The 115,343-nt window shown below is 66.1% G+C and carries 95 protein-coding genes and 2 pseudogenes (1 of these 97 running past the window's edge); 49 read left to right on the top strand and 48 right to left on the bottom strand.

Annotation, left to right across the window (positions count from 1 at the left end):
* The 5 genes in view from atzF to E7Y32_RS01485 are tightly spaced (at most 60 nt apart) and all read right to left on the bottom strand, a layout consistent with a single transcriptional unit that may run on beyond the window.
* A protein-coding gene (gene atzF / locus E7Y32_RS01465; RefSeq protein ID WP_146335492.1) for an allophanate hydrolase crosses the window boundary here: on the bottom strand, window positions 1-236 show its 5' end (the start). 1,723 nt of this gene lie to the left of the window's left edge; the window shows 236 of its 1,959 coding nt (coding positions 1-236); its start codon is at window positions 234-236; the stop codon falls past the left edge of the window.
* Entirely contained in the window at window positions 233-3,991 is a 3,759-nt protein-coding gene (gene uca / locus E7Y32_RS01470; protein WP_261382502.1) for an urea carboxylase, read from the bottom strand. The genes atzF and uca overlap by 4 nt, the downstream gene beginning before the upstream one ends.
* Window positions 3,988-4,677 (bottom strand): urea amidolyase associated protein UAAP2, encoded by a 690-nt coding sequence (locus E7Y32_RS01475; protein WP_146335493.1) that lies wholly within the window; start codon window positions 4,675-4,677, stop codon window positions 3,988-3,990. The genes uca and E7Y32_RS01475 overlap by 4 nt, the downstream gene beginning before the upstream one ends.
* Entirely contained in the window at window positions 4,674-5,549 is an 876-nt protein-coding gene (locus tag E7Y32_RS01480; RefSeq protein ID WP_146335494.1) for an urea amidolyase associated protein UAAP1, read from the bottom strand. The genes E7Y32_RS01475 and E7Y32_RS01480 overlap by 4 nt, the downstream gene beginning before the upstream one ends.
* A 60-nt stretch (window positions 5,550-5,609) precedes the next feature.
* Window positions 5,610-7,127, bottom strand: a complete 1,518-nt coding sequence (locus E7Y32_RS01485; protein ID WP_146335495.1) for an amino acid permease — start codon at window positions 7,125-7,127, stop codon at window positions 5,610-5,612.
* A 238-nt stretch (window positions 7,128-7,365) separates the two neighbouring features.
* Here E7Y32_RS01485 and E7Y32_RS01490 point away from each other — a divergent pair, with 238 nt between their 5' ends.
* Window positions 7,366-8,079: a TetR/AcrR family transcriptional regulator gene (locus E7Y32_RS01490; RefSeq protein WP_146335496.1), complete on the top strand. Its 714-nt coding sequence runs from the start codon at window positions 7,366-7,368 to the stop codon at window positions 8,077-8,079.
* Window positions 8,080-8,174: 95 nt separating this feature from the next.
* On the opposite strand, the gene E7Y32_RS01495 is transcribed toward E7Y32_RS01490, so the two are convergent.
* Together E7Y32_RS01495 and E7Y32_RS01500 are read right to left on the bottom strand one after the other, a co-directional pair.
* On the bottom strand, window positions 8,175-9,803 hold the full coding sequence (locus tag E7Y32_RS01495) for an alkaline phosphatase (RefSeq protein ID WP_146335497.1): 1,629 nt from the start codon (window positions 9,801-9,803) through the stop codon (window positions 8,175-8,177).
* 68 nt (window positions 9,804-9,871) lie between these two features.
* A complete protein-coding gene (locus E7Y32_RS01500) occupies window positions 9,872-10,066 on the bottom strand; it encodes a hypothetical protein (protein WP_146335499.1) in 195 nt (64 codons plus the stop codon).
* 101 nt (window positions 10,067-10,167) lie between these two features.
* Between E7Y32_RS01500 and E7Y32_RS01505 the strand changes: the two genes are divergently transcribed.
* On the top strand, window positions 10,168-12,015 hold the full coding sequence (locus E7Y32_RS01505) for an SARP family transcriptional regulator (RefSeq protein ID WP_146335501.1): 1,848 nt from the start codon (window positions 10,168-10,170) through the stop codon (window positions 12,013-12,015).
* A 120-nt stretch (window positions 12,016-12,135) separates the two neighbouring features.
* Here E7Y32_RS01505 and E7Y32_RS01510 read toward each other — a convergent pair whose 3' ends face one another.
* From E7Y32_RS01510 to E7Y32_RS01525, 4 genes are all read right to left on the bottom strand, one after another.
* Window positions 12,136-12,600, bottom strand: a complete 465-nt coding sequence (locus E7Y32_RS01510) for a hypothetical protein (protein ID WP_146335503.1) — start codon at window positions 12,598-12,600, stop codon at window positions 12,136-12,138.
* A 273-nt stretch (window positions 12,601-12,873) separates the two neighbouring features.
* The gene (locus E7Y32_RS01515) at window positions 12,874-13,077 is read right to left on the bottom strand and encodes a cold-shock protein (RefSeq protein ID WP_011690916.1); all 204 of its coding nucleotides are present in this window, start codon (window positions 13,075-13,077) and stop codon (window positions 12,874-12,876) included.
* 199 nt (window positions 13,078-13,276) lie between these two features.
* Window positions 13,277-14,491 carry an acyltransferase gene (locus tag E7Y32_RS01520; RefSeq protein WP_186467021.1) on the bottom strand — a complete coding sequence of 405 codons (1,215 nt, stop codon included), beginning with the start codon at window positions 14,489-14,491 and terminating at the stop codon, window positions 13,277-13,279.
* Window positions 14,492-14,570: 79 nt separating this feature from the next.
* Window positions 14,571-15,071, bottom strand: coding sequence for an SRPBCC family protein (locus E7Y32_RS01525; protein ID WP_146335506.1), 501 nt, complete (start codon window positions 15,069-15,071; stop codon window positions 14,571-14,573).
* 205 nt (window positions 15,072-15,276) lie between these two features.
* Between E7Y32_RS01525 and E7Y32_RS01530 the strand changes: the two genes are divergently transcribed.
* The 4 genes from E7Y32_RS01530 to E7Y32_RS01545 all read left to right on the top strand — a co-directional run bounded on the left by E7Y32_RS01530 (window position 15,277) and on the right by E7Y32_RS01545 (window position 18,280).
* Window positions 15,277-15,729 (top strand): DUF4383 domain-containing protein, encoded by a 453-nt coding sequence (locus E7Y32_RS01530; protein ID WP_146335507.1) that lies wholly within the window; start codon window positions 15,277-15,279, stop codon window positions 15,727-15,729.
* A gap of 346 nt (window positions 15,730-16,075) precedes the next feature.
* On the top strand, window positions 16,076-16,555 hold the full coding sequence (locus E7Y32_RS01535) for a hypothetical protein (RefSeq protein WP_146335510.1): 480 nt from the start codon (window positions 16,076-16,078) through the stop codon (window positions 16,553-16,555).
* 67 nt (window positions 16,556-16,622) lie between these two features.
* Window positions 16,623-17,012 carry a TfoX/Sxy family protein gene (locus E7Y32_RS01540; protein WP_146335512.1) on the top strand — a complete coding sequence of 130 codons (390 nt, stop codon included), beginning with the start codon at window positions 16,623-16,625 and terminating at the stop codon, window positions 17,010-17,012.
* Window positions 17,013-17,014: 2 nt separating this feature from the next.
* Window positions 17,015-18,280 (top strand): NAD(P)/FAD-dependent oxidoreductase, encoded by a 1,266-nt coding sequence (locus tag E7Y32_RS01545; RefSeq protein ID WP_146335514.1) that lies wholly within the window; start codon window positions 17,015-17,017, stop codon window positions 18,278-18,280.
* 29 nt (window positions 18,281-18,309) lie between these two features.
* Here E7Y32_RS01545 and E7Y32_RS16500 read toward each other — a convergent pair.
* The 8 genes and pseudogenes from E7Y32_RS16500 to E7Y32_RS01585 form a co-directional block, all read right to left on the bottom strand.
* A pseudogene (locus E7Y32_RS16500) lies at window positions 18,310-18,625 on the bottom strand (2,3-butanediol dehydrogenase); the annotation flags it as partial.
* Window positions 18,626-19,752: 1,127 nt separating this feature from the next.
* The gene (locus E7Y32_RS01555) at window positions 19,753-20,940 is read right to left on the bottom strand and encodes an McrC family protein (RefSeq protein ID WP_146335516.1); all 1,188 of its coding nucleotides are present in this window, start codon (window positions 20,938-20,940) and stop codon (window positions 19,753-19,755) included.
* A gap of 3 nt (window positions 20,941-20,943) precedes the next feature.
* Window positions 20,944-23,112: an AAA family ATPase gene (locus E7Y32_RS01560; protein WP_146335517.1), complete on the bottom strand. Its 2,169-nt coding sequence runs from the start codon at window positions 23,110-23,112 to the stop codon at window positions 20,944-20,946.
* 226 nt (window positions 23,113-23,338) lie between these two features.
* Window positions 23,339-23,617, bottom strand: a complete 279-nt coding sequence (locus tag E7Y32_RS01565; RefSeq protein WP_146335519.1) for a hypothetical protein — start codon at window positions 23,615-23,617, stop codon at window positions 23,339-23,341.
* A 497-nt stretch (window positions 23,618-24,114) separates the two neighbouring features.
* Entirely contained in the window at window positions 24,115-25,005 is an 891-nt protein-coding gene (locus E7Y32_RS01570) for a hypothetical protein (protein WP_146335521.1), read from the bottom strand.
* On the bottom strand, window positions 25,002-26,702 hold the full coding sequence (locus E7Y32_RS01575) for a hypothetical protein (protein WP_146335522.1): 1,701 nt from the start codon (window positions 26,700-26,702) through the stop codon (window positions 25,002-25,004). The genes E7Y32_RS01570 and E7Y32_RS01575 overlap by 4 nt, the downstream gene beginning before the upstream one ends.
* Window positions 26,703-26,853: 151 nt before the next feature.
* Window positions 26,854-27,867, bottom strand: a complete 1,014-nt coding sequence (locus tag E7Y32_RS01580) for a PD-(D/E)XK motif protein (RefSeq protein WP_146335524.1) — start codon at window positions 27,865-27,867, stop codon at window positions 26,854-26,856.
* The gene (locus E7Y32_RS01585; RefSeq protein WP_146335525.1) at window positions 27,857-30,520 is read right to left on the bottom strand and encodes a Z1 domain-containing protein; all 2,664 of its coding nucleotides are present in this window, start codon (window positions 30,518-30,520) and stop codon (window positions 27,857-27,859) included. The genes E7Y32_RS01580 and E7Y32_RS01585 overlap by 11 nt, the downstream gene beginning before the upstream one ends.
* A gap of 604 nt (window positions 30,521-31,124) precedes the next feature.
* Here E7Y32_RS01585 and dcm point away from each other — a divergent pair.
* Together dcm and E7Y32_RS01595 are read left to right on the top strand one after the other, a co-directional pair.
* Window positions 31,125-32,372 carry a DNA (cytosine-5-)-methyltransferase gene (gene dcm, locus E7Y32_RS01590; protein WP_146335527.1) on the top strand — a complete coding sequence of 416 codons (1,248 nt, stop codon included), beginning with the start codon at window positions 31,125-31,127 and terminating at the stop codon, window positions 32,370-32,372.
* Between the two features lie 94 nt (window positions 32,373-32,466).
* Complete coding sequence (locus tag E7Y32_RS01595) at window positions 32,467-33,711, top strand: type II restriction endonuclease (RefSeq protein ID WP_146335529.1); 1,245 nt, start codon at window positions 32,467-32,469, stop codon at window positions 33,709-33,711.
* Here the strand turns inward: E7Y32_RS01595 and E7Y32_RS01600 are convergent.
* A complete protein-coding gene (locus tag E7Y32_RS01600; RefSeq protein ID WP_222433449.1) occupies window positions 33,704-34,399 on the bottom strand; it encodes an NUDIX hydrolase in 696 nt (231 codons plus the stop codon). The two genes, E7Y32_RS01595 and E7Y32_RS01600, sit on opposite strands and share 8 nt — an antisense overlap.
* Before the next feature lie 93 nt (window positions 34,400-34,492).
* On the opposite strand from E7Y32_RS01600, the gene E7Y32_RS01605 reads away from it, so the two are divergent.
* The 5 genes from E7Y32_RS01605 (at window position 34,493) to E7Y32_RS01625 (ending at window position 44,698) form a co-directional block, all read left to right on the top strand.
* Complete coding sequence (locus E7Y32_RS01605; protein WP_146335532.1) at window positions 34,493-35,452, top strand: ARPP-1 family domain-containing protein; 960 nt, start codon at window positions 34,493-34,495, stop codon at window positions 35,450-35,452.
* The gene (locus E7Y32_RS01610) at window positions 35,449-36,942 is read left to right on the top strand and encodes an ADP-ribosylglycohydrolase family protein (protein ID WP_146335534.1); all 1,494 of its coding nucleotides are present in this window, start codon (window positions 35,449-35,451) and stop codon (window positions 36,940-36,942) included. The genes E7Y32_RS01605 and E7Y32_RS01610 overlap by 4 nt, the downstream gene beginning before the upstream one ends.
* 45 nt (window positions 36,943-36,987) lie before the next feature.
* On the top strand, window positions 36,988-38,667 hold the full coding sequence (locus E7Y32_RS01615) for a nuclease-related domain-containing DEAD/DEAH box helicase (protein ID WP_146335535.1): 1,680 nt from the start codon (window positions 36,988-36,990) through the stop codon (window positions 38,665-38,667).
* A 206-nt stretch (window positions 38,668-38,873) separates the two neighbouring features.
* Entirely contained in the window at window positions 38,874-41,552 is a 2,679-nt protein-coding gene (locus E7Y32_RS01620) for a PD-(D/E)XK nuclease family protein (protein WP_146335537.1), read from the top strand.
* Window positions 41,549-44,698, top strand: a complete 3,150-nt coding sequence (locus E7Y32_RS01625; RefSeq protein ID WP_146335539.1) for an exodeoxyribonuclease V subunit beta — start codon at window positions 41,549-41,551, stop codon at window positions 44,696-44,698. Before E7Y32_RS01620 ends, E7Y32_RS01625 begins: the two co-directional genes overlap by 4 nt.
* Window positions 44,699-44,701: 3 nt before the next feature.
* Here the strand turns inward: E7Y32_RS01625 and E7Y32_RS01630 are convergent, their stop codons facing one another.
* Together E7Y32_RS01630 and E7Y32_RS01635 are read right to left on the bottom strand one after the other, a co-directional pair.
* Entirely contained in the window at window positions 44,702-44,968 is a 267-nt protein-coding gene (locus tag E7Y32_RS01630; RefSeq protein ID WP_146335541.1) for a hypothetical protein, read from the bottom strand.
* Between the two features lie 142 nt (window positions 44,969-45,110).
* Window positions 45,111-45,737, bottom strand: a complete 627-nt coding sequence (locus E7Y32_RS01635) for a DUF4230 domain-containing protein (RefSeq protein ID WP_146335542.1) — start codon at window positions 45,735-45,737, stop codon at window positions 45,111-45,113.
* A gap of 470 nt (window positions 45,738-46,207) precedes the next feature.
* On the opposite strand from E7Y32_RS01635, the gene E7Y32_RS01640 reads away from it, so the two are divergent.
* The 5 genes from E7Y32_RS01640 (at window position 46,208) to E7Y32_RS01660 (ending at window position 52,313) form a co-directional block, all read left to right on the top strand.
* The gene (locus E7Y32_RS01640; protein WP_146335544.1) at window positions 46,208-47,227 is read left to right on the top strand and encodes a LacI family DNA-binding transcriptional regulator; all 1,020 of its coding nucleotides are present in this window, start codon (window positions 46,208-46,210) and stop codon (window positions 47,225-47,227) included.
* A gap of 122 nt (window positions 47,228-47,349) precedes the next feature.
* Window positions 47,350-48,672 (top strand): ABC transporter substrate-binding protein, encoded by a 1,323-nt coding sequence (locus E7Y32_RS01645; protein WP_146335545.1) that lies wholly within the window; start codon window positions 47,350-47,352, stop codon window positions 48,670-48,672.
* An 82-nt stretch (window positions 48,673-48,754) separates the two neighbouring features.
* Window positions 48,755-49,780 carry a carbohydrate ABC transporter permease gene (locus E7Y32_RS01650; RefSeq protein WP_261382503.1) on the top strand — a complete coding sequence of 342 codons (1,026 nt, stop codon included), beginning with the start codon at window positions 48,755-48,757 and terminating at the stop codon, window positions 49,778-49,780.
* A complete protein-coding gene (locus tag E7Y32_RS01655; protein WP_146335547.1) occupies window positions 49,777-50,703 on the top strand; it encodes a carbohydrate ABC transporter permease in 927 nt (308 codons plus the stop codon). The genes E7Y32_RS01650 and E7Y32_RS01655 overlap by 4 nt, the downstream gene beginning before the upstream one ends.
* Window positions 50,700-52,313 carry an alpha-amylase family glycosyl hydrolase gene (locus E7Y32_RS01660; RefSeq protein WP_261382504.1) on the top strand — a complete coding sequence of 538 codons (1,614 nt, stop codon included), beginning with the start codon at window positions 50,700-50,702 and terminating at the stop codon, window positions 52,311-52,313. The genes E7Y32_RS01655 and E7Y32_RS01660 overlap by 4 nt, the downstream gene beginning before the upstream one ends.
* A 95-nt stretch (window positions 52,314-52,408) precedes the next feature.
* Here E7Y32_RS01660 and E7Y32_RS01665 read toward each other — a convergent pair whose 3' ends face one another.
* The 4 genes from E7Y32_RS01665 to E7Y32_RS01680 form a co-directional block, all read right to left on the bottom strand.
* Complete coding sequence (locus E7Y32_RS01665; protein WP_146335549.1) at window positions 52,409-53,713, bottom strand: DUF2510 domain-containing protein; 1,305 nt, start codon at window positions 53,711-53,713, stop codon at window positions 52,409-52,411.
* Window positions 53,713-55,458 carry a DUF4041 domain-containing protein gene (locus E7Y32_RS01670; RefSeq protein WP_146335551.1) on the bottom strand — a complete coding sequence of 582 codons (1,746 nt, stop codon included), beginning with the start codon at window positions 55,456-55,458 and terminating at the stop codon, window positions 53,713-53,715. Before E7Y32_RS01670 ends, E7Y32_RS01665 begins: the two co-directional genes overlap by 1 nt.
* A gap of 309 nt (window positions 55,459-55,767) precedes the next feature.
* Window positions 55,768-56,565, bottom strand: a complete 798-nt coding sequence (locus E7Y32_RS01675) for a VWA domain-containing protein (protein WP_186467022.1) — start codon at window positions 56,563-56,565, stop codon at window positions 55,768-55,770.
* A gap of 131 nt (window positions 56,566-56,696) precedes the next feature.
* Window positions 56,697-56,975 carry a hypothetical protein gene (locus tag E7Y32_RS01680; protein ID WP_146335555.1) on the bottom strand — a complete coding sequence of 93 codons (279 nt, stop codon included), beginning with the start codon at window positions 56,973-56,975 and terminating at the stop codon, window positions 56,697-56,699.
* Between the two features lie 437 nt (window positions 56,976-57,412).
* Here E7Y32_RS01680 and E7Y32_RS01685 point away from each other — a divergent pair, with 437 nt between their 5' ends.
* The 16 genes from E7Y32_RS01685 (at window position 57,413) to E7Y32_RS01760 (ending at window position 73,370) form a co-directional block, all read left to right on the top strand.
* Window positions 57,413-58,468 carry a DUF475 domain-containing protein gene (locus E7Y32_RS01685; protein WP_261382505.1) on the top strand — a complete coding sequence of 352 codons (1,056 nt, stop codon included), beginning with the start codon at window positions 57,413-57,415 and terminating at the stop codon, window positions 58,466-58,468.
* Between the two features lie 93 nt (window positions 58,469-58,561).
* Window positions 58,562-59,116, top strand: coding sequence for a TerD family protein (locus E7Y32_RS01690; RefSeq protein ID WP_315897979.1), 555 nt, complete (start codon window positions 58,562-58,564; stop codon window positions 59,114-59,116).
* Between the two features lie 65 nt (window positions 59,117-59,181).
* Window positions 59,182-59,763: a TerD family protein gene (locus tag E7Y32_RS01695; protein ID WP_146335560.1), complete on the top strand. Its 582-nt coding sequence runs from the start codon at window positions 59,182-59,184 to the stop codon at window positions 59,761-59,763.
* Window positions 59,764-59,830: 67 nt separating this feature from the next.
* Window positions 59,831-60,412 (top strand): TerD family protein, encoded by a 582-nt coding sequence (locus tag E7Y32_RS01700; RefSeq protein ID WP_146335561.1) that lies wholly within the window; start codon window positions 59,831-59,833, stop codon window positions 60,410-60,412.
* 31 nt (window positions 60,413-60,443) lie between these two features.
* On the top strand, window positions 60,444-61,640 hold the full coding sequence (locus E7Y32_RS01705; protein WP_146335562.1) for a toxic anion resistance protein: 1,197 nt from the start codon (window positions 60,444-60,446) through the stop codon (window positions 61,638-61,640).
* Between the two features lie 34 nt (window positions 61,641-61,674).
* Window positions 61,675-62,193 carry a hypothetical protein gene (locus tag E7Y32_RS01710; RefSeq protein ID WP_146335563.1) on the top strand — a complete coding sequence of 173 codons (519 nt, stop codon included), beginning with the start codon at window positions 61,675-61,677 and terminating at the stop codon, window positions 62,191-62,193.
* A gap of 8 nt (window positions 62,194-62,201) precedes the next feature.
* Entirely contained in the window at window positions 62,202-62,744 is a 543-nt protein-coding gene (locus E7Y32_RS01715) for a TerD family protein (RefSeq protein ID WP_261382591.1), read from the top strand.
* A gap of 206 nt (window positions 62,745-62,950) precedes the next feature.
* Window positions 62,951-63,571 (top strand): hypothetical protein, encoded by a 621-nt coding sequence (locus tag E7Y32_RS01720; protein WP_146335565.1) that lies wholly within the window; start codon window positions 62,951-62,953, stop codon window positions 63,569-63,571.
* Window positions 63,572-63,606: 35 nt separating this feature from the next.
* Window positions 63,607-64,788, top strand: coding sequence for an HpcH/HpaI aldolase/citrate lyase family protein (locus E7Y32_RS01725; RefSeq protein WP_146335566.1), 1,182 nt, complete (start codon window positions 63,607-63,609; stop codon window positions 64,786-64,788).
* Window positions 64,789-64,850: 62 nt separating this feature from the next.
* Window positions 64,851-67,397, top strand: a complete 2,547-nt coding sequence (locus E7Y32_RS01730; RefSeq protein ID WP_261382506.1) for a phosphoribosyltransferase — start codon at window positions 64,851-64,853, stop codon at window positions 67,395-67,397.
* A complete protein-coding gene (locus E7Y32_RS01735) occupies window positions 67,394-68,287 on the top strand; it encodes an HAD family hydrolase (protein WP_222433451.1) in 894 nt (297 codons plus the stop codon). Before E7Y32_RS01730 ends, E7Y32_RS01735 begins: the two co-directional genes overlap by 4 nt.
* A gap of 93 nt (window positions 68,288-68,380) precedes the next feature.
* Window positions 68,381-69,766 carry a DUF1524 domain-containing protein gene (locus tag E7Y32_RS01740; protein WP_261382507.1) on the top strand — a complete coding sequence of 462 codons (1,386 nt, stop codon included), beginning with the start codon at window positions 68,381-68,383 and terminating at the stop codon, window positions 69,764-69,766.
* Between the two features lie 32 nt (window positions 69,767-69,798).
* A complete protein-coding gene (locus E7Y32_RS01745) occupies window positions 69,799-70,419 on the top strand; it encodes an alpha-amylase family glycosyl hydrolase (protein ID WP_261382508.1) in 621 nt (206 codons plus the stop codon).
* Window positions 70,420-70,568: 149 nt separating this feature from the next.
* Window positions 70,569-70,949 carry an STAS/SEC14 domain-containing protein gene (locus tag E7Y32_RS01750; RefSeq protein WP_146335568.1) on the top strand — a complete coding sequence of 127 codons (381 nt, stop codon included), beginning with the start codon at window positions 70,569-70,571 and terminating at the stop codon, window positions 70,947-70,949.
* Between the two features lie 75 nt (window positions 70,950-71,024).
* A complete protein-coding gene (locus E7Y32_RS01755; protein WP_146335569.1) occupies window positions 71,025-72,563 on the top strand; it encodes a bifunctional diguanylate cyclase/phosphodiesterase in 1,539 nt (512 codons plus the stop codon).
* 9 nt (window positions 72,564-72,572) lie between these two features.
* The gene (locus E7Y32_RS01760) at window positions 72,573-73,370 is read left to right on the top strand and encodes a class I SAM-dependent methyltransferase (RefSeq protein ID WP_146335570.1); all 798 of its coding nucleotides are present in this window, start codon (window positions 72,573-72,575) and stop codon (window positions 73,368-73,370) included.
* Window positions 73,371-73,463: 93 nt separating this feature from the next.
* Here E7Y32_RS01760 and E7Y32_RS01765 read toward each other — a convergent pair whose 3' ends face one another.
* Window positions 73,464-73,844 (bottom strand): VOC family protein, encoded by a 381-nt coding sequence (locus E7Y32_RS01765; protein WP_146335571.1) that lies wholly within the window; start codon window positions 73,842-73,844, stop codon window positions 73,464-73,466.
* Between the two features lie 255 nt (window positions 73,845-74,099).
* Here E7Y32_RS01765 and E7Y32_RS01770 point away from each other — a divergent pair, with 255 nt between their 5' ends.
* The gene (locus tag E7Y32_RS01770; RefSeq protein WP_146335572.1) at window positions 74,100-74,684 is read left to right on the top strand and encodes a histidine phosphatase family protein; all 585 of its coding nucleotides are present in this window, start codon (window positions 74,100-74,102) and stop codon (window positions 74,682-74,684) included.
* 15 nt (window positions 74,685-74,699) lie between these two features.
* Here the strand turns inward: E7Y32_RS01770 and E7Y32_RS01775 are convergent, their stop codons facing one another.
* The 4 genes from E7Y32_RS01775 to E7Y32_RS01790 all read right to left on the bottom strand — a co-directional run bounded on the left by E7Y32_RS01775 (window position 74,700) and on the right by E7Y32_RS01790 (window position 79,110).
* Window positions 74,700-76,598 (bottom strand): FAD-binding monooxygenase, encoded by a 1,899-nt coding sequence (locus E7Y32_RS01775; RefSeq protein WP_146335573.1) that lies wholly within the window; start codon window positions 76,596-76,598, stop codon window positions 74,700-74,702.
* A gap of 222 nt (window positions 76,599-76,820) precedes the next feature.
* On the bottom strand, window positions 76,821-78,185 hold the full coding sequence (locus tag E7Y32_RS01780; RefSeq protein WP_146335574.1) for an MFS transporter: 1,365 nt from the start codon (window positions 78,183-78,185) through the stop codon (window positions 76,821-76,823).
* A gap of 93 nt (window positions 78,186-78,278) precedes the next feature.
* The gene (locus E7Y32_RS01785) at window positions 78,279-78,599 is read right to left on the bottom strand and encodes a GYD domain-containing protein (RefSeq protein WP_146335575.1); all 321 of its coding nucleotides are present in this window, start codon (window positions 78,597-78,599) and stop codon (window positions 78,279-78,281) included.
* A gap of 175 nt (window positions 78,600-78,774) precedes the next feature.
* Window positions 78,775-79,110 (bottom strand): cupin domain-containing protein, encoded by a 336-nt coding sequence (locus E7Y32_RS01790; RefSeq protein WP_146335576.1) that lies wholly within the window; start codon window positions 79,108-79,110, stop codon window positions 78,775-78,777.
* 275 nt (window positions 79,111-79,385) lie between these two features.
* On the opposite strand from E7Y32_RS01790, the gene E7Y32_RS01795 reads away from it, so the two are divergent.
* Window positions 79,386-81,032, top strand: a complete 1,647-nt coding sequence (locus E7Y32_RS01795) for an ATP-dependent DNA helicase RecQ (protein WP_146335577.1) — start codon at window positions 79,386-79,388, stop codon at window positions 81,030-81,032.
* Here E7Y32_RS01795 and E7Y32_RS01800 read toward each other — a convergent pair.
* Entirely contained in the window at window positions 81,007-81,324 is a 318-nt protein-coding gene (locus tag E7Y32_RS01800; RefSeq protein ID WP_146335578.1) for an acylphosphatase, read from the bottom strand. The genes E7Y32_RS01795 and E7Y32_RS01800 overlap by 26 nt on opposite strands.
* 153 nt (window positions 81,325-81,477) lie before the next feature.
* Between E7Y32_RS01800 and E7Y32_RS16505 the strand changes: the two genes are divergently transcribed.
* Window positions 81,478-81,744, top strand: coding sequence for a YegP family protein (locus tag E7Y32_RS16505; RefSeq protein WP_146335579.1), 267 nt, complete (start codon window positions 81,478-81,480; stop codon window positions 81,742-81,744).
* A gap of 122 nt (window positions 81,745-81,866) precedes the next feature.
* Here the strand turns inward: E7Y32_RS16505 and E7Y32_RS01810 are convergent, their stop codons facing one another.
* The 3 genes from E7Y32_RS01810 to E7Y32_RS01820 are packed head-to-tail and all read right to left on the bottom strand — an operon-like array spanning window position 81,867 to window position 84,609.
* Window positions 81,867-83,027 (bottom strand): IS1249 family transposase, encoded by a 1,161-nt coding sequence (locus E7Y32_RS01810; RefSeq protein ID WP_186467023.1) that lies wholly within the window; start codon window positions 83,025-83,027, stop codon window positions 81,867-81,869.
* Window positions 83,028-83,060: 33 nt separating this feature from the next.
* Window positions 83,061-83,828, bottom strand: coding sequence for a hypothetical protein (locus E7Y32_RS01815; RefSeq protein WP_146335581.1), 768 nt, complete (start codon window positions 83,826-83,828; stop codon window positions 83,061-83,063).
* A gap of 7 nt (window positions 83,829-83,835) precedes the next feature.
* Window positions 83,836-84,609: a hypothetical protein gene (locus E7Y32_RS01820; protein ID WP_146335582.1), complete on the bottom strand. Its 774-nt coding sequence runs from the start codon at window positions 84,607-84,609 to the stop codon at window positions 83,836-83,838.
* 185 nt (window positions 84,610-84,794) lie between these two features.
* On the opposite strand from E7Y32_RS01820, the gene E7Y32_RS01825 reads away from it, so the two are divergent.
* Entirely contained in the window at window positions 84,795-86,030 is a 1,236-nt protein-coding gene (locus tag E7Y32_RS01825; RefSeq protein WP_261382509.1) for a mechanosensitive ion channel family protein, read from the top strand.
* 425 nt (window positions 86,031-86,455) lie between these two features.
* Here E7Y32_RS01825 and E7Y32_RS01835 read toward each other — a convergent pair whose 3' ends face one another.
* Together E7Y32_RS01835 and E7Y32_RS01840 are read right to left on the bottom strand one after the other, a co-directional pair.
* Window positions 86,456-87,322 carry a glycosidase gene (locus E7Y32_RS01835; protein WP_146335583.1) on the bottom strand — a complete coding sequence of 289 codons (867 nt, stop codon included), beginning with the start codon at window positions 87,320-87,322 and terminating at the stop codon, window positions 86,456-86,458.
* A gap of 123 nt (window positions 87,323-87,445) precedes the next feature.
* Window positions 87,446-88,312, bottom strand: a complete 867-nt coding sequence (locus tag E7Y32_RS01840; protein WP_146335584.1) for a DUF1295 domain-containing protein — start codon at window positions 88,310-88,312, stop codon at window positions 87,446-87,448.
* 157 nt (window positions 88,313-88,469) lie between these two features.
* Between E7Y32_RS01840 and E7Y32_RS01845 the strand changes: the two genes are divergently transcribed.
* Together E7Y32_RS01845 and E7Y32_RS01850 are read left to right on the top strand one after the other, a co-directional pair.
* Window positions 88,470-88,922 carry a DUF2177 family protein gene (locus E7Y32_RS01845; protein WP_146335585.1) on the top strand — a complete coding sequence of 151 codons (453 nt, stop codon included), beginning with the start codon at window positions 88,470-88,472 and terminating at the stop codon, window positions 88,920-88,922.
* Between the two features lie 86 nt (window positions 88,923-89,008).
* On the top strand, window positions 89,009-89,983 hold the full coding sequence (locus tag E7Y32_RS01850; protein ID WP_146335586.1) for an aldo/keto reductase: 975 nt from the start codon (window positions 89,009-89,011) through the stop codon (window positions 89,981-89,983).
* 83 nt (window positions 89,984-90,066) lie between these two features.
* Here the strand turns inward: E7Y32_RS01850 and E7Y32_RS01855 are convergent, their stop codons facing one another.
* A complete protein-coding gene (locus E7Y32_RS01855; RefSeq protein ID WP_261382510.1) occupies window positions 90,067-91,179 on the bottom strand; it encodes an adenosine deaminase in 1,113 nt (370 codons plus the stop codon).
* 66 nt (window positions 91,180-91,245) lie between these two features.
* Between E7Y32_RS01855 and uvrA the strand changes: the two genes are divergently transcribed.
* Window positions 91,246-93,807, top strand: coding sequence for an excinuclease ABC subunit UvrA (uvrA, locus tag E7Y32_RS01860; RefSeq protein WP_146335587.1), 2,562 nt, complete (start codon window positions 91,246-91,248; stop codon window positions 93,805-93,807).
* 13 nt (window positions 93,808-93,820) lie between these two features.
* Here uvrA and E7Y32_RS01865 read toward each other — a convergent pair whose 3' ends face one another.
* Entirely contained in the window at window positions 93,821-94,393 is a 573-nt protein-coding gene (locus tag E7Y32_RS01865) for a hypothetical protein (RefSeq protein WP_261382511.1), read from the bottom strand.
* A gap of 145 nt (window positions 94,394-94,538) precedes the next feature.
* Between E7Y32_RS01865 and E7Y32_RS01870 the strand changes: the two genes are divergently transcribed.
* The 7 genes from E7Y32_RS01870 (at window position 94,539) to E7Y32_RS16215 (ending at window position 101,056) form a co-directional block, all read left to right on the top strand.
* Entirely contained in the window at window positions 94,539-95,441 is a 903-nt protein-coding gene (locus tag E7Y32_RS01870; RefSeq protein WP_146335588.1) for an MSMEG_6728 family protein, read from the top strand.
* A gap of 124 nt (window positions 95,442-95,565) precedes the next feature.
* Window positions 95,566-96,450: a nuclease-related domain-containing protein gene (locus E7Y32_RS01875; protein ID WP_146335589.1), complete on the top strand. Its 885-nt coding sequence runs from the start codon at window positions 95,566-95,568 to the stop codon at window positions 96,448-96,450.
* 56 nt (window positions 96,451-96,506) lie between these two features.
* A complete protein-coding gene (locus E7Y32_RS01880; RefSeq protein WP_146335590.1) occupies window positions 96,507-97,421 on the top strand; it encodes an SDR family oxidoreductase in 915 nt (304 codons plus the stop codon).
* Window positions 97,422-97,478: 57 nt separating this feature from the next.
* On the top strand, window positions 97,479-97,868 hold the full coding sequence (locus E7Y32_RS01885; RefSeq protein WP_146335591.1) for a DUF1622 domain-containing protein: 390 nt from the start codon (window positions 97,479-97,481) through the stop codon (window positions 97,866-97,868).
* 40 nt (window positions 97,869-97,908) lie between these two features.
* Entirely contained in the window at window positions 97,909-98,643 is a 735-nt protein-coding gene (locus E7Y32_RS01890; protein WP_222433463.1) for a YqjF family protein, read from the top strand.
* A 250-nt stretch (window positions 98,644-98,893) separates the two neighbouring features.
* A complete protein-coding gene (locus E7Y32_RS01895) occupies window positions 98,894-100,432 on the top strand; it encodes an HNH endonuclease signature motif containing protein (protein WP_146335592.1) in 1,539 nt (512 codons plus the stop codon).
* Window positions 100,433-100,558: 126 nt separating this feature from the next.
* Complete coding sequence (locus E7Y32_RS16215) at window positions 100,559-101,056, top strand: hypothetical protein (protein WP_186467024.1); 498 nt, start codon at window positions 100,559-100,561, stop codon at window positions 101,054-101,056.
* Between the two features lie 45 nt (window positions 101,057-101,101).
* Here the strand turns inward: E7Y32_RS16215 and E7Y32_RS01900 are convergent.
* From E7Y32_RS01900 to E7Y32_RS01915, 5 genes and pseudogenes are all read right to left on the bottom strand, one after another.
* Window positions 101,102-102,912: pseudogene (locus tag E7Y32_RS01900) on the bottom strand (gamma-glutamyltransferase family protein).
* Between the two features lie 3 nt (window positions 102,913-102,915).
* Window positions 102,916-103,059 carry a hypothetical protein gene (locus tag E7Y32_RS16220; protein WP_186467025.1) on the bottom strand — a complete coding sequence of 48 codons (144 nt, stop codon included), beginning with the start codon at window positions 103,057-103,059 and terminating at the stop codon, window positions 102,916-102,918.
* 1 nt (window position 103,060) lies between these two features.
* Window positions 103,061-104,455 carry an OFA family MFS transporter gene (locus tag E7Y32_RS01905; RefSeq protein WP_146335593.1) on the bottom strand — a complete coding sequence of 465 codons (1,395 nt, stop codon included), beginning with the start codon at window positions 104,453-104,455 and terminating at the stop codon, window positions 103,061-103,063.
* A 159-nt stretch (window positions 104,456-104,614) separates the two neighbouring features.
* Complete coding sequence (locus E7Y32_RS01910; RefSeq protein ID WP_146335594.1) at window positions 104,615-107,023, bottom strand: Tex family protein; 2,409 nt, start codon at window positions 107,021-107,023, stop codon at window positions 104,615-104,617.
* Window positions 107,024-107,038: 15 nt separating this feature from the next.
* Window positions 107,039-107,653 carry a heme-binding protein gene (locus tag E7Y32_RS01915; protein WP_146335595.1) on the bottom strand — a complete coding sequence of 205 codons (615 nt, stop codon included), beginning with the start codon at window positions 107,651-107,653 and terminating at the stop codon, window positions 107,039-107,041.
* A 121-nt stretch (window positions 107,654-107,774) separates the two neighbouring features.
* Between E7Y32_RS01915 and E7Y32_RS01920 the strand changes: the two genes are divergently transcribed.
* On the top strand, window positions 107,775-111,398 hold the full coding sequence (locus tag E7Y32_RS01920) for a bifunctional RecB family nuclease/DEAD/DEAH box helicase (RefSeq protein ID WP_146335596.1): 3,624 nt from the start codon (window positions 107,775-107,777) through the stop codon (window positions 111,396-111,398).
* Window positions 111,399-111,595: 197 nt separating this feature from the next.
* Here E7Y32_RS01920 and E7Y32_RS01925 read toward each other — a convergent pair whose 3' ends face one another.
* The 4 genes from E7Y32_RS01925 to E7Y32_RS01935 form a co-directional block, all read right to left on the bottom strand.
* Window positions 111,596-112,666 carry an alkene reductase gene (locus E7Y32_RS01925; protein WP_146335597.1) on the bottom strand — a complete coding sequence of 357 codons (1,071 nt, stop codon included), beginning with the start codon at window positions 112,664-112,666 and terminating at the stop codon, window positions 111,596-111,598.
* Between the two features lie 90 nt (window positions 112,667-112,756).
* On the bottom strand, window positions 112,757-113,545 hold the full coding sequence (locus E7Y32_RS16380) for a PKD domain-containing protein (protein ID WP_261382512.1): 789 nt from the start codon (window positions 113,543-113,545) through the stop codon (window positions 112,757-112,759).
* A 143-nt stretch (window positions 113,546-113,688) separates the two neighbouring features.
* On the bottom strand, window positions 113,689-114,348 hold the full coding sequence (locus E7Y32_RS16535; protein ID WP_222433452.1) for a DUF6318 family protein: 660 nt from the start codon (window positions 114,346-114,348) through the stop codon (window positions 113,689-113,691).
* A gap of 226 nt (window positions 114,349-114,574) precedes the next feature.
* The gene (locus tag E7Y32_RS01935; RefSeq protein ID WP_146335598.1) at window positions 114,575-115,210 is read right to left on the bottom strand and encodes a type IV secretion system protein; all 636 of its coding nucleotides are present in this window, start codon (window positions 115,208-115,210) and stop codon (window positions 114,575-114,577) included.
* Between the last annotated feature and the right edge of the window lie 133 nt (window positions 115,211-115,343).

Here is a 115,343-nt window from a genome sequence, read left to right on the forward strand (position 1 = left end):
GGGCACGCCGCAGTGGTGTCGATCCCGGCCACGTCAACGTTGTTCTTCACGGCGAGCAGCAGTCCGGCCAAGGGCAGATCCGCCCCGGCGGTCACCGCGTCATCGATCCGCGCGGCCTCGGCCAACAGCTCCTCGGCAGGACGGAGGGCGATCCAGATTTCCGGCCGGTCCACGGCCTCGATGGCGGCGAGCGCCGACCGTACCCGGGCAGCCGCGCCGCCGTTTACCGTCTTCATGCTGCAGCACCTTCCAGTTCCTTGTCTTTGGGTTGGTCGTGGTGTTTCTCACCGGGAAGTTCCAGGACCACCAGGGCTTCGCCGCCCACCACTTGGGAGCCGGCCACCGGCAGCACCCGGTGCACCACCCCGTCGGAGGGAGCGGTCAGCACCGTTTCCATCTTCATTGCCTCCAGGGACACCAGCGGCTGGCCCTTCACCACGTAGTCCCCCGCCTTGACGTCCACTTTCCATACGCTCGCGGCGAACGGGGCGGCCACCAAGGTGGCGCCGTCGGGCACCACCAGCTCGTCGGCGTCGGGAACGACGGCGGCTGCCGCGTCCGCGCGGTCGAACTCGCCGGCGTCCGCCCACTCCTGGCGCTCGACGGCGAACGCGGCGGCCTGCTGTGCGCGGAACACTGCGATGGACTCGCTGTTGCGGGCCAGGAAGTCCTGGTGCTCGGCCAAGGAGAAGGTGCCCTCCTCTATGTCGACGCCGCGTCCCCGGCCAGCGGCCATGTCCGCGCGCAGGTCCAGCAGTTCTTCCGGGCTGACCGGGTACCAGGAGATGCGGTCGAAGAACCGGAGCAGCCAGGGTGAGCCCGGTTCGAAGGGCGCGGAATCGGCGTAGCGGGACCACACCTGGGTGGTCCGGCCCACGAACTGGTAGCCGCCGGGGCCTTCCATGCCATAGATACACATGTAGGCCCCGCCGATGCCGACGGCGTTTTCCGGTGTCCAGGTCCGGGCCGGGTTGTACTTGGTGGTAACCAGGCGGTGGCGGGGGTCCAGCGGTGTGGCCACGGGGGCGCCCAGGTACACGTCCCCCAGCCCAAGGACCAGGTATTCGGCGTCGAAGACGGTGTCAAAGACATCGTTCACGGACTCCAGGCCGTTGATGCGCCGGATGAACTCGATGTTCCACGGGCACCAGGGCGCGTCGTCCCGGACGCCGGCCATGTAGCGCTGGATGGCCTCGCGGGTGGCCGGGTCATCCCAGGACAGCGGCAGGCGCACGGTGCGGCTGGGCACTACCAGCTCCGAGCTGGCCGGCAGCGCGGCTTCGATTTCCTGCACCAGGCCCAGCAGGCGCTGTGTTGGGAGGACGGCCGGGTCCACCTTGATCTGCAGGGACCGGATCCCCGGCGTCAGATCCACGATGCCGGGTAGTCGGAGCTGGTCGAGGTGCTGGTGCAGGGCGTGGACGCGGGCCCGCAAGCCGAGGTCCAGGACCATGTCGCCGTACTCGACCAGCAGGTTGTCGTCCCCGGAGCGCCGGTAGGTGACGGCGGGCCGCCCGGGGGCCTCGGGCACCCTGCCCAGCACGCCGTCGTCGCCGTCCCCGCGGCGGATTACCGCGGACGACGTGGCGCCGGCACCGGGCCAGCCGGCGTGCCCCGGCAGCACCAGCTGCCGGCCCGATCCCAGGTCCATGGCCGACGGCGCCCGGGACGCTGGCACGGGGACGAACCGGACGGTGTCGCCCGGGCGGAGCTGGCCGAGCTTCCAGCGGTCGGCGGTCACGACGGTCACGGGGCAGACGAAGCCGCCCAGGCTGGGGCCGTCCGGGCCGAGCAGGATGGGGGTGTCGCCGGTGAAGTCCAGGGCGCCCACCGAGTAGGCGGTGTCGTGGATGTTGGACGGGTGCAGTCCTGCCTCGCCGCCGTCGTTGCGGGCCCACCGCGGTTGGGGCCCAATGAGCCGGACGCCGGTGCGGGCGGAGTTGAAGTGCACCTCGTAGCTGGCGGCGTAGAGGTCCTCGATGTCCTCGCGCTGGAAGAACTCGGGGGCGCCGTGCGGTCCTTCTACAACGGTCAGCTCCCAGGTGGAGGTCAGCACGGGTCTGCTGTCCGGCGGCACGGGACCGGAACGGCCCGACGCGGGTGATTCAGCAGCCGCGTCAGGGTTCACCGCCCGCAGCACGTCGCCGGAGCGCAGCACCCGGCCGCCGTGGCCGCCGAACTGGCCCAGGGTGAAGGTGGAGGCGCTGCCCAGGTACTGCGGCACGTCGAGCCCGCCCTGGAACAGGATGTAGCCGCGCAGGCCCGACCCTTCGGCGGTGCCGACGTCGAGCGTCCCTCCTGCAGGCACCGTCACCGGCTCCCAGGCCGGCACGGCGGTGCCGTCCACGGTAAGCGTGGTGGGGGCCCCGGCCACGCACACGGTGGTGGCGTGGCTGAAGTGCAGGCTGGGCCCGGTCATGGTGAATTCGAGCCCGGGGGCCCCTTCGGGGTTGCCGAGGGCCTGGTTGCCGAGCCGGAAGGACAGGTCGTCCATGGGTCCGCTCGGCGGGACGCCCACCTGCCACAGGCCGGCGCGTCCGGGCCAGTCCTGGACGGAGGTCTGCAGGCCGGGCCGTTCCACGGTAATCCGGGGTTCCGGGTCGCCCAGGTCGTTCAGGGTGCCGGTGGAGTGGGCGGCGCGGCGGACCACGTCCAGGCCGGTCACGGCCCGGAGCATGCCCAGGTTGGTTTCGATGCCGTCAATCCGGGTGGCTTTCAGCGCGGCACCGAGCCGGTCGAAGGCCTGGTTGCGGTCCGCGCCGGTGGTGATGATTTTGGCCAGGAGAGGATCGTAGCTGGTGGAGACCTCGCTGCCGGTTTCCACCCAGGCGTCGACCCGCACGCCGTCGTCGGCGGGGTACGCGGCGTTGGTCACGGTCCCGGAGCTCGGCTGGAAGTTCCGGGCCGGGTCCTCGGCGTAGAGCCGGGCCTCGACGGCGTAGCCGGAGACCGGGAGGCCGTCCGGACGCCCGGCCAGCACACCGGCCGCTTCGGTGCCGCCCTGGGCGAGCCGCAGCATCCATTCGACGAGGTCGACGCCGGTCACAGCTTCCGTGACGGGGTGTTCCACCTGGAGCCGCGCGTTGACCTCGAGGAACGAGGCTTCCCGGCGGACCGGGTCGTAGACGAACTCGACGGTTCCGGCGGAGCGGTATTCCAAGGAGGCACAGAGCGCCCGGGAGCTGCGGTGCAGTTCGTCCCGGAGCGCTGGAGGCAGGTCGGGCGCAGGCGCTTCCTCGAGCACTTTCTGGTGCCGGCGCTGCAGCGAGCAGTCCCGGTCCCCCAGGCTCACCACCCTGCCCGCGCCGTCGCCGAAGATCTGCACCTCCACGTGCCGGGCATTCTCCACGTAGCGCTCGGCGAACACGCCGGCGGTGCTGAAACTCGCACCGGCGAGGCGGGCAACCCGGGGGTAGCTTGCAGTGAGCTCGTCCTCGTTACGGCACACGGTCATCCCGATCCCTCCGCCGCCGCCGGTGGCCTTGAGCATGAGCGGGAACCCGATCTCCCGTGCCGCCAGCACGGCAGCGTCGGTGTCCGGGAGCAGGCCGGAGCCGGCGATCATGGGCACGCCGGCGGCCCGGGCGGCGTCGCGGGCGGTGTGCTTGGTCCCGAAAATCCGGAGTTGTTCCGGTGTCGGGCCTACAAAGACCAGCCCGGCGGCTTCCACGGCCTCGGCGAACCCCGCGTCCTCCGAGAGGAACCCGTAGCCGGGGTGGATGGCCCCGGCGCCAGTGGCCGCGGCCGCCGCGAGCAGGGCCTCGACCTTGAGGTAAGAGTCCTTGGCCGGGGCGGGGCCCAGAAGCACGGCCTCGTCAGCCAGCTTCACGTGCCGGGCGCCGCGGTCCGCCTCGGAGAAGACGGCCACCGTGCGCAGGCCCATCCTGCGGGCGGAGTCGATGATGCGGCAGGCGATTTCGCCGCGGTTGGCGACCAGTAGGGTGTCGAACAGTGGCGTATCGAAGCGGTTCTGCGTTTCAAAAGTGCTCACAGGGCAGCCTCCGGTCGGGTGACGATCATGCGCACTGGCGTGGGGTTGAAGCCGTTGCACGGGTTGTTGATCTGCGGGCAGTTAGACACCAGCACCAGGCTGTCGACCTCGGCCCGGAGGGCCACCCGTTTACCGGGCGCGGAGAGGCCGTCCACGATGCCGAGGGCCCCGTCCGGGTCCACCGGGACGTTCATGAACCAGTTGATGTTGGAGACCAGGTCGCGCTTGCCAAGGCCCCAGCGGGATGCCTCGATCAGGAAGTTCTCCACGCAGGCGTGCTGTTCGCGAGTGTGCTGGCCGTAGCGCAGCGTGTTGGATTCCTGCGAGCAGGCCCCGCCGATGGTGTCGTGCACGCCCACCTCGTCCGCCACCACGGTCATCAGCGGCATGCCGGTGTCTGAGCGGAGCGCGGATCCGGTGGTCAGCACAATGGAGCGTTGCGCGGCGAGGGTGACGGCGGCGGAGTAACGCACGTCAGTGTCGTCCGCCGCGTAGAGCAGGCAGTCCACGGCCTGGTTGCCGTCCAGGTCGACGATGGTCAGCACGTCGCCGGCGGCCACGACGCCGGACCAGGGGCCGCGCGCTTCGACGTATTCGTCCAGGATGACGGCTCCGTCCGCGAGCGCTGTCTGGCGGGCGGCCGGAGTGGCGGCCGGGGCTGTCCGGGGTTCGGTGGCGGTTTTCATCGGGAGGTCCTTGCGGTGAGGTCGTGGTCGGTGTTGTTCAGTGCCTGCCGGTGTTCGGGGGCCAGCGGCCCGGCCAGGAGTCCCTCCGCGAGCAGGCGGAGGTCTTCCGGGGCGTGCCAGGCGACGACGTCGACGGCGGTTCCCGTGAAGTCAGGCCGAGGATCCAGCGGGTGGGCGGTATTGGCCAGGAGCACCACGGCGTCCATCTGCAGGAGGATCTCGACGGCGGCACCGGCTCCGGCGGCACCGGTAAACCGGATGCTGCCGTCCGGGTCCACCCGGATGCCCTTGAAGAGGGAGATCGACGGCGCCACGTCCCGGGCGCCGAGCCCCTGCTTGAGGGCGGCCAAGGTCAGCAGTTCCCTCCCTGCGGGCGAGCTGCTGTGGACGGTTCCGGCGCCGTAGCGGGAGGTGTTCCCGGCCAGCGTGGTGGTGCCGGTCAGGGCGTCGTGGCGGGCGGACGTGTCGGACACGATCGTGCCCATCAGCCGGCCGGCGTCGGAAAGCAGCGGGTGCCCGGCGGTGGGGTAAGCCTGCCACGGAACCTTGACGGTGTCCGCCACATTGAGCCGTTCGTGCAGTGCTCCGCTCCGGTAGAGCAGGACGTGGACGCAGGCGTCGCCGTCGGTGTCGGTAAGCCGGATCCGGGTGCCCCGGGCCAGCGGCAGGGCGGTGTAGCGGCCGAACGCCACGGATTCGGCCCAGCTCAGGCGGTCCACGGCCGGGCCGGGCAGGCCGGCGGTGAGCCGTGCCGGGGCAGAGGCGGCCGGCACGTGCCGCATGGTGTCGGCGGTGCGGCCGTGCTGCTCCCGGGCGTGCGCGCGGGCTCCAGCGGTGGTGGCGGTGGCTGGTGTTTCGGTGGTCTGTGTCATATCAATCCTGAAGTGGGGCGGGGAGTTCGCGGGCGGTGGGCCGGGCGCCGGGCGCCGGGCTCAGAGGACGTCGGGGCTGGCCCGGCGGGCGCCGGAGCGGCGGACCCACAGACCGAGCAGGAGCACGATGACCACCATCAGCGGGGCGGAATAGAGCAGGATCCCGTTTTCGCCGGAGGGGTCGTAGACCTCGGGCCGGGGCCAGGCGAGGTTGACCACCATCACGGCTCCGTAGAGGACCGCGAGGATGTTGATGGGCAGGCCCCAGCGTCCCAGCGAAAACAGTCCAGCCGGCATGGTCTGGCCCACCCGGTCCCAGTCGCCGCGGAGGCGGTTGATGAGCTGCGGCACCGTGACCAAGAGGTAGGCGATGTACACCATGACGATGCAGACGCTGCAGAGTGTGGTGAAGAGGGCGGCGTTGCCGACGTTGATGGCGAGCACGCCCACGGCAAGGCCGCCGATGGCGATGGAGGGCCACATCGGGGTGCCGCGGGTGGGGTGGACGGAGGACAGCAGCGCCGAGGCGGGGAGTTTTCCGTCGCGGGCCATGGAGAAGACCAGGCGCGATCCGGCTGTCTGGATGGCCAGGGTGCAGACGAAGATGGCGACGGCCACGTCCACCAGGAGCACTTTGCCCCAGAAGGTGCCCAAGACCGCGGTCAGCACATAGGGCAGGCCCTCGGTGGCGAGGCGGCCGTCGTCGAGGCTGGGTGCGGCCATCAGGGCGGTCACGATCATTAGCGCCCCGCCGATGCCGGAGATGATCAGCGCCGAGAGGATGGTGCGCGGTGCGGTGCGCCGCGGTGACATGGTCTCCTCGGAGAGTTCCCCGGCGGAGTTGAAACCCACCATAACGTAGGCGGCCATCAGGCCCGAGACCATGAACGCGCCGACCGCGCCGAGGTCGGAGCCGGCGATGACGGTGGTGTCCATCACAACGTCGGGCCCGCGCTGGGCGGCGGTGACGAGCGCCAGGATCACGGCGGCGACGCCAACGATCTCGCAGGTCACGCCCACCGAGTTCACGTGGGCCATCAGCTTGACACCCAGGGAGTTGATCACGGTGGTGACCACCAGCAGGATGGCCCCAAGAACGACGGCGTTAGCGGCACCGGTGGTGGTGTTCAGCGCTGGGTCGCCGCCCACCAGCTGGAACCCGTCCCAGAGCTGGGGCAGCACCACCTGCATGGCGATGGCGGCCGCGGCGGCCGTGACCACCTGCGCCAGGGCCATGAACCAGCCGGCGAACCAGCCGACCGTCTCGCCGCCCACCCGCCGGGCCCACTGGTAGACCGCCCCGGAGAGCGGGTAGCGGGCTGCGAGTTCGGCGAAGTTCAGGGCCACCAGCAGCTGGCCGATCAGCACCACCGGCCAGGTCCAGAAGAACGCCGGGCCGGCGAAGGAGTAGCCGAACGCGAAGAGCTGGAAGATGGTGGTCAGGATGGACACAAAGGAGAAGCCTGCCGCGAAGGACGCGTAACGGCCCAACTTGCGGTGCAGGGAGGGCTCGTAGCCAAGCGACGTAAGGTCTGCGTCATCCGTCTGCGCGGATGAGGGAAGAACTGTGGTTGTCATCGGAATCTCCGGGGCTGGAACGGCGGTGGATTTGGTGCGTCCCGGCAAAGGCAGCGCTGGCCCTAGGGTGCGTAATACCGGTCAATTGATAGTTTTCCAGCCGAAGGTCCCGAACTCGTTTCCCCGGTGTAAAAGGTGGATAGACAGGATATTTCCGTCGTGTTTCCGTGTGCTCACCGCCTTGCAGGCGGCGCCGGCGACCCCCCGATGGGCCCCGATGGGGTGCAAGAATGATGCCGTGACCACAACCGGGCCAGGCCGCCCCCGCAAGCAGCAACCCTCCCGACCGGGAGCCACCGCCCGTGAGGAAATCCTCGACGCCGCCGCCGAACTCTTCACCACACAGGGATACGCCAACACCTCCACCCGCTCCATCGCAGAGGCCGTGGGGATCCGGCAGTCCTCGCTCTACCACCACTTCAACCACAAGGACGACATCCTGGAGGTCCTGCTGGCGGGCACGGTGGCCGGCGGCCTCGCCTTTGCCCGCCGGGTCGGTGCGGAGGTGCCCGAACTTGCAGTCATTGATGGTGATCCAGGCATTGACAGCGACGGCCCGACGGCGGCCGTGGCCGCGCGGCTGCACGCCGTCGCCCTCTATGACGGCACCCAGTTATGCAACGCCCGCTGGAACCTCGGGGTGCTCTACAACCTACCGGAGGCGCGCAGCACACGGTTCGAGAGGTTCATGGCCGACCGGCAGGAACTTCGGGGACTGTACCGGCGGCTGGGGGCGGACCTGCCCGCGAACGGCTGGACCGGCGCGGGGCAGACCGGGGAGCTGGCCTTCCGGCTGGTCGAATCTCTGGTGAATCTCCGCGCCGACGGGCTAAACACGCCGGACTCCCCGCTCCAGGCGGCCGACGCCGGCATTGTCCTGTGCGGTCTGATTGACGGCCTCGCCGCGATCCGGACCCGTAGCGCGGCAATCGTGGCCCGGCTCGCTTCCTGACCGGCTCCGTGACGGCTCCAACTGACTGGCAGTAGTTGTCGTTTCGCGGGCTCAAAACGACAACAACTGCCAGCTACTTGGCCCCGGGCCCCGCGCTACCGCTCCGGCTGCAGCGCCTTGCTCCACAACACCGCGCCGTTGGCGTCGCGCAGGCTGGCGGTGAAGACGTCGTCGGCGTCGAGATCCACGTGGCCGAAGTACTGGCTCTTGCCGCTGCGCGGGGATTCGTTGGCGTAGGCGCCGGCCTTGAAGAACGCCACCTCCGGCCCGAATGTCCCGTCCAGGGCGTTCGGGCCGAAGCTGCCGGCATTGATGGGTCCGGCCACGAATTCCCAGAACGGGTCGAAGTCGGTGAACGCGGCCCGCTCCGGCGAGTAGTGGTGCGCGGCGCAGTAGTGCACGTCGGCCGTCAGCCAGACCACGTTCTTAACCCGGTTGCGCTTGAACGCGGAGAGCACCCCGGCGATCTCGAGTTCCTTGCCCAAGGGGGCGCCGGCGTCGCGGTTGGAGAGCGATTCCTGGTTGACGGGGCCGTCCGGGACCACCAGCCCCAGCGGGAGGTCGGCGGCGATGACCTTCCAGGTGGCCTTGGACTTGCTCACCTCGCGGATCAGCCAGTCGGCCTGCTCCTGGCCGAGGATGTGGGTCAGGTGCGGTTCCTTGCCATCAGTGTTGGCGTCCTTGAAGGTGCGCATGTCCAGGCAGAAGATCTCCAGCTGCGGGCCGCGGCTGATCTTGCGGTAGATCCGGGCGGGCTCGAAGCCAGTGCCGCCGGCGCTGACGCCGGCGATAGGCTGGTATTCCTGCCAGGCCTGCCGGCCGCGGGCGGCGAGGACGTCCACGCGGCGTTCGGTGTAGCGGCTGTCGGTGAGAATCTGTCCCGGGTACCAGTTGTTGTGCGTCTCGTGGTCGTCCCACTGCGCGATTACCGGAACCTGCGCGTACATGGCGCGGATGTTCTTGTCCATCATGTTGTAGCGGTGCCGGCCGCGGAACTCGTTGAGGGATTCGGCCACCTTGGAGACTTCCTCGGTGACGAGGTTCCGCCACACCTGGCCGTCCGGCTCGGTCACCTGCGCGCTGATGGGCCCGTCGGCGTAGATCGTGTCGCCGGAGTGGATGAAGAAGTCCGGAGCCGTGGCGTGCATGGCCGCGTAGCCGCGCATCCCGCCGATCTCCTCGTTGATGCCCCAGCCCTGGCCGGCGGTGTCGCCGCTCCAGACGAAGCTTTGGCCCCGTGCCGCGCGGCCGCTGCTGAGCTGCCCCGTTTTCGGGGCGGTGCTGAAGGAGCCCTGCGCGGTCTCGCCGGCGTTGCCGTCGGCGTCCTCGAAGTGCAGGCTCAGCGCGAAGCGGGTGCCGGCGGGCAGGTGTTCGGCGTTGATCTTGGCGGTGAAGTCGGTCGCCTCGGACGCGGCGCTCCCGCGCAGCACCCGCTGGAAGGCGCGGCCGCCGCGGAGCGGGGACCCGTCGTCGTCGACGGCCAGCACGTTGGCCACGAGGGTACCCGGGCCCGATGCGCGGGACCACAGCACCCCGGAGCCGGTGGTGACGTCGCCGGTGGCGATGCCCGACGGCAGGGTCAGGCGGTTGCGCACCAGCGCGACGCCGGCGGGCCGGGCGGCGCTGGCCGCACCGGCCGTTGCGGGGACGACGGCGGCAGCACCGGCGGCGGCCAGGGCACCTTTGAGGACGTTGCGGCGGGTGAAATCAGTCATGGTGTTCATCCTTGACTGCCCGCGTAAACCTGCGGTGGCGGGGGTGTGAACAGCGCCGGGCCGTTGGATTGAGGTGCCTACCGGAACCACAGGGTGGGCGGGAAGCTCCGGTTCGCCGAGGCGTAGGGTTCGCTGGGCAGGTTGCCAGCTTTCCACGGTTCGACGGACCTCACCTCGGGGGTGTGGCCGTGGCCGTCCCGCAGGATGGCGACGAAGGTGCCGGGGATTGCGACCAGCGCGGATCCGGCGAGCAGGATGGCGAGTACTTCCATGATGATGTACCTCTGTTGTGGGTGGTGAATGGATGACTCCAGTGTCTTCAGGCACCGTGTGAGCAGGCGTGTGAGGCCGGTCCGGCGGTAAAATTGCCGGTATGGCCGACACCTGGATTCGGCTCCTCGGCCCGCCCCGGATCGAACCCCCTGAAGCAGTAGCCCCTGTGGACTCCCAGCCCACGGGCGCCGCTCCCCCGGGCGCGGCTCCCCCGCAGCCCCGCGGCCGCAAGGCGTGGGCGGTGCTGGCTTACCTCGCCCTGAACCCGGCGGGCGCCGGCCGGTCCCGGACCGCCGCGCTCCTTTTTCCCGACGCGGCGGATCCCCTCGGCGCCCTGCGCTGGAACCTGTCCGAGCTGCGCCGGGTGCTTGGCGGGGCGGCGATCGCGGGCGACCCCCTGCGGCTGGAGCTGCGGCAGCCCTGGCGGTGCGATGTGCTGGAGCTGGGCTCGGCGGCCGCCCGGGGCGTGGATCCTGCCCGGTTCGAGGGCCAGCTGTTGGAGGGCCTCAACTTTGCCGACAGTCCGGTGTTCGAGTCCTGGCTCGCGGACCAGCGGTACCGGCTGGAGAACGCGGTGCAGTCGCTGCTCTATGACGCCGCGCTTGCCGCCCTGGCAGCCGGCGTCCCGGCGGACGCGGCCGCCCTGGCGTCCCGGGCGCTGCGGCGGGATCCGTTCAGTGCCGACTGCGCTGCCGTGCTGGTCAAGGCGCTGGTGGCCCTCGGTGAGCAGCGTCGCGCCCGTGAACAGGTGACCGCTTTCGGGGAGCTGTACCGCGCGGAGCTCGGGCTGCCGCTGCCGGAGGAGGTCCGCCGGGCGCTCTCGGAGCCGGGTCCCGCGTCGGATTCCGCTACGCCTGCCAATGCGGCGACCGTACGGTCCTACCTCGACGCCGGCGCCGCCTCACTCTCGGCCGGCGCGGTGGACCGCGGCCTCGCGCAGCTGCGCCTCGCCGTCGAACTGGCCCAGCGTGCGGGTGAAAGGCACCTGCTGGCCGAGGCGCTGGTGACGCTCGCGGGGGCGGTGATCCACCAGGCCGGGGGCCGCGGCGCCGAGGTGGCGGACTTCCTGCACCGCGCGCTGACGGCGGAGGCGCCCGACGGCGGCTCCCGCACGGCCGCCGCCGCCTACCGGGAGCTGGGCTACCTGGCGGTGCAGCGCGGCGTCCCGGACCGGGCGGCCGGCTGGCTGGCGAAGGCGATGCGGGCCGCCAAGGGGTTCCCGGACGAGCAGTCGAGGATACTGGCGATCCAGGGGATGCTCGCCTCGGACACGGCGCGGTACGGGGACGCGGAGGCCGCGCTGGGCGAGTCGGTGCGGCTGGCCGCGGGAGCGGGGAGCCGCCGGCAGCAGGCGTTCGACGAGGCGTTGCTTGGCCGGGTGTACTTGATTCGCGGCGAACTGGGCCGGGCCGCGGCGTGCCTGGACCGCGCCCTGGCCGGGGTGGCCGCCGAGCACTGGACAGCGTTCGAACCGTTTGTGGCCGGGCTCCGCGGCGAGACCTACCTGGCCGCAGGTCGCCTGGAAGAAGCTGCGGCGCTGATCGACCGGTCGTGGGTGATGGCTGAGCAGGCTGGCGACCACTGCTACATGGCCCTCGCCGCCGGTGCCGAGGCGCGGCTGTTCCTGGCGCACGGCGACCTGGCCGCCGCCGAACACTGGGTGGGCCGGGGCCTCGCGCCGAGCCCGTGGTACCTCTGGTACTCGGCCCGGCTGCTCGACGTCGCGGCGGAGGTGGCCTTGGCCGCCGGGTCGCCGCGGGCGTCCGAGTTCGCGGACCGGCTTGGCGAGCTGGCCAGCCGGTCCGGGATGCGCGAGTTCGCGGTGCGGGCCCAGTCGCACCGGGCCGCGCTGGGCGATCCGGACGCCGCGGAATCCGCGCGCTGGCTGGCCAAGGAGATCGACAACCCGGTGCTGGCCGGCTGGGTGGCGCAGCACCGGATGGGGTGAGGCGGTGGCCGGGGTGAGGCGGCCGCCGTCGGGCGTTGCTGTGCGGTTGCTCTATCACGTATGGCGGTTCTGACGGCTCCAGAGCAGCCACAGGTGATAGAGCATCCACAAAGGAGGCTCTCAGCGGGAGGCGGCGTCGACGAAGGCGACCTGGCCGGCGTACTGCTGGTAGAGCTTGACCGCTTCGTCGACGTCGATGTTGCCAATGTCGAGGGAGACGGCGAGGCCCTCGAGCTGGGCGTTGGATGTTTCGGCGGCGCTCACCCGGTCCGCGACGGCGCGGGAGGTGGCGAAGTTGGTGGCGAGGGCCGCGGCGATCGAGAGGATCACGGCGAGCAGGCAGAGCACGCGCCAGACGATCGAGTCCTCACTGAGCGCGAAGAGGCCGGCGACGGCGTCGGTGAACCCGGTGCCGCCCACCGCGGGGCCGGCGGTGAGCGCGGCGGCGAGGCCGCTGCCGATGATGCTGATGTTGGAGAGCCGGTTCCGGCGGGGCCGTTCGCGGGCCAGGTAGGCGCGGATGGCTTGCTGTTTTTCGTCGATCCGGGCGGACAGCCGCTGCCGGGCGTCTGGTGTTTCGCTCATTGTGTGTGCCAGCTTCCCTCGCCGATCCCTGGGGCTCCGCGTAGTGGCGACCGCGGACAGCAACAGGATGCTCTCGGCCGGGGTTGGTGTCCAGAGTGTGGCGCTTGAGGGCCCTCCCCCAACTGACTCGCAGTTGTTGTCGTTTTGCGGGCTGAAAACGACAACAACTGCGAGCTACTTAGGCCGGCCCGGCACACCCGGGTTAAACAAAAGCAGGGCCCGTCCGGAGACGGGCCCTGCTAGAAACCTAACGGTTCCGGGTATCTAAGGAAATTAGATAGCCTGGATGTTGGTGGCCTGAGGACCCTTGGGGCCCTGCTCGGTTTCGAAGGAGACCTTCTGGTTCTCTTCGAGGGAGCGGAAGCCGGAGGAGTTGATCGCGGAGTAGTGCGCGAAAACGTCCTGCGAGGAGTCATCCGGGGAAATGAAGCCGAAGCCCTTTTCAGCGTTAAACCATTTGACGGTACCAGTAGCCATTATTTTTGTCCTTCGTGAAGGTGGAGGAACTGTCCCGACTTTCGGGTCCTCCTGTTTGGGGTGCTCAAAACCGCTGCTTCAGAAGAACACGGGCTTTCGACCGTGCGTACTGCCTGAACTACGAACTGCATAAACACAACAACAGGATCTACTCTACAGGACGGATCGACGGACGGTTTACCACACGTCATAAAGGCGGTCAGGAGACGGGCTGCTTCTCCCGGCCCAAGTCCGCGGCCGACGACGTCGTCCCCGCCTCGCGTTCGACGCCCGGTTCCGCCGGGCTGCCCGCGAGGGACCTGCCAAGGCGCCGCTCCACCGCACGTCCGGCGGCGATCGAGAGCCGGTGCGCGGGCCGCTCGACGTAGCGGTAGAAAAGCTCGGCGACCACGAGCGCGGCCGCGGCGGACACCGCGAGCGGCAGGGGCAGCGAGACGTTCCGAAGCAAAGTGACGCCGGCCAGGATGATCGGCAGGTGCACCAGGTAGAGGCTGAAGGAGACACGGCCCAGCCATTGCGCCACGGCCGTGTCCCCGAGCCTCTTCGCGGAGCCGCACAGCAGGAACACCAGGACGATCAGCGTCGCACCGACAGTAATGAGCGCCTCGACGCCGGCGATCGGCTGTGCGCGACTGACCCATTCGGCGTTCGCCAAGAACAGGCCGGCGGCGGTGATCGGGAGCCAGACGAGCCGCGGCCAGGAACGGGTCAGCCTGCGGATCCCTTCACGTTCGGCGCCCAGGATCGCGCCTATCGCGAAAATCGGCAGGTACGTCAGCGCCTCCACGTGCAGCACCCCACCCACCACGGTGAGCATCAGCAGCATGCCGAGCTTCAGGTGCCAGAAGCGCCGCCAGCGCAGGGCAACGAAGACGTAGGCCGGCAGCAACAAGGAGAACAGGACTTCCCACCGCAAAGTCCACAATGGAGTGTTGAGGGTGCTCGCGCCCAGCAGCAGCAGGCTGTCCTTGGCCGCCCGTGCGAGGCTCGGGTCCACCACGTACATGTCCGCCCAGGAGCTCTGCAGCGGCGACGCTGAACGCGGAATGAGTGCAATCAGGGAGACCGCCAACGCCAGGGCCGCCCAGGCGGGCACGTAAAGGCGAAGCAGCCGCTTGGCGTAGTACGGCGCCCAGCTCCTGGCGGCACTGGCCCCGGTGAACGGCAGGATCAGGACGAAGCCGGAGAGTACAAAGAAGACATGGACGGCCGGGGTGCCGTTCCAGAGCAGGTGCAGCGGGGAGAACACTGCCCACATCCCGCCCGTATCGAGAGGCGCGGACCGGTGGTCGAAGACCACTTCCCCGATTTTCGGGAGCGTGGAGATCAGATGGCAGGCCACCACCACCAGGGCGGCGATCCCGCGGAGGCCGTCCAACTGCGTGACTCGGGTTTGACCAGACTGATTCCGCATCCGTTCCATGTTACCAGTTCGTTACATTTGGAGGACGACGACGTCCTGCCTGCCGTGCCGCGCTGGAGCCGTTCCAGTCCTAGGACCTTGCCTCAATATCGCCAGTGCTGGACTCGGCGATCCGCTTGATCGCGGCGAGCGTCCTCGGAATGCCGTCGAGCGCCTGCTGGGTGCGGTCCGCGATTTGGGCGTCCGCCCCGTCGCCGAATTTCTCCACGAACATGGCGATCCCCTCCGGCAGGAATTCCCACGATTCGCTTAGGACTGTTCCGGCGTCGGACGGTGTGAGGGCGAAGCCCCAGCGGACATACTTGCCCCCTACCACCCACGCGAACTCGCGGCCGCGCTCGGCAGCCACCACCTGCGACCGGGTCTCCCAAGTCCGCGTCGGGAGCTCGTTTCGGCCCGTAAACCAGGCCCCGACGTGGCCGGCGCTGTCTTGGTCGTCCCACCAGCATGACGTACAAACCGGGCTCCACTCACCGGTGCGGGTGATGTCGGAGACCAGGTCGTAGAGTATCTCGGCTGAGGCGTTGACCGTGACCGAATCCTGGTATTGGCGGATGCTGCGCTGATTCATGAGGTCCATCCTTACAGATGCGTCCCGCTGCCGCCGAAGGACGCCGAGGACCGCCGCAGGGACCGCTCCCGCCACCGGCGCCGCCGAGAAGGAATCTGCCGCGAGCAATCCGCAGCCCTGCCTCCTCCGAATTGCTGGCATAAGCATCGGAGCGGCCGCACCCCGGCCGGCCCGCCACCGCAAGCCCGCACCCAAGGAGCAACGCATGACCACCACCACCCACACCCGGACCACAGCCCGCACCACCGTCCAGAAGGCAAGCCTCGCCGTCGGCGCCGTCTTCCTGCTGGTCGGCATCCTGGGCTTCGTCCCGGGGATCACCACCAACTACGAGTCGCTGCAGTTCGCCGGCCACCACTCCGAGGCCATGCTGCTGGGCCTGTTCCAGGTCTCGGTCCTGCACAACGTCGTCCACCTGCTCTTCGGCGCTGCCGGCCTGTTGCTGGCCCGCACCGCCACCGGCGCCCGCGCCTTCCTGCTGTACGGCGGCGTCATCTACCTGGTCCTGTTTGTGTACGGCCTGGTGGTCCCGGAAGGTTCGGCCGGCGACTTTGTGCCGCTGAACAGCCTGGACAACATCCTGCACCTGGTGCTCGGCGCCGGCATGATCGCGCTGGCAGTCATCCTCACCAAGGGCCGCGCCAAGGCCCGCGCGTAACGCCCGCCTCGCACTTCTCAGCGAACGCGACCACCGGATTCCGGTGGGCGCGTTTGTTGTTTCAGCTCTTGTCCCGCGGTTCCGACGCCGACAAGGTTCGCTTCCGTTCGCTGGTCCCAGACCTACCGGCGGTGAATGTCACGCCGCCAACCACCGGCAACAGGACGACGACACCAATGAAGATTTTGGTTCGTGGATTCATGACCCTTCCCACTCCGTCGAACAGGCCAGCCGCCGGCGTCACGGACCTCCTAAAGAAATATTCCCGCATCACCGGTTCGGATGCTCCCCGCGGGTCTAGGGTGAGACGGTCGGCACCCGCCGCGAAAACCCTCAAGGAGGGTGCATGACTTCCAGCCAGTCCAGCTCCGAACAATTCGGCCAGCATCTGAAGAGCGTCGGCGGCTCAGAGGCCGACGCCAACGGTTCCGACTACGTCGTCACGGAGGAAGACACCGTGGAAAGCGTCGTCTCGGGCCTGCGGATGAAACAGCAGGAGCACGGCAATCAGGCCAGCGAGCCCTCCATCCTCCATGCCTCGGCCCAAGTCCTCATCAGCAGGCGCGATGAGCAGGATCCGGCCCATCACGCCGGGACCTCCCAACAGGGGACGTACCAACTGGACATTCACTTCGGCGGCGGCCACAGCACCCGGGAACCCATCCCCGAAAGGGACCTGGAAACCGCCCAGATCTGGGCCCAGGGCCGGATCGACGCCCAAGGTGCAGACTTCGGTGCCATCTATTTTCCCTCCGGCGGCGGCATTGCCCCCGGAACGGGTGCACTGGAGTGCAGCTACGACCGCGCGGTGGGCTGGTACCGGTAGGCTGCGCGTCCGCGGGTTTATCCTGCAGAAAGACCCGCTCGATGGCCGCCAATCCCCGGAGGTACTCATGGAAATGCCGAAAGCATCCGACGCCGACAAGGAGCACTTCCGCGCTGTGGTGCCGGAGACTCCCGAGGTGGTCATCAAGCCGATGTTCGGGAACCTGGGGGCGTTCGTGCACGGCAACATGTTTGCCGGCCTGTTCGGCCCCACCATCGGCGTGAAGCTCTCCGACACAGACAAGGCGACGCTCGAAAGTACCGAGCGGACCGTCCCGTTCGGCCCGGCCGAGCGCCCCATGGGCGGCTACACCGGCTTGCCGGAGATCTGGAACGGCGAGGGCGACGGCGATGAGGCGCGCGCGAGGGCCTGGGTGGAAAAGGCGTTCGAGCATGTGGCCGGGCTGCCGCCGAAGGTTGCGAAGGCGCCCAAGTCACCGAAGGCTCCTAAGAAGTAGTCATGTCCTCCCCCGGCGCAGGACCAGTCCACGACATCGACACCCTCGTGATCGGTGCCGGACAGGCGGGCCTGGCAACCAGCTACTGGCTAGGCCGGCACGGCGTCGACCATCAACTGCTGGAACGGCGGCCGGAACTGGGCGGCGCCTGGCAGGACCGCTGGGACTCGTTCTACCTGAACACCCCGAACTTTGCGTTCCTGCTGCCGGAGCTGAGCTACGACGGTCCCGCGCCGGACGCTTTCCTCCCCCGCGACGAGGTGATCGGGCTGTTCCGTGACTACGCCGCGCGGATCAAGGCGCCGGTCCGGCTCGGCACGGAGGTGACCCGGGTCGGGGTCGTCGACGGCGGCTTCACGGTGGAGACCAATCAGGGTCTCTGGAAGGCACGGAACGTCGTCCTGGCGAACGGCGCGTTCCAGCGTCCGCGGATCCCGGCGTCGGCCGCGGCACTCCCCCGGCACATCCTTCAGCTGCACAGCCACGACTACCGCAACGCGCAGCAGCTTCCCGACGGCGCCGTGCTGGTGGTGGGCACCGGGCAGTCCGGCGGCCAGATCACCGAGGACCTGCTCGACGCCGGCCGGGAGGTCCACCTTGCCGTCGCGACCTGCCCCGAGGCTCCGCGGCGGTACCGCGGCCAGGACGTTTTCTACTGGATCCTGCAACTCAACCTCCACGGCCCCGAATTCGGCATCAACGGCCTCCAAACGGACCAGCTGCCCTCACCGGCCGCGCGGTTTATGTGCAACCCGCTGATCTCCGGCAACGGCGGCGGCCACAGTATCCACCTCCGGGACCTCGGCCGCCGGGGCGTCCGCCTGCACGGACGCTTCGAGGGAACGGACGACGGCGGACTCGTCTTCAGCGACGACCTCCCCGCACGCCTCGCCCTGGTGGAGGCCGGGTTCGGCGAGCGGCTGGGACGGATGGCCGACGCCTACATCGCCGCGGCAGGCATCGACGCGCCGCCCGCTGAGCCTGTGCTGGCGGACGACTGGCTGCCCGCCGAATCGGGGGCGCGGCTCAAGCTGGAGGCCGAGGACGTCACCTCGGTCATCTGGTGCACCGGCTACGGCCTGGACTTCAGTTTCCTCGACCTGCCGGTGCTCGACGAGTGGAACTACCCGCGGCACAGCCGCGGCGTCACCGAGGTCCCGGGGCTCTACGCTGTGGGCCTGCCCTGGCTCACGAAGCACCTGTCCGCCACGCTATCCGTGGTGGGCGACGACGCGGAGTTCGTGGCCGCGCACGTCGCAGGGCGGTGACGGGGCGTTTTCAAGCTCGTGCCGCTACGGTGCACCAACCCCTTCACGGCCGTGTCCTTGTGGTTGATGAGGGTGTCGAAGCCCTGCTCCACCAGGTCGTCGAGCGCGATCCTGCCGGTGATGCGCGATTTGAGGTCCACCTTGCCCAGCTTGGCCATTAATGACTGAAGGATAGTCCCGGACGTAGGCGACGGTTGCCGCGCAGGTCGATCTCCTTGAGCACCAGCTTCTGCATGTCCATGTTGGCGGGCGCACCCCAGATGGACACGTTGCCCCCCTTCCCCGGGGTCGGACGGCGTCGAGCATAGTATCCAGCACCGCGTTTACGCCGGCGCACTCGAACGCCCATGCCCTTGAGGATGGCCGCGGTCAGCAGCCCCGGATGCGGATGCCCCAGACCGGGGCAGAAGAAGGTGGGGCCTCTCAGGTATTCATGCAGGTCCGTGCCGCAGATGCCGCACCGCTCGACGTCCCCCCGGCATGAAATCGTCTGGACCCACCTGGCCAGCCGAACCTGTGTCCGGAAGCGGATGGCGGCATGCCCGGGCTGTGGGGCCCCGGACACCAGATCGATTCCGCCCCCCGGGACGCCCTGCAACGGTGGACGACTCGGAACACCGCAGCCGCGACATGACGGCACAGTGTGGCAACTGCGCAGTCGACCGTGACACGCGGTAAGTTAATGGCGTCAGACGGGATGCCTGGGGCACATCCTTGGGCCGTTAGGTTCCCGTCGATGCCGGGGCATTCGGGCCCCCTTCACGTTCTCGGTCGCCTACATAGGGCAAGGGCACGGCTTGATGGTTCCATATACGGGTTCCTTACCCTTCGGTACCCTAAGATCTCTCGAGGACTACTTGGCCGTCAGCAGCGGCCGCGGATCAATGAGGCATGAAAAATGACAGACCTGAAAACAGCGACCCAAAGCACGCGCAATAGAGTTCCGCTCGTGGCCACCCAAGCTGAGAAAAGTGTCCGCTTGAGCGCCGACATCACTCCAGCAACGTATCGGGAACTAACTCGAATCTCACAAGACTTTGCCTTCCAAATTGGACGCACGCGTGTCGCACACGTTGACGTCGTGCGGTCACTGCTTGAGGAACTGATCGTAAATCCGAGTCTTCGCGACATCGTTCGTGACCGAATTGAATCGACGCTGGCTGGTCGCTAGGACTTCACACAGTTTTCCTGCCCTTTCAAAAGCATTTGTTTTGTCCGATGCGCTGTGTGAGGGCCGTAGGTTGGGGACGGACCGTTACAGCCGTCAATGCATAATGCTCTCGGTGCCCCCTTGAAACGGGTCGGTATCCTCGCCTAACTCCAAGCTCACCGAAACAAGCGGGCCCGCTAAATCAGCGACCAGGCGTCGTTCAGTCTCCCGTGACGCCTCGCGGTCCAGATGCCCAGCTGTCGACGGTCCAGCGCCGAGAACTCCGATGGGCCCTCTGTGCCGAGGTCGCCTCCCTTTGCCGCTAGGTTGTGACATTCGAACGGTCGACCATTTTCGCGGCCAGGTTCTGGACCTGTTGAAGTAGGTGCTCCGGCTTTGCCTCGAGGTCCAAGGCATGGCTGTAGATGTGAATGTCGGCGCCGTCGATCTGGTGCAGGACCTCATCATTGTCGGCCTTGGCGTAGACAAGATGCCCGACTTTCATTTTGAACCTCGTGCAGTAGGCAAGCATTTGGTACAAGTCCGCGTTCGGGAACCGTTTGTTCTTTTCGGCCTTGTACTTTGCGTCCAGAACGGCGAGGACCACATCGTCCTTATGCCAGACAATGTCCGGGCGAAGGGCGACTTTGGCGCCGACGTCCAAGTGTTTGCCCGCGTATTGCAGATCTATCCTTCCGTCGCTGGAATCCATGGCTTCACGGAGAGCCACCGAGACGAAATCCTCGAACACTTCCCACATATCGAAGAGGAAGGACCTGGCAGCGACTTCCCCGGCAGGCTGCTCCAAGGAACCATGGCGGAGGATGATCTGGGCCAAAATAGCAGCCGGTCGGTAGTGGGCGTTCAAACGGGTAAACAGAATTTCCGGAGGCGCTGCCCCTCGGGCAATGGAGGCCACCCCATCGAATTTCAGCAGCAGCTTCCGAAGTGACTGCCTGTCCGATTCGGCGAGGCGAGGAACTGTAAGGAGAGTTCTAGCCGCCGACAGCAGGAGGCGGTTCTCGGCCACGTCCACGGTGTAGTCGTCGTACGAAACCTCGGCAGGCAGGGGCAGACCGGCGCGGCGTCCAATCTGACCCGGCACATCGAGTCTGCCTCGGATCATTGGTTCAGCTTCGTGGACAGTTCTGTATCCCTGAAGGAGCCCTTGGACGGTCGCCTTCTTCACCTGCCGGATATATGCGCTGGCGATGCTACTGACCAGCTCGTCATCAGAGGAAAGGGAAACGTCATCGTCGCGCCAATAACGAGGGGCCTGCGAATATCCCATGAGAAAGAACAGTCGAGACATCGGCATCTTTGGTCGGATGCTGAGTTCGTCGGACCCGACGGCGATCACGCCAACTTTCGATACCCCCGACACCGTCCACTGACCGCCTCCTTCGGGAAGAGCGGTAGCGATTCCCAAGGCGTTAATTGCACGGCCCAGCTCGTCCGGCAAAGCCAATTTCTGGCTGGCGCCGCTTTCACGAAGTTCGAAGGTCGCCAACGACTATTCCGCCTCGGCCGGTGCCGTACTCTCACCGATCGTGTCCGTCGGGACACTATTCTTCATGGCGGAACGCTCCGCGCGCAGTGTGTCGATCCTGTATTGCTTCAGTACTTCCTTACCCTCGCCGTAGTGATGCTCTTCGAGAAGCGGCAGGATTTCCGATGACCAGATGCGGTCCAGAACTTCGTGGGTGAGTTCTCCGCGTTTCGGCATCAAGTATGACGGTCCGACGCTGAACGCCGGGTCCTTGATCTTTTTGTTGAGTTGGTTGAGTAGCGCCGCGGGCTCCTGGCCGAGCTTGTTGTGCTGGTGCGCCTCGAGCCAAGCGCTAAGGACCCCGCTGACAGGTTTATGCGCCGGGTGAAGCTCCCGGAAGGCAAACCGGCGCCGCATCGCCGCGTCCATGAGGGCTATGGAGCGGTCCGAGGTATTCATGGTGCCGATAATGAAGAGATTGTCCGGCAGCTCAAAGGGTTCTGCGCTGTATTGGAGATTGATCTTCCGGTGCCTGTATTCCAGCAGGAAATAAAGCTCGCCGAAAATCTTTGCGAGGTTACCGCGGTTGATTTCGTCAATGACAAGCACGAAGTTCCGGTGCTTGGCCTTGTTGGCCTTATCCACGATCCGCCGAAGCGGCCCGTCTTTGAGCTCGTAGCTGAGAGTGCCATTGACGGTGACCGGGCGGTAACCCTGGAAGAAATCTTCGTATGCGTAGCTCGGATGGAACTGAACCAGCTCCGCTTCGTCGCGTGCAATGTGTTCAGCGAGGGCCATCGCGACGAAGGTCTTGCCTGTACCTGGCGGACCAAACAGAATCAGTTGGCGCTTGGACTCCAACAAATCCAATGAGTCCTGCAGCCACACTTGGTCGATGAACACCCTCCCGCGCAGGGCGTCGTCTGCCCGCGGGAAAGGAGTGCGTTCCTCTCCGGGTGCCGGCAGCGGTTCGGCAGGAGGCTCGTCGTCTCCTGCGCCTGAGCCGGTGGGCCTCGGGTTGCTCCCCTTCTTCCACAGGGGTTTATGTTCCTCGTCATAGAAATCGACGTGTTTGCCGCTCTCCTGCTGCAGACGCAGGCCGATGCTGAACAGGTCCCGGTCAATATCGCCTGTGGAATCTGCGTCATGACGGATGAACGCGTTGCGAATCAGACCCTTGTCCTCGTCGGAAAAGCTATCCGTGAAAGTCTCAGGATGGACCATGTACAGCAGAGCATTCCGTTGCGTCGGGAAGTTGTGACCTTTCACCCCGAAGACAAAAGATTTCCAGGCCCAAGGATCCTGCAGCACTTCTTGCTGCGCCTCCAGCGTGGCTTGCAGATAGGCCTCAACCACCGAAATGACTACCACCATCGCTTGGAAGGTGTTGCTATTCATGGCTTGGCCGGGCATAACGACGCCGTTCTTGAGCCCGCTGAGAACCTGCTCGGGAATGGCAACTGGCTCGTCCAGGGTCTGCAGAACTGCTGAGATTCGTTCGCGTTTTTTGCCGAATCCGATGGCCCGATCCACCGACGGAAGCACCTGCCAAGTGACGAGCTCGGCCATCAGCAGCCGAGCGTCATCGGAGGCTTCTGCAAACTGTTGGCGAACCTTCTCGAGGAACGTCCCCTCGCCCGTGTCAGGAGCATCGATGAACCTCTGCCGGATTTCCGAAATTGCCTCTACCGTCCAAACGTCACGGTCCGGGTCGAACACCGACGTACCGTCGCGAAGGCCCCGTTGCACGAATAACGCAGTCGTGGTCCGGAAAACATCCTCTGCGGGGTTCCGTGACACGAGCACCGTGCGGAGTTGTTCTGCGCGATTAGCCTTTCGGGCCGCGGTCTGGGCGGCGCTTAACTTGGCCATCTGCCCGAACAGTTCGTCTGCCCCTGGGTAAAGGTCCAGCGCTTTGACCCCTTCGGGCGTAATGCGCCAGATCCCGTCCGTCTTGGTCATCCACCCCGCAACAACTAGGCCGATGGAGTCGAAAGACAAGCTTGAGTATCCACGGAGCTGGTTGCTCGGATTGGTCATAGACTCAGCGGGGCTGAGAGGAACAAGTTCGACGGCGAGTTGGAAGATCCCGTCCGCGTCTTTCGTGTTGGCGACTCCCTCGGAGTGCGCAGCCAATATCTCCAGGACGGCGCGAATGCGCTTTCGACGGTTTGGGCCGGTGCTTTCAGACATATGTTCTCTACGTCCTCTTCGATGTTGCGGAACTGGCGTGGCTAGCTTTCCAATTACTCCACGATTTCCAGGGCGGGCAGATTTGCGACGATGTTATTGGTCTCCACCGGCGCTGTGACGATGCGCCTGATGAGGTCCAGGATGTAGCGGGGCTTAGCGGCTTCGCGGCAGTAATCGCGACGGGCACAGGCGCGCGTCGCCGTCTCGCCGGCGGCTTCCCCATGGGCTACGCGGGGGCATCTCCCGCTGCGACGAGGCGACCCACCGCCTCCCCCACAACATCGTCCAAGTAATCGGCGAGAACGCTGTTATGCATCGCGTCCATGGCAATGTGAGACCGTTCCGCTCGGATCAGTTTGATCGCGTCACGAAGAAGCTCAGCGCGGTTACCCTTAAACCCCTTCATTTCCGCGCGCCACAACACCTGTTTCAACTGCTGCGCGAGCCTGGCGTTCTTAGCGATCGTCGGGCGCTCCATGATCTGCACGAACTCGTCTTCATTCAAGGGTGCACATGTGGGCGGAACCCATGTGAGATCCGGTCCCAGCACATGAGCCCGCCACCAGAGCCGGCGCAGGGCGTTGCGCGGCTTCCCCACGAGTCGGTCAGCGTGTCTGGTAGGGAACCGCCAAGGTGCCAGCTCGGGAACCAGTACTAGGGTGATGAAGGACCACACACCTTCCTCGGCGGCATCTGCCGGAACAATTCCCATGTCGCGGCGAAGGATCGTTCCGCAGATTCGGTCGAATTCCCCCTGTTTGGATGTCTTGAGTGGCCGAGGGAAGCCGAATTCTTCGCACAGTCCCCGGAGAGTCGTCTGTAGGTCAAGAAGCTGCTGACCGGAGACCGGGAGGCCCCCCGTGGGTGAGCATCCGGCGTCCGCATGGTGTGTCGCGCCACGTTCTCGGAGTTGTTCCACACTTAGGTCCGCATGTTCGTCGACTAGCAGAGCAGCACGATGCGCATCGAGCCTGGGGTAAAGAAAAACGAAGTCATTGGCGCTCAATTGAATAGTCCTCGATTCTGTTGAATTCTGGCTTCGAAGGCGCCTGTGTCGTTTGCGAATTCGTGGGCCAGAAGCTCCACCGGGACGTCCGGCCACAGCAGCGCCAAGCTTGCTCGGAGGCCACCAGCTACGCTCAAGTCATCAAAGTCCGTATCGCCGTCCAGCACCTCGGGCATGGAGAGACCCGCCGAAGCGATTCTCCTCGACACGTCGACGTCAATCATTCTCTGGATTTGTGCGGTTGCCGCATCTTTCGCACCGCTGAGGAGCCTCTGAATCTCTGGGCGACCCGAGTTCAACACGACCTTGATATTGGATAGGAACAGTGCGTGCGGATCCGTCGCGTCCACGTGAATGAACCATCCCGCGTGATCCAGTTTGGGTCGAGTGACACTGAAGTCCTCCGCGTACGTGGGGAACTGGGCGCCAATACCTTGAAGATACGTCTTCTGCGTAGCCGTCCAAAGAATCGAGCCCTGCTTTGAGGGAGCTAGTCCGTCCGTTGGCTCGGCGACCGTCACTACGACCTGGGTTGTCACTGCCAAGCGCCGGGCGAAGTGCTGACCGGGGACCTCGACGGTGAGGGCACGGACGTCATTCCAGCCAGCTGGGACGTCAACTAGTGCCAGGACACTTTCGGTGCTCGTGGCTTCAGAGGAAGCCGTCACAAGCACCCCGAGCCTACTCCCGGGACCCAAGTGGACTTCGGACAAGATTTGCGCTTCGTCCAGGGTTATGAATGCAGACAGAATCAGCCGAGTCTGGTAGTCCCAGTGCTCGAGCTCTTCCGGCAGTGGAACGTTATCGTCGCCGAGCTGCTGGTACCAGCCATCAAAGGAAATGCTCTCCGATGTTGGAACCAAAAACGGCGGTACTTTGACTTTCAATTTTGTTCTCCCACACCGACGGCAGCATCGACGTCCCACAGAACGCTCATGCGTCCCGAATTGGCCGCTTCCAGCACAACCCTATGCTTGTGCGTGCCTTCGAGAATGATCTCGGAGTTGATGCCATGCACATCAAAGTCGACGCCGTTGGCGCTGACTTTGCGCAGGTGCAGAGTCTTGTCGAGCGACGCATCGAGACCGGTTCCGTCCAGAGCTATCCCCACGTTTACCTGCAGGGCGGTCCGTGCACTGCCTGCGGCCGGGACGACGTCAATGACCGCTCGGGATACGTGCAGCCCGTCAACGATCTCAACGGTCGAACCCACCAAGGCGAGTGAAGGTCGTGCCGCCGAGTGACTGGGAGAGGGCGCGGTTCTGACTTTTCGGCCCTTTCCTTGACCCGCTTTGCCAAGGACCAAATGGCCCAAAGCGTCCGCTATGCCTGCTGTGCTGACAGCGCCCTTCGTGGGGGGCGGAGCAATTGTTCCCCAGCGCTCTGTTACAGCTCTTTGAATGTCTCGCAGCACTTTCCGAAGGATGTTCTTCTCCATCCTGTCGTCCACAGTGTCCGGATTCCATGCGTCGTGCGTGGGCGGCTCAGCCCGGGCAAAAATTCCGTCGAATTCATCCGCGGCACGGAAGACCCCGGCCCATTCGACCGCAGGGTCGGGTGCAATCGGACCCGCTAGGTATTCAATAACGAGCTCCGGGCCGCGGAGCAAGGCGACATGGTGGGCGGCCGAGTTCGTGAATGGGGACGCCGGGTGCGGCGACTCGTCGTCGTCCGGATCATGCCCGTCGTCCACAACTGCTCGCTGTTCCCGCGCGAACGGAACCGTACCGAGGTGGCCCAAAGTCATCTTCTTCGGTGTGCTTCGCTCAATTGCACGCTTCTGGAAAGTAAGCGAGGCTTCCTCCCCCATGACTAAGTCCTGATAGGCCTCGACAAACCTGGCCAGCGGCGGGCGGCTGGTGAAAGCGGGAATTGGGACTTGAACACCGTCATGTCGGACGGAACAATGCAGGGGCGCCACTCCGTCTTTCCGCGGAACGAGTTTGGGCCAAAGGTGCCACAGAATCGATTCAGTGAGGAAGGTAACGGCTTGCCCCGGCGTCCGTTGTCCGAGGTCGGGGGAAACGATCATGACGTTGGTGCCAAGTTCCCCATCCTTGAACGCCGGCATGCCGAGGCGCGCGGCCAAAGCCTCGGCGGCTGCGCCTTCAATGGGCAGCGGCGCACCATCACCGTTGACCCCCCACCAGTGGCGACCGGTGAAGTTCTTGCCGTCTCGAACGAAGCGGTTGCCGATTGCGGCTGCAATCAAGCGAGTGACAGTCTTACCGCGGTGTGTTGTCCGACTGTGGATTATCACGGAATTGGCTTGGGAGACGACGTAAGCAATCGTCTTGCCGAACCCGTAAGTTCCCCCTGTGTTGCCTTCCGTCTTTGACTTGCCGGCATTCAGGACGAAATTCGCCCAGTTCTGTTTGCCGTCGGTTGATACTTCATCGGCGGTCGCCGGTCCGTCCAACCCTCGGGTGCCGCGGTCGGACACTATTAGCACGTGCAGCTCACGGTCATTGAGTGCTTGGCTCAGCAGTGTTCCTTGGACGTCAGCGGCGCTCTGGAAGACTTCCGCCCGCAGCACTTCTCTGAATCCATCCGTTGCCTGCCGAAGGTCCAAGTCGAAACGCACGGTGCGAGCACCATGAGGTCGGGCATCCCAGCTGTTCTGAGCAGTCTCTCGTACCAGCACCGTCAGAGGGTCAAGCGAGGGTCGGCCTAATAGCTTGTAGAAACCCTCCGCGGACAGGCCACCGCTCGGGGGGAGTCGCTCGGGGATCCATTCAAGCATCAGTGGTTCCTCCCGCCAGGCACATATAGAGGGCATCGAGCTGGGTCTGCGAAAGCGAGGCGTTCAACTGCCCCGCCAAGTCGATGACGTAGCTGATTTGCTCCACTCCATCAGGGACTTGAGCTTGGGCAAACTTCCCAGGAACAATCCGGGGGAACGCTGGTTCCGTCACGTCAAAAGTGTGTTCAGTCGAGATGCTGAGAGTGTATGCCCCGTAAATGTCCTCGAAGCCGGCTCGGTACCCTGCCCTCAGCAGAAGAAGTTCAAATTCAAGCGGATCGACATTGAGTGCTTTGATCCGACGAACTGCCTTTGGCAGCGAGTCGCCCTCGGGGGCGAGTAAGAACTTGAAAAGGCTCAAATAGAGCGTGCTGTTGCTCGGTTCGTTGAGCTGTTCGACACTACTGATTTTGGTTCGATGTCCCTCGCGGGCGAGGGAGGCCTTGACTTCCAAGGCATGCCCACTCACTCTGAAGTCGTGTTGTGATTTAGAAGGCCCGGACCAGACAGCCAATCCTCGCGCGCGGTCCCGAGACAGGATTCGCTCCAACGTAAGCAATTCCGCAAGCAGCCCAGCGGCCTGCGGAAGCGTCAGCAATCCGGACAATTTCGTCCGCGCAAAAAGCTCTCTCCAATGTTCGACATGGTCTGTCAAAACCCCTGCACAGGGTCCGGAGGATGGCAGACGTCGGACCAAGTCGCGAACAAAAATGATGAAAACGTCGTTCAGATCCGAGTCGACACATGTGACAGATGCATACGACTTTCCTTTGACAAGAGTTCGCTCCAAACGAATGGCTGCGCCGCCCAACTGGTCCGCGAACGCCTCACCACTGAGCAGCGGAACAAGCACCGTGAACTGCCCCGCCGGATTGGCTGCAGCGATGAGCGGGCCAGCCTCGATAGCTGGCCCCAACGTGTGCATATAGAGCTCGGCCGAGCCTTGAACGGCTAAGGAGTGGACCACGTTCCAGATTGACTCAAAGGAATACTGGCTAGCCGTCAAGAGACACCTGATTCAGGGTGTTCTCGGTATCAACGTACACATCTTCATCAACGTCCTCGTCCGACGTCGCGGTGATGGTGCTGCTGTCCAGCTTGCCCAAGTCAACGTGCATCATGTCCTTTGGCTCAGAGCCAGGAGCTGCGGCGGGCAGGCACATCGCCAAGCCGACGAGCGGACCAACCGCATCCAGCTGAACCCTCTTTTCGCCCTTTCCGTTGGTTTCTGGATTAGCGCCCTCGGACGTCGATGCGGGTTTCGAGTTCGGCGCGATCGGGTATATCAGCAGCAGAGGCGTGCCGCATTCGTTTCGGGCTTTTACGATGGCTGAAGTGGACGATGGATGACGATCCAGGTCCAGAGTGAAGTCCGACGTCGACGTGATCGCCTTGAGGTAGGCAGGACTGTCTTCCCAGTCCTCCCGAGCACCCACGACGACGCGTGAACGCCCGATCGGGTGGAAGGGGCGCACAAGTCCCATGCTGACGTCGTCGTAGTCGGGATGCGGCGTGTCCCGAGAGACCACGGCTACATTCCACGAAACGAGCCTCCCGAATTCGACCTGGCGCCGGACGTATTCGGTCAGCAGGTTCCCACCCATTTCCGAAGACGAGTGGAACGAGTACTGGCTCAAGAAACTCAACACACCCTCCGCCGAGACATCCTTGAGCAGGAGAGAGCCTGGGTGCATGGTGTCCGCCGTGGCTTTGCCAGCGTTATCCGATATCAGTCGCGTGGCCGCTGCCCAGTTCGCATCAACGACCTTACTGACTTTGTGATCGAACATGATTGTCTGCGGCCGTGCGGAACTGAACGACGCCGTAACCGGGACCGCGTACTGCATTTTCAGTTTGGAGGTGATCTGCATCTTGGGATGCAGCAGCAGTCTCACAGCCAGCTCACCGGGGGTCAGCCCGTCCTGAGCATATCGAGCTATGTCCTCTCGTATGGATGATTCGATCTCTGACAGGAAACGGAAATCGTTGGCCAACGAGGCGGTGGTCCACACTCGCGGGAGGTCTGCGTAGCCAGTTCGATAGCCAAACCAACGGCCCATTTGGAGCGCCGAATCGTACATCGATGAGCTTCGCAGGAAGAACGACGAGATCAGTCCTTCCAAGGTCAGCCCGCGAGACAAGGTATTCCCGCCCACAGCGATGACCGTAGCAGGCTCGTCCGTATAGATGAGACGGTCATCCGAAAAACTATTATCAGCCAGCACTTGGATCTTCGCCAGGACCGACGGCACAGCCTCGGACATCTCTTGGAAACTAATCGGAGACAGTTCATGCCGCTCCGCTGGCTCGGCCAATGTTTCAAACTCCCATTGTTGACGCCATCCGTCCATGTCACCTGCCAACCACTCCTGGGAAAGGACCTTCAGGTGCTTTCTAATGACCGGGACAAAGTCCAGCTGCGGCTGCACCCGCATCGTAGTGTGGACGAGCATGCTGGAGTGTTCATCCACGCCTGCGCGGGCTCGTCGTGCAGCTGTGGCCATGATGAACCACCTGATGGCGTCACCAAGAGCCGGTGAAACTTTCGCCGGCGGGGACTTCTTAGCTGTCACAACGTATCCCTTGGCCTCGGCTTCCGGCACAAAACGGATCATGTCGTGGCCTGCCGCCGCGGTCAGGTCCTCGTCCTCAGAGATCGGAGTGCCGAAGAGTTCCTCGGCGCCAAAATAGTCCTTCGGCTTGGGGAGCGGATAAATGAAATCGCGGGGGTAGATCCCCTCGGAGTCCTTCGGGTTGGCGAGGACATTCGCAAAGGGTGTGGCGGTGTATCCCAGATATGTCACCTTTGGGAAATTCAGAAGCGACTTCAACTTCGCGTGAATGGCCGACGAATTGAGTTCGGATCCGGGCGCCATTGTATTGGCTGTGTTGATGCTCGCCTGATCTGCTTCATCGTCAATGATCAAGATAGGGCAATTGTTGAGCGCCCCATGCTCCTGGGCTGTTTCCAACCAATTGACGAGGTTTGTGAGGCGCGAGACGTTCTTCTTCACCACTGCCAGGAGCTTGAGCTCGCTCCCGGCTACTAGCGGCAATGCCATCACGGGGTTGCCGAAATCGGCTTCCTCGGTAGTCAGCCCGACCCAGTTGATCGGGTTGATGTCGACGATTTGTTGTTCTAAGCGAAGCTGAGTCTGGCGTCGGAGCGAGTTATGCACCCCCGACAAGACGATGAACAGCCGGTATCCAGCATCGGCGGCCTTGGCTATCGTTGCCGTGAAGTTCGCGGTTTTACCAGACTGGACGTAGCCGAGAACGAGGCCGCGTTTGGCGAACCGGTGGTCGGCCGGGTTGCCGAGCCGTGCCACGACCGCTGTGGACGTATCGTCCAGGGACGGCACGGCATCTTTCCATTTGGGCTGGGACAGAAGGTCATCACGCAACTTCGGCCAGAACTTGTCCCGGGCTTGAGGGCCGAAGTACCAAGGGGCCATGTTTGCCGGTTCGAGAACTCCTTCCTCGTCCTTCTTGAGGACCTCCTTAAGAATTTCGAAGTAGCGGCCTTCCACTTCATCCAGCACGAGTGCATCCACGCCCATGACTGCCAAGCTGTTCTTGGCATCTTGAACCGTATTGCCAGTTGCGACGATCACAGTCAACTGCTTCAGGCACGCTTCATGCTTGTCGGTCCACTCCATCGTTCATTCCTCACCGTCGGTTCTGCGTACACGGACAGCCCCAATCCTGACGGTGCCCACCGACAATATACATAACGCCTATGGGCTGCCGACCGCGGTAGCCGGTTTAGACACGCGCTCACTACTGCTGTCCTAGGTATGGCGGCGCTAGACGCAAGGCGGGGAAGAACAACTCAGGCTAAAACTCGCTTATTCAAATATGAGGCCTTGATTCAGGACCGAGAAAACGGTTGATGAGGAGTTCAAAACAGGTTCCAAGTCCTGCGCGGCTGTTGCGACCTCGGAGTCGTTCGCTACCGCCTGCGGCTTGCCCTGAACAAGCGTGCCCCCGGACTTTCCCACGCAAGACCCGGCAGGGACTTCATAGCTTAGACACCCGACTATGGCCTCCGGGCTGCGGCCTGCAACTGCCTCGCGCGGGGCCTGCAGTTGGGCGCATCACCGGAGACTCTTGCATGTCGGGGGTCCATGGCAGTCTTGTTCCACCTCGGATCCGGCGAACCTGGCAGGCGCCGGTCTACTGACTATCTGGCAACGGCGCGGCGTTGCCTCGCTGGGTCATTTGTAGGACAGAATGTCAGGTGAACAACCCAGTTAGGACAAGATGGACAACGCAAATACTCTCCTCGCCCAGGCTCGTGCAAGGTACACTCAACGGCAGCTTGCAGACCAGCTGCAGGTCTCCCATCGGACCGTCGCCCGCTGGGAGAACGGCGAAACGCCCTGCCCCACAATGCTCGCGCCTGCGCTGAAGGAACTGCTCGGACTGCGGCCAGCCACGACCGCCCAAGATTTTACGTTTATCGATCTTTTCGCTGGCATCGGGGGCATACGCAAGGGTTTCGAAGCCCACGGCGGCCGCTGCGTCCTGACCAGCGAATGGAATAGCTACGCCCAGAAGACCTACTTGGCTAACTTTCCGGATGACCAAGAGGATGCTCACACTTTTGTTGGTGACATCCAGCCCTTTCCGGCAAGCGAGGTGCCCGACCACGACGTCCTGCTCGGCGGATTCCCGTGCCAGCCGTTCTCCATCGCCGGCGTCAGCAAGAAGAACTCACTAGGCAGACTGCATGGCTTCGAAGACGCAACGCAAGGCACGCTTTTCTTCGACGTAGCCAGGATCATCGATGAAAAACGACCCGCCGCGTTCATGCTGGAGAACGTCAAGAATCTGAGGTCGCATGACAAGGGGCGAACTTTTGCCGTCATCATGGAAACTCTGCAGGAGGAACTCGGATACGAGGTCCACTTCAAGGTTATCGACGGTATTGGTTTTACCCCCCAGCACCGGGAACGGATCATAATCGTGGGCTTTCGCGAACCCACTGACTTCAGCTGGGATGATCTGGAACTGCCACCTGTGGGCCCGAAACTACACACGATTTTGCACCGGACGGACGGTTCGGAGCCGCTGCTTGAGTGGGACGGCGACCGCTACTTCGATCATGACAACCGTGAGGTTCAACCGAAGTTCACACTCACGCCAAAACTCTGGGCATACCTTCAGGCCTACGCGGCCAAGCACAAAGCCGCTGGAAACGGATTCGGGTTTGGGCTCGTTCACCCATCCGGAACGACCCGAACACTGTCAGCAAGGTACTACAAAGACGGCTCCGAAATTCTCGTGTCCCAGGAAGGAAACCGGCCCCGTCGACTAACCCCACGAGAATGCGCCCGCCTGATGGGCTATGACGATACTTTTCGGATTCCCGTCAGTGATACCCAGGCGTACAAGCAGTTCGGAAACAGTGTCGTGACGCCCGTGATGCGCGAAGTTGCGCGGATCATGACTCCGCACGTGCACCGAATCGTCGAAGCTTCGAAGGTAGACGAAAGCCTGTCCGCCTAACCCTGCTTCAGGCTGTGTCGTGGCGCAGGCTTCCGCCTGCGCCACGCTACATTGTCTGCGGTAGGCGAACATCAACTCTTCTAGGGGCAAGAGCGTGGATTTTGGCAATCTGGCTGATCACTTTGACGGTGTCGCAGCCAAGGTTCTCAGTGCCGTGGAAACTGTCGGGAGAAGTTCGAACCAGCACGAGCTTGACGGCGTGAAGGCGCTTCAGGAACTTTTCGGGAGACCGTCAGACAAGCTGACAGTGCCCACCCGGTTCCTCCGCGTCAGCGACGATAGCGATGAATCGATGGCTGAGGACGGCACTCTGACCTACTATGACGCCAGAATAAACACTCCGAATCGGTCCGAGTATCGGCTCTACTACCCCGCGTCAGTGGATGTAATGAGGACAGCCGAAGCCGGCGACATCGTCTTCATCGCCAAGCGCAAGGACGGCGGCGCGCTGTTCATAGTTGCGCCCGCTGGTTCTACAGTTGCCGCCCAACTCGACTGGCTCTTCGGGACAGCAGTCTTGGAACACTCTGGATTTTCCGTTCGGTCCGCCTTGGATAAAGACGGCCTTCCCCTGACAGCCATGTACCTGCTCGACACACTCGGGATATCCGTAGAACCGTCCAACGACGACTGGCTAGATCGCGTGCTGGAACGGTTCGGGCCCAGGTTCCCTTCGTCGGCTGAGTTCGGAGCCTTTGCTCGTTCAACGCTCCCGGAACTGGACCCAGTCGATGACCCAGATTCTGTGCTCATGGCTTGGATGGAACGTGAAGAACTCCTATTCCGGACACTGGAGCGCCACCTCGCTGCCGACACTTTGGAAAGCCTCTACAGCGAAGGGCGAGTGGATTTGGACCGATTCATCGAAGTCTCCCTCTCCCTGCACAATCGGCGAAAGAGCAGAGCGGGACGGGGCTTGGAAAACCACCTCATTGCGCTATTTGCCGCGTTACGCCTGCGCCACACGTTCAACCCGGTGACGGAGCAACGTATACGCCCGGACTTCATATTCCCCAGCATTGACGAGTACCGCAACCCTACATTTCCAGACGGCGATCTGACGATGCTGGGCGTCAAGACCAGTTGCAAGGACAGGTGGAGGCAGGTACTCAGCGAGGCCAGTCGGGTTCCCGATAAGCACTTACTGACGCTGGAAAGTCCGATCAGCGTCGCTCAGACGGACGAAATGCGCGATCACCGGATTCAACTTGTCATACCCCGCCCGCTGCACCAACCATTCAAACCTCAGCAGCAACAGTGGCTGATGAGTTTGGCAGACTTCGCAACGATGGCTGAGGAACGCGACCGGCGGGGCCCAGCGCAGCTATTGCTCATGTAGCCGCGGCTACTCTCTCACCTTCGAAGTTCCGCACCCACAGCCGCGACGGCCTTCCCCGGGTTCCATCGGACATCTGCCCCGTCCCCTGCAGCTTCGGCTCCATGAACCGCCGGAACGTGTCCCGCATCAGCGTCGAGCCGGCCACCACCTCGTGCAATTCCCGCAGGTCCTTCAGCGTGAAGGGCTCCGCCAGCAGCTCTCCCGGGTCCGGCGCCTCACGGTAGGCACCCCGCAGCCACTCCACCGCCTTCGCCACGATGTCCGCGTGGCCGTACGGCAGCCCGGCGATCAGCTCAGGTTCCCCTGTCACGGAGGCCAGCCGGACGCCGTCGGACTTTAGCGCCTGTTCCAAGGCCGCGAGCGGCACCACGTCCACGTGCGCCACGGACAGCACCCAGCCGCGGTCGTCGCGCGCCGGGTCGTCGAAGACCTGGAGCTGGCGCGGCACCCGCCCGGAGATCCCGGCCTTCTCCCGGAGGCAGCGCAGCACCGCGTCCGCCAGGGTCTCGCGCTCCCGCAGAAAGGTGCCGGGCAGGGCCCACCTTCCGTGCTGATGGTCCTCCGCGCGCCTCACCAGCAGCACGCAGACGGAAGCGTCCGCCACCGTCAGCACCGCCGTGTCCACTGCCACCGAGGGGCGCGGGTAGTCAAGCAGGGACGTTCCGGGGCCGTTCTGGGAATCCTTCACAGGGTTATTTATTTCAGTATTGCGCTAAAGATGCAAGCCGTGCATACTGGAGGCAATTAGCGCAGAAATGATCTAAATCAACCGGAGGTTCCCATGCAAGTCCCCCAGCTCCACGTCGGCGCCGGCAGCACGCTCGGCCCGCTCAGTATCTTCCCCGTCTGGACCTCCGGTTCCGGCAACCTGGGCATCAGCACCGGCACCCACGCCGACGTCGCCGTCACCGAACTCGCCAGCGGCCCCCAGGTCGCCCGGCTCACCGTCACCAACAACGGCCCGCACCCGGCCCTGCTGTTGGAAGGTGAGCTTCTCGAGGGCGGACAGCAGCACCGGACCTGCGCCCGCGACGTCGTCCTTGGCCCGGGCGAAACCCGTGACATCGACACCTTCTGCGTCGAGGCCGGCCGCTGGGAAGCCGGCCAGTCCAGCCACCGCCGGCAGGCGCGGCGCGCACCGCTGAACGTCTGGTCCGAGCTGGCCAACGGCCTCGACGGCCGGCGCGGCGGCGACCGGCAGGGCCGGATCTGGGAGCGGGTCAGCCGCTTCGACGCGGCCCGCGGCGCCTCGGTGACCAGCTCCCTGCTGGACCACCTGGACCTATTCAAGGACAACGCGCACAACCGCTTCGACCCCACCGACGCACCCGCACCGCTGGAGGGCCAGCGCGGCGTCGTAATCGGTCTCGGCACGCAGCCGCTGCTCCTCGAAGTCTTTGGTACCGGCACGCTGTTCCGCCGGCACTACCGCCAGCTGATCGACTCCGCGCTGCTGGACCTCGAACTCCTCTCACCCCAGGTGCTGGCCTCCGGTCCCATGCCGGGCCAGCGGGCCCGCGACTTCGCCGCCCACATCCAGTCCATGGACTTCGGCGCTTTCGACGGCGGCTCCGCGGCGGTCGAAGTCCGCAGCCACGGCGCACTCCGGAGCCGCAACGTCTCCCGCGCCGCCGGCCCCGTCTCCGCCGCGGGCATCGCCGTCGAGCTCCCCACCCGCCGCCCCCAGCTGGCCCACCTGACCGGCTGGAACACCCACCACCCCCTGATGGAGCTGGCATGAAACTGACCCCCTTGCAGAATGACCGCGCGGCCGGCGTCCTCGTCGCCCTGGCCGCCGGCGACGCCCTCGGCGCCGGCTACGAGTTCGGCGCGCCGTTGCCGGACGGCGCCGAGGTCACCATGAAGGGCGGCGGACCGTTCGGGTTCGCGCCGGCGGAGTGGACCGACGACACCTCCATGGCCGTCCCGATCGCCCAGGCGTTGCTGGAGGCGGCGTCCGACGCCGGGTCCTCCTCCCCCGCGGCGCCCACCATGGTGGTTCGGGCCTGGACAGCATGGGCCGAGGAGGCCAAGGATGTGGGCGCCCAGACCAGCGCCGTGATCGCGGGGGCCCGGCAGCTGGCGTCCGCCGCCGGGCGGAGCAAGGTGACTGCCGCCGATTTCAGTGCCGCCGCCGCGGACTTCCATGCCCGCACCGGCCGCAGCGCCGGCAACGGCTCGCTGATGCGCACCGCACCGCTTGCGCTGGCTTACCTGGACCGGGAGCCGGCGTCGCTGATGGCCGAGGCGGGGGTGCTCAGCGCGCTGACCCATGCCGACCAGGATGCGCAGGAAGCCTGCGGGCTCTGGTGTGTGGCCATCCGGGCGGCGGTGCTGACCGGACGGCTCGACGTCCGGGCCGGGTTGCCCCTGCTGTCCGCCGAGCGGGCTGCGCTGTGGCTGGAGCGGATCGAGGTGGCCGAGCGGTCCCGGCCGCGGGACTTCAGCCGCAACGGCTGGGTGGTCGAGGCGTTCCAGGGCGCCTGGAGCGCCATCCACTTCGCGGGCCTGTCCGCCTCCGGTCCGGCGCGCCTGCGGGCCGCGCTGGAGGAAGCGGTGCGCGGCGGCCGGGACACCGACACCGTCGCGGCCATCGCCGGCGGCCTGCTCGGTGCGGCCTATGGCTACACGGCGGTGCCATTTGAGTGGCGGCGCCGCCTGCACGGCTGGCCCGGGCTCCGGGTCCGCGACCTGATGATGCTCGGCATGGAGCTGGGACGGGGCGAGGGCTGCCGGCCCGCAGCCTGGCCGCGCGCCGAACACCAGGACTACAGCATGTGGGGCCGCACCGACGCCCTGGTCCAGCACCCGCACGACGACGGCGTCTGGCTGGGCGGCGTCGGGTCCCTTTCGCGGGTGGCCGAGGTGGGGATCGACGCTGTGGTGTCGCTATGCCGGCTGGGGACTTTGGACGCGCCCGGCGTGGCGCCGGACGATCACGCGACATTCTGGGTTGTCGACTCCCCCGTTGAGGCGGACAACGCCCACGCCGCGTTCGTGCTGCGCGACGCTGCGGCCGCCGTCGAACGCTTCCGCGCGGAAGACAAGACCGTGCTGCTGCACTGCGTCCGGGCCGAGTCCCGGACGCCGACGGTGGCCGCGTTGTACGGAGCTCGGGTTGCGGGGATTACGCCGCTGGATGCGCTGGATGATGTGCGTCGGGTCCTGCCTGGTGCTAGCCCGAATGGTTTGTTCCTGAGGTTGCTGAAGAATCTTCAAACGACCCAATAGGCTGAGCGAAATTGATTATCAAAGTCAGAACTGCAGGGGGCAGCAATGAAGTGCATTCCGGAGAAGCCGGAGTTCGGTGACGGCCAGCTGGCGGAAAAGGTCGTCTGGGATGCGCTGAAGAGCAGCCTTCCCGACGAGGTTGTACTTGCCCACTCGGTCCAGTTGCGGGACGGACGCGCAGAACATGAGATCGACATCCTCGTCCTCTGGCCCGGCGTCGGGATGGCTGCCATAGAAGTGAAAGGCGGCCGCGTCTCTGTCGAAAACGGGCAGTGGTATCAGTCCGACAGGAGTGGGCCTCACCCGATTCAGAGTCCGGTGGCGCAATCTCAGGGCTCCCTACATGCCTGCAAGAGGTGGATCGGCACGCAACTCGGAACTCCGCTCACGAGCCGCTTCGCCTACATGGTGGCCTTCCCGTACACCGAGGTCCCCAGGGACTGGGAAATGGCGGGATGTCCTCGGTCATTGGTGCTGGATCAAGGCGACATCGCATCGCCGGCCGACGCGATCCGCAGTGCCATCGAGCGTGAGGGCGGCGGTACCACCACTCTCGCCCCGAAGTACATGGAACGAATCGTCCACAGGCTGGCGGGCAATCTCGACACCGCCTCGGGCCTGCCGCTGGACGCCAGGGAGATTGAAGATGCCCAAGATCATCTCACTGAGCGTCAAAAAGTGTTGCTGCAAGCCACAAGGTCTCTTCCCAGAATCCGATTCACTGGCGGCGCGGGAAGCGGAAAGACGTGGCTTGCCTTGGAAAAAGCCCGAATCCTCTGCAAGGAGGGAAAACGCGTCGGCCTATTCAGTTACAACAAGGGCATCAGCCAGTACCTCCAGGACAGGGTTGCGCAGTGGCGCCACGCCCAGCCAGCCTTCACCGGAGAGTTCCATGAATATGCCCGGCGGCTCGGGGTGGCGGACGGCACGGGACCCGCCTATTTCGAAGAAGAACTGCCGCAGCTGCTCAAGGATCTCGCGGTCAGTCTCCCGCACCAGCAGCGACTGGATGCCATCGTTGTTGATGAAGCTCAGGACTTCGCCCCGTTGTGGTGGGAAGCGCTGCTTGCTACGACGACGGACGACGCCGAGATCTATGCCTTCCTTGACGACCATCAGGACGTATACCGGCGGTGGGGCGACCCATCACAGCGGGACGCCAGCCCACTGGAAAACCTGGTGACCATCCACATCGACGAGAATCTCCGCAACACGAGGAAAATCGCGGAAACGTTCAAATCTTTTGCAGGTGACCACTTCACGCCCCGCGGCAGCACCGGCCTTCCTGTTCGGCGCGTTCAGTGCACCACCGAGGACGCCCTCGACGTCGCAGGTGACTGCATCGACGCACTGATCGACGAGGGATGGGCCAACAACCAGATCGCAATGCTCACCACGAAGGAACGCCACCCGATCCACAAGGAGTTCTTCGAGAACGGCACCACCGCGGATTACTGGCGCGAGTTCCACGCCAACGAAAGCGAGTTCTACGGCCATGTCCTGGGCTTCAAGGGCTTGGAGCGGTCAGTGATAGTCCTGTGCGTCAACGGCTTCAAGGACTTGGACCGGGCAGCCGAGCAGCTCTACGTTGGCCTGTCCAGGGCTCGCAGTCTCCTCGTCGTCGTTGGCGATTCTGAGTTGCTGGGGGAGGCCGGCGGGCGAGATCTCAAGACGGCCCTGTCGCGGGCTGACGTATGGGCGCCGGCGACGCCCGTCGATCGCTAAAGGCAAGCGCGAGGTTTGCTTAGCGTCACCGCCATTCATGCGCCAATTTCCACAACCTGGCGCTGTGCCCTGCAGGCCACCCTCGACGCCGGCCGACAAGACTGACGTCCCTCATCCTCCGTCACCCCAACGCGTCGCAAGCTTCATTGTCCGACCCGGCCCATATGATCGAGGAACTGTCGCTCCAACACGTCCCGGGGGATGATGTGAAAGTTTTGTTTGGCCTGTACCTGGACCGCGCTCCATGGACCTACCGTGATTCCGCGCTCGGCGCCGTGAGGCTCGGTCCGTTGGGGCTGGCCCAGCTCCTGCAGACCCGGCTCGGGCTCACCGGCCCCGATGCCCGCCACTCCACACGGATCCGGCAGTTCATGGCCCGGCTCGCGGAGCAGGACAGCCCGGAGGCATGGTTCCACGGATCGTTCTCCGTCGATCCGTGGTCCACGGCCATCGACCTGTTGAACATGCGCGACGAACTTGTGACCAACGGGTGGACGGGCCTCGCCCCGGACGGATCCAGCGCCAAGCTGAAAGCCCTCGCTACCCTGGAACAGAGCCGGCTCCCCCTCGACCGCGCGTTCGCCGACTTCCCGCTTGAACTCATCCATGAGCTTGAGAGCGAAGCCACTGCCCACTGGCCGCTGGGAATCTCACGGCTTGAACTCCAGCACCCCCGCGCCTCGTTCCCCGCCATCTGGACCCGCCTCATCGGCGCCCTGGAGCGCCGCGGCGTCACGGTCATGGAGCCGTCCGTGCTGACGGAACCAGTGGGCGAGGTGACCGTCCTCGTCGCGAAAACCGAATGGGAAGCCGCCGAGCACACGGCCCGCTGGCTCGCGTCCGCGCCGAAGCCTGCAGGTAAAGCCGGAACTGATCGCTCGGCCGTCGTCGCCTCCACGAGCACCGCTCTGCTGGACCAGGAGCTGCAGCGCCGCGGACTGCCACGAATCGGTGTCAGCAGCCGTTCACGCTGGCGGGCCATAGACCAGATCATTCCCCTCTTCTTTACCGTCATCTGGGGACCGGTGGACGTCCAACTGCTGGGCGAGTTCCTGAACCTCCCGGTCGGCCCCGTCCGGCGCGCCGCCGCCCGGCATCTCCTCCGCGCCCTCGCCGCCCAGCCGGGCACCGGCGGTGACGCATGGCTGAGCGCCCTCAAGGACATCAGCAGCGACGATGCTCTCGGCCCCGTCGTAGCGGCAGAGCTGGACCAGCTTCTCAGCATCGGGCTGCTGGCGGATGACGGAACGGTCACCGGCACCGCCGTCGTCGAACGCGCCCAATGGCTGCGCACCCAGCTCAGCCGCCGCGTGCAGCTCTACCCCCAGCTCGAATCCGTCCTCAGCCAGCTCAACGAGTTCACGGCCCTGATCGACGGGCCCGAGCCGGTCAACCGCAAGACCATCGCGCGGATCCTGGAATCCGTCATTCCCGCCAGTGCCAGTCCCCTGGCCGGCGGCGAAGCGGCGCCGTGGGTGACAATCCACAGCCTCGGCGAACTGTGCGACGACGTCGACTCGCTCGTCTGGTGGGGGTGCCAGGATGACGGCCAGGTCCGGTCCCGCCACTGGGACGACGCCGAACGCCAGGCGCTGCTCGGCGCCGGCGTCGTCCTGCCGGATCCCGCTGTCCTGGCCGAGCTGGAACTCCCGGTGGCGGTGAACGCCGCGAGGCGCAGTCGCCGGCTCCTGCTGGTACGCGCCGCGGAGATCGGCGGGGAGCCAACGAAGGCCCACCCGGTGCTGTCCTCGCTGGCCTTCAGCACCCTCCCCTCGCCCCTGCCTGGAACCCCGGAGGAGAACAAGAAGGCGGTGGAACATGCCGTTTCCGCCTTCAGCACCACCCCCGCCGAGCTGGTGCGCGACGGCGTCTGGCGGCTCGCAGGCCGCACCGCCGCGTTGACACCGGTGCAGCCGGCCCGGACTACGCCGATGCCGGCATCCCATGAATTGGGTCCCCGTCCGGAGTTCATGCCGGACAAGCTCTCCTACTCGCAGCTCAGCACGTTGATTGGCTGCTCAATGAAGTGGATCCTGGAGAAGAAGGGCCGGCTGAAGGTAGGCGACGCGCAGTCCGTCCCCACCGGGAACACCATGATCGGCACCTTGGTCCACCGGGTGGTCGAAGAACTCTTTGGCGAGCTTTACGCCGCGAACCGGGCGGTACCGGAGCCGGCGGAGGTCCAGGCCAAACTGGACCAACTCGTGCCGCATTACGCCTCGGAACTGCTCCTGCCGGGCCGCGGCAGCAAACTCGCCGGCCTCCGGCCCATCATCGAAAACTCGGTCATCAAGCTTTTCCAGACCCTACAGACGCAAGGGGTCTACATCCGCGCCACCGAGCACGAGTTCAGCAAGCCGGCCCTGTTCAACGTCAACGGAACCCAGATCGAAGTCAGGGTCTCCGGCTTCATCGATGTCCTGGCCGCGGACCAGCAAGCCGAACCCGTCGTGATCGACCTCAAGTGGACCAACCGTTCGAAGTACCGCCGCGACGAAATCACCCAGGGCGACGCCATGCAGCTGGCCCTCTACCACTGGGCCCTGGACGACGGGCCGGACCCCATGTCCACCGTCGCCGAAGATGCTGCGATGTCCTACTACATGCTCAAGCAGGGAGAGTTTGCGTCAACCAGCAACCTCTTCGGCCCGGCCCTGGCCAGCCCCGCGTCCAGCCGGAGCACCTGGCGACGCTCGGTCCGCGCCGCCGAATTCTCCATCTCGGAAGTGGTCGGCGGGCGCGTCCTCGCGGCCGGACGACAGGAGTTGGGCTCCCCCGCTGAGCAGCGGGACACGGCGACGGCGGACGGCCGGCTCTACCAGAAGCCGCCCTGCAACTTCTGCGACTTCTCCGCACTTTGCGGTCTTAAGGGGGACCTGTCATGAACGACGCACTGCACAACGTCACGATGATCACGGCCAGCGCCGGCACCGGCAAGACCTACAGCCTGATGGGAGAAATCGCGCGCGAAATCAACAGCGGCACGAAGCCCAGCCAGATCCTGGCCACGACCTTCACGAAGAAGGCCGCCGCAGAACTCATCGACCGGGTCCAAGCCGAACTCTTCGGCCAGGAACGCCCCGATGCCGCTCGGCAGATGTCCGTCAGCATGGTGGGCACTGTCAACAGCGTCTGCAGCCGACTGCTCCAGGAATACGCGGTCGACGCCGGGCTGTCGCCGGCCCTCCAGGTCATCGCCGAAGACGAACAGCTCCGGATCTTCCAGCTCGCCACGGACGCCGTCTTCGCAGAGTTCACTCCCCGGATCCAGCCGCTCGCCCGGCGGCTGGGACACGACGGCGAAGCCGACATCCGGGGCACCGACACCGACTGGCGCAAGATCGTCCGCGACATCACCGATGCCGCCCGCAGCAACAGGATTGCCCCCTCGGCGCTGACGCACTCCGCCGCGGCCTCATGGCAGGGGCTGCAACAGGTTTTGGGTCCGGCCGGCCTCGACGACCGGGCAACCTGGTCCAACCAGCTCCTCCAGGGGCTGATGGGCCTTCGCGGGCTGGCCGCAGAGATCGCCGAATCCGGCAAGACTCCACCGAAGAACCTCTTGGCCTCAATCGCCCTGCTGGAGCCGGTCCTGACCCACGCGTCGCCGGAGGAAGCTCCTTGGCGGTTCTGGATCGAGGCGGCCGGGGTCTCCAACGCCAACGCCAAACGACAGCTGGAGAGCTACATTTCTGCGGTCGACGTCGAGCTGGCTTCCAATCCGGCCTTCCAAACCGAGCTGCGTGAATTCACCGAACTGGTGTTTGCCTGCGCCGCTGCCTGCCTGGACCGGTTCGCGGACTTCAAGCGGCAATACGGACTGATTGACTTCGCGGACCAGGAAACCCTGGTTCTGGACCTGCTGGAGAACAACCCGGAATTCCGTGCCTCCATCACCAGCCGCATCAAGTTCATGGTGGTGGACGAGTTCCAGGACACCAGCCCGCTGCAACTCCAGCTGTTCACCAAGTTCGCCGAGCTGGTGGAGAAAGTGGTCTGGGTGGGCGACTCCAAGCAGGCCATCTACGAATTCCGGGGCACTGACCCGGAGCTGATGAAGGCAGTTGCCGCCCGGGTTGAGAGCAAGACCCAGCTGCATGATTCCTGGCGGTCCAAAGAATCCGTCATCGACCTCTCAAACGCGATCAGCCTCGCCATGTTCCCGGAGCTGAGCGAGGACGAAGTCCAGCTGACGGTCCCCGAAGCCCGCCTCGACGCCGCGCATCCCAAGAACGCCCTGGGCGGCGCCAGAGAGGCCTGGACACTGGCTGCCAAAACCGTGCCGGACCAGCGGCGTGCGGTCGCAGCCGGCGTCGTGGATCTGCTGCAGCGGCGTAACTTCAAGGGGTCCGACGTCGCGGTCCTCGCCCGGTCAAATGACGCTGTGGCGGCCATTGCCGCGGAACTGGCGGCGCTCGGAGTCAAGGCGACCACCAACACCTCCTCGTTGTTCGCCGCTCGGGAAATTCAGCTGGTCCGTGCCGGGATGGCCTTCGTCGCGTCCGACGACGACACGGTGGCCCTGGCCGAGTTGGCGCACCTGCATCCTGACCATCCCGAGTTCGGTCGCTGGGTCCCCGCACTGTTCGACGCCGCGGAGCCCCGGGAAGAGCTCCAGCGCTGGGCCGCCGACCCGCTGGTGTCCGGCTTGGTGGAACTTCGCGGCCTCGCCACGGTGTGCACGCCGACCGAAATCATGGAAGAGGTCACAGCGCGCCTTGGGGTTGCCCGGCTCATCAAGTCGTGGAGCAACCCGGGAACCCGCCTCAAGAATCTGGACGCGCTGCGCTCGCTGCTGGAGCAGTATTACGAGTCGTGTGCGGCGCTGGGCAAGCCCGTGACGCTGAGCGGGTCTCTCAAGTTTCTTGCAGATGCCGACAGCACCGGCAGCGAGAACTTCGGCGACGACGTCGTGAACGTACTGACCTACCACAAGGCCAAGGGGCTGGAGTGGCCGGCGGTTGTGCTGGCGAGCCTCGACACCGAGGTCGTAGCCAAACCGTGGGGCGTGGCTGTCGAAGGCGTCGATGAGATCGACGTCCGTGATCCCCTCGTCGGACGCTGGATCCGCTTCTGGCCCTGGCCGTTCGGCACCAAGGGATTCAAGCCTCTCTCCGGAGCGGCCGACTCCTCGGCTGTCGCGCAGCGGGTCCTGGCCCGGCGCCAGGCCGACTCGGCGCGCGTGCTCTACGTGGGCCTGACCCGGTCCGTCAGCGTGACCTGCCTGGCCGCCGCCAAGCCCGCGCCAGCTTCATTGAACTCGCTCGGGACCGGCCAGATTGTGGAGTGGACTGAGGGAACCGGTAGCGAAGGCACCTTGACTGTCCAAGGGCGCGACGGCGAACACACTCTCGCCGTGGAGGCCTTCAGCTACGAGCCTGCGGACGGACCCGCCAATACCGACGACGGCGCCAACGTCGAGTACGAGGACGGCCTGGCAGTCGAATCGCCGGTTTCGCATGAACCTGCCCGGGTGACCGCCAGCTCCCTGGAGAGCTTCGGCTTCGCTGCCGACGTCACCGAGGCGGCCGTCCTTGGCCCGCAGCTGATTCCCCACGGCGCGGCCATCTGGGATCAGGTGGGCTCCGCCATCCACGGCTACTTCGCCTTGCCCCTCGCCGAGATGGATGCCTCCGTCCGGCTCCGGGCGGCGCACCGTCTTCTGGATCGCTGGGGTGCGGCCTCCGCCGTCGGCGCTGACGTTGTGGTGGAAGCGGGTGAGCGAATACTCGCCTTCCTGCACCAGCACTACCCTGGCGCGACGGCCACCACCGAGCAGTCGGTTGCCTGGCGGAATGCTGACAACCAGCTCATGGAGGGGTGGATCGACCTCCTGCTGGAGACGCCAGCCGGCTTCGTGCTGGTGGACCACAAGTCCTACCCGGGCAAGGATCCTGTCGGTCACATCAAGGACAAGTACATCGGCCAGATGCGAGGGTATGCCGAAGCGATTGGGTCCATCACCGGGCGCCCCGTCGTCGAAATGCTGATCCACATGCCGGCACTGGGGAAGGTATTCCGGATTGGCTAAGCCTCACCACCAGCGGTGACGGCACTCCGGGTTCTGGCATGCCCATTTGGGTATGCCGATCTCCGTCTTACCGGTGGCTGGGTACTCGCGGATTTCCATGTCGATGCAACATCCGGCGAACTCGGTGTTCTCTGGCATTGCTTCGCGCGCCGACGGCATGATCATCCCGTAGGCAATCCGCCAGGCCTCGCCGCCACATACCGGACATTTTCGCGAGACGGTCCGCTTCTTCTTCGGTGCGGGGCTTTGGGGCGTCTCGTCGGGAGTCATGGGAGCACTGTAGGCCCGAGATCAGACAAAGAGCGCATCCTGGGCGGATTACAAAAACTTCTTAGGGCTAAGAAATTTTTGTAACTTGGCGCGGGTGCCGTTCAAGCGTAGCTTTCGTCGCTCGCTGGGAGAGCCATGGAATCTACCCTGCGAACTCAAAGTCGAGGGTAACTTCGGGAGCGACGCTGGCAATTATTCCCCGATAGAACACCTTGGCTTGATCTTTCAAGGCTTCTTCATTTTGGGTGACGTACTTCTGCTTGTTCTCGTCGCTGAGAACGTTGTCCCTCATGCGATTTTGAACGGCTGGCTCGGCCAGCCAGCTAAGCGGGTTGCCCCTCTCCAGAGCATCCTCGAACACGAGATTGTCAAAGCCGATGAACTTGGATTCAGGGATAGTCACGCGCAACGACTCTGGACCGGTCCGTTCGATCTTCACCTTCGAGCTATCGACGCCTAATTTCGCGTCAAACCTATACTGGAGCAGAGTGGTTTTTTCGCTCGCGGGGATGGCCACGCCGAGAAATTCCCCATTGCTTTCGTGCCTATCGATGCCCTCGATGTGAAGGCGGAGCAAGGCGACCTCTTGCACGCGCGTGACGGCCTGAACCACTTGGGAATCACGTTCGCTGGAGCTGCTGCCGAACAGCGACTTGAGGCCCAGTGCGTTCAGTCCGCCGGATGCGAATGCGGCGGCCGCTCCCCCGCCCAGCAGCACCACGAGCAGCAAGGCCGGCCAAAGCAACACCCTTGCTTTGAAAAACTTCATGACGATTCAATCTCCAGCTTCGTTCGACATCGAGACCCTCGAAATTACGCGGGTTGCCTAGCCGCACCAGACAACCGTGACAAGTCCTCTCGAACCATATATGGATGCGAGGGGCGGCCGAGTACGGCACGCCCCACCCGTCCTGAAAATTGCAGGGGGAGCTTGGCAGATAGGCCAGAATCCCACCGGGCCGCTTTGAATCTATGGCGATTGTATTCGTGGATCCGCGCTTGGACGGGTACGGCGCGATCAGCCTCCTCCCTCAAGCGCCCACCGTCCGCTCAAAAAGCAAAGGCTCCTCAACTTCGGACGAACCGGCTGGTGCCCGTTTACGAAACGCAACGCGATCCCGCACCCACCCCTTACTGTTGATCCTGCACGCAACGAAACCGTTTACGTAAACCGTTTGCGTAACCCGGCCCACAGCCGGTTCACGCGGCACCCGCAGGCACCCTCAGGGAGGAGGAACAGTGGTCACCATCCGCGATGTCGCCAGGCACGCCGGCGTCTCCCCTGCCACCGTCTCCCGGGTAGTCAACGGCCTGGTCGGCTACTCCGACGAAACGCGGGAACGCGTCGAAACGGCCGTCAAGAGCCTCTCCTACGAAACGGACCACCTCGCCCGCGGCCTGAAAACCCGGCAGACCTCCGTGATCGGGCTGCTCGCGCCGATGGTGTCCGATGCCCTGGCCTCCCAGGTCATGCAGGGCGTCGAAGAAGAAGCCCAGGAACGCGGCTACGCCGTGATGCTGGGCCGCACCGGCGCCAAGTCCGCCTACATCGCCGGCTACCTCCGCACCCTGCGCACCTACCGGGCCGCCGGCGTCATCCTCATCTCCGCGGTGATCACGCCGGAGACGCGGCAGCTGCTGGGACCCAACGTCCCGATTATCTCCGTCGCCATCAGCGACAAATCCGGCTCGCCCAGCGTGGCGATCGACGACGAGCAGGCAGCCTACGACGCGACCCGTCACCTGCTGCGGCTCGGCCACCGGCGCATCGGCCTGCTGACCGGTGACCCGGCGTCGATCTACGTCGCCCAGCCCCGGAAACGCGGCTACCTCCGCGCCATGACCGAAGCGGGCTGCACCCCGGTCACCGCCACCGGCAGCTTCTTCTACGAAAGCGGCGCCGCCGGCGTCGACGAACTCCTGCAGCAGGATCCCGGCCTCACCGCGATCTTCGCGATGAGCGATGAGATGGGCGCCGCCGTCGTCAACGAACTGCAGCGGCGCGGGCTCCGGGTGCCGGAGGACGTGTCCGTCCTGGGCTTCGACAACACCTCCACCTCCCGGCACGTAAACCCGCCGCTGAGCACCATGGCGCAGCCGCTGGAGGAAATGGGCCGGATGGCCGTGAAAAAGCTGCTCCGCTCCCGCGACCTGGGCCCCAAGATCATGCCGCACCGGCTGATCGAGCGCGGCTCCACCGCGCCGCCCAATCCAACACCGGCCAGCCCAACACCCACGGGCCCACCACCCACCGACTAAGACCCCCAAACCACTACCCACGGCGGCCGGCGCAGGACCGCAACAACCCCGCGTCGAATACACCAGCCGCCGTTCCGCATGCACCAAACCACCCGCATAAATCAGATAACAAGGAGCAACACATGAGGCAGCGCCGCCGCACCTGGCAAACTCTTCTGGCCACCACCGCATCCCTGACCGTCGCCGCCGTCGCCCTCACCGGCTGCGGCGGAGCGTCCACGGAAGCGAAGAGCACCCCGAAGGCCACCGCCGCATCCTTCGAGGGCAAGGGCCCCATCAACTACGTCTCCAACCGCGACGCCTCGGGCGCCGCGAACAAGAGCATCGAGGAATGGAACGCCGCGCACCCGGACCAGAAGGTCACCTTCATCGAACTGCCGGACTCCGCGGACGCCCAGCGCCAGCAGCTGATCCAGAACGCCCAGATCAAGTCGGACACCTTCAGCGTGCTGAACCTCGACGTCGTCTGGACCTCCGAGTTCGCCGCCAACAAGTGGATCATGCCGCTGCCCGCGGACGCCGTCCCCACGGACAAGATGATCCCGGCCACCGTCAACGCCGCCACCTACCGTGATTCCCTGGTCGGCGCCCCGTACTACACCGACGGCGCGCTGCTCTACTTCCGCTCCGACCTGCTCAAGGCCGCCGGCATCGCCGCCGCACCCAAGACCTGGGACGAGATGAAGACCGCCTGCAAGGCCATCCTGGCCCTCCCGGAAGCCGCGGGCATGTCCTGCTACGCCGGCCAGTTCGACAAGAACGAGGCCCTCACGGTCAACTTCTCCGAAGCCGTCGCTTCCGCCGGCGGCCACATTGTCGACGCCGACGGCAAGCCCACGGTCAACACCGCGGAGGCCAAGAAGGGCCTGAACCTGCTGGTGAACGGCTTCAAGGACGGCATGTTCCCCTCCGACGCCATCACCTACCTCGAAGAGCAGGGCCGCCGCGCATTCCAGGACGGCAAGGTGGTCTTCCTGCGCAACTGGCCCTTCGTCTACGCCTCCCTGACCGCCACCGACGGCTCCAGCAAGGTCAACGGCAAGTTCGACATCACCTCCATCCCGGGCACCGACGGCCCCGGCGTCTCCACCCTGGGCGGCCGCAGCCTGGCGATCTCCCCGTTTACCCCGAACAAGGCCACCGCGCTGGAATTCGTCAAGTTCTTCACCAGCCAGGAGCAGGCCCAGAAGCGCCTCGCCCTGTCCTCCCGCGCCCCCGTCTACGGCGCCCTCTTCGAGGATCCCGCCGTCGTCGCCAAGCGCCCGTTCTTCCCCACCCTGCTGAAGTCGCTGAACAACGCCCAGCCGCGCCCCAAGGTGGTCCAGTACGGCGCCACCACCAAGGCGATCCAGGAAGAGGCCTACGCCGCGATCACCGGCAAGAAGGACACGGACACCGCCCTGAATGACATGCAGGCCAAGCTCACCGAGCTCGCCAGCAAGTAAGCACCCACGCCTGGCCGGCCGGTTTCCCGCCGGCCGGCCAGGCATTCTCTCCACCGCTTTCCACCCCAGTGAGGTACCGAGCATGACGACGACGACCGCCCCCGCCGGCCTGCCACCCGCGCCGGACGCCAGCAGGCCCCGCGCCAACAGACCCCCCAAACGCGGGAAACGCACCGCCGGCGAAGGCCGGATGGCCGCGATGCTGCTCTCCCCCACCCTGCTGATGCTGGCCCTGGTGATTGCCTATCCGCTGCTCTCCGCGGTGCACCAGTCCCTGTTCCGCGCCGAATCCGGCCTGGACGCGGACGGCTTCGTCTCCGACGTCGATTCCTTCGTGGGCCTGGCCAACTACGCCGACCTCTTCGCCGGCGAATCCGGCCGGCGCTTCCTCAACGCCTTCGCCAACACCACCTTCTTCACGCTCACCACGGTGTTCCTCGAAACCGTGCTGGGACTCTGCCTGGCCCTCGCCATGAACCGCGCCTTCCGCGGCCGGTCCTTCCTGCGCGCCAGCATCCTGGTCCCATGGGCCGTCCCCACCGCCGTCTCCGGCCTGCTCTGGCGCTGGATCTTTCAGTCCGACGGCATCGCCAACACCCTGCTGGGCAGCGAAATCCTCTGGACCGCCGAGGGGGACGCCTCCAAGGTGGCCGTCATCATCGCCGAAGTCTGGAAGACCGCCCCGTTCATCGGCCTGCTGGTCCTCGCCGGCATGCAGGTCATCCCCGGCGAAGTCTACGAAGCCGCCAGGATCGACGGCGCCGGCTGGTGGCGCCAGCTCGGCTCCATCACCCTGCCGCTGGTCAAGCCCACCCTGCTGGTGGCCGTGCTGTTCCGCATGCTCGACGCGCTGCGCATGTTCGACCTGCCCTTCGTCCTGATCGGCCCGGGCAAGGAATCGGTGGAAACCCTCTCCATGCTCGCCTGGGACGAATCCAACCAGCTCCGCTACGGCTCGGCCTCCGCGTTCGCCGTGATGCTCTTCCTGTACGTCGCCGTCGTCGCGATCGTCTTTGTGAAGGTGCTCGGCGCCGACGTCACCGGCGCCAAGGAACTGAAGCTGATCACCAAGAAGTCCCGCACCAAGAAGGCCGAGGCCACCCGATGACTCTCTCCGACCTCCGCAACGCCGCCGCCGATTCCGGCGCCGGTTCCGGCGCACCCAAGCCGGGCACCGCCGTCGTCCGCCCCGGCACTCAGAAGCCCAAGCGCAGCTGGCGCTCCTACAGCGTCTACGCCGGCCTGGCGCTGATCTTCGCCTACTGCCTGGCGCCGTTCTACTGGATGCTGGTCTCCAGCCTGCGCCGCACCGCCGACATCTTCGACAACTCGCTGCTGCCGGCCCCGTTCTCGCTGGAGAACTACACCAAGGTCTTCGACGGCTCCACGATGTTCGGCCAGGCGCTGCTCAACTCGCTGATCGTCGCCGGCACCACGACGGCGTTCGCCCTGCTCCTGGGCGTGTTCGCCGCCTACGCCATCTCGCGGCTGAACTTCCGCTTCAAGTCGCTGATCCTGGGCGTCATCATCGCGACGTCGATGTTCCCGGGCATCTCCGTGGTGGTGCCGCTGCTGCGCCTCTTCACGGACATCGGCTGGATCAACACCTACCAGGCGATGATCGTGCCCAGCCTGTCCTTCGCGATCCCGCTGGCCGTCTGGAACCTCACCACCTTCATGAAGGCCCTCCCGTTCGACCTCGAGGAAGCCGCGATGATCGACGGCTGCACCAAGTGGCAGGCGTTCCGCCGGGTGCTGCTGCCGCTCGCCGCGCCGGGCGTGTTCACCACCGCGATCCTGACCTTCATCCACAGCTGGAACGAATTCATCATCGCGCTGTCCATGATCAACGACCCCAAGATCCAGACCGCCACCGTGGCGATCTCCAAGTTCACCGGCGCCACCGAATTCCAGGCGCCCTTCGGCGAGCAGATGGCCGCCGGCGTGATCGTCACCGTGCCGCTGGTGATCATGGTGCTGGTCTTCCAGCGCCGGATCGTCGAAGGCCTCACCGCGGGCACCGGCAAGTGAGCCCTGCTGTGGCCGAGGAAACCGTCCTGACGCCGGCCGCCTGGTGGGAATCCGCGGTGATCTACCAGGTCTATCCGCGCTCGTTCGCGGACGGCGACGGCGACGGCGTAGGCGACCTCGCCGGGCTGACCGCGCGGCTGCCGTACATCGCCGCGCTCGGCGTCGACGGGATCTGGATGACCCCATTCCAGCCCTCCCCGCAGGTGGATCAGGGCTACGACGTGAGCGACTACTGCGGCGTGGACCCGTTGTTCGGCACCATGGAACAGTTTGATGCTTTGCTGGAACTGGCTCATTCGCTGGGCCTGCGGGTCCTGCTCGACGTCGTCCCGAACCACTGTTCCTCGGAGCACCCGCTGTTCCAGGCTGCTTTGGCGGCGGGGCCGGGGTCACCCGAACGGGAGATGTTCCACTTCGTCCACGGTCCCGGGGGTGACACTCCCCCGAACAACTGGCAGAGCGTGTTCGGCGGCCGCGCCTGGAGCCGCTCGAATCCGTCGTCCGAGACAGATCTCGACTGGTACCTGCACCTCTTCTCCGCCGGGCAGCCGGACTGGAACTGGCGCAATCCCGCCGTCGGCGACTACTTCGACGGCGTGCTGCGCTTCTGGTTCGACAAAGGCGTGGACGGCCTCCGGATCGACGTCGCGCATGCCCTGTTCAAGGCCGAGGGTCTGCCGGATTCGCCTTACGAGGGCGGGGTGGTGGACGGGCTGCGGTCCAACCCACAGGTCTCCGACCAGGAGGAAGTCCACGAGGTCTACCGCCGGTGGCGCACCCTCGCGGAGCAGTATGAGCCGCACCGCCTGCTGGTGGGCGAGGTGAACCTGGAACCGGCCCGCGCCGCCCGCTACACCCGCCGGGACGAGATGCAGCAGGCCTTCGCGTTCGCGTTCGTCAAGCTCGGCTGGGACCCGGAGGCCTGGGCCGCCGTCGGGAACGAGCTCGAAGCCGCGCGGCAGCTGCACGGGGCGACGCCGACCTGGGCGCTGGAAAACCACGACATTGTCCGGTCCGTGACGCGCTTTGGCGGCGGCGAGCTTGGCACGCTGCGCGCCCGCGCCGCGCTGGTGGCGCTGCTGGGGCTGCCCGGCCCTGCGTACCTCTACCAGGGCCAGGAACTCGGGCTGCCCGAGGCGGACGTGCCGCTGGCGGCCCGGGTGGACCCCATGTGGGCCCGCGGCGGAGTCTGCCGCGACGGCGCCCGGATCCCGCTGCCCTGGACCGAGGACCCGGCCTTGAGCCACGGCTTTTCCCTGACGGAGGCAAACGGCGAGCCGTGGCTGCCGGTCCCTGCAGGCTGGGGCGGCCACGCCGTCGAGCTGCAGGAGCAGGATCCCGGGTCTTCGCTGGCGCTGGTCAGGGCTGCGTTGGATCTGCGTCGGAAGCTGTGGGGCGACGGGGTCTTCACCGCGGACGACGGCGGCATCTGGCGTGTGGAGGATGGGGGCCTGCTGGTCTGCGAACGGAGCGAGAACTTCCTGGTCGCCGTCGCAATGGGCACCGATCCTGTGAAGCTGCCGCCCGGAACGGTACTGCTCAGCGCCGCGCCGCTGGCGGAAGACGGCTGGCTGCAGCCGAACAACGCCGCGTGGGTTCTGCGAGGATGACCACGACTGCACTGATTCGGATGCGTCGGTGCCGCGGGGCTTCGCAGAGCGAATCCGGACAGCCGACGGACCTGGGGACGTCCGGCGCGATCTAGTTACGCTTGCATCCTGATTCTGGAGGTCCACGCCGAACCGTCCCAATAGCGGAAGGGCGCAAGTTCCTGCGGGTCCGGATAGAACCCGGGCTGCAGACCTCCGGCATCGGTTCGAGCAGGCGCTGGCCCGTCGATAGCGGGCGGAGCGTCGTCATCAATAGAGAGGTCAATGACGGCCGCCTGCAAGGCAGGTTTCGCTGCCCGTTGGGCTGCAAGCCGGTCCCGCTCGGCGGCCTTCTCTGCGCGGACTCTTTCCGCTTCAGCCCGCCTCTCCTCCTTGACGCGCTCAGCCTGTTCCCGCTTCAGCTCTGCTGCACGTTCTTTCTGTTGCGCGGCCTGGCGGACGGCGTCGGCTTTAGCTTGCTCAGTCTCATGTTGACGGCGCTGAATCCTGGTCATTGCTTCTCGGATTCCCGCGACACTCGAATCCTCGGCCAGAATTTTTTCCAAGTCCGCCGTCGCGCGGCCGAAGGCCCCTTCGGCCAGACTAATCTCAGAACGGAGGGCCAACGCCTGGAACCGCAGACCGTTCCCAAACTTCTTGCTCGCCGTCAGTGACTTAATGCATTCCTTGGCGGCTACAAGTTCGCCAAGTGCTAGATGCGACTTGGCACGGAAGATGGCGAGCATTGCCGTGATCTCAGAATCGACTACCATGCCGTCCGTGAGTCGAAGCACTTCATGCCAGTCATTGAGTTCGACGTAGAGGTCAGCAAGACTTAGCAACGCGGGATAGCTCGGATCCAGGCCCTCAACGTAATACACAGCCGTTTGGGTCTGTCCCTGGATCTGCAAACCCTCGGCGAGCGCCAAGGTCGCAGAGTCATCGGACAGGGGCAGTTCCACCGAGACGCCCCCGGCAATCCCCAGGGTCAGCCGATAACCGGAGAGATACTTCTGAGTGAAGGTATGGGACTCCACTAGGCCGTCGAGAGCGAGGGCCGCCCGGAGGCACTCAACAGCGAGGTCAGTCTGTCCGTGGATCAGGTGGCGCAGCCCCAAGAGAGTCGTTGCAAGCTTGGCGTACTGCGGATGGGCAAGTACGGCCTCATCAGCACCCACGGCGTCCGGCTGGGAGATGAATGCGAAAAGGGCCTTTTCCTCCTTGGGTGCAAAAAGGCCCGGGCGAACCGGCGCTGGTGCCGGAGCTGCAGCCGGCGGTCTTGCGGAGGTGGGCCGCGACTTGGCCGGAGATTTTCGTGAAGTAACCTTGCGGCCGCCCACGTAGGTGCTTACTCCGTTGGTGGAAACCCGGACGCGCACACCGGGCATCACCTTGAACGACGTGCTTTTTCTGAATCCCACTATTCCCCCTTGGACATGGACATACTCCGCCGAAACTCTGAGGCGTCAGCTTCTTCCCTAAATTCGAGTGTTGTTGCACCAACGATTCTTCGAACCGCTTCCCGGACCTCGTGAGGGGTGGCGTAGAAAAACTCCCGGCGAAGGTTGACCCGATTGACACGACGGTCTTCGAATTCCCGGTGCAATTGCGCCTCCAAACCCGCGGCGTCATCACTGAAGAATAGAACATGGACGTCGTAGAGGAACGGCACACCTGCTCCACTCAGCTCGCGGATTCGCTCTGTCGGTTCGAGACGGCGCGTCATTCCAATCTTCACAATCTGGTCGCCGAAGGCCCCGAGATTCGAAATGACGTAGACGTAACCGGCCCTGGCGTTGGCCTCCCGGTTTTCGATGTCGCGAAGGTTGAGTTCGGCTTGGTCGAGCCGCGACTGCATGGTTTCAATGGCGGAGGCATCTCCACTGTTAATCGCGATCTGGAGTGCCGCCTGGTACTGATCGCGTTCCTTCTGGAACTTCTCGCGGGCCTTCCGCAGTTCGCGCTCGACCTTTTCTTGCTCACGGAGTTCCTCGCGGAGTGTCCTTTGTGCTTCCCGCTCCTCTGAAACCTTCAGATGGTAGTCCGCGGTAAGTCGAATTTCAGCAAGGCGGAGCTCGTGATACCCGTCCGTGATCTGGATGGCCATGCTGCGACCCAGCTTCTGAATCGATTCTTTCGCCCGTGTCAACCGCGAGATCGTCGGCTCAAGGTTGTGGCTGCGGACCGTTCGGATACAGTTGTCGGCTTCGGCGTTGTACGCGCGCAACATCAACCGACACTGCTCACGCACCATTCGGGCGCCGTCCTGCAAGCTGCCGTTTACGGCCCAGTTTGCGGCTCCGGTCACGCCGCGTTCTTTCGCCGTTTCCTTCACCTCCGCGCGGAGGAGATCCAGGCGATCTTTATATTTGATCGCGTTGTCCAGCGGGTGTGCGAACTCGTAAAGTCCGAGTTCCTGAAGGAGCTTGATCTCGCGGGTCTCTACAATCGCGGATTCGAGGTCCCTTAGCACTGCCTCTTTTTCCCGGATCCGGTGTTCCAGGTCGTGTAGATCTTCGAGGCGGTGCGTGTTAGCCGTGGGCATGGCTGACACGGAAGCTGGCTGAGGCTCCCCGCCCAAAGTCACTCCATGCTCGCCAAGGAAGGACTCCAGACCGCCCGTCCACCCCTGCGACACGCTGCGGATCTTCCATCCGCCGTCTCGGCGGTAGATTTCGCCCATAACGGCAACATTCTCATCGAGAAGTCCTGAAGCCGGAACCTCGAAGGAAACCCCGGAAGGTGATCTGACAAGCAAACGCAGGTCCGTGAGACGGCCTAGAACCTCGTCCGTGGAATCAAGACTGGCCGCGATTGAGATGCGGTGAACATCTTCAGGAAGTTGAGACAGAAAAATGGTGGCAGAGTGTTCCTGGATACCCACCGGAACAGAATTTCCGTCGAGATATTCGACAGCACCCCCGAGATATCTCGGCTGATTGTAGAAGACGACGGCCTCATTGGAAGCGACCTGCCCGACTTCGTCGACCATGATCAGGAAAAGGTCCACGTCGCAACTTGTCGCGGACGACTTCCAGCTGAGGTCGACTGACAATTTTTCGCCAGGACGTGTCGACAGCATCGAGTTTCCACCCTTGGACAGGATTGAGTGCGGCATCCAAAGACCATACAACAGCAGATAGATATCACTGATGAAGATCTCCAAACGGCACCGCCGAGCCTTAGCGACATCGATTCCCCCATGAGAATCAGACGGCGTGGGGCGCAATGTCCGATCTTTCGTCTTCACGAGGAATTCGCATGTGGTCAATGCCCTCTGAAGCCAATCTGCGCCGCTAGGCCCTGCTAAACGCCGGACAGGAGCGGCCTCCCTATATGTAAGAGGGAAGGGCGACGCCCTCTGGTTGCACAGCGGCTGAGCGGTTAGGCACGAGGGCCGTCAACGTAGCCTGCGGAACGTCGACGGCCCTCCATCTCTGCCCGGGAGCTCGACCCCGGGTGGGCCCCGGGGGTGTTACTGGATGAGGTTCTTGCTGCGGGCTTCTTTGAGCCAGTCCGGGAACTCCGTCAGCATCTTCTTGAACAGGTCCGCGTCGCTGATGGCGTCGACATCGCCAACGGGCTCATAGTTGGCGTTGTCCACGAACCGGTCCGTGAGCGTATCCAGCTTCTCCAGAAAGAGCATCGATTGCCTGCCGATGGAAAGGAACTTCCAGAAGATGGGCGCAGTCGACACTTCGGTCAAAGCACGGACCGCCTTCGACTGGTTGTCCGGCGCGCCATCGGTCAAGAACAACACGTACACAGGGATGTCTGCGGGCAGAGTCGACGGCTTAGCGGCCGGGACAGTTGGCGTGGGCTGCGCCTTGCCAAGGCCGAAGAACCCCCTCCTCTGCGGTGCGGCCGGAGTGGCGCCTCCTGCCGGAGCGAACCCGAAATGCTTTCGGATCGTCAGGAACGCGTCAGCGTAATTCGTGCCGCCCATGCTCCGGCCTTTGGTCAGGCGGTCTACGGACCCGGCAAAGTCATCAATGCTGATCTCGCCCAAATATGCCGCCGTGGAATCGAAGACGAAGAAATCGATGGCTCCGTCGTCATCGAACTGGGTTGCCAGTGCCAGCGCCTTTTCGACCAGGCGCTGCATAGCCCCCGAACGGTAGACCCTGCTCATGGAACCTGAGAAGTCCAGTGCCAAGGCGACCTTGGCCTTCTGCCCATTTAGCCCGGAGTGATCGACGGCCTGCGAAGCGGTCTTGGCCAGTGAAAGCAGGCCCGGGGCCTGTTCGCCGATCTTGTCGAGGGAAAGTGCCATGTTTTGAGTCCTTTTCGATGAGTTTCTGTGATTCTTGCCTGCGTTGGGGGATGCGTACCTGCGGCATGCGCGGCCTTCCCGCATCTCCTCGCGGTACTGCTGACCGGGACTGCCGTTAGCGGAATGTGGTCTTAACGGCTGGTGACCAGTGAGTGAGCGGCCACGATCCTTGCCGCCTCACTGTCAGCCCGCGCAAAGCGGATGACGGCGCGGACGCACCCGTAGAGCCCGAACACGATCGCGCCCCAGAAGACTACGTAGCCGCCTCCTGATTTCGAGGCGGATGTGAGGGTGCCCAAGCTAACAATGAGCCCTGCAAGGAAAATCGCTCCGTTGATCAGAAGTGAATTTCGTGCTTTCCGTCGAATCATGGCGGTTACTTCCTGTACCGCCACGCTAAATTCAGTCATCCTGTCCCCCATTGGTTCATTCATTCGCCGCCTGCAGCGTTCTTTCGACAAGATAGCCTATGGTCAACCCTCTGGCTGCGCTCTTGACGTGAAGATTATTGATTGCGTGCGTCATGTCGCCACCGAGGCAGGGGCGGCCCCGCACAGTTGCGGTGGCTTCGCAGGCACCCGCACCAACGTGAACAGCGAGCAATGCCAATGGATTCGTCACGCACTTGGGACGCGGACGATCACAATCGGGAAACGCAGTGCCGTCGCAGGACAAAGTGTCCGTGCCTGCCTATATGCTGTTGCCACGAAGTCTTGGGGGATAACTTCCGGGACGTTTTCTGCCGTCCTGTCGGCGCTGCTCGGCTAGGACCCTTCGTTTCGGGAGTTGTTCCAGCGTGTTCCTCAAGACATTCGGGTGGTCGTTTGCGGTCACCGCCATCGCGTTGGTGGTCGCATTTCTTTACGGCGGACCCCAAGCACTGATCCTTTGCCTCATCCTGGGCATCCTTGAAATCAGCCTCAGCTTCGACAATGCCGTGGTCAATGCTCGAATCCTCGAGCGGATGAACCCGTTCTGGCAGAAGATGTTCCTCAGCGTGGGCATCATCATCGCCGTCTTCGGGATGCGCATCCTCTTCCCTCTTCTGATTGTGGGAGTCACCGCCAACCTGAACCCAATCGAAGCCGTGAGCCTGGCAATGGAGAAGGGCGACCCGCACACCCCGGGCAGCTACGGATACCTGCTGCACGAAGCCCACCCGCAGATTGCGGCGTTCGGTGGGATGTTCCTGCTGATGCTGTTCCTGGACTTCATCTTGGCTCACCGCGACATTAAATGGATCAAGTTCCTCGAGATCCCACTCGCCCGTTTGGGCAAACTCGAAGGTGCATCGTTGATCATCGGAATGGCTGCCCTGGCCATCGCGGGGGCTGTTGCTGGTGAGAAGCAGGGCATCGTCCTGCTGTCAGGCCTACTCGGCATGATTACGTACTTCCTCGTGAACGGCCTCGGGAATCTCTTCGACGTCGACGAAGACGGCGACGTCGACGCAGCGGACGCCGATCTTGTCGTTCACTCGGGCCCCTCCGGTGCCGCTCAGGTGGCGGGCAAGGCTGCCCTCATGCTCTTCCTGTACCTGGAGGTCATCGATGCCTCCTTCTCCTTCGACGGTGTCATCGGGGCCTTCGCCATCACCTCCGACCCCATCATCATCGCCCTCGGACTCGGGTTCATCGGCGCCATGTTCGTGCGCTCCCTGACGGTGTTCTTGGTCCGCCAGGGCACGCTCGACGAGTTCGAATACCTGGACCACGGCGCACACTGGGCCATCGGCGCGCTGGCCGTCATCCTGCTGGTCACGATCGTGGTCCCCGTCAACGAAATCATCACGGGCCTCATCGGCGTCGTCTTTATCGGTGCCGCGTTTATCGGCTCGGTGCGTCGCAACAAGAGGGCTCTTGTCGCCGAGCAGACGCAATCCCTTGAGCCTGCTAACAACTAAGTCCCGGGCGCCACAGACGCCAAGTACACAGACACCACTAGGAAAGCGAGTAATTCAATGGGTTTGAGTTTGCAAAAGGGCCAGTCTCTGTCATTGACGAAACAGAACGGCGATTCGATGACGAACGTCCGTCTGGGCCTCGGCTGGGACTCCGCGGTTCCCGCAAAAAAGGGCTTCTTCGGCGGCACCAAGACAGTGGAGATCGACCTGGACGCGTCGGCCATCCTGTTTGACGCCCAGGGCCAGCACCTCGACACGGTGTTCTTCAACCAGCTCACCAGCAAAGACGGTTCCATCCGACACACCGGAGACAACCTGACAGGCGAAGGCGAGGGCGACGACGAAACCCTCATGGTTGACCTGCCGAACGTGTCACCGGCCGTCGCGCACATCGTATTCGTCATCACCAGCTACAGCCAGCAGACGTTCGACATGGTCCAGAACGCGTTTTGCCGCGTGATCGATGACTCCGTGGCAGGCAGCCCGGAAGTCGCCCGCTACGACCTCACCGAATCGGGACGGTACACGGCAATGGTCATGTCCAAGCTTTCGCGAAACGGGAACATCTGGAACTTCCAGGCCATCGGCGCGCCGGCCCATGGACGAACACCCGGCGATGTCCGCGGCGCCGCTGCCGCGGCCCTTTAGCCTGATCGAAACAGCGCTCCTCAGCGCAACTCAACACACACACACCGAATTTTAAGGAGTACCTCTTGTCTAGCCTCACTCTTAGCAAGGGCAGCAACCTCTCGTTGACCAAAGCCGATCCCGGGCTCCGCAAGGCCATGGTCGGCTTGGGTTGGGATCCGCGAAGCACTGCCGGCGAACAGTTCGACCTCGACGCCTCGGCACTCTTGGTCCGTGCCGACGGCAAGGTGCGTTCCAACGACGACTTCATCTTCTACAACCAGTTGTCCTCCAAGGACGGCTCAATCGTGCACCAGGGCGACAACCGCACGGGTGAAGGCGAAGGCGACGACGAGCAAATCCTGATCGACCTCGACGCCGTCGCCGCCGACATCGCGAAGATCGTCATCGTAGTGTCGATTGACCAGGCAGAAGCGCGGCGCCAGAACTTCGGCCAGGTGCGCGATGCATTCTGCCGGGTCGTGAACCAGGAGTCGGACAACGAGGTTGTCCGCTATGACCTCACAGAGGATGCCGCAGCGGAAACGTGCATGATTTTCGCCGAGATCTATCGGAACGGCGGCGAGTGGAAGTTCCGCGCTGTGGGGCAGGGATACGCCTCTGGCCTCCGCGGCGTGGCCACGGACTTCGGCATCGTCCTGGACTAGGTCCGAGTGGGCCCGGCGCCGCCGGCCCGCGGACCCCATTTAGCTCATTGATTAAGGAGAACAACCCATGGCTGGACTGACGCTTACCAAAGGCAGCAACCTCTCGCTCACGAAAACCGATCCGGGACTGAGCAAGGTTCTCGTGGGGCTGGGCTGGGATCCCCGCACCACCACGGGTGATGCCTTTGACCTGGACGCCTCGGCACTCCTGCTGGGCGCCGACGGGAAGGTCCGCAGCTCCGCGGACTTCATCTTCTACAACCAGCCGGCGGCCGCCGACGGTTCGGTGGTCCACAAGGGCGACAACCGCTCCGGCGAGGGGGACGGTGATGACGAAGTGATCGCCGTCGAGCTCTCGGCCGTCGGTGCCGACGTTGAACGGATCGTCTTTGTTGTTTCGATCGACCAGGCAGACGCCCGCCGGCAGAACTTCGGCCAGGTGCGCTCCGCCTACTGCCGCGTCGTTAACCAGGAAAGCGATGCCGAGGTGGTCCGCTACGACCTGAGCGAAGATGCCGCGCCGGAGACCTGCATGATCTTCTCTGAGCTCTACCGCTACAACGGCGAGTGGAAGTTCAAAGCCGTCGGCCAGGGATACGCCACGGGCCTCGCCGGCATCGCCGCCGACTTCGGCGTTCACCTCGGCTAAGCCCCGAGACCACAGAAAGAGAGACGCAACAATGAGCATGCAACTCACACCGCCTGAGACGTCGGCCGCGAACCCGCTCGTACTGAACGCACCGGAGGCTCCCGGCATCGTCAAGGAAGACGACGCCCCGGGAATGGTGCCGGTCCCGGCCGAACGCCAGCAGGAAATCAACGCCCAGGCACGTGCCTTCGTTGGCGAAATCGCGTCGATGAGTCCGTTTAGCCCCGAGTACACGAGCAAGATCGACGGCATCAACCGGCTTGGCGGCCAGCAGCTCGTGGCCTCCGCCAACACTTCGAGCCGGCTCCTGGAGCGGTCGTCGACCTCGCTGGCCGGGGCCAAGAAGTCCGGCAGCAGCGCCCAGGTGCAGGTTGCCTCTACGCTTGGTGAGCTCCGATCCACCGTTGAAGACCTGACACCGAACAACGCCGATTTGGGCGTGGGCCGGAAGATCCTCGGGATCATCCCCGGTGGCAACAAGCTCGCCAAGTATTTTCAGCGATACGAGAGTGCGCAGACCCAGCTCGACAAGATCATCAAGTCCCTGATGGCGGGACAGGACGCGCTGCTCAAGGACAACGCCTCGCTTGCCCAGGAAAAGACCCAGCTGTGGGAGACCATGCAGGGCCTGAGCGAATACGCGGTTTTTGCCAAGGCCCTGGACACGGCTACGGCTAACAGGATCGACGAGATGAAGATGCAGGGCCAGATCGAAGAGTCGAGCAAACTCGAATCTGACGTGCTGTATCCGATCCGCCAGCGCCACCAGGACATCCTGACCCAGCTGGCCGTCTCGGTTCAGGGATATCTCGCCATCGACATGATCCGCAAGAACAACACCGAGCTCATCAAGGGCGTGGAACGTGCCCGTACGACGACGATCTCCGCACTGCGGACCGCCGTCATCGTGGCCCAGGCGCTGGCGAACCAGAAGATGGTGCTCGACCAGATCGACGCCATCAACACAACGACGAACAATATGATCCTCAAGACAAGCGAAATGCTCAAGGATCAGACCGCACGGATCCACCAGCAGGCCGCAAGCTCCGGGGTCAGCGTCGAGACGTTGCAGCGTGCCTTCGACAACGTCTTCCAGACGATGGATGCCATCGACACCTTCCGTTCCCAGGCAAACAAGAGCATGGAAGGCACCGTGCATGCCCTCGAAACCGGGCTGGAGCGGGCCCGACCGTACCTGGACAGGGTGCGGCAGCAGGAGGGGAATTAGTGGCCGCCTGTCCTAAGCAATAGGCTTACGGGCTATGGTCGCAAATTTCTTGGGCTCGTTATTCGGCGGCGGAGCGGCACCCCGCTCCGCCGCCGTCGCGGGGGCCGCTCCTACGGCAGACGATTCGGCCGGGGACGAACTGACAATCACCGGCGCCGCGCTCGAAGAGCTACGTCGGACAGTATTGACCAACGGGGCCAAGCTGCCCCCGCTCGTAGTGTCACAGGTGCTCCAGATTACGGACATCTTGCGCTCCCTCATCGGCTACATCCGCCAGTCGGGAGCTTCAACCGAGCAGGGCGTCCTGCTGGAGGCCGTCGTCACCGACTACCTGCCGTCGCCGTTGCATGCCTACCTGAGGCTGGGCTCGGCATCACGGACGGACGGTTCCACTGACACGACTGTCTTGCTGGAGCAGCTTGACGTGCTCCATTCCACCGTCCGGAACCTGGACAACCAGGTCCGCACGGGTGCCATAACGGAGTTGGCAGTCCACGGTCAATTCCTCCGGGACAAATTTGATATCGATGGTCTTCACTTGGAAGGACACTAGTGGCTTCAATGGTTGCGGGCAGCAACGCCGCCCTCACAGCTGAGAACCCTGGGCTGGAAAAAGTACTACTGGGGATCGGCTGGGACGTTATCCCGAGCCGTGGTCCGCAAGCCGAGCTAGTGCCCATGGTGATCATGTGCGGCAAGGATGGCCGTGCCCTTTCGGATGACCACCTCGTCTTTTTCAACCAGATCGCAAGCCCCGATGGCAGTATTTCCTTCGCCGGGTCCGAGGACCAGGAACAGATCGACGTCGACCTGAACCGCGTGCCGGAGTCCGTAAGTAAGATCGCGGTCCTGCTCTACGTAGATCCGGATGTGCGGGGGCCCGGCACCTTCGCGCCCGTCAAAAACGCGTATCTGCGGGTCGCGACCGACTCTAACCGGGAGCTTCTTCGTTTCACGGTGCCCCGGGGGAACCTCGACAAGATCAACGCCATGATCCTGGGTGAGCTCTACCGCCACGCGGGAGGCTGGAAGTTCCGTGCCCTCGGCCAGGGTTATGAGAATGGGCTCGCAGCCGTCGCCGCCGACTTCAAGTTGAAACTCTAACTATGGCCGTGATCAGAACGGCCGTGCGGACCGACATCGGATACCTTAGCCGGCGCCGGAAAACCGTGACGGAGCCCGGGCCCACGCAACCGACTGTGCGGAGCATTGTCCCCTCTGCCGCCCCCCGTCCAATCCCATCCACCGGACTGACGCTCGGCGCTGGCCCCTCCACAGCCCCGTCCAGCGGACCCACGGTCGTCCCGGGCATGGTATCGGCCGCCGGGCTGACACTCGCCGACCCGGCGGCCGCACGGCCGGGCACCACCGACGTGGCCGCAACAACCCGCCCCCGGCCTGCCCCGACTGCGTCGGAACGGCTGTTCCCGGCACCCGGCTTCGGCAGCCTCCGCGAACTGGACGCAGAGAGTCCGGTTGTTCGGCTCAACCCGCGCCAGTCCGCGATCGGCTCACTTTTAGTTGCGGGGGTTCGTTCCGCAGCCTGGGAGGATGAACAGTTATCCGCTGGCGCGCAACAGTCGGACGGGCTGACGGCCGGGACCGTCGTCCTTACTCCCGGAAACCGGCCTCTTGTCGGGGTCCAGGACGGCGCCGGCATCGTTTCCCTGCGACACGTCCGGCTACTGCGCCGCGCGCTGTTCGTCGCCGGGGAGATGCCGCTGACGGTCGGAGTTAATGACGGCGCGGCTGCCGCCGTCGCCGCGCGCAGCGAAACGGGCTTGCGGAGCGTTCTGTATGTCGCGAGGATTGGCTCGGTCCTCGAGCTCCGCGCCGAGTTCGTGCCCGCGGATGGCCTGGACGCAGCCATCTGGGCTATGTTCGGCTTCACCATGACCACTCCACTGGACCAACGGGTCCTCCTGCGCTGATCCGCAAGCGCATACTTGCAAACCACCGGGGGACAATGCAGCACTTCCAAGCCCTTGCCGAATCCGTTAAGGATCGGCTCTTCCACAAGCGCCCTGAACACCTTCACCGCACCTCAAAACCCGGTCTTCTGGCCGTCGCGCTTGGGGCCACCCTCTACTCGCCGGCCACGAGAAGCTCCCTGGCGCACGGAATCCGGAAGCAGGCCGCGGCGGGCTGCCTCAGCGTTGTCATCTGCCTCGAGGACGCCGTCCCCGACGGGGAGGTGCCCGCCGCCGAGGAGAACCTGCTCGCCGCCTTGACCGACTTGGCTCTGGACGAACCGGATGAGCTCCCGCTGATCTTCATCCGCTGCCGCACTGCCGAACAGTTGCTCGACATTGGCCGGCGGGCCGGCGCCGCCCTCAGGGTGGTCTACGGTTTCGTCTTGCCCAAGTTTGAGAACGAGACAGGACGCGGACGCACTTTTCTGAAGGCACTGCAGCTGTTGAATGAAGAAGCCGGACGCACCGGGGCGCCGCAGGAGCAGGCCCTGATGGCCATGCCGATCATCGAGGACCTGTCCACTACCCACTTGGAGTCACGCGTCCGGGTACTGACGGACAATCTCGCCTTGGTCGAAGAGTTCCGCGATCTGGTGCTCTGTGTCCGAATCGGTGCGACCGACATGTCCAGTGCCTTTGGTCTGCGGCGTTCCCGCGACCTAACCATCTACAACGTGAAGGTCGTGGCTAACATCATTGGAGATGTCGTCAACATCTTCGGCCGCCCGAATGACGGCTGGGTCATCTCCGGCCCAGTCTGGGAACATTTCGTCAACACTGAACGGGTTCTGCGGCCCCAACTGCGGTCTACGCCGTTCGAGGCCGTCAACGAGGGCGAGCTCCGTCAGCGCATCCTGATGGAAAACCTGGACGGCCTGATCCGCGAGATCGAGCTGGACCTGGCCAACGGGCTGCTGGGCAAGACGGTCATCCATCCCACCCATGTCCCGGTGGTGCATGCCATGTGCGTGGTAAGTCACGAGGAATACCTTGACGCCGTTGACATAGCTGGGGACGCACGGGGCGGGGTGAAGGCGTCGTCCTACGGAAACAAGATGAACGAGCTGAAGCCTCACCGCGCTTGGGCGGAGCGCACGCTGCTGCGGGCCCGGGCCTTCGGGGTTGCGAGACCCGGAGTCAACTTTGTCGAACTACTGGAAGCGAACATGCGGTGACGCAACTCTCCACGGATGCCTCTTGGAGCGGCAGCTACGTAACCGATGCGCTCGGCGTCGACGTGACCTCAGACCCAGGCACCGGCGTGCTGCCGGTCAAGGAACTGGTCGGATTGGCGCTGCGGCGCAATCCGAAGCGGGCCCACCTCCTGGTCTCGCGGGTTCTCGCCAAGCATGTCCCCACCGAACCCGGGGTCGTAACGTCAGCGGGCCGGTTGCTGGGACTCCTGGTGCAACGCGAACTCCAGCTCCCAGCCGAGACCGGATCGCTGACTGCCGTCATTGACGAGGCCGCCGACAGACTGGGTCGGCTGCTGGATCCTGCAGCACCGACGAACACCGGGGCTGTGCCCGACGGCGACGAACGGTCCCACCGGATGAGCGCCGTGACTGCCCTGGGCAATCTGCTCGCCGGACAGCAAGTGGAAAGTCCCGATGTCGTGACCATCGGCTACGCGGAAACTGCCACCGCTCTGGGCCAGCTGGTGGCCGGACAACTGGGCACGTATTACATCCATTCCACCCGACAGGGAAGCTGCGGGGTTGAGCCTTACGGTGCCTTCGAGGAAGCCCACTCACACGCAACTTCCCATCAGTTGCTGCCAACCAGCCGCGCCGCCCTGAACCAGGCCGGGACCGTGGTCCTGGTGGATGACGAGCTCAGCACCGGCGCGACAATCATCAACACCATCCGCGAACTGCACGGCACCGCTCCGCACCGCCACTACATCGTGGCCTCCTTGGTGGACCTGCGCACTCCTGCAGACCGGGACCGCCTCGGTGAGCTGGCACGCGAGCTTGGCACCCGGGTCAGCGCCGTGGCGCTGGCACAGGGAAGCATCGAGTTGCCGGAGAATCTTGCAGCGGACGCGGCGAAGCTGATCGGCACTCTTCCTCTCCCGCCCAAAACAGCCCCCGGCCCGGACCAGGTCCAAGTGCTGGACCTCAACGGCGTCGTGCCGCCAATCCGCAGCGCCCGCTTTGGCATTGCCGACCGGCCGGATCCGGAACAGGCCGCGCGCATCGCCGACCACCTTTCGGCAGCCCTCAGCAGCAGCCCCGGTGCCGGGCGCCGGGTGCTGGTCCTGGCCACGGAGGAATTTATGGCGCTGCCGTTGGCGGTGGCTACCAGGCTCCAGGAACTGCGCCCCCAAGCAGACATCCGCTATTCCACCAGCACCCGCTCACCGATCGCCGCGCTGGATGAACCGGGCTACGCGATCCGTTCCGCCATTGCGTTTGACAGCGCCGGCGACTCGGCAGATGGTCCCGGGCCGCGGTTTGCTTACAATTTCACGCACCCAGAGGGACGCTTCGATACGGTGCTCCTCATGGCGGAACCCGGTGCCGCGGTTGCCGGGCTTTTGGGGCCCGGCAAGATTGCCGAGGCCGTTGCAGGGGCCGCCGACGATGTCCGGCTCGTCCTCGTGCCCGCCCAGCCACCATTCCCGACGCCGCTGCTCGGCCCTGCTTTTGGTTCCTATGGGACCGACGATGTGCAGTGGCTCGTGAAGGATCTGAGTTCTGCGCAGCTGGAAGCCCCGAAGGAAGAGCGGGAAGCCGCGATCCAGTCCGGCAAGGTCAGCTACGCCGAATCGTTGCCGCAAGAGTTCGAACCCTCTCCCGAATACAGCGCACTGTTCCAGTCCGCGCTGCAGAGCACGGCTGTCCGAATCGCGCACGCCGTCGGAACGCTCACCGAGCAGGTCCTCAAGCTGCGCGGCAATGCGCCCGTTCTGGTGTCTCTCGCCCGCGCCGGGACCCCCGTCGGCATCCTGATGAGGCGCTGGGCGTGGGAAGTCCACGGACTGGAGCTTCCGCACTATGCCATCAGCATCGTGCGCGGTCTCGGCATCGACCAGACTGCTCTCGGCTATCTCGCCTCCCGGCACCGTCCGGAGGACATCATGTTCGTGGACGGCTGGACCGGCAAGGGAGCGATCGCGCGCGAACTCGCCGCCGCCGTCGACCTCTTCCGAAGGACCGATGGGCCTGCGTTCCGGCCGGACCTTGCCGTCCTCGCGGATCCCGGACACTGCGTCCGGATTTTCGGCACCCGCGACGACTATCTTGTTCCTTCGGCATGCCTTAACTCGACCGTCTCCGGCCTAGTCTCACGCACCGTCTTCAACAAGGCGCTGATCGGGCCCGGGGATTTCCATGGGGCCAAGTTTTACTCGGAGCTCTCCGGCAGCGACGTCTCCAACGACTTCCTGGCCGCCGTCACGGCCCGGTTTGCCGAGGTCCGCGACGACGTCACGCAAGCCGCCGCCCACGCCCCGTCGGATATTTTGGCGTTGCCGGAAGCAGACTGGTCCGGATGGGCCGCCGTCGAAGACATCAGCCGCAGCTACGGCATCAACAACGTGAACTTGGTCAAACCGGGTGTCGGCGAGACCACCAGGGTCCTGCTCCGCCGCGTGCCGTGGAAGGTGCTGGTGCGCCCGGAGGCCGTGCCCGAGCTCGCCCACGTGCTGCACTTGGCCGAACAGCGCGGCGTTGAGGTGCTTGAAGTTCCTGGCCTGGCGTACAGCTGCGTCGGACTGATTCACCCTGTCCACACACCGGGAGCGACCGGCGCAGATGGCAAGGCTGTGGCCGACGTATGAGCGGTCGTTCAAGCGCCGCCCCTGTCATGGTGGCCAGCGACCTGGACCGTACCTTGATCTACTCGGCGAACTCGATGTCACTCGTAGGTAGTGACCATCTGGCGCCCCGCATGGTGGTCGCCGAAGTTTATGACGCAGCACCGCTCTCCTTCATGACCCGGGCTGCGGAAGGGCTGCTGGAGTGGGTCGCGGAGCAGAGCGTCTTCGTGCCCGTCACCACCCGCACCCAGGCCCAGTTCTCCCGTGTGCAACTACCAAGAGCAGGGCAGGGATACGCCGTGACCACCAACGGGGCCGTCCTACTGCACGATGGCGAACCGGATGCCGACTGGTCACGGCACATGCAACGGTCATTGGGATCGGTTTGCGCGCCGCTGGACGTCGTGCTGGGCCATCTCACCGGCAGTGCGGCACACCCCGCAATTCTGAGGATCCGGACAGCCGAGGACTGCTTCATCTATGGAATCGTCGACCGTGACGCGCTGACCGACGCTTATCTGGAAGAGCTCGGCGCTTGGTGCGATGCCCGCGGTTGGACAACGTCCTTGCAGGGGCGAAAGCTTTACTGCGTCCCGGTCCCTATTACCAAGGAAGCCGCCGTAGCTGAGGTCCGGCGGCGAACCGGCGCTGGACTGCTCGTTGCTGCCGGTGACTCCCGGCTGGATGCGGGCATCTTGGAGCTGGCGGACGTCGCCATCCGCCCGGCGCATGGCGAACTCGAAAGCGACGGATTCTCCCGGCCAAACCTGACCGTCACGTCGACGTCGGGCGTGCTGGCAGGCGAAGAGATAGCGCGGTTCTTTCGCGATATCCTGACGGGAACGGGAAATTCCACCAGTATTATTGCGAGCCGCGAAACGTCACCGGCAATGCACACGCTGGGAAATTGAGGCGTGACCGTATACTCCCTATGACGCCGAGAACCGTCATTGGTCTGGCCCCCAGCGAGGTCGCTGATGGGCCGAAATACATGGGGAACACAAATGAAGAGCAACCGACGCCTGAATGGCAAGCCGGATTCGTACTACGCGATGAAGCCGCGGAACCCTAAAATCTCAACATTCATTGTCGGAGCTCTGGCGTTGGGTGCCATCGCGCTAGGCGCGGGCAGCAGCGGAATCGGCGGCGCCATGGTCTTGCTCGCCATATTGGCTGCGATTACGGGTCTTTACGTTTTGGTCACAGGCCGCCGCTCGTGGGCAAGGTTGCCAGGCGGCCGGAAAGTCGGAGGCATCGTGCTCGCTGGCGCACTGGTGCTGTTCATTGTCGGCGGAATTTCATTGCCTCCCCGATCGGCGGAAAGCATTGCCGCCCAGGCGGCGTCGGAGAACGCGAAGCGGGCAGCAGAAGAAGCATCCCGCGCCGCGGCCGCCCCCTCCGAGGCTCCCTCTGCCGTTCCTTCGCCGACCCCGTCGCCGGCAAACACCGGCAAACCACTTGACCCAGAGACGGTCACGGGACTCGCCAAGGGCGTTAGTTATAAGGCGCCGAAGAGCCAACCCGCCTACGCAACGAAGGCAATCGATCTGCTCGGCCGGCTCTCGATTCAGGACACGGTTTCAGCGAGAGTCCAAGATGCCCCTGCTATGTTCGGTGCGGCCTGGGCAGACACTGATGGGAATGGTTGCGACACCCGGAACGACGTCCTCAAAAGAGACCTGTCGGACGTCGTCTTCACAGACGGAAAACACTGCAAGGTCGAACGCGGCACCCTTGCTGACCCTTATACGGCGACAACTATCCACTTTCAAAGGGGACCCGAAACCAGCAGCGCGGTTCAGATCGACCACGTAGTCGCGCTGGGCGACGCTTTGTTGAAAGGTGCCCAGAAACTCACAGAAGCGCAGCGCATAGCTTTTGCCAATGATCCTTTGAATCTTCGGGCCACGGACGGACCGACCAATATCCAAAAGGGCGAAAGCGACGCTGCGACATGGCTGCCACCGAACAAGAGCTACCGCTGCGAGTACGTCGCGCGCCAGATCTCCGTCAAAGCGACTTACGACCTCTGGGTGACGCGGGCCGAACACGATGCCATGGCTGGCGTCCTCGCAGATTGTGCAAGCCAACTCGTGCCGACGAATGAGAAGGAAACTGTAGTCGTCGCGGTGGCCGAGCCGAAAGAGGAGCAGTCTGCCGCCGCAGTAGTCGCCGTGCCTGAGCCCGCGGCGCCAGCGCCCTACGTTCCACCGGCACCGGTCTACGTTGCGCCCGCCCCTGCGCCTTACGTGCCGCCGGCGCCGGTTGCCACGTATTACGCCAGCTGCGCGGATGTGAAGAATGCTGGTGCGGCTCCGCTGTATGCCGGGCAGCCCGGCTACAGCTTCAAACTGGACCGCGATCGCGACGGCATCGCCTGCGAAAAGTAGCTCCCCTCGCGGACTGACTGCCGACGTGGGCGTTGGAGAACCACGACATTGTCCGGTCGGCGACGCGCTTTGGCGGCGGGGAGCTTGGCGCCATGCGGGCACGGGCCGCGCTGGTGGCGCTGCTGGGGCTGCCCGGCCCGGCGTACCTCTACCAGGGCCAGGAGCTCGGGCTGCCCGAAGTCGATGTCCCGCTCGAGTCCCGGGTGGATCCCATGTGGGCCCGCGGCGGCGTCTGCCGCGACGGCGCCCGGATCCCGCTGCCGTGGACTGCGGATGCGGCGGCGGCCCATGGGTTCTCGCTGACTGAAGAGGCGGCGCAGCCGTGGCTGCCGGTCCCCGTCGGCTGGGGCCAGCACGCCGTCGAACTCCAGGATCGAGACTCCGATTCGGTCCTGAACCTGACCAGGGCTGCCCTGGCGCTGCGCCGGACGCTGTGGAGCGACGGGGTCTTCACCGCGGACGACGGCGGCACCTGGCGGGTCGAGGACGGCGGCCTGCTGGTCTGCCAACGGAGCGAGAACTTCCTGGTCGCCGTCGCGATGGGGTCCGAGCCGGCCCGGCTCCCGGCGGGCACGGTGCTGCTCAGCGCCGAACCGCTCGCCGAGGACGGCTGGCTGCAGCCGAACAACGCCGCGTGGGTGCAGCAGGACTGAGGGGCTTGTGAGCACCTCCGGGCGACCGGCGAGCCCGAAACCCGCCGCCGCAGAATCGCCGGGGAATACTATTGGTTCGGTGCGCCCGACAACCGGGCGGTACCGTTGAGAGGTTGCTGAAAGGTTCGGCGGCCGATTCAGGAGGCGAAGTGGTCGCAGCACCCGAGACCGTGGACGGCGGAAAAGGAAGCGTCGAACTCGGCGACGACGGCGTCGTCCACCTGAAGTGGCTGTCGGGGATCACCATCGAGGTCGAGGATGCCCGGGCCGCCATGGCGAAAGTCAACGACCTCTGCCAAGGCGTGCCGCACCCGATGCTGGTGGACATGGCCGCGGTTGCTTCGGTCAGCCGGGAGGCCAGGGGTATCTGGTCTATTCCCTGCGACGCCTCCCGCATTGCCCTCCTGGGACGCTCCCCGGTGGACCGAGTCCTCGCTAACTTTTTTCTCGGCGTCCATATCCCTCCCTGCCCCACCCGGTTCTTCACGTCCCGCAGCGATGCGACGGACTGGCTCAATGACGACCGGTAGGTGCCGTGTTCTGCCCTGCGGCGGACGATCCGAGGCGGACAAAGCACCACTGGAACAACACTCGGATCGGCGCGCGTGAGCCCAGCAGAAGGCGCTGAGGATCCCCGCCTCGAACAACTAGTCGACGGCATTGTCCGGCTGGCTGCCGGGGAGCTGAACGCACGCATCGAGCCCTCGGATCAGAGGGACGCCATCGACGCAGTCATTACCGGCGTCAATCTCCTGGCCGAGGAGCTGGGGCACATTTACACGGATCTGGAGGAACGCGTCGCCGCCCGCACTGCCATGCTGCGTCGAACGCAGGTGAAGCTGGAACACATGGCCAAAACGGATGCCCTGACCGGTCTGGCCAACAGAACCTTGCTCAACGAACGGATCCAGGACGCCATCCGGACCGAGACGGAGAACGGAAACGCCCCCGCCGTGCTCATCCTGGACCTGGACTCCTTCAAAGCCGTCAACGACACCTTGGGCCACAGCGCCGGAGACGCCGTGCTGGTGGAGGTTTCCCGTCGCCTGCGCTCCGTCGTCCGGGCCACGGACACTGTTGCCCGCCTCGGCGGAGATGAATTCGCAGCCCTCATCACCGGGGCGAGCGCAGACGAGGTCATGCTCATTGCGCACCGGGCGTGCGAAGCCCTGCAGGACCGGGTGGACATCGGACCGGAAACGGTCTGGACCACCGCCAGCATCGGAATCTGCCTCCGTGGTCCAGGATATTCGGCAGAGGAATTAATGCGTGACGCCGATATTGCCATGTATCACGCCAAGGCCCGAGGCCGGAACACTGTCCAGCTTTTCCACCCCGAGATGCTCAATGCGGTCCAGGAACGTGCCCGGATCACCGCCGAACTGCGGACGGCTGCGGCCAGCGGGCAGCTGGCGTTGTACTACCAGCCTGTGGTCGAGCTGGCATCCGGCCGGGTCGCCGGCGTCGAAGCCCTCGTCCGGTGGCACCACCCCGTGCACGGAACAATCATGCCTGACAGCTTCATTGGCATCGCGGAAGAGACCGGCCTGATCCTGGACCTGGGACGGTGGGTCCTGCGCGAGGGGATCGCCCAGCTGGGCCGATGGAAACGCGAGGCCCCCCAGCTGGCCGATTTCCGCCTGCACATCAACCTCTCCGCCGCCGAACTTCTGCGCAGCGATCTGCTCGATGACCTCAACGAAACCCTGGCCAGGAACGACATTGAACCCTCGCGCCTCGTGCTGGAGATTACCGAAAGCGTCTTGATGTCCCGCAGGACCGGGGAACAGCAGGTACTCGAGAAGATCCGGGCCCTCGGCGTCGGACTCCAAATTGACGACTTCGGCACCGGCTATTCATCTATCAGCTATCTCCGGGAACTTCCGGCTGACACGGTCAAAGTGGACCACTCGTTGATAAAGAACCTCGAGACTGACCCACGGCAACAGAAATTTGTCTCCGCTATCCTGCAGCTGATCTCGGCAGCCGAACTTGAGGCGATCGTCGAAGGCATTGAAACCGCCGAGCAGGCCGAGCGGCTGCAAGCCATGGGCTGCCTCTACGGGCAAGGCTACTACTATGGCCGCCCGGTGCCGGCCGCGGAAATTCCCAATCGCGTCAACGGCGCTGGGCCCCGGCGGTAAAGTATGTCCATGTCTAAACTATGGGACCGGATGCGGCTTGTCCCAACAGTTGTGCGCCTCGCCTCCCATGCCCCACGGAACCCCCACGCCGCGTGGGAAAGGTACTGGAGCGGCATTCAAACCACCGGCCACGACGGCGAAGTGCTCTGGGACTCCGACTCGCCGGCCGAACGCAACCAGTACACGGACCTGGTCCTGGCGCACTTCGATCCGACCCTCCCCGTCATCGACATTGGCTGCGGCAACGGCACCTACACCCGATGGCTTGCCTCCCTGTTTCCCAAGGTTCACGGAATCGACGTCTCGGCCGGCGCCGTGGCGAGGGCTACACGGGAAGCCCGGGACATTCCGAATTGTTCCTTTTCCGTCTTGGACGGCGCCACGGCGGGTGCCGGGGAGATCCTCCTGCAGCAGCTGGGACCCGCGAACGTCTTTGTGCGCGGTGTCTTTCACGTCTTGAAACCAGCCAAGCAGGCCTCGCTGGCGGCAAACTTGAGAACCATCGTCGGAAGCACCGGACGCGTGTTCCTGGCAGAAACAAACTTCCCGGGAAACAGCCTCGACTACCTCGCGGGACTCGGCGCAACGAGTGACCACATGCCCAGTCAGCTGCAACGCGCCCTGGAACACCTGCCCCGCCCGGGGCGCTTCGGCGCCCGCGAACGGAGCCGCGTCTTCCCTGCCGCGGACTGGCGCGTCCTCGCGGACGGACCGGTCAACATCGACGTCGTCCCCATGGTCCAGGCAGGACACCCGCAGGCGGTGCCGGGCTACTTCGCCCTCCTGGCCGGTGCCAACGCCGAATAGGATGCGACCCCCGGCGGGATGGGCACCGCTGCGGGTGAAGCTGCCTGCTAGGCATCGCGTCCACCGGTCAGCGCCGGGGCGGGTGGAGCCTCCCTACGACCGCTGGGCGATATTGATGATGTTGCCCTCGCTGTCGAGGAACCAGGCGGCCTTCCCCCAGGACGCGGTGGCGACGCCGTTTTCCGTCTTCAGGCCGGGAAAGTCGTAATCCTCAAAGACGACGCCGCGGCCCCGCAGCTCCGCCATCTCGGCTTCGAGGTTGTCCGATTCCCAGCCCATCTGGGTGTTCTTGGCCGTCCCGGCATTATCTGTCTGGTACAGCAGGAAGCGGGTTCCCTGGCCGCAGGTATACATGTAGCTTCCCTCCTCCATGGATTCGGAGGGCTCGATGCCGAGTTTGTCCCGGTAGAAATCCTTGGCCCGATTGATGTCCTTCGCGGGCAGGACGGCCATGATGTTTGAATCCCCGAGCATGATGATTCCCCTTAATGCGTCTATGACTGCAGCGATGGCGTGGTTCCCCGATTTCGGTCCCGGACACGTTGTCTGGAGCCCGTGACCGTCCCTCGCGCCGAACCGGGACGGCCACCTGGGACTCCTCAACGCCGAGCCACCCATCACCAACGCGAGGTGTCCCCGATGCTTATGGGGCCATTATGGACCGATCCGGTCCCGCGGAGAATGGGCAGCGATTCCGGGTCCGGGCCCCGTCACCGGCACAATGGACGAATGCCCCTGACAACCTTTGCCCTCGTCCGCCATGGCCAGACCGACTGGAATGCGCAGCGCCGACTGCAGGGTTCCACCGACATACCGCTGAACGACGTCGGCCGCGGCCAGGCGCGCGACGCCGTCTCGGGCCTGGCAGAGTACGAGTGGGACGCTATTGTGTCTTCGCCACTAAGCCGGGCCGCGGAGACCGCTGAGCTGATCGCCGCCGGGCTGGGGCTGCACGTGGCCCGGCTTATTCCGGAGCTCACCGAACGCTCCTTCGGGCCGGCCGAGGGTCTGCACGACGGTCCCGAGCTGGATCTTCTGCGCATCCCCGGAGGCTTCCGCGGCGCCGAGAGCGAGGACGACGCCGCGGACCGCGGGCTCGGCGCACTGGAAGCACTCGCGGAAGAGTTCCGCGGCGGCCGCGTCCTGGTGGTCGCCCACGGCTCGCTGCTCCGCATGAGCCTCAGCCGGGTGGTAGGCCGCCCGCTGCAGAGCATCGACAATGCCGCGTTGAACCTGGCCCACCATCACGACGTCGACGGCTGGCAGCTCGAATACCTCAACGGCGAGCGGCTCCCGGCCGAGGTCGGCGTCTGAGCCTAGAGTCTCCGGCTACGGCCGCCCGGGCACCCGCTCCCCCAGCAACGGCGCGAAGAACGCGGCGAGCTCCGCCGTCGCCGTCAACGGCAAAACGGTGGCCACGTACTGGTCCGGGCGGACCACCACCACCACGCCGCCGCGGTCCAGGCCGCGCGATTCGAAGATGTCGGCGCGCGGATCCGCGGCGTAGACCTTCTCGAGGTAGGTCAGCTGGAACGGGCCCACGGCAGGCTTGAACACGGCCGGGACCGCACTGATGTCCACGCTGGTGTGCTCCTGCTGGTAGATGACCCGGAGGTCGAACCACGCGTCACGGTCCAGGCCCTCGGGGGTGGCGGCGAGCGGCGAGTCCGGCGCCGTCGCCAGCCAGTCGGCCAGGTTCGTGGTGGGCGACGACGCGCCGGCCGCTGCCCCGTCCGCGAAGACGTAGATCCGCCACCGGCCGTCCGCCGTGGCCTGGTGGCCAAGGTGCAGCGGATTGGTGTCACAGACCCGCACCACGGGAGCGGACTTGAACCGCTTGCCGATGGGGAAGCCGGTGGCCAGCTCCTGGTGCTCCGGCACGCCAATGAGCATGGACGGGGCGTACTGGGTCATGAAGCCGGCGGGGAACTCGGCGGTGCTGACGTAGAAGTCTTCGAGCTGGGAGGGGCTGTCGAATTCCTCCGGCTTCTTGGCCATCAGCGTCGACCATTCCTTGTCGAAATCGATCAGGTTCTTCGCGACCACCTGGCGTTCGGCGGAGTAGGTGGCGAGCAGGCTCTCCGGGCTGCGGCCCTCCAGCACGTGCCCGAGCTTCCAGCCGATGTTGAAGCCGTCCTGCATGGAGACGTTCATGCCCTGGCCGGCCTTGGCGCTGTGGGTGTGGCAGGCGTCGCCGGTGATGAACACCCGCGGAGTGCGGGTGCCGCGCTCCTCCGGGCGGACGTCGTCGAACCGGTCGGTCAGGCGGTGGCCCACCTCGTAGACGCTGTGCCAGGCGACGTTGCGGACGTCGAGGGTGTAGGGGTGGATGATGGCGTTGGCCTTGGCAATGATCTGCTCGATGCTAGTGCTGCGCACCGCGCCGGCGTCGGTCTCCGGGACCACACCCAGGTCCACGTACATCCGGAAGAGGTGGCCGCCTTCGCGCGGGATAAGCAGGATGCTGCCGCCTGCGCCCGAGGTGATGGCACACTTGGTCCGGATGTCCGGGAAGTCGGTGTTGGCGAGCACGTCCATCACGCCCCACGCGTGGTTAGCCTTATCGCCGGCCATGGTGCAGCCGATCGAATCCCGCACCTTGCTCCGGGCGCCGTCCGCGCCCACGACGTATTTGGCGCGGACGGTGCGTTCGGCGCCGGCGTCGGGACCGGCGGTGTGCGCCAGCGTCACGGTGACGGGGTACTCCCCCTCGCCGACTTCCAGGGCCTTGTATTCGTAGCCGTAGTCCGGCGTCATCCGGGTGGGGGCGTTGGCCATGACCTCGGCGAAGTAGTCCAGGACGCGGGCCTGGTTGACGATCAGGTGCGGGAACTCGCTGATGCCGGCGGGGTCGTCGAGGGTGCGGGCGGCGCGGACAATGCGGGATGGATCTTTGGGGTCCGGCTTCCAGAAGGCCATCTCGGTGATGCGGTACGCCTCGGCGATGATCCGCTCGGCGAAGCCGAAGGCCTGGAACGTCTCCACGCTGCGGGCCTGGATGCCGTCCGCCTGGCCGATCGCAAGCCGACCAGGCCGGCGCTCCACGATCCTCGTGGTGACGCCGGCGAACTGGGAGAGTTGCGCCGCCGCGACCATGCCGGCGGGGCCGGTGCCCACAATGAGGACGTCGACGACGTCGGGAAGTTCCGCGGGCCGGTCAAGGCCGACGCCGGCGGCCGGCTGAACCCGCGGGTCCCCGGAGACGTAACCGTGGTGGTGGAAATGCACGGGCTGTCCTCACTTCTTTGTAGGGCTGGCTGCAGCCTGAATGTTCGATAATAGAACTTCCTGTTCTATTATCGAACCACTGCTTTGACTATAGGCGCCGCGTGAGCGTGCGAGCAACTTTTTTGTGGCTCCGCTCACACTGGACCCGGCGTTTCCACTGAGTCAAGGCGTCTCGGCCTCAGGGAACCACGGCGCCGAGGCGTCAGCACCAGGGACGCGGCCCTACGCCGTGCGGCGCTCCCGCCACAGCAGAGACACCACAAACACCACCGCGCCAAGGCCCAGCATGACCAGGACCATCAGGCCCCAGTTCGACTGGGTTACCCCGGTGCCGTAGAAGATGCCGATTAGGACGGTCGCGGTGATCGCGCCCAGGTAGCGGCAGGTCTGGAAGATCCCGGCGGCCACCCCGCGTTCCTCCAGCCGGGTGGACAGGTACATGCCCTGGCTCGAGGCGATGCTGACCACGCAATACGGCACACCCAGCAGGGCCGTCATGGCCAGTACCAGCGGGGCGGCCAGCGACGCGGTCAGCAGCCACATGGTGCCCGACGCCCCGATCAGCAGCACGACGCCGGCGATCAGCACCCGCCGCACCCCGAACCGGTCGATGGCGCGGACCGCGAAGGGTGTCCCGACCACGGAGATGGCGGCAAGCGGCAGCATCAGCAGGCCCACGATGCCCGGGTCGTAGCCGCCGGCGGTCTGCAAGAGCTGCGGCAGGCCGAAGAACGCGAAGTAGTAGACGCCGTTGAACAGCGCAAAGCCCAGGTACACCAGCAGCAGCGGCCGGTTGCGGCCCAGCAGCCGCAGGTCCAGGAAGGGCGGGCTGAAGTGCAGCTCCCGCACCGCGAACAGCGCCGCCAGCAGCAGCCCCGCGCCGAGCAGCCACCACCGGTAGGCCGGCAGCACGTTCAGCAGCGCCATCATCACCAGCACCAGCGCGCCGATGAACGCGCCGATGCCCGGCAGGTCCGAATCCCGCAGCAGTTCGGACACCCGGCCGCGTTCGCGCCCGCCGTCCGCCGGGGCGAACCGCCGGACCACAAAGATGGCCACCAGCGCGAGCGGGACGTTGATCAGGAACAGCGCCTCCCAGCCCACCAGGCTCACCAGCAGCCCGCCCACCACCGGCCCGACGGCGGCCGCCGAGGTGTTCGCCATCTGGATCCTGCCCAGGGGGCGGGTGGATTTCACATTCGCCTGCCGCGCCAGCGCCGCCACCATCACCACGGCGCTGGGATACGCCGTCGCCGTCCCGAGGGCCATAAACGCCCGCGCCACACAGAGCAGCGCGAAGTTCGGCGCAAACGGGGCCAGCGCACACGTCACGGCCACCAGCGCCATGCCGAGCAGGAACAGCCGGCGCGGGCCGAAGCGGTCCGCGAGCCGCCCCATCAGCGGCTGGCCCGCGGCGGAGGTGAGGTAGAAGGACGTGACCACCCAGGTGACCGTGGCGACGTCGAGCGCGAAATCCGCGCGCAAGACCACCAGCGCGACGGCGATCATCGAGGAGTTCAGCGGGTTCAGCGACGTGCCGAGGCTGAGTCCTGCGATGGCGACGCCGGTCCGGGGAGAGTTGCTCACGGCAACAGTCTGTCCTACTGCGGCGGCCGGGATCGAACCCACGGCCAGCTCCGGGCGGGTTTGCCGCGTCACACGGCGCAGGCTTAGGGCCCCCTACTGCCCCGGCGCGCGGTACGACGGCGTCTTCTTGACCGCCTCGTCGATGTCCTCGACCGACATCAACGGCTTCAGGCGCACACTCACGTTGCCGGTGGAATTGATCATCAGCGAGAGGGCTGCGGCGTCGGCGTCGCTTGGGGCCTCGAGGACGCCCAGGACGTCGGTGTCCCCGAAGGCGTAGTAGAAGCACTCGAGCGTTCCGCCGACGGACTTGAGTGCGTCCACCAGGGCGTCGCGGCGCTTGCTGCCGCCCTCGCGCATGAGTCCCTTGATTCCTTCGCCCAGGTAATTGGCTTCAAACAGATATTTGCTCATGGTTTTTCCTGTCCCGTGATTCCAGGACGCAGGCATCCGGGGGTGGGCATGGCACCCCCATGAGGGAGGATCCTGGAGCCGGTCCCCGGATTGGGGCCGCCGAGCCACAGCGTAGGCCCACTCCGGCGCACTGACAACAGCCTCCGGAAAGTCCGGTGGGCGCGCAGCCCATGCCTCAGCCCTTGGCCTTCGCCACCGTCATCAAAATCGCGGAGTCTTCTTCCGCTACCAGGCTGTGCAACCCTTCCGGCACGATCAGCAGGTCGCCGGTTTTCCCCTGCCAGGATTCGTTTCCGGCCTGCAGCCTGACGCAGCCCCGGAGCACAAACACCGTCGCCTCCCCAGGGTTCTGGTGCTCGCTCAACTGGGTCCCCGCTTTGAAGGCCATTACCGTCTGGCGGAGCACCTTTTCGTGGCCGCCGTAGACGGTGTCGGCGGCCCGTCCGCTGCCGGCCGCGAGCGCCGCGGCAACCTGCTGGCGGGCCAAAGCGTCGATCGATATCTTCTGCATGCGCGCCACCCTACCCACCGCCAAGAGCCCTGCCGAGGGCCATTTGTCCCGGCCGTCCGACGCGTTTCTTGTGACCCGCACCTGCGTCTAGGCTGAACCCAGGTTCCGGCGTCACCTGCCGCCGCCTCCCGTCCGCGAAAGGAAGCCGCCCTATTAGCGAGGCTACCGTCCCGGCCCCGGAAGCACCCGTCGACGCACCCGACGACGGTGCGCTCCGCGGGCTCGCCGCCGCCGCCTTCGGCCTGCCCGAACTCCGCGACGGGCAGTTGGCCGGCATGGCTGCGCTCGCCGCCGGGCGGGACGTCCTCGCGGTGATGCCCACCGGCTATGGGAAGTCGGCGTTGTACCAGGTGCCCGCGCTGCTCCTGCACCGGCAGCGCAAGGGAGCCACCGTCGTCGTTTCCCCGCTGATCTCGCTGCAGGAGGACCAGCTGGACGGACTGGCGGGCGCCCTCGGCCCGGGCCACGCCGTCGCCGTCAATTCCTCGCACAGCGCCGCCGAACAGGAGCGCGCCTGGCAGGCGGCGGAGCGCGGGGAGGCCGTCTTCCTGTTCCTAGCCCCGGAACAGCTGGCGAAGGCCAGCACGGTGGAGCGGCTCGCGGCCCTCACCATCGCCTTGTTTGTGGTGGACGAGGCGCACTGCGTCTCCACCTGGGGCCACGACTTCCGGCCCGACTACCTCCGGCTCGGCGAGGTCCGCGAACGCCTGGGCCATCCGACGACGGCGGCGCTCACCGCCACCGCCGCTCCCCCGGTCCGCGAGGAAATCCTGGACCGCCTGCGCCTGAAGGATCCGCTGGTCCTGGTCCGGGGCTTCGACCGCCCCAACATCGGCCTCGATGTCGTGCGGCATCATGAGGACAAGGAGAAGCGCCGCGCGGTGGTGCGGCGGGCAGCCAAGTTGGTCAGCGAACTGCACGGCCCGGGCCTGGTCTACGCCGCCAAACGCAAGGACACGGAGAAATACGCCGCGAAGCTTGCGCAGAAGGGACTGCGTGCCGCCGCGTACCACGCGGGCCGAACACCGGCGGAGCGGGAGGCGGTCCACCGGCAGTTCCTCGGCGGCCGACTCGACGCCGTGGTGGCCACGACCGCGTTCGGCATGGGGATCGACAAGCCGGATGTCCGGTTCGTGCTGCACGCGGACATCCCGGAGTCGCTGGACAGCTACTACCAGCAGATCGGCCGGGCCGGACGCGACGGCCTGCCCGCCCAGGCCGTGCTGCACTACCGGTCCGAGGACCTGGGCCTGCGCCGCTACTTCGCCACCCACCGCCCGGACGAGTCCGCGCTGCTGGCCGTCCTCGCTGTCCTGCGCGACGCCGGCGGTTCCGTGCCGCCACCGGCGCTCGCTGCGGCCACGGGCTACCCGAAGCGCCGGCTCACGGGGCTGCTCAACGAGCTGCAGGACACCGGCGGCGTGACCCCGGCGGACGGCGGGGTGCGCCTGGAGCCCGGCGCCAATCCTGCCCAGCTGGTGGCACGCGCCGTCGCCCTCGCGGCGGCGCGGGAACGCGTGGGCAAGTCCCGCATCGCCATGATGCGCAGCTATGCCGAGACGCACCGCTGCCGGCGCCAGTTCCTGCTGGGCTACTTCGGCGAGGACCTACCCGAGCCTTGCGGGAACTGCGACAACTGCCGGGACGGGTCGGCGTCCCGGACGCACGACGCCGTCACTGCCGCGGCAGCGTCGGCCGGCGCGGCCCCGGCTGATGCCGAGGCGTTCCCGCTGAACTCCGCGGTGGAACATGCCCTCTGGGGCCCAGGCCTGGTGATGCGGCACGACGACGGGCTGATCACGGTGCTGTTCGAGCGCGAGGGCTATAAGACCCTGTCCCGCAAGGCGGTGCTGGCGAGCGGGCTGCTCACGCCGGCGGCGGGGGCCCGAACCGCAGTCAGTAGACCACCCGGAAGTTGCTGAACGCTCCGGTGGCGGGGCTCATCCGTTCCTCCACGTGCTCCACCCGCCCGGGCGCATCCGGCGAGCGCAACCAGCTCCGGAACTGCAGCACCACCGCCTGCGGGCCCTCCACAACGACGGCGACCGAACCGTCGTCGTTGTTCCTGACCGTGCCGCATAGGGCGAGTTCCTCGGCCTTTCGCACCGTCCAATACCGGAAGCCGACGGCCTGGACCATGCCCTCCACCCGTGCCGTGAGCCGGACGGCGGTACCGGCGTCCGCAGCTCCGGACGCGCTAGCGAATTCAGCCATGCCTCCAATGTAGTCCCGGCCCGGGGCCGCCCACATCCGGGACTTTCGCCCCTTTCAGCCCGGCCGCCGCCCAAGGAGGGTGGAGGGAGACCTCCGGCACTGCGCTGCGGACACCCCGCGTCGGCCGCCGGAACGCCTGAAAGGAATAAGACAATGGCAGGACAATTCGAGATCTTCACCGACGCAGAATCGAACGTCCGGTTCCGGCTGCTGGGGGCTGACGGCACAGTGCTCGCTGTCTCAAAGGCTTTCGAGGACAAACGTTCCGCCGCGGACGGCATCATGGCGGTCCGCGAGTGCGCCGGCACCGGGCTGATCCGGGAGACGCATTCCACCCCTTGGGGCGGCACCACCTGGACCAAGAGCAGCCAGGTGCCCCCCAGCCACACCCGGCGGCGGAGGCATTTCCCGGCAGTGTGAGCATCGCGCGAAGCTCCCGCCCGGTTGGACCTGTGGTCCGGCCGGGCGGCGTCGTTAACCCGCGGTTTTCGCCGGCCGCAGCGAGGGGTTATAGGACAAAATGTGTGTCTTTTTCGGGCGTGTTAGGTGCGTCCTGCCCAGCCTTTTCTGGCCCAGAGGCCTTCTTCGGCGCTGAGACCGGCGCTATAACGTTCCGGGCCCGGAGTACCGTCCGTGATCACCGTTCGCTTCGGCCGCGGGAGCTCGTAGTGGTGCGCCGCGATCAGCTCGGCCGGCGGTAGCGGGTTTTCGCTGTGGAGGTAGAGGTACCACTCGATGGCGCGCTTTTGGTGCTCTTCGCTCATCCCGCGGTGGGCCCGGAGGATTAGACGGAGCTGGGCGTTCGTGCCGCCTTCGATTCGGTTGGTTGTGGGTGCAATGTTGAGCCCGGCGTGTTCGGCACGCAGGTACGTGAAGAGAGTCCCGGCCCGGCTGAGGCGTTCGAGGAGCCGGTAGGCCTTGCGCAGCCGGTCGTGGGTGAACCACCAGCTTTGGTTTGCCCGCACCCATCCCGGCACGAGGGCGGTGCCGTTGCGGTAGGTCCTGGCCCGGACGAGGTGCCCGTGGTCCTGATACCAGTCGTTCAGGCCTCCGAGCCAGGCCGCGGCTTCGGTCGCCGTGGTGATTCTGGTCAGGGCACGGCCAAGGCGCAGGAGCGCTTTGCCGGCCTCGGTTCTGGGCCGGCCGGTCAGGTAGGTGCGGACGTTGCGTTGGACGTGCACCTGGCAGCGCTGGACCGCGGTCTCGGACCAGCATTCAGACAGGGCGGCGGCAATCCCGGCGCCGCCGTCGGTGATCACGACCGTGGGCGCGGGGAACCTTGCCAGCAGGGCCGCCCACGCAGCCTTTTTCTCGGTGTCGCACCATTGCCACCCGAGGACGTAATCGCCGGCGACCGCGATCAGGCAGCACCACGAGCCGACGTAAATCCCGTCGACCTGGATCTGGTCGTGGACCTCGCCGGTGACGGGAATCTGTGGGGCGATATTCCAGCACCAGCCCGTCCGGCGGCGGAAGGACCGGTCGGCGCCTTCCCGGACACACTCGACCTGGGAGCTCTTGCCCATGAGCCAGCCGAGAAAGGCGCCCAGTTGGGCCCGGCGTTCCACATCGGGCCGGGTCCTGGTGCTGCTCGCACCGCACCCCGTACATCTCCACCGGGTCCGCCCGGCGGAGGTCTTACCGTTCCGCTTGAGTCCAGAACTACAGAGCACACAACGCGAGGAATTCCCAGCACCAGCCACAACTACGAGTCTCAGGGCATAGCAAACCCCGCATTACCGCCCCGGCACTAGGAAGCAGGCCTCACGCAGACACACATTTTGTCCTATAACCCGCAGCGAGGTGATCATGGTCCGGAGCTGCCGGTACTCCGCCGTGTCCTTGTACAGCTTCGCCTTCTCCAGGTACGGCAGAGCCTGATCCCCCGGGGTGGCGTTGTTCGCCGGGTTGTAGGTGCCGCCGAACAGCGCCCCGCTCGGCGGCCACAGGAACAGGTGGAACATGGGGCAGGCCAGCGGCCCGGTCTCCTCCGGCATCATGGTGATCCCGTACCCGGCCGTGGTGGACTGCGTGGGCCCGGGCTCGGTGCCGTCACCCCGGGACTCAAAGACATAGCGCGGCGCCGCGCCGTCCGCGGTGCCCGGTTCCACCAGTCCCTGCAGCGGCTGCGAATCGAAGACCTGGTAGGGGTACTGCGATACGCATTCCGCGCCGGTGACAATGTTGGTGCGCAGTTGGGCCATCGGCTTCCCCTGGGCATTGGTGACGTCCACAAACGCCCCGCCCAGCTTCCCGCCCGGATCCCGGGCGGTCCAGTCCGGCGGGTAGTCGAAGGACAGCCCGTCCGACGTCGTGAACGTTTGCCAGCCCGACGGCGTCACGATCGCCTGGGCCGGGGTGCTGGCGGCCGGCGAGCCCCCAGCCGGCGAGCCGCTACTGGGTGAGGCGGGCGCCGTCGAGCTTTCCGGTGCTGCCGGGGCGCCGCAGCCGCCCAATAGCACGGCCAGTCCCAGGGCGGCCGCCGCCGCCCGAACCCGCGTCACCTGGCCGCTACTTTCCCGCCGGCCGCAGGGACATGATCATCTGCTTGGCCCACTGGTACTCGGGGGTGTCCTTGTACACCTCGGGGCTGTCCACGTGCATGGGGCCGCCCGGCGTGGTGTCGAACGGGTCGTAGACGCCGCCGAACGAGGCGCCGCTGGGCGGCCAGTTGAAGAAGTGCGTCATGGGGCAAGCCTCGGTGCCGGTGGGTTCCGGCTCGGAGGTCAGGCCGTAGGCGAACATGGTGGCTTTCGCCGGGTCGGTCGCGGTCCGGTCGGTCCGGGCCTCGTAGACGAAGCGCGGGGCCATGCCTTTCTGGGCCAGGGCCGGCACCGGCGCCGTGTCGTATTGCATAAACGGCATCTTCTGCGTGCATTCGGCCCCGGTGACCACCCCCGTGCGCAGGGAGGCGATCGTCTTGCCATAGTCCGTGAGGACATCCACGGCCGCGCCGCCGGCACCGGGGGCGGCGTCGTTGATGGTCCACTTCTCCGGGTAATCGAAGGTCAGCATGCCGTCCCCGGTGGTGAACGACTTCCAGCCCGCCGGGGCAGGGGCAGCAGGGTCCGTGGACGCCTGAGCCTGCGACGCGGCGCTCTGAGAGGCGCTCGCCGACGGTGCCGCGGGGGTCGCCGTCGACGTCGCTGACGGGCTCGACGCCGGGCTCGACGCCGGGGCCGAACTGGCGGCGGGCGCCGCGCCGGGTGACCCGCACCCGGCCAGCAGCCCCACTGCGAAGAGTGCGGCAGAACCTACAGTGACCAATGGTGCGGTGCGACTCATGTCACCCTCCCCCGGAGATGCAAGTGGTTGCACAATTCTCGGGCTTTTTGTCGCGGAATATAGGGCCGTAGGTCCCGAATCGGTGCCCGGGCAGCGGAGGTCCGGGCCGGGCGCTGGCGTGACCAGACCCACCTTGACTTCCCACCGATTTCAGTTGATTGGCGAAGCTTGCTACACCTTAAAGGATGCAAGATTTCCTTTCTTCGGCCATGCCCTTCCTCGCCGTGGCCTTGGCTGTGGCCGCCGGGCTGATCGCCTCGTGGTTGCTTCGCCGGGTGGTCCTCCGCCTCAACCGCAAGCAGGAGGCCCTCCGGGAAACCTCCCGGGTGGCGCGAGTGCCCCTGCGCTTGGCGCTCTGCCTGATCGGCGTGCGGATCGCGCTGGCCCTGACCACCGACGACGCCGAGTGGCGCCGCAACGTGGACCATGTCCTGGTGATCGCGCTGATCGGGTCGGTGGCCTGGCTGGCGATTGCCGTGCTGCTGATCATTGAGACCCTGGTCCTCACCCGCTACCGGGTGGATGTGGCGGACAACCGGCGTGCCCGGCGGCTCCGCACCCAGGTGATCCTGGCCCGGCGGATCGGCGTTGCACTCATCGCAATCGTGGCCCTGGGCAGCATCATGCTGACGTTCCCCGCGATCCAGGCCCTCGGCGCCGGGCTGCTGGCCTCCGCCGGCGTGATCTCGATCGTGGCCGGCCTCGCCGCGCAGACCTCGCTGGTCAACGTCTTCGCCGGCATCCAGCTCGCCTTCACGGACGCGATCCGGGTGGACGATGTGGTGGTGGTCCAGAAGGAATGGGGCCGGATCGAGGAAATCACCCTGACCTACGTGGTGGTCCACATTTGGGATGACCGCCGGCTGATCCTGCCCTCCACCTACTTCACCACCACCCCGTTCGAGAACTGGACCCGGCGCCAGTCCGAGGTGATGGGCACGGTGGAGTTCGACCTCGACTGGCGCGCCCCGGTGGAAGCCATGCGGGCCGAGCTGAAGCGCGTCCTCGCCACCACCGATCTCTGGGACGAGCGTGTGGGCATCCTGCAGATCACCGACGCCACGGCGGGCTTTGTCCGGGTGCGCATCCTGGTCAGCGCCGGGGACAGCGCCTCGCTCTTTGACCTGCGCTGCCTGATCCGTGAAGAGCTGGTGCTGTTCCTGCAGCAGGAATTCCCGACGGCGCTGCCGCACGTCCGGCTCGAATCCACGCCGTCGGCCGCGGCCTCCAGTCAGCCGGCCGCCAGGCGTCCGGGCAAACTCGACGCGTCCGACGAGACCGCGGCGCGGCTGCCGTCCGACCCGCACGACTCCCAGCTGTTCACCGGCTCGATCGAGGCCGTGCAGCGCTCCCGCGCGTTCTCCGGCCCCGGCGAGGATGTGTTCGAGGACCGGGACAAGTCAGTCGCGGCGCAGAACTAGGACAGCTTGCCCGGCCTGACTTGCCTGGCGGTGCCGGTGCGCGCGCCGGGTGTCTTCCCTCCGGGCGGCCGCGGGTCGATAATCGGGCCATGACCATTCCGCCGCTGCCAGAGCCCGATCCGTTCCCGCCCGAGCCCGGGCCGACGTCGCCGGAGCCGCAGCCGGGCGACCCGTTCCCGCCGGACCCCGGCCCCGCACCGCCGGCCCCGATCCCCGCACCCGGGCCAAGCCCGCCGCCGGGGCCCACTCCCGGCCCGCTGCCGATCCCGGATCCGGGTCCGGTCCCGCCGCCGCCCGTTCCGCCCAGCCCCGACCCCACCCGGTTTTAAAGCAACGCGGGGTCACTCGGCGCCCATCCCGGGGTCCGGTATGGGACGGAAGTAACCCCGCGCAGCTTGGTCCGGAGCTGGAGTGCGCCCCGACGGTTAGCCGGAGACGATGTCGCGGGTGCGGTGGTCGTACCGGATGACCAGCAGGCCGCCGCGGTGGTGCACCTCGTGGTTGGCGCCGTCGAAGACGCCGAAGGCACCATAGTTCTCATCCCAGGACCGGTTGATCGCGATCTTGAAGCTGTACGAGCCGGCCGGCAGGTCCGCGGCGAGCTTCCACAGCTGGTCGACCTCGTCCAGCTGCATCTGGGATTCGTCGTACTGCGGTGCCCAGTTCGCGGGCGCGCCCAGCAGGACGTTGAAGTCGCCGGCCACGGCGACCTCAGCGGGCTGCTCGACGGTCTCCGCCGCTGCCGGGGCCGGGGCCTCGGACGCGGGCGACGCGGCGGCTGCCTTGCGCTTCCGCACGGCTTTGGCCACCGGAGCCACAACCTCTTCGACCAGCCCGGCCACCTTTTCGGCGACCTCTTCCGCTACCTTGACCGCCTTCGGGGCGGTCTTCGCCGCCTTGGCCCTGGGGGCGCGCTTTGTTGCCGGGGCGGACGGCAGCGGGGTGCCGGCCGGAACCGGGGTGCCGGCGTCGAGCGCTGCCGTGAAGGCGGTGGGATCCGCGAAGGCGACCGTGGCGCGCTGGCCGTCCTCGGTGATGGTCCAGCCCGAGCGGCCCTTGACCAGCCAGCCGGCCTTGACCAGCTTGGCCGTGGCGCTCGTGAGCGCCTTGTGGCCGCGGGGAATGCCGCCGCTAAGGAGTTCGCGCTCGTGGTCGTTCAGCGGCACCCGCGCGATCGCCTCTCCGAGGACGACGCCGGCGTTCAGCTTCTCGCCCGACCACACTCCCTCGGTCAGCACGTCCAGCACAGCCTTAAGCCGAAGGTTGGTGTTTTCCGCAGCGTTCGCGCCCATGGGTCTCCTTTAGCAGCAATTGATCCACCTGCATTTTGCCAAGGTTCGCCGGGTTCCGCGACCGAAGAAGGTTAACTCTGGGTGTCATGACCCACTGTGACGGGCCGGAGTGCCGCTGTGCGGCTAGATCCGGGGGATCAGGACCGGGGTGTTCTTCTTGTACGCCTCGTAGTCGGCCTGGCCGCCCCACTTAGTGTCGGCCTTTTTTTCGAGATGCGGTACCCCGCTGACCTTGGTGATCAGCAGGGCGACGAAGACCGGGGAGATGAGGGCAACCCACTGCCAGCCCTGCAGTGTGGGCACGGCAATGATCGCGACACCGACCCAGAGCAGGATCTCGCCAAAGTAGTTCGGGTGCCGCGACTTCGCCCACAAACCTGTCGAGATGAACTTCCCTTTGTTGGCGGGATCGGCGCTGAAGCGGGACTTCTGGGAGTCCGCCACAATCTCGCAGCCGAAGCCGGCCACCCACACCAGGAGGCCGCCTACAGCGAAGCCATCCAGGGCTACCCGGTTCCCGGACGTCATGGCCACCCACGCGGCGGCCGCGGTGAACGAAACCCAAATGCCCTGCATGGTCCACACGCTAAGGAAGCGGACAAAGGAGGGCTTGATCTCGTCAAAACGGTCGTCCTTGCCGGCCCGGCTGATGCGCCGGAACAGGAAGGTGCCCAGCCGGACCGCCCAGACGAGCACTAAACCCGCGAGCAACAGTCCCCGGGCGTCGATCCCCGGGGTCAGCAGCACCAGCAGCAGGGTGACAGCGATGTAGCTCAGAGACCCGGTGAGGTCGTAAAACTTCTCCGTCTGCGCCAGGAATGCCGGTACGAACGCCAGCCACTGGATCAGGAAGGCGGCCCCGACGGCCAGTGCGAACACCGGGATCCCGCCCGCCACGGCGCCGCCCTGGCTGCCTGCAACCGCCAACAGCGCCCCAATCACAACGACCAGGGGGATGGCGGCGAGGGCCTTGCGCTCCGAGTCTTTCATCAGGTGTTCCTTTCACAGGCATCGCCAACCTCTGGCGCGGGGGGCGGGGCTTCCCCGCCACCATCAGTATTGTTCAATACCCGAGAGATGCAGCACTGACTGGCCGCCGCCTATACTTCGGGGAACGCGAGCCCCCTGCCAACAAGAGGAGTCAATCATGACCGGCCCACGCAAGAAGTGGCTGCTCGCCTACGCGGCGGCCGGCATCATCTTCGCCGGCATCGACGCGCTCTGGATCAGCACCGTAGCGAACACCCAGTACCGCAGCCAGATCGGCCACCTGCTCCCCGCCAACTTCAACGTCCTGGGCGCCGTGCTGTTCTACGTCGTCTACGTCGCGGGCATAGTGCACTACGGCGTGCGTCCAAACGATCGTCGGGCCACGCTCAGGAACCGGGTGGGCGGCGCGGCTCTGTTCGGCTTCTTCACCTACGCCACCTGGGCGCTAACAGCCTTCGCCATCCTCAAGGACTTCCCGGCCCTCGTAGCCCTGACCGACATCGCCTGGGGAGCGGCGGTGTGCGGCGCCGCCACCGCTCTCACGACCCTGCTGCTGCGACTACGGCCGCGGTCGCGGCCGACCGTTGCCCATGGCAAGCAAGCTGACTAGAGTGGCTTGATCGCCGCCACACGCCGGCCCCGCTTTGACCGGGCTCCTCGGCGGCACTCCATCCCCCTCTGGTTCAGGAGATCCCCATGGAAACACGCACCCTCGGTTCGCTCACCGTCTCCGCCCTCGGCTTGGGCTGCATGGGCATGAGCGAATTCTACGGCCAAGGTGACGAGCAGGAGTCCGTCGCCACCATCCAGGCGTTCCTCGACGCGGGGGGCACCCTGCTGGACACCGCCGACATGTACGGCCCGTTCACCAACGAAAAGCTCGTGGGCGGCGCCATCGCCGGCCGCCGCGACGACGTCGTGCTGGCCACCAAGTTCGGCAACGAACGCCGCGAGGACGGCTCGTGGGTGGGCATCAACGGCAGGCCGGAGTACGTCCGGGCGGCGTGCGATGCGAGCCTGCAGCGGCTCGGCGTCGACCACATCGACCTGTACTACCAGCACCGGGTGGACAAGACCGTGCCGATCGAGGAAACCGTCGGCGCCATGGCCGAACTGGTCCAGGCCGGCAAGGTCAAGCATCTGGGGCTCTCCGAAGCCAGCGCCGACACCGTCCGCCGCGCCCACGCCGTGCACCCCATCACCGCCCTGCAGACCGAGTACTCGCTGTGGGAGCGGGAGCCGGAGACCAAGATCTTCCCGGTCCTCGCCGAGCTCGGCATCGGCTTCGTGCCCTACAGCCCGCTGGGCCGCGGCTTCCTCACCGGCCAGCTGCGCAGCGAGGAGGACTTCGCGGCGGACGACTTCCGGCGCCACTCCCCGCGCTTCCAGGGCGAGAACTTCACCCGCAACCTGGAACTCGTGGACCGGGTCACCAAACTCGCCACCGAGAAGGGCTGCACCCCGGCACAGCTGGCCCTGGCCTGGCTGCTGGCCCAGGGCGAGCACATCGTGCCGATCCCCGGCACCAAGAAGCGCGAACGGCTGCACGAGAACCTGGGCGCGGTCGACGTCGAACTCTCCTCCGCCGACCTGGCCCGGCTCGATGAGCTGGCTCCGGCCGGTGTCGCCGCCGGAGCACGCTACCCGCACATGGACAGCATCGACGTCTAAGAGCGCTGCCCCGTCATTGCCCTATCACTTATGGTCCCCATCCGGCCGTGTTGGCAGCCATACGTGATAGGGCAACTGCGGGGTTAGCGGCCGGAAGCGGCCAGTTCGGCAAGCAGCTCGGTCTTGCGTTCCTCGCTCGCGAAGGAGGACCGGATGGAGTTGGCGGCGAGGCGGACGCAGTCGAACTCGGAGAGCCCAATCACGGACCTGAGCTGGGCGAAGTTGTCATCCACGTAGCCGCCAAAGTAGGCCGGGTCGTCCGAGTTCACGCTCACGTTCAGCCCGGCCGCGAGCATGCGCGGCAGCGGGTGCTCGGCCAGCGTGTCCACGGCGCGCAGCCGGACATTGGACAGCGGGCAGACGGTCAGGGGCATCAGCTCGTGGACCAGTCGTTCGACCAGTTCGGGGTCCTCCATGCAGCGGATGCCGTGGTCGATCCGCTCCACGTCTAGCAGGTCCAGTGCCTCGATGATGTACGACGGCGGGCCTTCCTCGCCGGCGTGCGCGACCCGGTGGAGCCCGGCATCCTTGGCCCGGGCGAAGAGCCGCTCGAACTTCGACGGCGGGTTGCCTACCTCGGCCGAGTCGAGCCCGATGCCGGCGATCGGCGCGTCCATGGCGAGCAGCTGCTCCAGCACGTCCAGCGCCGATTCCTCGGGCTGGTCGCGAAGGAATGCGGCGATCAGCAGGGTGGAGATGCCGAACTCCTGCTGCGACGTGGCCAGCACGGCGGCCACCCCGTTCACGCAGGTCGCCAGGGGCACCCCGCGGGTCACGTGCGCCTGCGGGTCCAGCATGATTTCGGAGTGCCGCACCCCGGCTGTCGCGGCCCGGGCGAGGTAGGCGCGGGTCATGTCCGCGAAGTCCTGCTCGGTCTGAAGCACGGCCATGTTGGCGTAGTACAAATCCAGGAACGACTGCAGGTCCGTGAACTCGTACCGCGCGCGGAGCTCGTCCAGGTCCGCGTAGGGCAGCGTGATTCCATTGCGTTCGGCGAGCGCGAAGATCAGTTCCGGCTGCAGGGTGCCCTCGATGTGCAGGTGCAGCTCCGCGACCGGCAGGGCGGCGTGCACTGCTTCGGGGATCCCGGCGAACTCGGCAACGCCCTCAGCCTGCGGCTCAACGTCCCGCTCCGCCGCCCGATCCGATTCCTGGTCCGCCTGCGGCGCGTCAGCGCCGCCGTCGTTAGTTTCCATTCGGTAAGGATATGCCTGCCGGCACCGACATGCCCGCCCGGGGCAAGGGCGGATAGAGTCGGACAGATGCAGAATACCCAGCAGGCTTCCGATCCCGCCGGACCAATGCCGGACCATACATCTGACGGCTTTGTCAGGGTGCGCGGTGCCCGGGAGAACAACCTGCGCAACGTGGACGTGGACGTGCCCCGCGACGCGATCGTCGCCTTTACCGGCGTCTCCGGCTCCGGCAAGTCCTCCCTCGCCTTCGGCACCATCTACGCCGAGGCCCAGCGCCGCTACTTCGAATCCGTCGCGCCGTACGCCCGCCGGCTGATCCAGCAGGGCCACAATCCCAAGGTGGAGCTGATCACCGGGCTGCCGCCCGCCGTCGCGCTCCAGCAGCGCCGCGGGACGCCCAGCTCCCGCTCCACCGTGGGCACGGTGACCACCCTGTCCAATTCGCTGCGGATGCTCTTCTCCCGTGCCGGAAGCTACCCCGACGGCGCCGCGCCGCTGGACTCGGACGCGTTCTCGCCCAACACCGCGGCCGGCGCGTGCCCGGAATGCCACGGGCTGGGGATCGCGCACACGGTCAGTGAGGCCTCGCTGGTTCCGGATGCGTCGCTGAGCATCCGCGACGGCGCGATCGCCGCGTGGCCCGGCGCCTGGCAGGGCAAGAACCTGCGCGACATCCTCACCCACCTGGGCTACGACGTCGACACCCCCTGGCGGAAGTTGCCCAAGAAGCACCGAGACTGGATCCTCTTCACCGAAGAGCAGCCCGTGGTGGAGGTGACGCCGCAGCGCGACCGGGTGGCCAAGCCGTACAAGGGCCGGTTCTGGAGCGCCCGCAGCTATGTGCTGCACACCCTCGCCGATTCCAAGAGCACCACCATGCGCGACCGAGTGCTGCGCTTCATGGAAACCGGCCCGTGCCCGCGGTGCGGCGGCAGCGGCCTGCGCCCCGAGGCCATCGCAGTGACGTTCGCGGGGAGGACCATCGCGGAGCTCAACGCCGTCCCTATGACCGAACTCGCCGAGATCCTCCGCCCCACCACCGAGCTCACCTCCGCCGGGACCGCGTCGCGCAAACAGTCCTCCGGCGAGTCCAACGAGGTGGCCGTCGCCATCACCCGGGACCTGCTCCAGCGCGTCACCGTGCTCCTGGATCTGGGCCTGGGCTACCTGGCGCTGGGCCGCTCCACGCCCACCCTCTCCCCCGGCGAAATGCAGCGGCTGCGGATCGCCACCCAGCTGCGCTCCGGGCTGTTCGGCGTCATCTACGTGCTCGACGAGCCCTCCGCGGGCCTGCACCCGGCCGACGCCGAACCCCTCCTGGCGGTCCTGGACCAGCTCAAGTCCGCCGGCAACTCGGTGTTCGTGGTGGAGCACAACATGGACGTGGTGCGCCGCGCCGACTGGCTGGTGGACGTGGGGCCGCGCGCCGGCGAAGGCGGCGGCGAGGTGCTCTACAGCGGCCCGGTGGCGGGACTCGCCGAGGTGGAAGCCTCCGTCACCCGGCCGTACCTGTTCCCGGCGGACGCCCTGGGAGCCGGCGACGGCGGTCCACGCGCCCGCCGCGAGGCCGCCGGTTGGCTCGAGCTGCGCGACATCACCCGCCACAACCTGCAAAACCTCGACGCCGACTTCCCGCTCGGCGTCCTGACCGCCGTCACCGGCGTCTCGGGGTCCGGCAAGTCGACGCTGGTTAGCCAGGTGCTCGCCGAGGTGGCGAATGCCTGGCTGCACCCCGACGCGGACACGGACGCCGCGGCGGAGGCATCGGAAAACGGCGTTGCCGACGACGCCGGCGAGCCCGGCGTCCCGCTCAGCGTCGGCCCGGTGACCGGGCTGGAGCAGATCGACCGGCTGGTGAAGGTGGACCAGAAGCCGATCGGCCGCACCCCGCGATCCAACCTCGCCACCTACACCGGCCTGTTCGACGCCGTCCGCAAGGAATTCGCGGCCACCGACGAGGCCAAGGCCCGGGGCTTCGGCGCCGGCCGGTTCTCCTTCAACGTGGCGGGTGGGCGCTGCGAAACCTGCCAGGGCGAGGGCTTTGTGGCCGTCGAACTGCTCTTCCTGCCCGGCAGCTACGGCCCGTGCCCCGAATGCCACGGCTCGCGCTACAACCCGGAAACCCTGGAGGTCAGCTACCGCGGCAAGAACATCGCCGACGTGCTGGGCCTGACGGTCAACGCCGCCGCAGACTTCCTGGCGGATGTCCCCGCCGCCGCCCGGGCCCTGCAGACGCTGCGGGAAGTGGGCTTGGGCTACCTCCGGCTCGGCCAGCCCGCCACAGAGCTCTCCGGCGGGGAGGCCCAGCGGATCAAGCTCGCCGCCGAACTGCAGCGTGCCCAGCGCGGCCACTCGCTGTACCTGCTGGACGAGCCCACCACGGGACTGCACCCGGCCGACGTCGAACTCCTGATGGCGCAGCTGCACAGGCTGGTGGACGCCGGCAACACGGTGGTGGTGGTGGAGCACGAGATGGACGTGGTGGCCGCCGCGGACTGGGTGATCGACCTGGGTCCTGCCGGGGGCGACGCCGGCGGCAAGATCATCGCCGCCGGCGAGCCCGCCGTCGTCGCTCGCTCCAAACAAAGCAGGACCGCCCCGTACCTCCGGGCGGTCCTGAAGGGCTGAGCGGGGACGCTGTTTAGGCGGCCCTGGGCAGTTCGCGGATGATGCGGACCTTCCACGCGGCGTCGTCGCTGGTGTCCAGCAGGGCCACGGTGCCCTGGGCGAGGTGCAGGGCGACGCGCTTGGCGGCGAGCAGTTCCAGGTAGAGCTGTTCGTTCATCCGGGCGGGCGTGTCGATGACGTACTTCACCGCGTCGCGGACCTTGCGGTAGTTGGCGCTGCGCTCCCGGTGCAGGTGCAGCTCGAGCATCCGGCGCTGCCGCAGCCGCGGTTCGTGCCGGTTCAGCCAGGACACGGCCGCGTGGACGGCCACCACAAGCGTGAGCGAAATCGCGTAGATTTCCCAGCCGCTGGAGAGCAGGAAGAGCGGCAGGTTCGCGATGGCGACGACCGCGATGAAGAGCCGGAGCGCCAGCAGGCGCCGCATGGTCAGGGCTACCGAGGCCAGGGCGGCGCGGAAACCGCTCTGTTCCTTGCGGGCCTCGGCCGGGTCCAGGGTGAATTCCTCGAGGACCAGGATTCCGTTGGCTTCCGGGCCGAGCATTTGTCCGTACTTGGGCGCAAAGGGCGCCGTTGATTTAGGGGTCATGGCGGGTCTTCCGTGCGGCTGTGGTGGTTCCCGTCAATGGTAGAACCCGGAGCTGGGAACTGTCTGTAGGTATCCGCAATGTGAACACACTCACCCGGGAGGCCCAGCAATTGGTGATGCGGGCCCGTGGCCCCAAACTGGAGAGATGCAGACTTTCCTTCCCTTCCCCGATTTCCGGCAGAGCGCCGCGGCCCTTGACTCCGCGCGGCTCGGCAAGCAGCGCGTCGAGGCGCTGCAAATGCTGCGCGCGCTGGTGATTCCCGAGTACGGCTGGCAGTCCCACCCGGCCGTCCGGATGTGGATGGGCCACGTCCCGGCACTGGCCATGTACGGTCTGGCCATGGTGGATGAGTGGACCGCCCGCGGCGGCGAGGACACCACCCGGGACAAGATCATGGAGTTCGCCCCGCAGGCCGCCCACCCGGACTACGCCGCCAAGATCCCGATGCCGTACTGGCTGGGAAACCCGGACTTCCACCTGAGCCACCGCTCCCGGCTGCTCGCGAAGGACCCGCGGTTCTACACCGAGGTGTTCCCGGGCACGGACCCTGATCTGGAGTACGTGTGGCCCGAACCCAAGCACGAACTGCTGCCCGAAGATCCCGCTGGCGAGCGCATGTGGATCCTCCGCCAGCCGCTGGGCGACACCGACCCCCAGCAGGTGGACACCATCAGCCTGCCCCCGGTCCGCGGTTCCGCCGCTCCCGCCGGCGACGACGAGTACCAGTTTGTCTACGCGGACAACGGTTCTCGCCGGCCGGACAAAAACGCCCGCAAGCGCCCGGCCAAGCCCCTTGTGAAGAAGCCCACCCGCAAGCGCCAGGCACAGGAAAATGCCTTCACCACCCTGCCCGGGAAGTCCGTGGTGGCGATCCCGTTCGACGGCGGCCAGTCCTTCGCCGTCGGCGAGGTCCAGGGCCGGCCCATCACGGTGGACGGTGTGTTTGCCCGCAACTTCCACGTCAACGAGATCGTTGCGCGCCGGGACTTCGACTACCCGGCTCTGCTGCAGGATCCGCGGGTCTTCTTCCCCATCGCGGCGCGCTAGCTCGGAGCGGGTTGGCGGACGCTCTCCTGCCTCTGGGCAATGGCCCTTCTTTGGCATATGGTGGCAGCCACCGCCCCGCTTTTCCGAGGTGGTGTTGCCACGCCAGAGCTACTTGGGGGAAGTCATGGCCGCAGGAGACGGAGCTGCCGAACAGTCGCGCCTAGCCGCAGAACGCGTCACGCGGCTGCGCCGGGAGCTGGAACGTGCCGAGCGCAACGCCCACGCCTGGTCAACCGGCGCGGCCGGCGAGGTCTTGGTCGCCGAGAAATTGCAGGCGCTTGAGCCCTACGGCTGGCTGGCCCTCCACGACGTGCACTGGCCGGGGCGGCCGAAAGCCAACCTTGACCACGTTCTCGTCGGACCCGGCGGCATCGTGATTGTCGACGCCAAACACTGGAGCGGCGAGGTCCGGCTCTGGGAGGGCAACATACGGCAAAACGGGTACAGCAGGGAATCGGAAATTGAAGGTGTACTCCAGCAGGCCTCGGCCGTTGCGGCGCTTCTGGAGCCTAACCACCGGCGACTTGTCCAAGGGTGGATCTGCCTGGTGGGCCAACCCGAGCTCCGCGGCACAACAACCAGCCGGATCACGATCGAGGGTCTGAACACACTTGCGGAGGCCGTCGCCAGCCTGCCCGCCGTCCTGGATCCGGCCCTGGTACCCACCATCCACGCTCATCTGCAGCAACTGCTGGGCGGAACCACGAGTCCCCGGCTCCTCACCACGGCGCAGTTCACCACCGGGAGATTCGAGTCGAGCGACGCTCCCGCTGCCTCCCTCCGGCAGTGGCGAGCGCGGCCGGCACCGGCACCTGCTGCCAGGACCCCTCGTAAGCGGGTGCCCCTCGGCCGGAAGAAGCGGCCAAGCATCGCCGGGGCGCTCCTACAGTTCGGCCTTATCTTGGTTGGCTTGGCCATTCTGATCAACGCCTTGTCCACCTACCGCCCCGCAGTTACTCCGGCTCCCCGCCCCTCCCCTGCCGTCACCCAGACGGTGCCCACTCGTTAGAGGCCCCGCTCACCGCATCACCGCATCACCGCGCAATTGCTGGCAGACTGGCCGGTATGACTGTACTGCTGGCCGGTTGCGGCGATCTGGGGACTGAGGCCGGGCTGCGCTTTGCCGCGGCGGGACACCGCGTGGTGGGCTGGCGACGCTCGCCGGAGAAGCTGCCCGCGGCCCTCGAAGGCGTTGCTGCTGACCTGACGTCCGGCGAACTGCCGCCCGTCCCGGCGGATACCACCGCCGTCGTCGTCGCAGTAGCGGCGGACGCGCCCACCGAGGCAGCGTACCGGGCCGCATACGTGGACGGCCTGGCGCATGTGCTCGACGCCGTGGCGGCCTCCGGGGCGCCGGTCCGCCGGGTGCTGTTCGTCTCCTCCACAGCGGTGTACGGCGACGCCGGCGGAGGCTGGGTGGACGAAACGACGACGCCGAATCCCGCTGGATTCTCCGGCCGCATCATCCGGGAGGCCGAGGAACTGCTCTACAGTCGGCTGCGCGGGACCGGGATTTCCGCCGTCGTGCTGCGGCTTGGTGGCATCTACGGGCCGGGCCGGACCCGGCTGATCGACCAAGTGCGCGGCGGTTCCGCGGTCATTCCGGCGGAGTCCCGCTTCACCAACCGCATTCACCGCGACGATGCCGCTGCCGCGATCGTGCACCTCTGCACCATGGCTGCGGAGCCGGCGACCTTGTACGTGGGGGTGGACAACGAACCCGCCGAATTGGGCGAGGTGTTGCGCTTCCTGGCCGGCGAACTGGGGCTGCCGGAGCCCGGCGGGGTGGAGCCGGCGTCGGGGGTTAGCAGCGGCGGATCTGGCGGCGCCGCGCGCGAGGGCGGCGGCGAGCCGTCGCGGGGTGGGAACAAGCGCGTCAGCAACGCGCTGTTGCGCGGCACCGGCTTCGAGTTTGAGTATCCGAGCTTCCGGGAGGGCTACCGCGCCATCCTGGCCGGCGTCGGCGAGCGGCACCCCTGACGGGCTCCGGCCGCGCCGGGCATTTAGACTTCACACCCAACTCCTTCGAAGGACAGCATGGATTTCCAGCACATTATTGAGACGGTCGGCCGGTTCATGGACTTCGCCGGCGTGGCCGTGATGGTCATCGGCGCCCTGGTCTCCCTGCCGATGGCACTGCGGGGATTCCAGCCGCGGCAGCTTCCCGCGGGTTCCGAACCGCTCTCCGTCTACCGCTCCTACCGGCAACTGCTGGGCCGGTCCATCCTGCTGGGTCTTGAACTGCTGGTGGCCGCCGACATCATCCGCACCGTCGCCGTCACCCCGACGTTCGAGAGTGTGGGGGTGCTGGCGATCATCGTGCTGATCCGGACCTTCCTCAGCTTCTCCCTCGAACTCGAAATCACCGGGCGCTGGCCCTGGCAGAAGCAGCCAGCGGGCACCCAAGCGGCGTCGACGGCCAGCTGAGAGGGCCGGCTGGACCATGACAACGCCGATTTCCGACCCGATGCCCACCGACCCGTGGCCTAACGCGCCGGAGTTGCCCCGGCCGGTCATCATGGACCAGCGCTGGACCGATACCGTCTTCCTGCACTGGCGCATCCCCGAGGCCGTTGCGGCAGCTTTTATGCCCCGCGGCGTCGTCCCGGACGTGTTCGACGGGTCGGCCTGGGTGGGGCTCATCGGCTTCCGCATGCAGGGCGCCGGGTTGGGGCGCGGACCGGGTGTTCCCTACTTTGGCAGCTTCAACGAGATCAACGTGCGGCTCTACTCCCGGGAGGCTGACGGGACCCGGGGCGTCGTGTTCCTGAGTCTGGACGCCTCGCGGCTTGCGGTGGTTCTAGCGGCCCGGGCAGCCGGCATTCCGTACGTGTGGTCGCGGGACCGGTTCAGGGGAGCGAGCCCGTCCGACCCCTCGACCGGGTATGCGGTGCGGCGTTTCCGGGGCGGCGCGCGGAGCGATTTCGCGGTAGCACCGGAGTTCGACGTCGAAGCGAGCGATCCGCTGTCCGTCCACCTCACGGCCCGGTTCGGTCTTCACACACGCTTCCGCGGCAGGACGCTCTACGTTCCCAACACCCACGCCCCTTGGCCGCTGTTCCGGGCACAAGTGACCGTGCTGGAGGACCAGCTCGTTGCGGCGGCCGGCATCGCGGTGTCCGGTCCGCCCGAATCAGTGTTGTTCTCGCCGGGCGTCCGGACGCAGTTTGGCCGGCCGAGGGTTCTCCGCGGCGCAGACTGAACGGGTGCCGCTGGGCTGCGGCTTGTTGTTTGGCTCCCCGGGTTCAGGTGCGGGTGCGGCGAGCTTTGGCGCGGCGAATAATGTCCGAGGTCACTGATGAACTGGGTTCATGGGAATCGGCGCAGCTCGCATCGTTCTTCCGGCCGGCAGGTTGGATGATTTCCCCCGTGTGCCGGCCGCCCACATTGAACGGGTCCGGGCCTGTGGAGCGGCACCTCTTTTTGTCGTAGGTCACCGGCAGGATTGAGTCATGGGAATCGGTGCAGCTCTCATCGCCCGTCCGGCCGGCAGGCCGGACGGTGAGGGGCGCCGGGTTCCGCCGCTGGACAGCGTTCTCGGGCAGTTGCGCGGGGTCTGTGCGACGGCGGTCGGGGACGCGGCGTTGCTGGGTTTTGGGGAGGCGGCGGAGTTTGCCGGCCGGGTCGAGGAGATCTCCCGTGCCGCGGAATACCTGCAGCTCGTCGCCGCCGGGGCGGTGCAGCGCACCCGCTTCGAGGCCGCGAACGACGGCGCCCCGGCCCTCGACGACGGCTACCGCAAAACCTCCGAATTCCTCCGGGACCAGCTGCAGATCAGCGCCGTCGAAGCCCACCGCCGCCTCACACTGGCCTGCGAGCTGTTGCCCCGAACCGGAATGACCGGGCAGCCGCTGCCGCCGCTGCGCGAGGAACTCGCCGCGGCCGTCGCCGCCGGGGCCGTCCCGTCCCGGTCCGCGACGATCATCACCCACGCTTTGGGCCGGGTCCGGCCCGTCTGCGATCCGGAGACCAGTGCCCGGATGGAACACGCCCTGACCCGCACCGCGGCCGAACACGACCCGGACTTCCTGACCCGGATCGCAAGGCGCTGGGTGGACGCGATCGATCAGGACGGCGCCGAACCTTCCGAGGAGGTCCTGCGCCAGCTCCAGGGCGCGTTCATCCGCAAACCCCGCCACGGGCTGCAGCACCTGGAAATCTTCGCCACCACCGAACAGTTCGAACACCTCCTGACCGTGATGAACACCGCCACCAACCCCCGCACCGGTAGCGGAGCGGACGGCAGTGACGCCGCCGCGAACGGAACCGACGTCGAGACGGGCGCGGACGGTTTCGTGCCGAACGTCCTGGACCGGCGGTCGCGGCCGCAGAAACACCTCGACGGCCTCGTCGGAGGCTGCAAGATTGCCATGGCCTCCGGCGGACTCCCCGCTGCTGGCGGACTCCGGCCCCAGGTCATGGTCACCATCGACTACCGCGACCTCCTAGACCGCCTCACCCGCGCCGCGGAAGCAAGCGGCGGGCAGGCCCCGGGCGCCGACTCAGCCGTCGGGAGTCCTGCACCACCGGCCGCCGGACGGTTCACCGGCAACGCCACCCTCGGCTTCACCGGCACCGGGACCATGGCGTTCACCGGTCCGGTCACCGCCGCGACCATCCGCAAAATCGCCTGCGACGCCGACATCATCCCCGTCCTGCTCGGCAGCGAGGGCCGGGTCCTGGACGTCGGCCGCACCACCCGCGTCTTCCCGCCCCACATCCGCAAAGCCATCACCGCCCGCGACCAAGGCTGCACCTTCCCCGGCTGCACCATCCCCGCCCCCTGGTGCGAAGCCCACCACATCACCTACTGGTCCCGCGCCGGCACCACCAGCACCGACAACGGAACACTCCTCTGTTCACACCATCACCACCTGATCCACAAAGAACAATGGACCATCCAGCCCCGCAGCGGCATCCCCTGGTTCATCCCGCCACCCCACCTCGACCCCCACCAAACACCCCGACGCAACCACTACTTCCGCTGCTGAGACGTGCAAGCAAGCCTGAGAACGAGCGCCCTCCGGTGGTCAGCGGGCAGTACTTATCAATTCCTCGGATCCGTGGTGTGATGACTGGTACGTGGCCGTTGCGGAACCGTTCAAAGGGGAACTTCCATGACCCAGGGCAGCAACTTCAGCACTCTTCCTACTCGCCGTTCCAGCCTGGCGAGCGCTCTGGTAATCCTTACTGCCTTCGCCGCCGTGCTGTGCTGGTGGATCGGCCTGACGGGATACTTCATCGTTGGCGGCGCAGCCAGTGGCGGCTACGGGCTGGCTGTCTTTGCCGCCGTTCCAGCGCTGGCCACCGCCGCCACCTACTTCATCGCACGGCGCACCGGGCGTCCCGCCTCGTCATCCGCAGCCCCAACCCGCTTGACGACTCTCCCGGCCCACGGCCGCCCTGACGGCAACCGCCGGCCGGCACGCGATGCCCTCATCGTCATAGGTGGGTTCGCGGCAGCGCTGTTTTGGTGGGTCGGGCTCACGGGGTACCTCGCCATTGGGGGCGTGGCCAGTGGCGCAGCCGGGGTCGCACTGTTCCTTGCCGTCCCGGCTGCCCTAACCATCGGAACGTATCTGGCGGGCCGCCGTCGAAGTGGGCCCAGCCCCTAGACCCTCGGCCGCCCAATCCAAAGGAACTCCTTCGGTTGAGCAGATCTACCTGCCCGCGGCGTACCCCTGGGCGCCACGAGGATTGGCCGCGGCCTGCAGCACCCCGGTCGCCGGGTCCCTGACGACGGCGGACAACCGGCCAAGCGTCCAGCCGCCGGCCACCGTCACCACGTGACCGCGGCGCTCGAGGCCGGCGATGACGTCCACGCCCAGCCGGTCCTCCACCACGGCGCCGCCGGGTTCCCAGGTCCGCGGCCAGAATGATCCGGGCATCGACGTCGTATGGAACGTGGGTGCGTCGATGGCCTGCTGCGGTGAGTAGCCGCCCACGATCGTGCGCAGCAGGTACGGCAACTGCCACTGATCCTGCTGGTCGCCGCCGGGGGAACCCAGCGCGGTCACCGCGCGTCCCTCACGGAGCACCAGCGTCGGAGTAAGGGTCGTGCGGGGCCGCTTGCCGGGCGTAAGTGTGGAGGGTGTGCCCGGCTCAAGCCACGTCATCTGCAGCCGGGTCCCAAGGCAGAAACCCAGCTCGGGAATCGCCGGCGAGGACTGAAGCCAGCCGCCCGACGGCGTGGCCGAGACCATGTTGCCCCAGCGGTCCACGACGTCGATGTGGCAGGTATCGCCCCGGGTTTCCCCGCTCGGCGCCACGGTCGGCTCCCCGACGCCGAGGCCCACAGAACCCACTTGGGCGAGGGCCGGCGGCGTGTACTCGGTCCGCAAAACCGGCAAATACGGCGCCCGCCCCGGCACCCGCCCCGGCCGGAACTCGTGGGACGCCCGGTCGCTGATCAGCGCCCGGCGCCCCGCGCAGTACTCGTCGGAAAACAAATACTCCAGCGGCACGTCCGTGTCCCCGTAGTACGCCTCCCGGTCCGCCAGCGCCAGCTTCTGCGCCTCCAGGATCGTGTGCGCCCCGAGCTCGGTGGACGGGTCGAGGAAGCGGTCCTCGAACCCGTCGAGGATGGCGAGGGTCTGCAGCAGCGCCGGCCCCTGCCCCCACGGCCCGGTCTTGGCGATGGTGTGTCCGCGGAACTCCACGGTGGCCGCCGCCTCGTAGCCGGCCGCGAAGCTGGCCAGATCGACGAGCGCCAGCACTCCGGCATGGTCGGTGCCGGACGAGTGCCGGTGCGGGGCCTGAACGGACTCCACCATCGCGTGCGCGACGAAACCCTCGCGCCACTCCCGCCGGGCGGCATCGATCCGGGACTCCCGGGAACCGCTGGGCAGCCCGGCTGCGATGAGCCGTTCCAGGGTCCGGGCATAGGCGGGGTTCCGGATGAGCTCCCCCTCTGCGGGGATCCTTCCGCCGGGCATCACAGCTCGGCCGAGCTGGGCCAGTGCTCCTGGAACAGCTCCGCCACCGCGGCGATCGTGGTGCCGACGCGGCCGAGCATCGGGTGCCCGTCGCGGGCGTAGCCGATCGCGAACTCCAGCACGGCCTCCAGTTCCCAGGTCCCGTGGTCGCGCAACAGCAGAAGCCAGGCGTCGACGGCGGCGGGCACGGCGGCGGCGAGCGCCCCGGATCCCGGGACCAGCTCCAGCCCCTCGGCGCGGTAGTGCTCCACCGTGGCCGCGGCCGGAGCCGGTCCCTGGCCCATCAGCACCACGGGCTTGCCGGGGTCCGACGCCGTCACGAAAACGCCGGTCATGTCCCCGCCGGGGCCGTTGAGGTGGGGCTCCACGACGTGCAGTACAAAGGCGCCGGCCGTGGCGGCGTCGAACGCGTTTCCGCCGCGTTCGAGCACCGCCTGGGCCGCCGCCGTCGCGAGCCAGTGCGTGGAGGCACTCATCCCGAAGGTGCCATGCAGGGTGGGGCGGGTGGTGAACTGCTCAGGTGCGGTGAAGGTCATGGATCAGCCGAACAGCGCCGCCACGCGGGTGAGGGTTTCGTAGACCCCGTAGGCCAGCGGAACTCCGACCAGAGCCCAGGCCACGGCCAGCCGGCCGGTGGACGCTTTGACGGCCGTCTGCGCCCCGGGGGTGTGTGCTGTGCTCATCTCAGGCCTCCATGGCAGGTTCGTGCGACCGCTCGCGGTCCGGGCGGGGTTCGTGGAATCGTGCGTCGACCGGATTGACCAGCAGGTTGGCGATGAAACCAACCACCAGCAGTGCCACCATGGTCAGCAGCGCCGGCTGGTAGGACGCGGCGGTCAACTTGCCGGGCGTGCCCTGGGCGTCCAGGAAGGCGTTGACGATCAGCGGCCCGGCGACGCCGGCGGCAGACCAGGCGGTCAGCAACCGGCCGTGGATGGCGCCGACTTGGAAGGTGCCGAAGAGGTCCCGCAGGTAGGCCGGGACGGTTGCGAAGCCGCCGCCGTAGAAAGAGATGATGAGGAACGCGAGCGCCACGTAAAGGATGGTGGTGGTGGATCCGGCCAGGGCCAGCACCGTGTAAAGCAGGGCGCCGACGCCCAGGTACACCATGTAGATGCGCTTGCGGCCCGTTACGTCGGAAGTGGAGGACCAGGCGAAGCGCCCGGCCATGTTGCCAATGGAGAGCAGCCCGACGAAGCCGGCGGCAACGGCGGCGCTGACCAAGGACGCGCCGTCGGACTGGCGGAAGAAGTCCTGGATCATCGGCGCGGCCTGTTCCAGGATGCCGATGCCCGCGGTGACGTTGCAGAACAGGGCGATCCAGACCAGCCAGAACTGCTTGGTCTTAATGGCGTTCTTGGCCGAGACGTTCTCTGTGGTGACGAGCTTGGCGGCCTTGACCTTCGCGGGGTCGAAGCCTGCCGGCTTCCAGCCGTCGGCCGGGACCTTGATGGTGAAGGCGCCGAAGAGCATGTAGGCAAGATAGACGACGGCGAGGGTCAGGAAGAGCTTGCCTACGGAGTCGCCGCTGGCCACCCAGCCCTTGGCGCCGGAGGTCGGGTCGTACATCTTCAGCAGCGCGGTGGAGACGGGGCTGGCGATCAGCGCGCCGCCGCCGAAGCCCATGATGGCCATACCGGTGGCGAGGCCCGGCCGGTCAGGGAACCACTTGATCAGGGTGGACACGGGCGAGATATAGCCGATGCCCAGGCCGATGCCGCCAACAAAGCCGTAGCCGAGGTAGACGAGCCACAGCTGATGCGTGAAGATGCCGAGCGAGCCGATCAGGAAGCCGCTGACCCAGAACATGGCCGAGGTGAACATCGCCTTGCGGGGGCCGTTTTTATCCACCCAGGTGCCCATGATGGCGGCCGACAGGCCCAGCATCACGATGGCAATGGAGAAGATCACTCCGATTTCGGTCAGGCTGGCACCGAAGTGCTTGACCAGCGCCGTTTTGTAGACGCTCGTCGCGTAGGCCTGGCCGATGCACAGGTGGACGGCGAGCGCCGCAGGCGGCACCAGCCAACGGTTGAATCCCGGCGGTGCGATGGTTCGGTCCCGGTCCAGCCAGCCCATAATTGCTCCCCTCGATTTGTCTGGCGACGTCGATGTCCCAGCGATCCAGAGGCCAAAGCCCTAAATCTGGGCAGTTGCCTCCGGCAATCATGGTGCAAATCATCAGTAAACGTAGGGTTTGTGCGCCGAGCGGTAGGGAATCCGCGACGAACGGTGGGCTTACTTTCCGAGACCCGCTTTCCGGAGCGCCTCGGCCATCGCGGTGTTGGCCGGCGCCGGAGCCAGCTGCGATGTCCCCGGTCGACCGGGTGCCGGCCGCGGGGCTTGCTTGGGCTGGTCCCGCCGAGCGGCGGCCCCGGCCGAACGCCCGGCGGACCCCGCCGGACGCCCGGCGGACGCCGGACGCCCCGCGGACGTCGCCGGTTCGTCGTCGAGCCGCAGCGTCAGTGAGATGCGCTTGCGCTCCGGATCGGCCTCGAGCACCTTGACCCGGACCACCTGGCCGGACTTGACCACCTCGCGGGGGTCGGCGACGAACCGGTTGGCCAGCGCGGAAACGTGCACCAGCCCGTCCTGGTGCACTCCGACGTCGACGAACGCACCGAACGCCGCCACGTTGGTGACGGTCCCCTCCAGCACCATGCCGGGCTTGAGGTCGGAGATCTTCTCGACGCCCTCCAGGAACGTCGCTGCCGCGAACGCCGGACGCGGGTCCCGGCCTGGTTTTTCCAGCTCGGCGATGATGTCCCGCACGGTGGGCAGGCCGAACGCTCCGTCCACGAAGTCCTGCGGATTCAGCGCGGACAGGTCCCGGCCCGTCCCGGCTGCGGCTTTGATTTTCCGGGCCACCGGGTAGGCCTCCGGGTGCACGCTGGAGGCGTCCAGCGGCTCCGCTCCCCCGGTGATGCGCAGGAAGCCGGCGCACTGCTCGAAGGCCTTGGCGCCCAGCCGCGGCACCTTCTTGAGTTCGCTGCGCTTGCTGAACGGACCGTGCTCGTTCCGGTAGGCCACGATGTTCTCACTCAGCAGCGGTCCGACCCCCGCCACCCGGCTCAGCAGCGCGGGCGAGGCGGTGTTGACGTCCACGCCGACGGCGTTGACGCAGTCCTCGACGACGGCGTCGAGGCTCCGGTCCAGCTTCGCCGCCGTGACGTCGTGCTGGTATTGCCCGACGCCGATCGACTTCGGCTCGATCTTCACCAGCTCCGCGAGCGGGTCCTGCAGCCGCCGCGCGATCGACACCGCACCGCGTAGCGAGACGTCCATGCCGGGCAGCTCGGCCGCGGCGAGCGCCGACGCGGAATACACCGAGGCGCCGGCCTCGGAGACCACAAGCTTCTGCGGCGCGCGGCCGGCTGCGGCGCCGAGCTCCTTGATCAGCTCGGCCGCAAGCTTGTCCGTCTCCCGCGAGGCGGTGCCGTTGCCGATCGCGACAAGTTCGACGCCGTGCTTGCGGGCGAGGTCCACGAGGGTCCGCAGCGCTTCGTCCCACTTCCGGGCCGGGGAGTGCGGGTACACCGTGTCGGTCGCGACCACCTTGCCCGTGCCGTCCACCACCGCCACCTTCACGCCCGTCCGCAGTCCCGGGTCCAGGCCAAGGGTGGCCCGGTTGCCGGCCGGCGCCGCGAGCAGCACGTCCCGGAGGTTGGCGGCGAACACCCGCACGGCCTCGTCCTCGGCCGCGGCAAACATCCGGCTGCGCAGGTCGCCGCTGAGCCGGCTGAGCACCCGGGAGCGCCAGGCCTGCTGGGCGGTCTGCAGCAGCCACGCGTCGGCGGGACGGCCGCGGTCGGAGACCCCGAGGAACCTGGCCACGGCGGCCTCGTACCGGCCGCGCGCGGCGGCCAGGGCGGCGTCGTCGTCCAGATCCGCTTCGGACAGATCCAGCTCCAGCACGCCGTCCTTTTCGCCGCGCAGCAGCGCGAGGACCCGGTGCGAGGGCATCCCGGATGGCGACTGGGAGAACTCGAAGTAGTCCTTGAACTTCTGCCCCTCGGCTTCCTTGCCCTTCTTGACGCGCGAGACCATCCGGCCTTGGGTCCAGAGCCGCTCCCGCAGCGTGGCGGCAAGGTCGGCGTCCTGGCCGGCGCGCTCGACCAGGATGGACCGGGCCCCGGCGAGCGCCGCGGCGGGGTCCTCGATGGAATGTTCAGGGTTCAGGTAGTTGGCTGCTTCGCGTTCCGGGTCCAGCTCCGGGCGCTTGAGCAGCGTGTCCGCAAGCGGCTCCAGGCCGGCCTCCCGGGCGATCTGGGCCTTGGTCCGCCGCTTGGACTTGAACGGGAGATAGATGTCCTCCAGCCGCGACTTCGTTTCGGCGGCGACGACGGCGGCCTGCAGATCGGGCGTAAGCGCCCCTTGCGCGGCGATCGCCTCGAGGACGGTCCGACGGCGGTCCTCGAGCTCGCGCAGGTAGCGCAGCCGCTCCTCGAGCCCGCGGAGCTGGGTGTCGTCCAGGGTGCCGGTGGCTTCCTTGCGGTAGCGGGCGATGAACGGCACGGTGGACCCGGCGTCGAGCAGCTCCACGGCGGCCTTCACCTGCCAGGGCTGCACCCCGAGTTCGGCGGCGATCTGGGTTTCAACCGGGGTGGTCTTGGCGGGGTGCTGCGGGAGTTGGCTCACCCAGCCCATTTTGCCTTACCCGGGTCAGGCGCCCGGCGTCCCCGAGGCGGTCCCGGGTTCCTGCACGTCTTGGACCACCTCGTTGTGGCGCAGGAACCACGGCTTGAACGGCGGGTCGAAGCGGGCGAAGCGCGGCGGGCCCACGGCGGTCAGCCCGGCCAGGGCCAACGCGGCCTGCAGCCCCTCGTTACGCCGCTCGAAGGCAGTCTCCGAGCCGCTCCCAGAAAAGCGGACGGCCGCGGCGAGGGAGCCGGGCACCGCCCGGATCTTGACGTCGGGGTTGGTCGGGACCGGCGCCGTCTCGGCGGTCAGGCCCGCGGGCAGGACAAAGGCGACCACAAAATCGGCCGGCGCGTCTTTGCCCGGCAGCGGGCCGCTTTGGAGCACCGGAGCGGTCATCGCCAGCTTCTGCGGTGTCCCCGGCGATCCGGTTCCCTGGATGACCGGGGCCGTCATCGCCAGCTTCTGCGAGGCGGTGTTCTTGCCGCTGATGTAGTTGAAGAGGTGGCGGAAGGCGGCGTTGCCGGCGCGGTCAAAGCTGGCGGTGACGCGTATTTCCGCGACAACATGCGCGGGATAGCGGCGCAGCTCGAAATGCGGGTAGCGCTGGACCAGCTCAAACGGTTGCTGTTCGGTCATGGTCTTGTCGACCTTACGCCCCTCCCGCGCCGGCGGCCAGAGTCTCGGTGTCAGAGGGCTTTGATAGCTTGGCAGCAGGGACATCGATCAGCGGCGGATCAACGAAGCAAGGCGGGGCACAGTGTTTTTCCTTGAACCGGAAGTAGCGGGCGCGGCACCGGAGTTGGTCTACTCCGCGAGCGACCTGGTGGTGGCGGTGGACTGCGAGTACCAGCTGCTGCGGAAGCTCGATGAGAAGCTCGGCCGCGCTCCCAAAGCCGATTTCGGTCCCGACGAGATGCTCGAGCATGCGGCGGACCTGGGCGAGGTGCACGAGCGCAAGGTCCTGGCCGGGTTCGTCGAAGAGTTCGGGACCTGGGATCCGGCCCGCAGCCGCGGCGTGTACGACGTCGTCCCCGCCACGGCCATGGACCGCGCCACCCTGACGGCCAAGCACCACGAATCGATCCAGGCGCTGCGTGCGGGCGCCGACGTCGTCTTCCAGGCAGCGTTCTTCGACGGGCAGTTCCACGGCCGTTCCGACTTCCTGGTGCGCCAGCCCGACGGCGCGTACGCCGTGTTCGACACCAAGCTCGCCCGCCACGCCAAGGTGACCGCCCTGCTCCAGCTCGCCGCGTACGGCGACCAGCTCCTGAAGGCCGGCATCCCGGTGGATCCAGCCGTGACCCTGGTGCTGGGCGCCACCGTGCAGCTGGCCGACGGCGGCTTTGACTACGTCCGGAGCCACCACAAACTCGCCGAGATCCTGCCGGTCTTCCGGGAACGGCGCGAACGCTTCCTGGCCCTGACCGCCGCGCACATAGCTCAGCCCGGCACCGTCCGGTGGGGCGCGGAAAGTATCACCGCCTGCGGCCGCTGCGACTACTGCCAGGAGCAGGTCAAAGCCACCGATGATCTGCTCCTCGTGGCGCGGATGAACTCGGTGCAGCGCAAGAACCTGCACGGGCTCGGCATCCACACGGTCACGGAACTCGCGCACGCCACGCTCACCAAGCCCACTCCTGTGCTGGAGCGGTTGCAGGAACAGGCCCGGATCCAGAGCGGCGTCGGCCCGGCGGACGGGCAGGTGCGATACATCAAGGACGGCGGGGAGCACACCCTGCGCTACGCGGTCCTGCCGCAGAACACCCTGGCCGAGCTGCCTCCGCCGAGCCCCGGCGATATCTTCTTCGATTTCGAGGGCGACCCGCTATGGCAGGAGAGCGCCACCGGGGTGTGGGGGCTCGAGTACCTCTTCGGCGTGACCGAGGCACCCACCGGGCCGGGCGTTCCGGGGGTGTTCCGGCCGTTCTGGGCGCACAGCCGGGCGGCGGAGAAGCAGGCCTTCCTGGACTTCCTGGAGTACGTGGAGAAACGCCGGCGGGACTATCCGGACATGCATGTCTACCACTACGCCGCCTATGAGAAGACGGCGCTCCGCAAGCTCTCGGTGCAGCACGTCGCTGGGGAGGACGTCGTGGACGAGTGGCTCCGCGGGGGCCTGCTGGTGGACCTGTACCAGACGGTCCGCAACAGCATCCGCATCTCGGAGAACTCGTACAGCATCAAGAAGCTCGAGCCGCTCTACATGGGGACCAAGCTCCGGTCCGGCGACGTGAAGGATGCCGGGGCCTCCGTGGTGGCGTACGCCAAGTACTGCGACGCGCGTGACGACGGCCGGGCCGAGGAGGCAGCCGGGATCCTTGCCGCCATCTCCGATTACAACGAATACGACTGCCTCTCCACTCTGGAGCTGCGGAACTGGCTGCTGCGACGGGCGGAGGAACGCGGGATCACGCCCGGCGGCGGAGGGTCAGGGCCCCTGGGTTCGGCGAGCGCCGGCGCGGCGGACGTGGACGACGACGGCGGCGCCTTGGGCGCTCCGCCCGCGGCGGGCCCGGCGGAGCAAGCCCTGCTGGCGTTTGCTGAGCCCGGAAGTGGCGTCCCCGAGGCGGACCGCAAAGCCGTCGCCATGCTGGCGGCGGCCGTGAGCTACCACCGCCGGGAGCGCAAGTCGTTCTGGTGGTCGCACTTCGACCGGTGCGAGTATGGTCCGGACACACATCAGCGGGACCGGAACGTTTTCCTGGTCGAATCCGCTGAGATCCTTGACGACTGGCGGCAGGAAGGCAGGAAGCTCCCGGAGCGTCGGGTCAAGCTGACCGGCACGGTGACGCCGGGCTCGGACCTGCGGGAAGGCAGCACCTGGTTCCGCATGTACGAGCATCCGCTTCCCGCCGGGCTGGAAGGCACCGGCAAGAAGGGGGTTGGCCGGAACGGATGGTTCGGCACGGAGGTCCTGGAACTGGGCGACGACGAGGGCAAGGACACCGTCATCATCCGGGACCGCCTGCACCGGAACATCCCGCCCCACAATGAGCTGCCCATCGCATTGACCGAGGACCAGCCGCTCGCCACCAAAAGTTTGGAGCAGGCGCTGGAGTCCTTGGCTGCTACGGTGGCCGCCGGACTGGGCTCCGGGTCCCTCCCCCGCCATCCCGCCCTTGACTTGGTCCGCCGGCTGCCGCCCCGGCTGGCCGCCGGCGTATCCCTGCCGCAGCCCGGCGAGGGAGCGGACCGCTTCATCGACGCCATCACGGCGGCGGTGCTGGGCCTCGATCACTCCTACCTCGCCGTGCAGGGTCCCCCCGGAACCGGCAAGACCCATGTGGGCTCCCACGTCATTGCCCGGCTTGTGGCCCGCGGCTGGAAGGTCGGCGTCGTCGGCCAATCCCACGCCGTGGTGGAGAACCTGCTGACCACCGCCGTCACCAAGGCCGGCGTTGATCCGGAACGGGTCGCCAAGGACGTCAAGCACGGCAATCCCTTGCCGTGGGCGGCGCGTTCCGCCGGTGATGTCGCGGCGCTGCTGGGCTCACGCGGCGGCGCCCTGATCGGCGGCACCGCCTGGACCATGACCGGCGCCGGCGTCCCGGCCGGCTCGCTGGATCTGCTGGTGATCGACGAGGCCGGCCAGTTCTCCCTGGCCAACACGCTCGCGGTGGCCAAGGCGAGCAGCCGCCTGCTCCTGCTCGGCGACCCGCAGCAGCTGCCGCAGGTGAGCCAGGGCAGGCACCCGGAGCCGGTGGACGAATCGGCCCTGGGCTGGATCTCCGCAGGGCACGCCACCCTCCCGCCGGAGCTGGGCTACTTCCTGGCCGACTCGTGGCGGATGCACTCCGAGCTCTGCCTGGCCGTGTCCGAGCTTTCCTACGAGGGCCGGTTGCGCTCCGCGCCGTCCGCGGACCTGCGGCGCCTGGACGGAGTTCCCGCCGGGATCGAGACGGTGATGGTGCCGCACAGCGGAAACACGACGTCGTCCCCGGAGGAAGCCGCCGAGGTGGTCCGGCAGGTGCGGCGTCACCTGGGGCTAACGTGGCACACGCCGGACGGCTCGCGGCCGCTCGAGCCCGCCGACATCCTGGTGGTGGCTGCCTACAACGCCCAGGTGAACCTCATTCGCGAGGCCCTGGACCGGGCCGCCCTGTTCGGGGTGCGGGTGGGCACGGTGGACAAGTTCCAAGGCCAGGAAGCGGCGGTGGTGATCGTCTCGATGGCGTGTTCCGCCGTGGCCGAGGCGCCGCGGGGCATGGAGTTCCTGCTCTCCCGTAACCGCATCAACGTGGCGGTCTCGCGCGGGCAGTGGCGCGCCGTCATCGTGCGGGCCCCGGAACTGACGAACTACCTGCCGCTCCATCCGGAAGGCCTGGAGCAGCTCGGCGGCTTCATCGGCCTCTGCCAGCGGTCAGTGCCGGCCTCACCCTAGGGACATGCCCATTTTGGGCCGCCACCACTGGACATGCCCATCTTCTAGGTACGCCACGGGACATGCCCTTTGCTTTCGGGCCGCGCGGCGGGACATGTCCATTCTTAAAAGCGAACAGTGGACAGAATAGGATTCTGTCCACTGTTCGCGGCATGCAATGGGCATGTCCCGCCCAGGACTCGCCCGGGGCGGCGTTGCTAGTTCTGGTAGGCCGGGTAGTCGGTGTACCCCTCGGCGCCGTCGGTGTAGAAGGTGGCCGCGTCCGGTTCGTTGACGGGGAGGCCTTCGCGCCAGCGTCGCACCAGGTCCGGGTTGGCGATGGCGGGACGTCCGACGACCACGCCGTCCGTGTGGCCGTCCGAGACCAGGGACTTGGCCTCTTCGGCGGTGGTGATGACGCCGAAGCCGGTGTTTAGGAGGAAGGTGCCGGCAAACCGCGTGCGCAGCTCCTGGACCAGCTCGCTGGTGGGTTCCTTGTGAAGGACGCTAAGGTACGCAAGCTTCAGCGGCGCCAGGGCGTCCACCAGATAGCCGTACGTTTCGCGGACGTCGACGGCGTCCAGCTCCAGGGCGCCCTGGACGTTGTGCTCGGGCGAGATGCGGATGCCCACACGGTCCGCGCCGATGGCGTCGACAACGGCCTGGACAGTCTCGATGACGAAACGGGCCCGGTTTTCAGGTGAGCCGCCGTAGTTGTCGTCGCGCTGGTTCGCAGCTGGCGTCAGGAATTCGTGCAGCAGGTAACCGTTCGCGGAGTGAAGTTCGACGCCGTCGAAGCCGGCCTCGATCGCGTTGCGCGAGGCCCGGACGAACTCCTCACGGATGCCGGGGAGCTCTTCGGTTGTCAGGGCGCGCGGGGTGGGAAACGCCTGCTTGCCCTCGTAGGTGCGGGTCACGCCGTCGATGGCGATGGCGCTGGGGGCGACAACCCCGTGGCCACCGGTGGTGTCCTCGTGCGTAACTCGGCCGGCGTGCATGACCTGGGCAAAGATCCGGCCGCCCTCGGCGTGGACTGCGGCGGTGACGTCAGCCCAGCCCTTGAGCTGTTCCTCAGTAACGAGGCCCGGCTGGCCCGGGAAACCGCGTCCGGCCGGGCTGGGATAGGTGCCTTCGCTGACAATCAGGCCGAGCGAGGCGCGCTGCCGGTAATGCTCCACCACCAGCGGTCCCGGGACGCCTTCCCTGCCGGAACGGAGGCGGGTCAGCGGCGCCATCACGAGTCGGTTCGGGGCTTCCATTTGTCCGATGGTCAGGGGGGAAAAAAGCATGCGCAGTTCCTTTCACAGTGGATTGTGTCCACTGGCGCAAACTCCACGGCGTCTGCAACTATTCCGGCTGAGACTCGTGTCACGATCGGATCAGCGCGAGGGCTGCGGCGCTCCCGGGCACCCCTGGCCTTGCGGATTCTTGAGGCAGTCGTCCGCGTAATTGCGGGTGATGGACCGCCACACGCTGACGGTTTGGGGCGCGGAGCTGAACTGCCCTTGGCCCGGGATAGGCAGCGGCGGTCCGCCGTTCACGGAGTACGTTCCCTGGAAATGGGTGGTCAACACCACGGAAAAGTCGCCGGTTTGCGTGTAGACGTGGCTGGTGGCCGTCTTCTCGCCCCACCGCTCCTGCGGCAACGGACCGCCTGTTGCTGTTGTTGGTCCCAGCGAAGTGCCGTCACCATAATTCCAGGAGTACTGGACGGGTTTGGCGTCGACATGGACATCCTGAGCGAGGATCTTGATGTCGAACTGCTGCGGATCCGCTTCCGCGAAGAAGTTTGTTTCCGCACCACGCAGAGTATGCGGGCTGGGTTGCGCGGTTGCTTTGCCGGCGACGATTGGCAGTTTCTGAAACTCTGTTTGGATCAGGGCTGCGATTCGAGGCAACAATTCTTCAGGCCGCGCATCAAACAGGCACGTTGGGCCGGAATGATACGTCCAGACCGGATTCGGCACCCCCGCGGGAGCCTTGAGCCAGACGACGGGAATCCCCTCAGTACCGTCGGGGCCGTTCTTGCAGTCCACGAGTAACGCCAAACACTCGGTGTCGAAGTCACCGCCGCCAAGGTGGCACTGGAGCTCGTACTTATATTGGTTCGGGTCATTGGCAGGAATTCCGGGTTCCAACGGAACGAATTTGCCCGAAACCGGGTCCATCCTCCACCCACCGACATTCACGCCTTGATTCCCGAAACCAGCGTCGATCCCGTCGTCGCCGCTAGCGGAACTCGAGAGAGGGAACGCAAGGACCACAACTAGGGCCAATACCAACAGAATGTCCGACCGGACGCGGGAGGAGATCATCGGATTGGGTGAAGTCCCGTGACTTGCCACGCACCATCTCGGAAAGCAGTCAGCATTACATTGCCGGTATCGGAAGGTGGAGTCGGAGGACGGAACTGAGAGCCCCCGGGTTTGAAATAGGTGATCATGGACTGCTGAACCTGCACGACAACTTGATAATTTCCGTCTGTTCCGGCATCAAAGTTTGCGTTTATGGAGGGCGCTTCGATCCGTCCTCCCGCGATCCACCCGTCGTCCTCATAGTTCTTCTCCAAAGACTTCGAGATATTTGAGCAGAACTCGCAGGCGTCGGAAGTTACAGATGTTAGACCAGATGTTTTACCTGTCTCATACGCGAAGTTAAGTTGCTTAAACCAGTACCTCGCGAAGGCCTCCAGCCCTTCCTTCGTCTCCGCTTTCGCCGCCTCCGGGAGTACGGGGACCGGGACGTTTTGGGCCCTGCCCGAGGCATCGGCCGGCTTGTAGCTGGCGGTCGGGCTCGGCGTCGGGGTCGGCGTCGGGGCTGCGGAAGCCGCAGAGGAAGGTGGGCCGCTACCTACCGTGGCGCCGGGCGAAGCGTGGCCGCCGGTGCAGGCCGTTGCCGACAGAACAGCGGCGATGAGCAGAGCGGCTGAGGCTATGTGCCTGCGGCTGGAGATTGGAATGCGAGATGTCATGTTCAGCTAATCCCCCGATAGAAATCAAGACGTCCTGAATCCAAACAATGCCTAAGGGTAACTGAGATCGCCTTCGGGCCGTAAGAGTTATCCACAGCCGATTCTTCCGGGACGGCGCGCGCTGCGTGAACAGTCACCGCCCTCACAGAAACAAGGGCGCCGCAAGGGTTTTCACCCCTGCGACGCCCTGCCGCTGCCCCGGAACCACAGCCCGGTTAAGGCTCAGCTACTTCTTGTTGGCCCCAAGTCCCGAACCGCTGCAGGAGGCCATGGCGCCCTGGCCGGTTCCGGAGTTCTTCGAGATGGACTTGCCGTCGAAGAGGATCTTGCAGCCGACAACTGCCGCAGCATTCGAGTAGTCGCCGGTGACAACCAGGGAGACGAAGTCCGAGTTCTTCACGGTCTGCTCCTTCTTCCAGTCAGTAGTGATGTCCTCGTTGGACGATCCACCGCTGGTCCAGTAACTGACGGACGCTTTCCCGTTCGTCGTCACCACGTATTCAACCTTGTGCTCCGAGTTGAGCGCTTGGTCGGCCGAGGAGACAGCGGCGGACAGCACAGCCATCCAGATGGCTGCAATTACGATGCTCAGGATGCCCAGCACGACGCCAGCGACCGCAGCGCCCTTCTTCGCGAGCTTACGGGTGACCCCGATGATGCCGAACAGAACCGCCAGCGGGCCCAGGACGAAGGCCACCACGCCCATGACCGGAATGAAGGAAAAGACGACGGCGACGATGCCGAGCACCAGCGCGGCGACGCCCCAGCCGTTACCCTTCGAGACAGGAGTCGGCGCGGACGGAACGGCTGCAGGCGCGGGCGTATCTGCGGGTGCGGTGCCCTGTGAATTGAAAGTACTCATGATTCCCCATGTTTCTTGACCAGGCAGTGCCTGGCGGTGCGAAGTGTTCGCGCCCAAGCGCCCCCAATGGCGCTAAGGGGCATCCCCCTCCAGTGCCCCGAATGCCCCTGACGGGCGGACGCTTGATGGGATG

The sequence above is a fragment of the Arthrobacter sp. UKPF54-2 genome, from assembly GCF_007858535.1.
Taxonomy (GTDB): domain Bacteria; phylum Actinomycetota; class Actinomycetes; order Actinomycetales; family Micrococcaceae; genus Arthrobacter.

What these genes read in the sequence shown, in the direction of transcription:
- E7Y32_RS01480 (WP_146335494.1), bottom strand. Translation starts at nt 5,549, where the DNA reads ATGACACAGACCACCGAAACACCAGCCACCGCCACCACCGCTGGAGCC.
- E7Y32_RS01635 (WP_146335542.1), bottom strand. Translation starts at nt 45,737, where the DNA reads ATGAAGTTTTTCAAAGCAAGGGTGTTGCTTTGGCCGGCCTTGCTGCTC.
- E7Y32_RS01495 (WP_146335497.1), bottom strand. Translation starts at nt 9,803, where the DNA reads ATGAACACCATGACTGATTTCACCCGCCGCAACGTCCTCAAAGGTGCC.
- E7Y32_RS01895 (WP_146335592.1), top strand. Translation starts at nt 98,894, where the DNA reads ATGGGAATCGGTGCAGCTCTCATCGCCCGTCCGGCCGGCAGGCCGGAC.
- E7Y32_RS01485 (WP_146335495.1), bottom strand. Translation starts at nt 7,127, where the DNA reads ATGACAACCACAGTTCTTCCCTCATCCGCGCAGACGGATGACGCAGAC.
- E7Y32_RS01700 (WP_146335561.1), top strand. Translation starts at nt 59,831, where the DNA reads ATGGCTGGACTGACGCTTACCAAAGGCAGCAACCTCTCGCTCACGAAA.
- E7Y32_RS01740 (WP_261382507.1), top strand. Translation starts at nt 68,381, where the DNA reads ATGAAGAGCAACCGACGCCTGAATGGCAAGCCGGATTCGTACTACGCG.
- E7Y32_RS01760 (WP_146335570.1), top strand. Translation starts at nt 72,573, where the DNA reads ATGTCTAAACTATGGGACCGGATGCGGCTTGTCCCAACAGTTGTGCGC.
- E7Y32_RS01770 (WP_146335572.1), top strand. Translation starts at nt 74,100, where the DNA reads ATGCCCCTGACAACCTTTGCCCTCGTCCGCCATGGCCAGACCGACTGG.
- E7Y32_RS01735 (WP_222433451.1), top strand. Translation starts at nt 67,394, where the DNA reads ATGAGCGGTCGTTCAAGCGCCGCCCCTGTCATGGTGGCCAGCGACCTG.
- E7Y32_RS01650 (WP_261382503.1), top strand. Translation starts at nt 48,755, where the DNA reads ATGACGACGACGACCGCCCCCGCCGGCCTGCCACCCGCGCCGGACGCC.
- E7Y32_RS01915 (WP_146335595.1), bottom strand. Translation starts at nt 107,653, where the DNA reads ATGACCGAACAGCAACCGTTTGAGCTGGTCCAGCGCTACCCGCATTTC.
- E7Y32_RS01680 (WP_146335555.1), bottom strand. Translation starts at nt 56,975, where the DNA reads ATGACTGAATTTAGCGTGGCGGTACAGGAAGTAACCGCCATGATTCGA.
- E7Y32_RS01925 (WP_146335597.1), bottom strand. Translation starts at nt 112,666, where the DNA reads ATGCTTTTTTCCCCCCTGACCATCGGACAAATGGAAGCCCCGAACCGA.
- E7Y32_RS01845 (WP_146335585.1), top strand. Translation starts at nt 88,470, where the DNA reads ATGACCGGCCCACGCAAGAAGTGGCTGCTCGCCTACGCGGCGGCCGGC.
- E7Y32_RS01910 (WP_146335594.1), bottom strand. Translation starts at nt 107,023, where the DNA reads ATGGGCTGGGTGAGCCAACTCCCGCAGCACCCCGCCAAGACCACCCCG.
- E7Y32_RS01800 (WP_146335578.1), bottom strand. Translation starts at nt 81,324, where the DNA reads ATGGCTGAATTCGCTAGCGCGTCCGGAGCTGCGGACGCCGGTACCGCC.
- E7Y32_RS01520 (WP_186467021.1), bottom strand. Translation starts at nt 14,491, where the DNA reads ATGCGGAATCAGTCTGGTCAAACCCGAGTCACGCAGTTGGACGGCCTC.
- E7Y32_RS01710 (WP_146335563.1), top strand. Translation starts at nt 61,675, where the DNA reads ATGGTCGCAAATTTCTTGGGCTCGTTATTCGGCGGCGGAGCGGCACCC.
- E7Y32_RS01870 (WP_146335588.1), top strand. Translation starts at nt 94,539, where the DNA reads ATGCAGACTTTCCTTCCCTTCCCCGATTTCCGGCAGAGCGCCGCGGCC.
- E7Y32_RS16215 (WP_186467024.1), top strand. Translation starts at nt 100,559, where the DNA reads ATGACCCAGGGCAGCAACTTCAGCACTCTTCCTACTCGCCGTTCCAGC.
- E7Y32_RS01765 (WP_146335571.1), bottom strand. Translation starts at nt 73,844, where the DNA reads ATGCTCGGGGATTCAAACATCATGGCCGTCCTGCCCGCGAAGGACATC.
- E7Y32_RS01655 (WP_146335547.1), top strand. Translation starts at nt 49,777, where the DNA reads ATGACTCTCTCCGACCTCCGCAACGCCGCCGCCGATTCCGGCGCCGGT.
- E7Y32_RS01875 (WP_146335589.1), top strand. Translation starts at nt 95,566, where the DNA reads ATGGCCGCAGGAGACGGAGCTGCCGAACAGTCGCGCCTAGCCGCAGAA.
- E7Y32_RS01625 (WP_146335539.1), top strand. Translation starts at nt 41,549, where the DNA reads ATGAACGACGCACTGCACAACGTCACGATGATCACGGCCAGCGCCGGC.
- E7Y32_RS01850 (WP_146335586.1), top strand. Translation starts at nt 89,009, where the DNA reads ATGGAAACACGCACCCTCGGTTCGCTCACCGTCTCCGCCCTCGGCTTG.
- E7Y32_RS01630 (WP_146335541.1), bottom strand. Translation starts at nt 44,968, where the DNA reads ATGACTCCCGACGAGACGCCCCAAAGCCCCGCACCGAAGAAGAAGCGG.
- E7Y32_RS01795 (WP_146335577.1), top strand. Translation starts at nt 79,386, where the DNA reads ATGGCTGCGCTCGCCGCCGGGCGGGACGTCCTCGCGGTGATGCCCACC.
- E7Y32_RS01505 (WP_146335501.1), top strand. Translation starts at nt 10,168, where the DNA reads ATGGCCGACACCTGGATTCGGCTCCTCGGCCCGCCCCGGATCGAACCC.
- E7Y32_RS01610 (WP_146335534.1), top strand. Translation starts at nt 35,449, where the DNA reads ATGAAACTGACCCCCTTGCAGAATGACCGCGCGGCCGGCGTCCTCGTC.
- E7Y32_RS01545 (WP_146335514.1), top strand. Translation starts at nt 17,015, where the DNA reads ATGTCCTCCCCCGGCGCAGGACCAGTCCACGACATCGACACCCTCGTG.
- E7Y32_RS01855 (WP_261382510.1), bottom strand. Translation starts at nt 91,179, where the DNA reads ATGGAAACTAACGACGGCGGCGCTGACGCGCCGCAGGCGGACCAGGAA.
- E7Y32_RS01880 (WP_146335590.1), top strand. Translation starts at nt 96,507, where the DNA reads ATGACTGTACTGCTGGCCGGTTGCGGCGATCTGGGGACTGAGGCCGGG.
- E7Y32_RS16380 (WP_261382512.1), bottom strand. Translation starts at nt 113,545, where the DNA reads ATGGACCCGGTTTCGGGCAAATTCGTTCCGTTGGAACCCGGAATTCCT.
- E7Y32_RS01535 (WP_146335510.1), top strand. Translation starts at nt 16,076, where the DNA reads ATGACTTCCAGCCAGTCCAGCTCCGAACAATTCGGCCAGCATCTGAAG.
- E7Y32_RS01500 (WP_146335499.1), bottom strand. Translation starts at nt 10,066, where the DNA reads ATGGAAGTACTCGCCATCCTGCTCGCCGGATCCGCGCTGGTCGCAATC.
- E7Y32_RS01790 (WP_146335576.1), bottom strand. Translation starts at nt 79,110, where the DNA reads ATGCAGAAGATATCGATCGACGCTTTGGCCCGCCAGCAGGTTGCCGCG.
- E7Y32_RS01675 (WP_186467022.1), bottom strand. Translation starts at nt 56,565, where the DNA reads ATGGCACTTTCCCTCGACAAGATCGGCGAACAGGCCCCGGGCCTGCTT.
- E7Y32_RS01720 (WP_146335565.1), top strand. Translation starts at nt 62,951, where the DNA reads ATGGTATCGGCCGCCGGGCTGACACTCGCCGACCCGGCGGCCGCACGG.
- E7Y32_RS01935 (WP_146335598.1), bottom strand. Translation starts at nt 115,210, where the DNA reads ATGAGTACTTTCAATTCACAGGGCACCGCACCCGCAGATACGCCCGCG.
- E7Y32_RS01825 (WP_261382509.1), top strand. Translation starts at nt 84,795, where the DNA reads ATGCAAGATTTCCTTTCTTCGGCCATGCCCTTCCTCGCCGTGGCCTTG.
- E7Y32_RS01905 (WP_146335593.1), bottom strand. Translation starts at nt 104,455, where the DNA reads ATGGGCTGGCTGGACCGGGACCGAACCATCGCACCGCCGGGATTCAAC.
- E7Y32_RS01530 (WP_146335507.1), top strand. Translation starts at nt 15,277, where the DNA reads ATGACCACCACCACCCACACCCGGACCACAGCCCGCACCACCGTCCAG.
- E7Y32_RS01715 (WP_261382591.1), top strand. Translation starts at nt 62,202, where the DNA reads ATGGTTGCGGGCAGCAACGCCGCCCTCACAGCTGAGAACCCTGGGCTG.
- E7Y32_RS01840 (WP_146335584.1), bottom strand. Translation starts at nt 88,312, where the DNA reads ATGAAAGACTCGGAGCGCAAGGCCCTCGCCGCCATCCCCCTGGTCGTT.
- E7Y32_RS01835 (WP_146335583.1), bottom strand. Translation starts at nt 87,322, where the DNA reads ATGGGCGCGAACGCTGCGGAAAACACCAACCTTCGGCTTAAGGCTGTG.
- E7Y32_RS01890 (WP_222433463.1), top strand. Translation starts at nt 97,909, where the DNA reads ATGCCCACCGACCCGTGGCCTAACGCGCCGGAGTTGCCCCGGCCGGTC.
- E7Y32_RS01645 (WP_146335545.1), top strand. Translation starts at nt 47,350, where the DNA reads ATGAGGCAGCGCCGCCGCACCTGGCAAACTCTTCTGGCCACCACCGCA.
- dcm (WP_146335527.1), top strand. Translation starts at nt 31,125, where the DNA reads ATGGACAACGCAAATACTCTCCTCGCCCAGGCTCGTGCAAGGTACACT.
- E7Y32_RS01560 (WP_146335517.1), bottom strand. Translation starts at nt 23,112, where the DNA reads ATGTCTGAAAGCACCGGCCCAAACCGTCGAAAGCGCATTCGCGCCGTC.
- E7Y32_RS01725 (WP_146335566.1), top strand. Translation starts at nt 63,607, where the DNA reads ATGCAGCACTTCCAAGCCCTTGCCGAATCCGTTAAGGATCGGCTCTTC.
- E7Y32_RS01475 (WP_146335493.1), bottom strand. Translation starts at nt 4,677, where the DNA reads ATGAAAACCGCCACCGAACCCCGGACAGCCCCGGCCGCCACTCCGGCC.
- E7Y32_RS01515 (WP_011690916.1), bottom strand. Translation starts at nt 13,077, where the DNA reads ATGGCTACTGGTACCGTCAAATGGTTTAACGCTGAAAAGGGCTTCGGC.
- E7Y32_RS01525 (WP_146335506.1), bottom strand. Translation starts at nt 15,071, where the DNA reads ATGAATCAGCGCAGCATCCGCCAATACCAGGATTCGGTCACGGTCAAC.
- E7Y32_RS01885 (WP_146335591.1), top strand. Translation starts at nt 97,479, where the DNA reads ATGGATTTCCAGCACATTATTGAGACGGTCGGCCGGTTCATGGACTTC.
- E7Y32_RS16535 (WP_222433452.1), bottom strand. Translation starts at nt 114,348, where the DNA reads ATGACATCTCGCATTCCAATCTCCAGCCGCAGGCACATAGCCTCAGCC.
- E7Y32_RS01510 (WP_146335503.1), bottom strand. Translation starts at nt 12,600, where the DNA reads ATGAGCGAAACACCAGACGCCCGGCAGCGGCTGTCCGCCCGGATCGAC.
- E7Y32_RS01540 (WP_146335512.1), top strand. Translation starts at nt 16,623, where the DNA reads ATGGAAATGCCGAAAGCATCCGACGCCGACAAGGAGCACTTCCGCGCT.
- E7Y32_RS01865 (WP_261382511.1), bottom strand. Translation starts at nt 94,393, where the DNA reads ATGACCCCTAAATCAACGGCGCCCTTTGCGCCCAAGTACGGACAAATG.
- E7Y32_RS01705 (WP_146335562.1), top strand. Translation starts at nt 60,444, where the DNA reads ATGAGCATGCAACTCACACCGCCTGAGACGTCGGCCGCGAACCCGCTC.
- E7Y32_RS01585 (WP_146335525.1), bottom strand. Translation starts at nt 30,520, where the DNA reads ATGGAGTGGACCGACAAGCATGAAGCGTGCCTGAAGCAGTTGACTGTG.
- uvrA (WP_146335587.1), top strand. Translation starts at nt 91,246, where the DNA reads ATGCAGAATACCCAGCAGGCTTCCGATCCCGCCGGACCAATGCCGGAC.
- E7Y32_RS01615 (WP_146335535.1), top strand. Translation starts at nt 36,988, where the DNA reads ATGAAGTGCATTCCGGAGAAGCCGGAGTTCGGTGACGGCCAGCTGGCG.
- E7Y32_RS16220 (WP_186467025.1), bottom strand. Translation starts at nt 103,059, where the DNA reads ATGAGCACAGCACACACCCCCGGGGCGCAGACGGCCGTCAAAGCGTCC.
- E7Y32_RS01605 (WP_146335532.1), top strand. Translation starts at nt 34,493, where the DNA reads ATGCAAGTCCCCCAGCTCCACGTCGGCGCCGGCAGCACGCTCGGCCCG.
- E7Y32_RS01820 (WP_146335582.1), bottom strand. Translation starts at nt 84,609, where the DNA reads ATGAGTCGCACCGCACCATTGGTCACTGTAGGTTCTGCCGCACTCTTC.
- E7Y32_RS16505 (WP_146335579.1), top strand. Translation starts at nt 81,478, where the DNA reads ATGGCAGGACAATTCGAGATCTTCACCGACGCAGAATCGAACGTCCGG.
- E7Y32_RS01785 (WP_146335575.1), bottom strand. Translation starts at nt 78,599, where the DNA reads ATGAGCAAATATCTGTTTGAAGCCAATTACCTGGGCGAAGGAATCAAG.